Consider the following 106618-nt stretch of genomic DNA (forward strand, 5'->3'; position numbering starts at 1 on the left):
CCGGGAAAACCACACCGACCGCTCACGACCCGACGCAGCCACACCCGGACGCGACAACCCCAAACACGTCAACTCCGACAACGCACTCATCACGCAGCCTCCTGGGTTCCCGGCGCACCAGCGCCAAACGTGGAACGCGGGTCACGCAGCCGCCCAAACGGTCCTGACCGCGTGACCCGCCGACAAGAAACCCCCACACCGACCTCCGCGATCAACCGGTCGATCTCCTCGCGCTCCGCACGCACCGCGTCCTCATGCCGATCCTCAGCGAGCGCAGAGTCCATAGAGGCCGCCAGAAACTCGACACGCTCCCGCCGCCGGGACTTCGACACATCACCCGCAGCCGCCCAGAACGCGCGCACATCACGAGGCGACATCACGCAACCTCGCCATCCACCGACGCGGACCCAACCGCGCCACAGGAACTGACGAACGCATTCGCCGCGTCACCAGGCACCCGCAACGCGCCCTTCCCCGCCCCGAGCTTCAGCGCCTGCAGCCGACCCGACTCAATCGCCCGGTAGATCGTCGCAACAGAGACATCCAACGCCTCCGCGATCGCCCCCACCCGATACATCCGACCACTCTCAAACATCCGTGCTCCTGCTTCCTTGAGATCTGTGCGTCAACTGCGACATCAGAAACGTAAACCAAGTCAGTTAGGTCTGTCAACAAACTTGACAAAGTATGTGTGCTGGCACGCCTGACAGACCTGTATGTACCCTTGATGACATGGGAAAACTCAACCCGAACAGCTCTGAGCCGCCCTACCTGCAAGTGGCGGACGATGTGATCCGGTCGATTCGTGCGGGCGAGTACAAGCCTGGTGGCCAGCTCCCGTCGTATAGCCAGCTCGCCAAGAACTACGGCGTTGCCGTAGGGACCGTGCGCAGTGCACTGGACCTACTGCGAGAACGCTCTGTGATCGTGACGCGGCAAGGAACCGGGACCTCTGTTCATCCGGGTCTCGACCCGGCATCTCTTCCGCGGTCTGTCGGCCGTTCCGGTCAGACTGGCGAGATGACCGAAGTTCTGCGGTTGCTGAATGAGATCCGTGACCGACTAGGGGTCCTTGAGGAACGTTTTCCGCCGCGTACCTAGTTGACTTCCCTGGGAGCTGGTGATGGTCACCGACCCCGTTCGTCCGGATCGCTTGTTGTTCTGCCATGTCTCAAGAATCGACCCGTTTGACCAGGAAAAACAGTGATGAGAACGGTGCGACACCGGTGACACGGTGATATCCGTGCGTCACCGGTTCATCACGTCGCATCGCCACCCCAAAGCTGCCACACTGGATGCTGGGGGTCCGTAGACCACGGAGGGAACGCCGATGAGCAGTGAGCTACCAGCCTGGGCGCGTCGTATCCGCTCGATGCGAGAGGCGCGTGGATGGTCGCAGGTTGAGGCTGCTAGCCATATGCGCTCACATACTGATAAGGAATTGCCGGCAGGCGATAATCTCACCCGTCGCTGGAAAGACTGGGAGCTAGGAAAGAGTGCACCGAGCAAGTTCTATGCCCCCATTCTTGCGGCGACCCTAGGAACGGTCACAACTGCACTGTTTCCGCCGGAGAAGCGCCACAGTGAACTCGATGTGCTCGGATCGACGGGAATGGAAACGCTGGAGATTGTGAGCCGACTACAAGCGTCTGACGTCAATGATGCGACGCTTGATGCTGTTCGAATCACGGTCGAGAAGCTGTGCTCCGAATATGCGAGGCAGCGACCGGATGAACTAATTTCAGAAGGTCGGCAATGGCTACGGCGTCTCGTCGAGATGCAAGAACAGCGACTTTCGTTTCGGCAGCGGCGGGATACGCTCGAGCTTGCCGGCTGGCTGGCCCTTCTTGTTGGCTGCCTTGAGTATGACCTCGGTCGGCGTGATGCTGCAGAAGCGACTCGGCGGTCCGCACTTAGCCTGGGCAATGAAGTCGGCAGTGGGGGGATCATGGGATGGGCGCATGAAATGCGCGCATGGTTCTCGCTGACTTCGGGCGATTATCGCGGCGTCCTGTCGGCAGCGCAGGCCGGACAGGACGTTTCTGGAAACCACAGCGTGTCCGTTCAGCTCATCGCCCAGGAAGCAAAAGCACTGTCTCGTATGGGTAAGACCGATGAGATGAACCGAGCCCTGGAGCGCGGGCGCATGCGGCTCGAATCGATGCCATATCCAGAAAACGTCGAGAACCATTTTGTCGTCGACCCATCCAAGTTCGACTTTTACGCCATGGATTGTCACCGGTATATCGGTGACAATCGCATCGCGCGCGAGCTCTCAGAAGAAGTAATCCGGGCGAGCAAGAGCTTCGATGACCGGGAGCGGTGGCCGATGCGGATTGCAGAAGCCCAGGTCACGCTGGGCGTAGTGGCCGCGCGCGAAGGTGACCTGGATGAGGCCGTTGCGCAAGGGCGGCGGGCGATCGGAGCTTCCCGGCAGTCACGTCCATCGCTGGCCTTCGTTGCCCAGGATCTAGCTACAGTCCTGCACGAGCGCTACGACGGCGAGCCGGAGGCGGAAGCTTATCTCGAAGAGCTTCAGGCGCTCCGTCGTCCCGCATAAGCGAGAGGGTCACAGAAAGGCGCTGAGTTGGCCTCTGCGGCGCTGGCGGCGTCGCGTTGGGGTTTCTCGGCGACTGTCAAGCTAGCCTGGGAAAGGCACGCGCGAAGCCGCGTATGGGCCAGTCTGCGGCTCACCTGTCGCGTTGCAGTTCTCGTTGCAGTTCGTATACGTCCGTGGTCCCTCAGATCTTGCTGATCTTGCACTTTTGGCTACGCGGGAGCGGTCCGTACGCCGCTGGACGGCCGTTCGAGGAGCTGAAAAGCGGAAGGTCGACGGTTCGAACCCGTCCCTGGCCACTTCTACACAAGTCTTCTCGCTGCGAGTACGGCTTCGCCTGCTGACTTTCTCGCGTGGCATCAATTCCTGTCCGATTGTCACGGACGCCGGTTATTCACTCACCCTGCGCCGTCGAATCATGCGGGCTAGGCTGCTGTTGTTGGCCGGCCGCGGCGACGTGCCTGCGGAAAGTTCGCTTCGAAGGGCTGAGTGTTGTGACTGGTGCGCCCCAAGTCGCGGCACGACGTCCAGCCGCAGCCACATTGTCGCGGTGTCTGCACGCTCTCATCGCGGCGGTCATCGTGGTGGCACTCGTCATCCAGCTCGCGCTGGTCTTCATGGGCGGCGGCGGGGCCGGCGCGCCGCTTACCGACGGTTCGACCAGCGTCGCGGTCCGGCTCTGGCGAATGTTCAGCTTCTTCACCATCCAGAGCAACCTGCTCGTGCTGGCCACCGCCGTGATCTTGATGTGGCGTCCGGCCCACGACGGTCGTTTCTGGCGGGTCCTGCGCCTCGATGCCATGCTCGGCATCCTGATCACGGGACTGGTCTTCGCGATCGTGCTGGCTCCGCAGATCCACCTCACCGGATGGGATCTGGTCGCCAGTACCGGGTTCCACTACATCGTGCCCTGGGGCGCCCTTGCCGCCTGGCTGTTCTTCGGCCCGCGACCCCGGATCAGCTGGGGAACCGTGGCCGCCGCTTTCCTCTGGCCGGTTCTCTGGCTGAGCTACATCTTCATCCAGGGCGTCTTCACTCGCTGGTATCCCTACCCCTTCCTGGACGTCACCACGATCGGCTTCGGCACGGCGCTGCGCAACGTCACTCTGGTACTCATCCTCGCCGCCGCGCTCGCCGGGATCCTCAAGTTCCTCGACTATCGGCTTCCCGCGCTACCGCGTGCCGCGAACGTCAATCGCGCAGGGCGTCACTGATCTCCCGCGCGGTATCCCGCACCAGCTCTCCCCAGTGCGGGATCTGCGCCTCCTCGAACCGGAACTTCGGCACGCTGATGGCTATCGCCGCCACCGGCCGGCCGAACAGGCCCGCCACCGCCGCTCCGATGGCACAGACATCGGGTCTGTTCTCCGCGACGTTGACGGCATAACCGCGCTTTCGATTCTCGGTTACCTCCCGCATGAGCGCTTCCGGATCGTCGAGCGTCTGGTTGGTGAGTTTCTTGAGGGGGCGAGCCAGTATGGAGCGCACCTCGTCATCGGACAACATGGCCAGCCATGCCTTCCCGCTCGAGGTTGCGTGCAACGGTGCGCTCGAGCCGATCGGGTTGTAGGTTCGCACCGCTTGGGGCGAGTCCACGCGCTCGATCAGCACCACCTGCGAGCCGTTGTCACCGATGACGAAATGAATCGTTTCGCGCGTCTGCTCGCCCAGCCGCTGCAAGAACGGCAGTGCCACATCCCGCAGCCGGCGGGAAGACTCGTTGTGCCGCACAATCGTGAACAGGCGCGGTCCTAGCCGCCAGCGGGTGATCGGGTCCTCCGAGACTTCGGTCCAGCCCTCTTGTTCGAGGGTGCGGAGGAGCCGTTGCATCGTCGATTTTGGCAGTTCCAGCTGCTTGGACAACTCGCCAACGCCTACCGGGCGTTCCTGCTCGGCAAGCTTCTGCAGAATCCGTAAGCCGCGGATCAGGGTCTGCGTGCCGGGCTGCGCGACCTCCTGTTTGGCGCCGCGTTCCGAGTCGGCGATCTTTTCGTTGCCACGTCCGCTCGCTTGCTCGATGTTCTCGGCCACTCATCCCTCCGAGGATTCACTACCTGACGACGATCCGAGATTCCTGATCAGTGGTCGGATAATTACATATCGGAACATCAAACCACTCAACGGAACGGCTCTACTGCGCCCAGAGTAGTGGAACCTGCGCATTACAGGCCCTTAACCGTTCCGGTCTTGACATAGATCCAACGATCCAACATATTAATGATGTGCCGCTGAACAAAACAGCGTCTCATTGTACGGCACAGCATTAAGTGGTCTCGCCGTGCAGTCGCCCTACCGCAGTCAACCGGTCCAAACAGGACACCGCAGCCTTCCATTCAACCGTCGCAGTGTCCACATCGGAACTCAGGCAAGCGGCATGACATGTCGAACCGCCCAGGAATGGGCTGACATACACGGAACGCGTGCACTACGCCTGCTCATGACCTGCCCTCGGCCCGTAGCTCAAGGCGCGGGCGCACGAGGACATCCGCGAGGCGTTGCCACCGGTATTTCGGCACTCCGCAAAGACGCGGAAGGAAAGGAATACACATGAAATCGTATCGGCGTGCTCGACTGCTGCCGGCAGCTATGCTCGCGGTACTGGCACTTGCCCTAGCCGCATGCGGAAGCGCGGGCTCGAGTGGGTCACCGGAAAACGCGATCGACGGCCTTGGGCGGTCGGTAGAACTGGCCGAGAACTTCAACTCGGACGCACATTTCACCTATGTGGGCTCGTACCCTCCTTCGAGTTTTGACCCGAACACGAGTGCATCCGGACTGGACCAGACCTACCTTGCGCCGATCTACGACCGTCTGCTCTACAACTCTCCCAAGGGAGAGCTCGAGCCGATGCTCGCCGAGAGGTTCGAAGTGGAGGGCAGCACCATTGTGCTCACACTGCGTCCGGATCTGACGTTCACCGACGGCGCGCCCTTTGACTCCCATGCGGTAAAGACCAATCTCGACCGCTACATGGCAGATGGCAGCACGCTTCGTCCGGAAGTCGCCCACATCACGGCGGTCTCGGCGCGAGAGCCACTCGTCGTGGAGATCCAGACTGATGGCTCCGTTGGGGCCACGCTCGCGACGCTCTCGGCGCGAGCGGGAATGATGGTCTCTCCCAAGGCGATCGAAGCCGGTGACGTGGAGACGAATCCCGCGGGAATCGGCCCGTATACCGCAACCAGAGTTACGCCAGGCCAGGGAGTTCAGCTGACCAAGACCGATAACTACTGGGAGCCCTCCGTGCAGCGGGTGGCCACTATGGAACTCAAGGGGGTAGGAGAGAACCAGACTCGGCAGAACGCGCTGGCCTCCGGCGAAACCCTTGCCGCTGAGGTCGAAGTTCCCACCATTGACGCACTCGGCGACGCCGCGGAGTTCGTGGTTGGGCCGACGCCACTCGTATACTTCTTTGCGGTCAACACCGCCGAACCGGCCTTCAAGGATCCACGTGTTCTTGAAGCCATCAACCTCGCCATAGATCGATCACGGATCGCGCAGGGCCTGTTCGAAGGAGCATGCGAACCTCAGGTTCAGCTCTGGCCCTCGAACAGCTTCGCCTACAACAAGGACATCGGTGCCGGGCTCGACCGCCTGCCCTACGATCCGGACCGCGCGCGTGATCTGCTCGAGGAGGCTGGCTTCGCCGACGCGCCCAGCGGGTTTGACACGGTGCACACGAACAACACCACGTCGACACAACTCGGTGAGGTGCTGCAAAGTCAGCTGGCTGAGGTTGGTGTGTCGGTGAACCCAGCACCGGTCCCCTCGGGGGGCATCGTGGAGAACTTTGGCATCAGCAAGTCGATGCCGGCTACGCTTTCCGGCTACACCGGAGCTCCGGACCCCGATGCTTTCATTCAGCGCAACCTCACCCTCGAATCGGTCTACAACCCCGGCGGCTGGGAGTCCGAGCAAGTTACGCGACTCTCGGTCGACGGAGCCAAAGCTACGGATCAGGACTCGCGCGCAGAGATCTATCACGAGCTTGCCGAAACTCTGCTCGACGAGCCCTCGCACGTCGTTCCGATCTGCGCGATGAAACGAGTGGTTGGCTTCGATCCTTCCGTGTCCAATCTGCACTCCGGCGGCGACTACCAGGACCTGCGCGGCGTCGCCGTCGCCGAGTAAGCCAGGACGGGAACAACCCGCACCTCGTGAACAGGAGGAGAGTTGAGCACGCAATTCAACGAGTTCCAGCTGTCGAGGAAAGGAAACGCGTTCGAGGACTTCACCGTAGGGCAGGTTTTTGACCACCACTGGGGAAGAACCATCACGGAAGCAGCCGCGGAGTTGTTCTCCGTCAACACATGCAACTGGATACCGCTCTACGTCAATCGCGAGTTCGCGGTGTCCGAAGGGCATCCTGACATCCCAGTGAACCCCGCGTTCCTGCTCTGCCTTTCGGTCGGCATGTCCGTTGAGGACCTCAGTGAGGCTGGCGGCCCCTTTCTGGGGGTGGAGGAGATCGTCTTCCATCACCCGGTCTATCCGGGGTGCACGGTTTACGCGCGCTCCACCGTGCTGGAGACACGCGCCTCCGAAAGTCGTCCCGACTACGGCATCGTGACCTGGCAGACCGCGCTCCGAAATGGGATCAGCGGAGCGACCGTGCTCACCTTCAGCCGCACGAACCTCGTGCGACGGCGGATGCCCGTCCACTCCTCCTGAAAGGTCGATGATGGCGCCTATCAATACGAGTTTCTCTCGCCTGCTGGGCACCCACGGGTGGTACGAGGACTTCGCCGTCGGGCAGAAAATCGAACATGCCCGTGCTTCCACAGTGGATGAACTTGAGGGTTCGTTCATCGCGAAGCAAGCGATGAACACGGCGCAGGGACACTGGAACGAGCACAGCCCGAACCCGCTGGTAAGTGGACGACTCGTTTTTGGCCTGGCCACGGCATCGCTGGTGCTCGGGTTGAGCGCACAGGACACCATGGAACATGCGGTGTCCGAACTCAGCTATGGCCGCTTCCGCTTCCTTGCCCCCGTGCAGCATATGGACACCGTGCGGGCCTACAGCGAGGTTCTGGACAAGAGGGCGCATCCGGAGCGGGCCGATGCCGGCGTGGTCGTCTTCAAACACTACGGCGTTCGGCAGGACGAGGTTGTCGTGTTCGAGGGTGAACGAACCGGCTTGATCAAGAAGCACGCGCATTGGAGCGAGTTCTGATGACCGATTCCGGTACAGTTGTCCAGCCCCGTAGTAGGTTGCGGCGAAGCGAGCTGTCCACTCCCGCTACGAGTATGCGAATGATCGCCAAGGCGGCGGGGAGCAATGCCGACTTGGTGTTCCTCGACCTGGAAGACTCCGTCGCACCCTCGGAGAAAGTCGCGGCGCGCTCCAATGTAGGCGCGGCGCTGAACGAGCTGGACTGGTCGGGCAAGACTCGTGCCTGCAGGGTGAATGGTGTGCAGACCCAGTGGTGTCATGGAGACATCATCGACGTGGTCACCACGGCTGGCGAGAACCTTGACGTGATCATCATCCCGAAGGTTCGGTATCCGCGGGATATCTGGTTCGCCGACGACCTCCTTACCCAGCTCGAAGCCAGCCTCGGCTTGGCGCCCGGGCGCATTGGGCTTGAGGTACTCATCGAAGAGACCGAGGCACTGTCCTGTGTAGAGCAGATCGCGGCCGCCAGTCCCCGGCTGGAGGCACTCATTCTGGGCGTCGGCGATCTTTCCGCCAGTCAGGGTATGCGGACATCGCACATCGGCGGTTCGGACAGCGGTGCCCACGCGTATCCCGGCGATCGCTGGCACTACGCCAGGAACCGGATGATCGTCGCCGCAAGGGCACACGGGATCGATGCGATCGATGGTCCGTTCGCGGGTATCGGCGACCCCGAAGGGTATCGCCGCGAAGCGTCCTGGGCGACAGGGTTGGGGGCAGTAGGGAAATGGTGCATCCATCCCAGCCAGATCGAGATCGCCAATCAGGTTTTCGCGCCTACCTCGGAGGAAATCGAAACGGCGGAAGGCGTGATCGCGGCGATGGCCGAGGCGGAGGCACAGGGACAAGGCGCCGCCAAGCACAACGGAATGATGGTCGACATCGCTTCAGTGCGGATCCACGAAGCGGTGCTTGATCGAGCAGACCTGTGCGGGTTGCGGAAATGTTGAGCAAGACGGGGCCGCTGAAAGGTGTGCGCGTCCTCGATCTCACCGCCATGCTGGCGGGTCCCTACACGACGATGCTGCTGGCTGATCTCGGGGCCGAGGTAGTGAAGGTCGAGCCGCCGGACGGTGATCTGACCCGGTATGCCGGGCCGTTTCGCGCGGACGATACCGAGGACGGCCTTGCCGGCTACTTCCAGTCGGTGAACCGAGGTAAACGGAGCCTGGTGCTGAACCTGCGCGAAGAGCGGTCGCGGCAGCAGCTACTGGATCTGGTTGGCCGTGCGGCGGTGCTCGTGGAGAACTTCTCCGCGGGCGTGATGGAGCGCCTCGGCCTTGGCTATGAAGAGCTGCGCGAGCACAATCCGGCTCTCGTTTACGCCGCGTTGCGCGGCTTCGGCGATCGGCGGTCCGGGGCCAGCCCCTATGCGGACTGGCCAGCGTTCGACGTCGTGGCGCAGGCGATGGGTGGTTATCTCAGCATTACCGGAACCGAGGACGGCACACCAGTGAAGTCGGGCCCGGGGGTGGGAGACATCTTCCCAGGGGCGCTGCTCGCGGTGGGCATCGTGTCCGCGCTGCGACATGCGGAGCGCACCGGTGAGGGGCAGTTTGTGGACGTCGCGATGTATGACGCGATGGTCTCGCTCTCGGAAAGAGCCGTCCATCAATACTCCTACACCGGGGTCAGCCCAGGAACCGTTGGCAATCAGCATCCCCTGCTCTATCCGTTCGGGATCTTCCGTACCGCCGATGGCTGGATAGCGCTGGCAGCCAACCGGGATCACCACTGGCAGCTCACCGCGGCGGCGATGGGCCGGCCGGAACTCGCGGATGATCCGCGCTTCAGCACCAACACGGCTCGTTCGGAGCATCGCGGCGAGCTCGCCCCGATCCTCTCTGGCTGGCTGCGCTCGCAAACCAACGCCGCCCTGGTGACGTTGCTTGGTGGACGCGTGCCGATCGGTCCGGTGCACAGCGCGGCGGACCTGTTCCGGGACCCGCATCTATCGAACCGCCAGATGCTCCTGGCCTTGGAACAGCCCGGTTCCGAGCAACCGGTGACCGTGGCAGGGCAACCGCTGAAGTTCTCCGGGACCCCATACGGCACACCGGAGAGGGCGCCACTGCTCGGCGAGGACTCCTTTCCGGCGGTGCTCGCCGCGTGGTCGGAGGGGAACAGCGAGGAGCAGACATGATCACGGACAACCGGACATCTCCGGTGGACGTCACCCAGCACTTGGCGGAACTCGTCATGACGACCTGGAACCGCCCTCGGACGGACGACGAAGCACTGATCGCGAAATGCGCGCTGCTTGACTGGACTGGTGTCACGGTAGCCGGATACGGCTCCGACATCGTCCGCTCGCTCGCCGCCGCCATCGGGGCACGGACGCCCAGCCGCTCGGAAGCGCCGCACACGATCGCGCGGTTACTGGCCACATCCGGCCATGTCCTGGACTACGACGATGTGCTCTCACCCATTGGCCATCCTGGCAACACGGTCTTTCCGGCAGCGCTCGCGGTGTCAGCTTCGGTAGGGGTGAGCGGTACCGCGCTGATCGACAGCATCGTCGCGGCGATCGAGGTCGAGGCGCGGATCGGCGATCTGCTTGGCGAGGAGCACTATGCACGGGGCTTTCATTCGACGGCGACCATCGGCATCTTCGGTGCGGCCGTTGTTGCCGCGCTCCTGTCTGGAGCGGACCGGGACGACGTGGTCGCATCGATCCGCCTCGCGGCACTCAGTGCCGCCGGCCTGAAGTCGGCATTCGGGTCCTGGGGCAAGAGCCTCCAGGTTGGTCATGCGGTCTCCGAGGGAGTACTGGCAGGCTCCCTTGTCCGGTCCGGAGCTGTCCTCGAACGCGATACCTTCGCTGGTCCCCAGGGATTCCTCGATACCCACCTCGGACAGGCGGACCTCGGCCGGCTGCGCAGTCCCTCCGAATCGGCGCTCGCAGAGCTGATCTTCAAGTACCACGCCTCGTGTTTTGGCACGCATTCGGCAATCGATGGGGCGCTTACGCTCGTCCCGCCCGGTGATCTGGAAAACCTGGTGGCCGTCGAATTGCATATCTCACCTAAGCACGTCGGAATGTGCGATCTGCCCCATGCGAGTACGGCGCTGGAAGCCAAGTTCAGCCTCGCCTATGCCGTCGCGATTGCCTTACGGTTCCGCGCCGTGGACCTGGAGACGCTTACTGACGCCACGGTCGGCGAGCCGGAAGTTCGGCGGCTCGCATCGAAGATCTCCCTGCACGTGGATCGAGGCGGGAGCTTTTCGAGAACCAGAGTCGTAGCCCGGTTCGCTGACGGCACGACGAAGGAAGCGAACGTCGACTCGTTTCAGGCCGCCCGAGGGCGGGATATTGCCGAAGTTCAGTGGCCCCGGCTGATCGACAAAGCGCGCTCTTTGCTGACGCCGTGGCTGCGTCCAGTGGATCAGGAGGCGCTACTCGCCGCCATCGGTGACCTCGAAGCTATGGAATCGATCGAACAGCTGGCGGACACCATGCTCGACCAGCTCGGCGATTCCTCGATAGGAGCGAAGGAAAGCCATGTTTGAGGAACTGACCGCGATTCCCTCGGCACTCACGGATGACCAGCAGGCGCTCCGGAACCTTGCCAGGGAGTTCACCGAGAAGGAAGTCCTCCCCGTTGCCAACGAGCTCGACCCGAGCGGTGGTCAGATCCCGCTCGAACTGCGGGAGAAGATGGCCGAGGTAGGGTTTTTCGGCTTACGGATCCCTGAGGAGTACGGCGGCCTCGGGTTGGGTGCGACCGAGTACTGCATCGTCGCTGAGGAGTTGGCCCGCGGCTGGATGAGCGTGGCAAGCATCCTGGCGCGTGGCAACGGGATGATGGGCAGCCTTTCCGACGAGCAGAAGGCTCGCTGGTACCCCAGGATGGTGCGCGGTGAGCTCCTTGGCGCAACGGCGATCTCGGAACCGGAAGCTGGATCGGATGTCGCGAACATCTCCTGTCGAGCCGTCCGTTCTGGTGACGACTGGGTTATCACCGGAACGAAGATGTGGTGCACCTTCGCCGATGGCGCCGACTACATCACCGTCTTTGCCCGCACCGCCGAGCCGTCCGATCCGGCCAAGCGTCACCAGGGTGTATCCGCCTTCCTGTTTGAGAAGGAACGAGGGTCCTTTCCGGACGGGGTCAGCGGGAACCGGGTGCGCAAGATCGGCTACCGGGGCTGGGACACCTGGGAGCTCTCCTTCGACAATGCCCGAGTGCCGGGCGATGCGCTCATCGGGGCGGAGGGAGTGGCCTTCAAGTACGCCATGCAGGGTCTCGACCTGGCCAGGGCGCATACGGCAGCCCGGTCGATCGGACTGGCACGCGCGGCACTGGAGGATTCGAAGAAGTACATGGGAGAACGTCAGGTATTCGGGGAACCACTGAACAGTTTCCAGTACCTCAGGTTCAAGCTCGCGGAGATGGCGACCGAGATCGAAGCGGCCCGGCAGCTGATGTACTCCGTCTGCCGTCAGATCGACGCGGGGCAGCGGGCGAGCCTTGGAGCTTCGATGGTCAAGCTCTTCGCTTCCGAGATGGCGGAACGGGCGACCAGCTACGGCCTCCAGATCCACGGCGGCGCGGGATACACGACGGATTTCGCGCTCGAACGCCACTGGCGCGACGCACGCCTGACCAAGATTTTCGAAGGCACCAGTGAGATCCAGATGCGCATCATCTCGGATCAGATCCTCGGACGGTGATCCTCCGGATTACCCGTACAGCACCTGGGGAATGCCCAACGGCGAGCACCCACGCGCTGTCACTGAACGAGCTGAGGTCGCATGCTTAGATACACGATCGACAAACTCCTTACCGCTTTCCCACTTCTGGTTCTCGTCGCGCTGGGGACGTTTGGTCTGGTGTTCCTCATGCCGGGGGACGCGGCCGTCACGATCGCGGGCGAGGGCGCGAGCGCAGCGCAGATTCAGACCGTTCGCCAGGACCTCGGCCTCGATCAACCGGTGCTGGTTCAGTTCTGGGATTGGTTCCAAGGTGTGCTCGTCGGCGATTTCGGCACCTCGTACAGCTACAACGCGTCAGTGTCCTATTTGATCACACAGCGGATCGAAGTTACGGTCTCGCTGGTCGTGGTTGGTCTACTCTTCGCTTCGGTGGCTGGCACCGTGATCGGCTTGTTCGCCGGCCTCAACCCTGGTGGACCGTTCGACCGAGTCACCACCCTGCTGGTCACCCTCGGCCTTGCCGCACCCACCTACTGGATCGCGATCGTCTTCATCATCGTGTTCTCGCTACAGCTCGGGTGGTTTGATGCCACGGGGTATGTATCCATCACGGAAAGTCCCGGTGGCTGGCTGCATTCGATACTTCTGCCCGCGGCGGCGGTGTCGGTGACCTCCATCGCGGACGTCTCCCGGCAGGTACGCGCCACCGCCTCCGGCGTGAAGGATCTGGACTTCGTGCGCACCGGGCGCGCGCTGGGCATCCCGCGCAGCGGCATCCTCGTGCGCCATATTGGCAGGAACAGCGGCGTTGCGACGATCACGATCATCGGCCTGCAGGTCGAGCGCCTGATCGGCGCCGCGGTGGTGATCGAGATGCTCTTCGCCATGCCGGGTTTCGGCACGTTACTGGTGAACGCGGTGCTCAATCAGGACCTGCCCGTCATCCAGATCTCTGTGCTGCTCATCGCCTCGGTGGTGATCCTCACCAACCTCGCGGTGGATATCTCCTATGGGCTGATCAATCCCAAGATCCGAACGGGTTAGGGGCGAAGGATGACTCGACGAAGAGGTAGCGCTACATCTGGTGCGACCGCTGGGCTTTTCCGGAGGACGCTGCGGAGGTTCGTTCGCCAGCGGCTTGCGATGGTCGCGCTCGGCCTTCTCGCCCTGCTGCTACTGGTCGCGCTCGTCGCTGACTGGATCATGCCGCACGACCCGAACGCGCAGGACCTTCTCGGCCAGAATGCTCCGCCTAGCGCCACGCACCCGTTGGGTACCGACGACCTCGGGCGGGACATCCTGAGCAGGCTGATCGATGGCACTGGAGTCACCCTGCTCGCGCCGTTCATCGCGGTAGGTGTGGGTGTCCTCATCGGGCTGCCCGTCGGTATGCTCGCCGGATACTTTCGCGGGATCTTCGACTGGCTCTCGACCAGGGTGGCTGACGCGCTGTTCGCGGTGCCAGGAATCCTGCTGGCGATGGCGATCGTGGCGATCAGAGGGCCATCGACCGTCAACGTGATGATTGGGGTCGGCGTCCTCTTCGCGCCACGGGTGTTCCGTGTTATCCGAGCCGAGGTGCTCGCTATTCGTCAAGCGACATTCGTCGACGCGGCACGAACTATCGGCGCCTCGCCCATGCGAATACTTCGGAACAACATCTTACCGAACACGGCAGGGACGCTGATCGTCCAATGCACTGTCCTGTTAGGAATGGGTGTGCTGATCGAGGCGGCGCTCTCGTTCTTCGGCATCGGAGTCCAGCCACCACAAGCGAGCTGGGGTGTTGTGCTCCGTCGCAGTTTTGACTCGCTTACCGAGGCCCCGATGCAATCGATCTATCCAGGGATCGCGATCACGCTGCTGGTCCTGGCCTTCATGTATGTAGGCGACGGCATCCGCGAGTCCATCGGGAAAGAACACCGAGAAGCCGGGTGGTGAGCATGATAACTCGCGCAGGCGGTAACCACGAGAATGGCTACGCGTTGCGGATCGACGACCTCAGCGTCTCAGCGGCCACCGCCGGCGGCGTGGTCGACGTGGTAAGCGGTGTCTCGTTCGATCTCCGCCCGTGCGAGATCACCGCCCTGGCCGGCGAATCCGGCTCGGGAAAGACAGTCACGGCACTTGCTGTGTTGCGCCTACACGATGTGCGGACGCTGCGGATCCGCACGGGACGGATACTCGTCGACGGAGCGGATATGGCGAGTGCCGGCCCGGATGTCCTTCGAAGGATCCGTGGCGAGAAGGTTTCCATGGTGTTCCAGGAACCGATGAACAGCATCGATCCGATGTACACGGTGGGTAGCGCCATCGTCGAGGTGATTCGGGCGCACCAGCGCGTCACCCGCCGCGCTGCGTTGCGGCAGGCCGGCGAGCTGCTCGAGCATGTCGGCGTTCCGGATCCGCGCAACCGGCTCGGAGCCTACCCCTTCGAGCTCAGCGGTGGTCTGCTGCAACGCGTGATGATCGCGATGGCCATTGCCAACCAACCCAGTGTGCTGATCGCCGACGAGCCCACTACGGCGCTTGACGTCACGGTGCAGCAGCAGATCATGCAACTGCTGCGCCGCCTCGCGGATGAAGGGATGAGCATCCTGCTGGTAACCCACGATCTCGCCGTGGTTTCGGAGTACGCGGACACGATCAACGTGATGTATGCGGGGCAGATCGTCGAATCAGGCCCTGTCCGAGAAGTACTGAGCGAACCGGAGCATCCGTATACGGCTGGCCTTGTCGGCGCTGTCCCCGATGTGGCGAACCGGCGCCTCGAGCTCAGCACGATTCCCGGCCGCGTCCCGCCACCGGACGAGTTTCCCGCTGGCTGCCGGTTCGCGCCGCGGTGCTCCTTCGCCGAGGCCGAGTGCGACGCACCCGTCGCACAGCTGTTCCCGCGCGAGGAGCGCCGAGTCCGTTGCGTCCGTCATGCACAGTTGAGTCTTGAAGGTGTTGAGCCGTATGCCTGAATCGGATATCTCCGGCGTGCAGGACGTGACCAGCCCTCGGGTTGTCGCTGAGAACCTGACCAAGGTGTTCGTAACCAAACGAAACGCGTTCGGACTGCCAGCGCGCAGACTCACCGCGGTACGTGGAGTATCTTTCGAACTGCGGCAAGGTGAGATCTATGCGCTGGTCGGTGGGTCTGGATCAGGCAAGTCGACGGTGGCGCGCCTGCTTACCCGACTGGAAAAGTCCGATACGGGACGGGTCCTCGTCAACGGAACCGATTGGACTCTGCTGCGTCGCTCCGCCCTCCAGAAGCAGCGCAGAGCTATGCAGATGGTTTTCCAGAACCCCTATGCCTCCCTCGATCCCACCAGTATGGTCGTCCATCTCGTTGGCGAACCCATGATCATCCACGAGAAGCTTGCAAGGCGTGACCTGGATGCGCGGGTACGTGCCCTGCTCGACGATGTCGGCCTGCCAAGCGACTCGCTTCACAAGTATCCGCACGAGTTCTCTGGCGGGCAGCGACAGCGGCTGGCCATCGCCCGTGCACTCGCGGCCGACCCGGACGTCATCATTGCCGACGAGGCGGTGTCCGCATTGGACGTGTCCAGCCAGGCGAAGGTGTTGAACCTGCTGCTACGACTGCGCCGCGAACGGTCCTTGACCATCCTGTTCATCACCCACGACCTCGGTGTGGTCAGGCAGGTCGCGGACCGGATCGGGGTGTTGAGCGAGGGCGAACTCGTTGAGGAGGCGCAGGCGGATGCGCTCTTCGACGAGCCCACTCACGAGTACACCAGAACCCTGCTGCGGTCGGTCCCCATCATGGGACGATGGCGATGAGAAGGCGGCTAGCTTAGCCGTCCTTTCGGGCGGTAGGTCCGGCCGAAGCTTCGCGGACTGTCCTGGTAGATCTCGACCAGTTCCCAATCGAACCGCCTTCCGCCGGAGACGTCGAAGATCCGAACACCATCGCCGAGAAACACCGGGGCGACGAAGATCTGTAGCTCGTCGATCAGGTCATGTTCCAGCGCTTGCCGGGCGATGTCCGCGCTGATGATCTGTACATCGCGCTCGCCGGCGATCTGTTGAGCGCGTTCGATCGCCTCGGTGATGTGACAGTTCAACGCGGTCACGTTCGGATCGTCTGCCAGTTCCGCCGGACGGTGCGTCAGCACGAACTCGGTTCCCGACCATGCCCCGCCGTACGGCTCGGCGGTCAGCTCGCTGCGTTCGTCCCGCTGAGCCTTCGCCGCGTCGTAACCGGCCCGGCCGGAAATGATCACGGCCACGTCGCCAGCCATCTGTTCGACGGTGCCATCGGCAAGCGGTTCGGCCGCGGACATCCAATCCATGTCATGTCCTGGTCCGGCGATGAAGCCATCGAGCGAGCTGGTGAATCCCCACGCGACTTTGCCCATTTCTGCTCCTTGTCCAGCGCACGGTGTTAGTACTGAGCAGATTAGTCGGGTTGTTGCTCGCGGGTGTTCGCGTAGAGCCCCAGGTAGCGTTCGTGCGCCGCGGTGACCGCGGCCAGATCGCCGGTGGCGAGCAGGTCAAGCAGCAAGCCGCGAACCACGGCCACGCCGAGCCGCGCGTCAGTGTGCGCCGGGTCCGATTGGCCGGTCAACTCGGTGAAAGCCGCGGTGAGCGGCGGGAGCCAGTCGGTGACGGCGCCCCGCAAGAGTGGCTGTGCGAAGGACTTGCCTTGCAGCGCGGCGGCATAGAGCTCGAAGTACAATCGTTCCCCTGCTGCCCGTTCCGGATCGGCAAGTTGCCGCCACCAGGCCCGCGCCGCGGTCAGCTGGTCGCCGTGTTCGGCTGCGACGGCCGCGAACCGGTCCCGCGCGTCGTCATCGATCAGCCGGACTACCGCGAGTAGTACCCCGTCCAGTGAGGCGAAGTGATAGATCAGCATCCGATGACTGGTCCCCGTCGCTTCGGCGAGCGAACGCAGACTCCATCCCGTCGAGCCGTTTTCCGTCATCACCCGCACGACCTCGGCCAGCAGGCGCTGTCGTGGCGCTGATTCGTCCGAGCTCATCCGTCGGCTTCGGCGAGTTGGGCAAACGTCGCGGCCTCCTGGCTGACCATGTGCCGTGCCTTGCGGCCGAGCGCAAGGCGGATCAGGGGCGCCAGCGGTCCCTGCCAGGAGAGCTCAAGGACCAGTCTGGTGCCGGTGCCGTCCTCGTGCACGTCGTGCCTGGCCGTCGTGCGCACCCCGGGCATGCTCGCTTGCCAGGTGAAGGACTGGCCGGGACACCAGGCGGTTACCAGGTAGATCGCCTTCGCCAGACCGGGTTGGGTGACGCGAACCGTGAGCCGGCGCCAGTAGGGCGCTCATCCAACGGCTCGACCTCCGCGAAGGTCGGGAGTAACCGACCCCAGGCTCGCAGGTCGCCGAGGTAGCGCCAGACGGCATCCCGCGAAGCGTCGATTCGGCGCTCAACTCTGATCATGTACCAAATGGTACACGCGAAACCGGGTGCCGGTACGCGCGTTCTTTAGGGATCTTGCGGTTACAAGGTGTAGCTACGGGTGCTAGGCCGATGATTCTTGCCGCGGCACGCCGTCGTTCTGGATGGCACCCTTTCCGCGCCCGCGGGAAGGCCGAGCGAAGAGGAGTGTGCACCCCGTGACCGAGGAGAAGGTGAGCGTTACCCGGACTATCGCCGCGTCCGTGACGCGAGTGTTCGCAGTGTTGGCGGACCCGACGACGCACGCCAGGATCGATGGAACCGGCTGGGTCCAGGAAGCCGTCGACCAGGCACCGCTGACCGAGGTAGGGCAGATCTTCCGGATGGACATGTATCACGCAAACCACCCGAACGGTGACTATCAGGTGGTGAACAAGGTCCACGTGTTCGACGAGCCGCATGCGATCGCCTGGTTGACGGGGGAGGACAAGGGCGGCGGCCGGCTGGAGTTCGGCGGCTGGATCTGGCGTTACGACCTGGCGCCCAACGGTCCACTTGAGACCAACGTCACGCTCAGCTACGAATGGACAGCGGTGCCCCAACACATCCGGGATTACCTCGAGTTCCCGGTATTCGGCCCGGACCATCTCGGCAATTCCCTCGACCACCTGGCCCCGCTCGCCGAATCGACTCCTGCGGCAGGGACCGTTAGCCGCGCCAGTTCGCCGCCTCGCGCTTGACCGCCTCGGGGTCGAAGTCGTTGTAGCGCTCGGCGAGACCGTAATCGACCAGTCCGCTGTTTCGCAGCTCGATCGACTCGTCGACCATGCCATAGCGGGCGAGCTCGTCAACGGTGTGCTGCATCGCGTCATCGTCCTGGACGCCGTACTCGCCGTCCGCGCCCGGGCCGCCGGTGACATCCAGCCGGCGGGTGAGGATCTCCACCGCCTGTTTGCGGGCCGCATCCTCATCCGCCGCGGCCGGTTTGGACTGCGGGAACTCGGCCCAGTGCATCTGGATCGCGGTCTCCGGGTTCTCCTTGGCGAACACCATCGACTTGAAGAAGGCGCGCGCCATTCCGACAACGCGGTCGGGTTCGTTCTCGATGCTCTCCTTGCGTACCACGAGTGCCGAGGTTCCGGTGAGCTCGTTGAGTGGGGTTTCCAGCTCGCGCAGTTCGGAACCGAGCAGATCGCCGATCACCACGTTCGGTCCGTCGTAGCCAGCGTAGGCGTCAATCTCCTTGCCGCGCATCGCTTCGGCGGCCTGTGCGCCGTATCCGACGGGTAGGTACTCGACGTCGCTTTCCGGATCGAGGCCAGCCTCGGTCAGCACGCCCTTGGCGTAGAGGTTGCTGATGGAAGCGAGTGTGCTCGAGCCGACCGTCCTGCCGCGTAGATCCTCGACCGTCTTAATAGGACTGCCTTCGGGTACGACGATGCGGAAGATGTTGCCGTTGGTGAAACCGACAACCGCAAGGCCATCGTCCTGTCCAGCGGCCGAAACCACTGCGTTCACCGATGCGTAGGTCATAAAGGACTGTCCGGTCGCCACTGACTGTACCGCGGACAGCGCCGTATCGACGGGCTGAATGGTGACGTCCAGTTCCTCGTCGTCGAAGTATCCCGCCCGTAGCGGTACCGAGGTGTAGGAAGCGGTGGTCGCGGTGAGCGATTTGTCCGGGACGGCGAAGATCTGCCCACCGGCCGCCGAGTCGCCGCCCGTTCCGCAGGCAGCCACCGTAAACATGGTCAGCGCGGCCGTTCCGATACCAACTAACCGCCTACGTGCAGTGGAGATGGTCATGGTAACTCCTCGAATGCCTACCGCCGTGAGTCAGCGGTTGCGGCGTACCAGCCGCTCGGTCAAGGTCAACAGGCCGTAGAAGGTGAGTCCGACGATGGACAACACGATGAGTGCCGCATACGTCGCCGCCACCTCTCCGGTCGTGGTGAATTGCTGGATGGCATAACCGATCCCGGTGCGCGAAGCGACGAACTCGCCGACGATGGCGCCGATCAACGCGAGTACCGCGGCGCTGTTGAGCGCGGGAAAGATGAAGGCAAGGGCGTTCGGGATCCGCAGGTGCCGCAGTTCCTGCCATTTGCTCGCGCGTAGCGACCGGAACAGGTTCACCTCGTCGTCACTGACCTCGGTCAGTCCGGCCATGGTGTTGGTGAGAACCGGGAAGAAGGCCAGCAGCGCGGCGAGAACTACCTTCGGCGCCAGGTCGTAGCCGAAGATCGCGACGATCAGCGGGGCGATCGCCACCTTGGGAAACGTCTGGGAGACAAGGATGTACGGGTAGACCGCGTTGCGCACGATCGGGGAGTAGGCGAACGCGGAGCCAATCACCAGTGCGGCCGCAACGGCGAGAAGGAATCCGAATACGGTCTCCTGGACGGTCGCGGACAGATGCGGCCACAGCGTGCCATCGGAGACCATCTGACCAAGCGCGGCGAGTACATCAACCGGCGGCGCCAGCAACAGCGGTGATACCGCGCCGGAGGTGGCAAGCACCTGCCAGCCGGTCACGATCACGATGAAGATCAGCACCGCGAGCACCGCGGACTTGGTGCCGGCGCTGCTCCGCGAGCGCGACGGCCGGGCCGTTTCACCCGTGTCCGGGGCGACTACCGGGGTGGCCATCAGTGCTCACCTCCGGCTTCGCCAAGGCGTGCTTCGTCGAGTACGGCACGGATATGTCGAATGGTGTCGTAGAACTCGGGGGCATTGCGCAGGCTTCGCTCGCGTGGGCGGGGCAGGATCACCGGAACGGTGGCATGGATTCGACCGGGGCGCGCGCTCATCACCACGACGTGATCGGAAAGGAAGACCGCCTCGGAGATGCTGTGCGTGACGAACACGACCGTCTTCGGCTCGTGCTGCCAGACTCGTAGCAGCTCGTCGTTCAGGTCTTCGCGGGTGAACTCGTCAAGCGCGCCAAAGGGTTCATCCATGAGCAGTAACGAAGGCTGGGTGATGAGCGAGCGGGCGATGGCTACCCGCTGTTCCATGCCACCGGAAAGTTCCTTCGGGTAGTGCTTCTCGAATCCGGCCAAGCCCATCATGGCAAGCAGTTCACGAGCTCGCGTTTCGCCATCGGCTGGCCGGCCGCCGTCGAGATCGAGTGGCAGGCAGATGTTGTCCAGCACGTTGCGCCAGCGCAGCAGGGTCGGTTTCTGGAAGGCCACGCCGATCTGGGGCAGTGGCTCGACGACCGTGTCCCCGTCGATGGCGATGGTCCCGCTGGACGGCGTGAGTAGGCCGGCGATCATCTTGAGTAGCGTCGACTTACCGCAACCGCTAGGGCCGATCAGCGAGACGAACTGCCCAGCCTCGATGTCTATGTCTACTTCGGATAACGCGGATACGCGCTGGCGTTTCCCTTCGAAAACCTTGGACACCGTGCGCGCGGTGATCGCGGACGGCTCGGTGGTATCTCGCCGCGAACCGTTCGCGAGTGTGCGGGTCGCCATCCGGTCACTCCTCTTCGAGTTGTTGATTGCCGGGTTTCGGCAGCACCTCGGTGTAGAACCGCATCCAGTTGCCGCCCATCACCGCGGACACCGACTGGTCGTCGAAGCCGTACCTGCGGAGCGCTTCCGCCTTGGCAGGAAACGCCGTGGTGTCAGGGAACCACGGCAGCGGTGGCTGCTTGCCCGGATTCGTCGCGGACCCTGCGCCGTACTGCGGTCGCATGCTCCATCGGCCTTGGCGCATCCACTGCAGATGTTCGAAGGTCACCTTCCGGCCAAGGTCCGTGCCGATCCCGACATGGTCAAGACCGATCAGCTCGACGGTCTTCGCGACCATCTCCGCCCATGCGTCAATGCTCTCGGCGTACGGGCCGGAAATATTGCGATACCCGGACACGCCAAGCATCCCGCCGCGCGCGGCCAGCTCGGTCAACACGTCATCGGGCTTGTTACGCGCATGCGGCACCAGTGAAGCGGCATTCGCATGGGTGATCGCGACCGGTACCGCGGAGTGCTCGATGGCTTCGAGACTGGTTCGATTGCCGACATGCGACAGATCGATCGCCATGCCGACCCGGTTCATCTCGGCAACTACCTCGCGCCCGAACCGGGTGAGGCCACTGTCCGGATCGTCGTAGCAGCTGGCGCCAATATCGTTCTGGATATTGTAGGTCAACTGTCCAACGCGGACTCCGAGGTCGGCGAACAACTCGACGAACCGGATACGGCCGGCGAGAAACGCGCTGTTCTGGAAGCCGAGCAGGATCGCGGTCCTGCCTTCGGCCGCGATTCGCCCGATATCCGCGGCGGTCCGCGCGATACCGATGAGATCGGCGTTCTCCCTTTCGAGTTCACGCCAGGCGGCGAGCGAATCCATTGATTCCAGCGCATCGCCCCAGTAACCGCAGGTCACCGTGACGCAGCTGAGGCCACCATCCCTCAGCTCGGTGAACACCTCGCGGTCAAATTCACTGCATTCGAGTCCGTCGACGTAGTGCACCAGGTTCTCCTTAGCTCAGTGTGCGGCTTCGGCCACGTAGTCGGGATCGGTCTCGGTAAGCCCGGCGCCATCGGTGAGCAGCGCGGCTCCCGCGTGATTGCGGGAGAGCGGGGTGTCGGCGGTCAGTGCCTCATTGGACCGGTGATAGAGCCGCCACCAGAGCTCGGCCGGCACGGTGAGTCCGTGTATGGCGGGCTTGCGCAGATGCTGGCCGCCGGCCATCGCGGCCAGTGAATCCGGGTGCACGGTGTTCGTTGCTTGACTAGCGTGCACCCGCTGCCCTTCCGGCGTCGCGCGTACCTGGATATTCGCGCCGAGCCGCCCGCCGAGTGGTTCCATCACCGGCAGTAGTTCGGCGTCGCGCAGTCCGTGCACGGTCAGCTCGGCCCGACCGTACTCACCGGAGGTCGCCAGCGCCAGGTCGACGAGTGCGGGTGCCGCGAACGGGGCGGGAATACCGTTGGCAGTGACGGTGAGCGCCGCACCGTCCTCCTTGGTGAGCGCAGGCGTGCCCCAGCAGCCTGGTTCGCAACGATCCAGGAACCGCAGGCCGCCGAGTCCGATGGCTTCGGCCGCGACGACGGCCTCGCGTACGGCGGCCCAACTTCCCTTGGCGACACCGAGCAGCATCACGATGCGTTCAGTGACCAGTCGGGTTTCCCGCAGGCTCACCTGTAGCGTGGGAATCGGGCTCACCGCGCGCCATCCTTTCCAACACTTGTTCCTCGTCCAGAAAGGACCTCGTTGATCTCGTCGGCCGCACGCAGCAGCTCGGTTGTCGCGGTCTGGACATCCAGCCTGCTAGCTGGTCCCGCCAGGCTGAGCGCGCCGACGCAACCGCCATGCACGTCGAATACCGGCGCGGCGATCCCGGTGACTCCGTCCAGCCACCGTCCACTCGAGATCGCATGGCCGGCATCTCGCAGTGCGGCCCGGTCATCGTCGTCCGGAACCTCGACACCACGCTCGCGCAGATCGGCCAGCTGCCGCTGGTCAGCCCAGGCCATCAGTACCTGCCCGGAAGCGCTGCGGTTGAGCGGCATCTGTGCTTCGGCGCGCAGATCGACCTGGAGGGTGCGGCCCGGCTCAAGCCGTTGCACGATCGTCGCGGTGTCCCGCTCCAGGACGGCGAGTGAGACGGCTTCCCGCACTTCGCCGAGTAGCCGCTCCATCGCGGGTAGCACTCGATCACCCAAGCCAGCCTGGCGCAGGGCGGATTGGCCGACCCATGCGGCGCGCAGCGTGAGCCGGTACGCGCCTTCGTCCGTCTGCTCCATCCAGCCGGCCGCCGTCAGTGTGACCAGTTGCTGGTGGATGGCCGCCCGCGACCAGCCAAGCTCGCGAGCCAGCTCGGACACCCGTACCGACCGTTGTGCCTGCGCGACGGTCTCGAGCACGCCAAGGCTCTTCAGCGTCGTCGAAAGCGGTTGGGTGCGCCGCCCGCCCTGTTCCGTCACGATTGTGTTCCTTCCGCTTGGCCGGGTTCGGCTGGCCACCACCAAGTGCTCTGGTCGCCTGCCGCGATGTCGGACCGGGTCGGTGCGCCCTGGAAGATCAAGCCTCGAAGTGTCCGGTTGAGGTAGTCCTTGGTTCTGTCCAATCCATACAGTGCGCCGTTCATCAGCCGGATCAGCCTTGCCGGCACGAAGTCCACATCGAGCGCGTCCATATGTGGCTGCGCGTACGGGTTGTCGCGTAAGGCCTGAAACCGCTCGACCGCGGCAAGTTGTTCGGGATTGTCGAAGAGAAACCTGCCGACCCGCATGCCTGGCGCGTAATCGCTGAGTTGCGCACGCAAGGTCCTGGCGAACCCTGGAACGTCCACGGAAAGATCGAAGCCGCCAGGTACCTCCTCCCGGGGACCCGACCTCGGCTCTTCCGACGCGCGAGACTTGTACCAGATCCGTCGCCGATCCTGCTTTGCCGCGATCGGTAGGTCCAGCGCCCAGCGGTACTGCTCGTCGAGCACGGTACGCAGTTCGCCGATGGTCATCCCCGGCTCGCGCTCGAGCTGCTCGTTCACCAGCAGCTCGCCGGTGAGGCGTGCGCATTCTTCCGGGACGAACTCGATCAGTAGCGCGTCCAGTGTTTCCTCGGCTTCCGCGCTGACCGTGCCGGATATCGCGGTGCGCAGTCGTTCGAAGGCTGGTATGTCAGGTTCGCCGGGCGCGGTTGGCCATTGGTCGCACCGCAGTTGTCGCACCAGGCCGCGAACCTGCTCCAGCTCGGCCGCGACTTGGTCGCTCGCCGGAAAGACGTTGTAGCTCATCGGGTCCTGCTTGCGGTAGGTGATCGCACGGTCGAGCAGGTCAAGCAACCTGCCGAAGCGCTCGTCGCCAGGCGCGGGGTCAAGCCGCCGAGCGGCAAGCAAAGCGCGCTCGCGCAGGGTCAGCCAACGGTCAACAAGGCGCGGATGGTTCGCCACGAAAAGTACGAGCCCCAGAGCCGATCCGTTTCCCAGGCCAAGGTAGCGCCGGTACTCGTGGTCAAGTGGAACGGCGTGCGGCGAGTTTGTCCTGGCGAGCCGTTCACACAGGTCCACACTGAACTCGCGCATGAGATAGGCCGCGAGCATCTGCGCGTGGTAGGGAACCCGCAGTGGGTGGTCATCGCCGTAGGCGATGAACGTTCGGGTGCCGAACGTACCGTTGGCATCGAGCCCGGTGTTGCGCATGAGGTAGCCGATCTCGCGCAGTACGGCGAAATCCGGCTGGCGGCCGGCGGCGAGGGCCTGCACGGTGTGTTCGAAAGCGCGTAGGCTGCGGTTCGAGCGGCACCAGACGAGTGTGTTGGGAGCCGCTCGACCGGCGTACAGCTTCGGCAGTTCGCGGCGGGTTTGCTCGATCCGGTCAGGGTCAGCTTCGCCTTCCCAGAGCGCACCGACCATGTCCCAGCTTTGACCGATGATGCGCGGAGTCCGATCGACCATCCGTGGTTCGGAACTGAACGCGACGAAGGACAGTACTCCGCGGCCAGTGTCTACTCGGTACACGGCGGTTCCGTTGCCGGTGTCGTCTATGTCCATAGCGGACAACTCGATGCGCCAGCGTTCTCGCGTCATCAGGTCGATCAACGACCGGCTCGCGCTGAGTCGCGTCGGCTGCATGGCCGCCAAGCGCCGGGGTTCCATGAGCTTTGCGGGATCGCGCGGTACGAGGAAGTCAGTCGCAGCCGGTCCGCCAGCGGTATGCATCCACCCAAACCTTATGTGTCATAAATATCTTGACGTCATCTGCTTTTGCATGACACTATGCGAGTGATGCACTGCCTCACAAGGGGTGGCGGGCAGATTTATGCCGCTCGCCTGAGCGAGTGCACGTTGTTCGCCTTCGCGAATACCAGACGGCCGCATGCCCCTGACCGCAATCTTTGGGGATCTTGCGGCTGGGGCGGCGCGTTAGCTACGGCGCGCCAGCAGATAGCCGTGCCGGAATCGTTCGCCTTCGTGTGGTTCCCGCTGTATTCGTGCGATCTCGGTGAACCCGTTCTGCCGCAACAGCTCCGCGATACCGTCCGGAGGCCATTGATAGGCGATCGCTACTTTGTGGTCGGTTGCCTCCGGCTGTGGCGCGTCGCCAGCGAGGAAGCCGAACAGCAGGTGTCCGCCGGGTGCGAGCACTCGCTGGAATTCGCCGATCACGGCTGACAGTTGCCGAGGTGGCGTGTGGATGGTGGAGAAGAATGCGAGAATGCCGCCAAGGGATCCGTCTGCTAAGTCCAAATTGGTCATTGAACCCTCGTCGAACGGCAGATGCGGATTGGCCCGCCGAGCCAGGCTGACCATCTCGGGGGACAGGTCGATGCCGAATGTGGTCAGCCCGAGCGCGTGCAGGTGTGCGGTCACCTGGCCGGGGCCGCAGCCGATATCGGCGACCGCACCCGAACTGTTGTCCCGCACGAGTTCGGCGAACGCGGCCAGCAATGCGCGTTCCATCGGCAAGGAGTCGAGCATATCGCGGAACAGCTCGGCGTAGCGGTCAGCAACGGCGTCGTAGGCGATCCTGGTCTGCGCGACGGTGGGCTCGGTCATGGCGAGACACTAGCCGATGGCCCGCGCCCCCCCGAACCGCGATCTTGCGGTTAGTTGCTCGGCAGCGTGGCGCGTGCCTGCGCTACACAATCGGCCCAGGCGGTGTCCGCCAGCGGGGTTACGCCCGAGTCGCCCTGGAAGGCGCTCGAGATGATTACGTCCGGCTCGAGGGTGGCCAGCAGGTCAAGGGTGGCGGCTAGTGCGGTGGCGTCGCTGACGCCGGGAATGTAGCCCGCGCTCCAGGTGCCGTCCGTGGTGCGGAAGATGGTGTCCCCGGTGAGCAGGTAGCGACGCCCGTCGGCGCTGGTGAACAGGAAGCAGGTGCTGCCGGGGGAGTGCCCCGGCGTGGGGATGACCTCCACGCCGTTGTCGTCGACATGGCGTTCCGCGAGCTGCACCTGAACCTCGGTGAAGCGGCCGATCGCGTCCAGCTCGGCGGCAGGGGCGTGCAGCGTGGCGCCAAAGCGTTCGGCGATCTCCTTGAGGACATCGCCAGCCTCGTCCTGATGGCTGAGGTACTGGTGGGCGATACCACCGCGTTCGGCCACCGCGTCTAGCGAATCGCTACCGCCCGGGGAGTAGAACAGAAGGTTGTTGCCTGGACGCGAAGTCCACAGGTAGGCATGGGTAGTCAGGCCAGGAAATGGCGAGAAGGTCGGTGTTTCCCACAGGTCGGTACTAACTTGGGTGAGCATCGCTGACTCCCGGTTCATGACTGGCGGTTCGTGGCTGGTTCCAACGCTAAAACCTCAACTAAACTGGAAGTCAACATTCGGAGTGACTAGATGCGCCGCGCGGTGGCCAACCGCGTGAGATAGCGCTGAGGAATACCTCACCGCCGCTGAGCTCGCTAACCTTGAAGAACGCGAATACGGGACGTCACCGAATCCACCGTGCCCAGTGATCGCAAGATCCCTAAAGAACGCGATCGTGCAGCGGCTCGGCTGGCAGGTCCTGCGAATCCCCGCATGGCGCGCGTATCTGCAGGCAGAGCAAGTCGTGGCCGAGCTCAGACGGCTTGGCTAGCCACGGTCGTCAGGTGCCAGGGAAGCTGACTCGATTGAGGTCAAGCACGCGGATTGCTCGTCCTGTTGAGTCGAGCTGGCGCCACATCTGCTTCATCGTGTGCAGGCACACTGACCGGTCGACGATCGAGAGTTCCGGGTGTAGCTCGCCGACCACGCGCTCGAACTCGGCAAGACCTTCCAGGGTGCGCAGCCAGACCATCAGCAGCAGGTTGGCCGGACCGGACAGGGCGCAGCTCAGCCGGACCTCGGCTCGATTACCGAGCGAACGCGCTACCTGGTCCAACGAGCCAGGCGGTACCCGGGCCCACAGCACGCCGGTAATCGGCCAGCCGGAAACCGACTGCGCCATATCGCAGCGCAACCGCAGATGACGGGTATCCAGCAGCCTGTTCACCCTGCGGCGCGCGGTCGCCTCACTGATCCCGACCCGCCCAGCGAGCTCGGTGAACGACATACGCCCATCAATATGCAGCAACCGGTACAGCGCCCGGTCGGTCTCGTCCACGGTGGTCCCTCGGGATTCGCCAGCCGTGGGCGGCAATCGCCCGCGCCGCACCGGATCGAGACTGTCCAGTCGCCACCGACTGGGTTCGGTGTAGCCAACGGTGCGAATCTCCGCGTGATAGGACGTTACGCCGGGCAGCTGGCCGAGTACATCGCGGAGAAAATCCGATACCGCCGCGGGGTTGCGCAGCGCGATGACCAGAAGTAACGGGCTTGGCCCCGTTATGTGATGCAGGTAAGGCGCCGATGGCTCCTCAATCAGAGCCGCGGCGACCGAATCGAACCAGCCAGGCGCGACGGAAACCTTGATATAGGCCATGCAGAACTCGTGGTGCCGCGCCGGGCCGATGATGCAGGTCACCCAGGCGAGACCGGTCTCGGTCAACCGCTGCCACCTGCGGGCGGCGGTAGCCGGATCCAGATCGAGTGCACGTCCGAGCACGGCCCAGGAGCCGCGTGGCGTGACCTGTAGTGCGTTGATGAGCTCCAGATCCACTTCGTCAATGACGGAATCTGGCGATTCGGCGGCCACCATGTCGACATTATGCGCACATAAGCCGCCATACTGCGGAACTCGTGACGGATTCCTGCGATTTAACGTCGAGACCATCCGAGCGGTTGACCCTTGCTCAGATCGACAGGAGGGGTGTTATGAAGTCGGATACGCACATGCGTGCAGACCGGGTGGCGCAGGCCGTTCGGGCCGCGGTCGAGGCTGACCTGGTCGGTCCCGAGGCCCCGGTGGCGGGATTCATCGACGTGGACGGAGTGCGGTCCACGGTGCGCGATCTGCGTACCGCATTCGAGGCAAGCCCGGTGCTACATGCCTTCGCGGCGAAAGCATGCCCGCTGGTTCCGGTACTTCGCCTGCTCGCCGACGAAGGCCTGGGCTGCGAGGTGGCAAGCGCAGGCGAACTCGCCCAAGCCGTAGCGGCGGGTTTTCCCGCCGAGCGGATCGTGCTCGACGCTCCAGCGAAAACCCAGGCGGAACTCTGGGAAGCGCTCGAACGCGGTGTTGCCGTCAACGCGGACAACCTCGACGAACTCAAGCGGCTCGACGCGCTGGTTACCCCGGACACCGTTTCCGTTCTCGGTGTGCGGGTGAATCCGCAGGTCGGCGCCGGGACGATCGACGCGATGAGCACCGCGTCGCCGAGTTCGAAGTTCGGCATCCCGCTCAACGACCCCGGCTGCCGCGACGAGCTGCTCGCGGCATATGCCGCGCGTCCCTGGCTGACCCGGCTGCACGTCCACGTCGGCTCGCAGGGCTGCCCGCTCGAGCTGATCGCCGATGGCATCCACGCGGTGTACCAGCTTGCCGAAGAGATCAACGCGAACGCCGGCCGGCAACAGGTGACCAGCATCGATATCGGTGGTGGCTTGCCGGTCAACTTCGCCGATGACACGGTACGACCAACCTTCGCGGACTACGTAGCGGTACTGCGGGACCTGGTGCCGGGCCTCTTCGACGGCCGGTACACGTTGCTGACCGAGTTCGGCAGATCGCTACTGGCCAAGAACGGCTTCATAATCGCCCGCGTCGAGTACGTCAAAGACGTTGGCGGGCGGCGGATCGCGGTCACCCACGCGGGCGCGCAGACCGCGACCCGAACGGTGTTCATGCCACAGGCATGGCCGCTGCGCGTAGAGGCCTTCGATGCCGAGGGGCGGCGCAAGTTCGACCGCCCGCTGAGCCAGGATGTGGCCGGCCCCTGTTGCTTCGCGGGCGATATGGTGGCATCCGGGCGGGAGCTACCGGAACTGGCCGAGGGGGACCTGGTCGTACTGCGGGACACCGGTGCTTACTATTTCTCAACTCCCTTTTCCTACAACAGCCTGCCTCGCCTTGCCGTGCACGGTTTCCGTGCCGCAGCAGCGGAAACTGTGTTCGCGCCGATCCGCAGCAGCCAGACGGTCGCCGAGATCGTGGCGGAATCCGGAGCCGAACACCGGGACGCGCTGCGTGCCGGGTAACGCACCACAAAGGACACAAGTATGAGCAATCCAAACACCACGCCAGCTGACGACGGCACCGAAACGCCGGCAGCAGCCGAGCAGGGTGGGCAATCACCGCTTAAGCGCAGGCTGATCTCCGGTGCCGGCCTGGCCGGCATCCTGGTCTCGCTGGTGGCGGGAATCCTCACCCAGCCGCCCACCCTGTGGGGCCTGCTGCCCATCGCGCTTTTCGCCCTGCTCGCGCTGATCGGCATGGACATCCTCATCGCAACCGCGGTGGCTGTGCTAAGTGGACTGTTGCTGCTGCTGCCGAGCCCGGCGGCGGTCGGCGATCTGTTCGGCGCCTCGCTGAGCGAGACGATCACGATGATCGGTCTGATCATCATGCTTGGCGCCGGCGTTGGCGAACTGCTCAGGGTCACCGGCGCGGCGGATGCGATCGTGCGAGCAGTACTCCGGGTAGTCGGGCACACCAGCCCCACCCGAGCAATTCTCGGTGTGATGCTGGCCTGCCTCATCCTGGTCGCCGCGCTCGGCACGCTGGCTGGCGCGCTGGCCATTGCCGCCCCGCTGCTGCTGCCGGTGGTCGCCCGACTCGGGTTCACCCGGTCCGCCTCGGCGGCGATGATGTTCATCGGCGGTTCTGCTGGGCTGGCGCTGGCGCCGTTCGCCGGTTCGAACGTGGCGATCATGACTGCCGCGGACGTCGGCTATCTGCAGTACTTGCTTTACGGCGCGGGTCCGCTGGCCATTCTGTCCATTGTCGTCGGCATGTTCATCGTGCCCTGGGTGCAGCGGCGGACCGTGCACACCGGTGATGAGTACGACGCTCTCGAGGTGGCGGAGCCGCCAGCGGTGACGGCGGGGATCCGTCGTGGACCGGCGACCGTGGCCTTCACGGTCTCGCTGCTGGCCTGTGTTGGCTATGCGATCGTGACCGGCGCGGGAACCACCTTCCCGCTGGTGGCGCTGCCGGTGATCGCCATCGTCACCGGGCTCGCCGGTGGGCTGTCCGCCACCAAGGTCGCCGAGCACCTGATCCGGGGCGCGGCCACTCAGGTCAGGATGTTCGTACTGTTCTGGTTGCTCGCGGTGTTCTTCCTCGCGGTCGATGAGCTCAAACCGTTCGATGTGGTGCTGGATATGTTCTCCGCCGAGCTGGGCGCGCTACCGCCGCTGGTGTTCGTGGCGGTGATCGCGATGCTCGGCTGGGTCGGCGTGCCGGGCGCGACCGCGGCACAGGTCGTGTTGCTGGACAACGTCTTTGGCAGCCTCGCGGCCAGTATCGGGGTAGGCGCGAACGCCTGGGTGATCGTGCTGCTGTTCGCCTCGAAGATCGACACTTACGGGCCGTTCCCCAACGCGAACATGGTCGGCGCGATGGGACTCGCCCGCTCCGCGAACCTGCGAAACCTGCTCGTTGTTGGTTGGCTGGTGATCATCCCGGCCACCCTGATGTATGCCGCCATTCTCTTCGTCGAGCTGTGAGGAACTGATCGTGACCGAACACGAGATCGTCATTCGTGGTGGCGAGATCATTGATGGCAGCGGCGCTCCGCGCAGTCGCGCGGATATTGGGATCACCGGGGACCGCATCTCCGGGATCGGACCGGACCTTGCCGGTGCCGAGACGGTAGACGCGGGCGGGCTTGTGGTCACGCCTGGATTCATCGATCTGCACTCGCATGCGGACTTCACCTTGGAGACCGCGCCGCATGCTACGACCCAGCTTTATCAGGGCGTCACCACCTTGCTGACTGGTAACTGTGGATTCTCGCCGTTTCCCGTCGTCGATGGTCTGCCGCCACGGCTGCCGCTTGCTGGTCACGAGCTGAGCTGGGACTGGGCCGATGCGGCCGGCTTCGGCAGGGCAGTGGCCCGCGCGCGCCCCGCGGTCAACGTCGGGCTGCAGGTCGGGCACGGCGCGGTGCGGCATGCGGTGCTTGGCGGCGAAGACCGGCCGCCAACCGAAGCTGAACTTGTCCGGATGGGACAGTTGGTCGCCGACGCCGCGCGCGGTGGGGCGCTGGGGTTTTCCTCCGGGTTGATCTACGCGCCGGGACTTTTCGGTGACATAGCGGAGATCGCCGAGCTGGCCAGGGTGGCTGCCGAGCACGGGATGCTCTACTCGACACATATGCGCAACGAGACCGACCGGCTCGTCGAAGCGGTAACCGAGGCCATCCAGACCGCGGAACGCTCCGGGGTGCGGCTGGAGATCTCCCACCTCAAGTGCATGGGCCGGCCGAACCACGGCGCGGTATCCGAGGCGCTTCGACTGATCGAAGCCGCCCGTGAACGTGGTGTGGACGTCGGTGCCGATGTCTACCCGTACACCGCATCGAGCACCGGACTGATGTCCCGGCTCGCGTCCTGGGCCGTGGACGGCGGCGCGGCCGCGCTGCTCGACCGGCTTGCCGAACCGGAAACCCGCGCGCGGATCGCGGCCGACCTGCGTGCCAGGTTCGCGTCCGAGATCGACCCAGCCGGGATCGTGCTCGCCGAACTGCGGCCCGGCCCTTACGCGGCATCCGTTGGTCAGTCGCTACAGGACCTTGCGGCCGGTTCAGCTGCGGACGCGGCCGATATCGCGCTCGATGTGCTCGCCGCGCATCAGGCACAGGTAGGCATCGTCAACCACGCGATGGCCGAGCAGGACGTGGAAACCGTGCTCCGGCATCCAGCCGTCGCGGTGGCCAGCGATGGCTGGACGATGGACGCGCGGGGCGACGGCATGCCGCATCCACGTAGCTTCGGCACCTTCAGCCGAGTGCTCGGCCGATACGTGCGGGAGCGTGGCGTGCTTACCCTCGAGGACGCGATCCGCAAGATGACCTCGTTGCCGGCGGAACGGCTCCGGCTCACCGATCGGGGCCTGCTCCGGCAGGGGGCGGCCGCCGACCTTGTGGTGTTCGATCCGGAAACGGTGTTGGACCGGTCGACCTACCTTGATCCGTGGCAACTTTCCGAGGGTATGCAAGCCGTGTTGCTCAACGGCGTGCCCGTGCTGCGGGACGGCACCCCGACCGGCGCGCGGAGCGGAAAGGTACTCGGACCAGCCACTCGCTAACCTTAAAGAACGCGGTCACCTGGCGCCTTCCTGGGGCTCGTCGGGGTGTAGTGCATCGAGAATCCGAGTGAGCGACCGACCGTGGACCGTCGTCCGGGGCAGCAGTCTGGCTCGACGGGGTGGACCTCGCGCTGTTCATGGTTGCCGCGCTGACCGACGATTCACTGGTCCACGAGGCGCCGGCGATCGTTGGGCGGCTCGCGCCGAGTGCCCTTGCGCACGCCGAGGATATTCCGGGAACGCCCGAACAGCGTGCCTAGCTGGAAACTCGTTAACTCCTGCCGATCGGAGATTCCGCGATCCAGATGTATGCTCGGTTCGGGGAGCTGTGTTCAGTCAATTCCCAGGACCGAGGCAGGTGCACGTCAATCGATGTGTCCACTTCGGTGTGGTAGAGCGAGACGGTCGGAGCTGGCTCGCGGACGCGCAGGTCCACTCCGCCGTCAAAATGCGCGTAGCGCAGATCGAGTTGTCCGTGCAGCACGGCCAGTCGAAACGTCGCATGGTCAGCGAATCGCGCCGAGCGGAGATCGACCTCCCCGCGAAACGTAGTCCCGGCGAAGCTTGCCGGCGCCATTCCCCACAGTCCACATAGGCGAGTTGTCCCCTGGAACACCGCGCCGTCCGCATTGATCGAGTGAAGAAAGGTGACCTCCCTGAGGTCCACTTTGCTCAGAAATACCGTTCCGGCGAAACTGGTCGTATGTCGAAACCGGCAGCCGGACGCGTTCAGCGATCCGACGACCCGATCGGACAGGTCGAACCGGTCGAGGTTCGCGCCCGCGACATCCAGGCTGTACCACTCCGGCTGTTCCGCATCGGTGCTGGGCAGCAGCGAAGCGATGAGTTTGGCCGCGGTCTGCCGTACCGTCCGCTCGCGCCGCGAGTGTTCCGGCACGGTTTGAGCGTCGTCCCGGTTCCGCAGGTCCCAGTAGGGGTGGTCGAAAGGGCGGCGCAGGTAGGAACACAGCACGTCCAACACGGTCTGCGTGTACTCACGATGACTGCGAGCCAGGCCGGCGAGGGCATGCATCGCGCCAACCCGGACCTGGTCCGCTTCGTTGCCGAGTATTTCCACCGAGCGGGCGAACCGCTCATCCGCGGCGCGGCTGTGTTCCTGGTCGGTTTTGCGGTCTTCCAGTTGCTGGCGTTCACGTTCCAACTGGTAGCGCTGGGTCTCGAGGTCGTTTCGCTGGTTGTCCAGCTGCTGGCGTTGCTCATCCACCCGCCGCCGTCGGTCATTGAGCCACAGTGCGTACAGCGCCACCACCGAACCGGCCGCCAGCCCACCGGTGCGCAGGGCATCCGCCCCGGTCGCCGATGGGTCGAAGACCAGCAACCCGACGCTCACGCAGATCAACGCCGCCACCGCCGTGCTGATCGTGGCGAGCAGTCCGATTCTGCCCTGCGGGTTGGACATCGAGACGACCTCCATGCGGTGCGGTGACGGACCGGTGCCACCGTAGCGCTCGCCGCAGCCGGCAGGTGGCCTGTCATGCTGAGCGGATGGACGAGCAGGAGCGGCCGTTGGCTGGGAATCTCCGCAGGCAGCGGCAGCGGGCGGGGCTGTCGGTGGTCGAGCTGGCGCGGCGCGCGGGCCTCGGCAGGGCAACGCTGACCCAGTTGGAAGCCGGCACGGGGAACCCGACCCTGGAAACGCTGTATGCGCTGGCCAGTGAGCTGGGTGTGACGCTTGCCGACCTGATCGCGGAGCCGGCGCACACCGCGGGCCCTCGGGTGATCCGCGCAGGTGCGGGCGAAGCGACGCGTGGGGCGGTAGTCGAGGCGCGACTGCTGCATCGCGCGGGGCACAGTACCGGCACGGTTGAGCTCTACGCGGTGACGCTGTGGCCCGAGGAATGCCAGTTGTCGCGGCCGCATGCGCCGGGTACCCGGGAGCATCTGCATGTGCACTCCGGGCGCGCCGTCGTCGGCCCCGCCGATGCGCCCATCGAGCTCGGCGCCGACGACTACGTGGACTTCCCGGCCGATGTCCCGCACAGCTACCGCGCGATACCCGGTGAGCAGCCGGTCCGCGCCACGCTGACGATCCATACGCCAACCAGCTAGCGCGGCCGAATTCAGTGGACCCGGCGCGGTAACCCCGAAAGAATCGCACGTGTGGCCCAACCTCAGCTGAGTTCCGCGCGCATAACGCTCCTGCCGTTGTCCGATGAGCACCTGCCGTGGGAGACCGAACTGGACTCCGACCCCGAGGTGATGCGCTATATCGGGCAAGGGCGTGCCCGCTCGGCCGAGGAAGTGGCCGAGTATCACCGTAAGCGGCTCGCGGTCGCGGACCGCGTGCCCGGCCTTGGCTTCTGGGTTGGGCTGGTGGACGGGCAGTTCGTCGGCTGGTGGATCCTGGAACCGCCGGAGCGCCCTGATCAGGGCCCGGTGCACGGCCAGGCTGAGCTCGGCTACCGGTTGCTACGGCGATACTGGCGGCAGGGCCTGGCAAGCGAAGGCGGGCGCGCCCTGCTCGGTTACGGGTTCGACCACTGTGGTCTGGACCGGATCTTCGCCGAGACGATGGCGGTGAACACCGGCTCCCGTGCGGTGATGGAGTCCATCGGCATGCGGTATGTCCGCGGCTTTCAGCTGGCCGAGTTCGAGTACAGCACGATGCACGGCGCGGAACACGGTGAAGTGGAGTACGCGATCACCCGCGAGGAATGGCGGAGCAGCTAGCCACGTCAGCCGAGACCGCAGAGCGATCGATTGAATCCCGGCTTCGTGCAAGAATGGTATCCCAAATCTGGTGAGGTCGGTTGGAGGATGGGGCCATGGCGCGGCCAGGGGATTTCGAATCCGAATCGGAGCGAGTGACCGGCCGGCTGCGGGACAGCATCATCGACGGCATCCGCCAGCCGGGCAGCCGGCTGGTCGAACGCGAGCTGGCCGCGGAACTGGGTGTCAGCAGGCTGCCCGTCCGGCAGGCGCTGCGCCAGCTGGTCGCCGAAGGGCTGGTCACGCCTCGACCGCGAACCTGGGCGATCGTGCGCGAATTCGGTCCTGCCGACATCGCGGATCTCATCGAGGTGCGCACCGCGTTTGAGGCGCTGGCCTTCCGGCTGGCCGCGCAGCGGCGCACGCGGGAGGGACTGGACCGGCTACAGGCCGATCTCGCCGCCGAGCTTGCCGCGGCCAGGGCAGGGGACGCACTGGCCGCGCGGCGGGCGGCAGCGGACTTTCACGAGACCGTGACGGCCATGGCCGGCAACGAACTGCTTGTCGAGGTCGAGCGGACCTGGCGGAGTCGCATGCGGTGGCTGCTCGGCAGGCATGACGATTTGCTGGCGATGGCAGCCGAGCACGAGGCGCTGTATGCGGCAATCGCCGACCGTGCGGTGGATCGGGTCGCAACGCTGGTCAGCGAGCATATTCAGCGCAGCAAGGAGGCGGCGCTGGCCCACCTGCGCGGCAGCGAAGCCCGCTCAGTCCGCGGTATCGCTGATTCCCAGCGTACGGGCGTGCAGTGCGCGGATCTCGCCGCAGAGTGAGGGTTCCGGGCCGGCTACCGGGATACCGGGAGCCACCGCGCTGATCCCCAGCGGGGCGAGTGGTCCGGGGTCCCTGAACCCCCATTCGCGCCGCCAGCCGCGTAGCTGCTCGCTGCTCGACGCGAAGACGATGCTGCCGAGGCCAGCCATCGCGTGCGCGGCGCTGCACATCGGGCAATGCTCGCCTGAGGTGTAGACCACGCAGCTCGCTCGCTCGTCCGCGGGCAGGCTGGCTGCCGCGAAGCGGGCGATCTCGAACTCGGGGTGTCGGGTGGCGTCGCCGGTGTTCACCCGGTTGCGCTCGCGGTAGCGGATGGCGCCGGTGGCGTCGACAAGGAGCGAGCCGAATGGCTGGTCACCGTTTTCCACCGCCTCGCGGGCGAGGTCGACACACAGGTGTAGGAAGTCGCGGTCTTGGTCGTCGACCACGGCTGGATCGTGGGTAGTGGTCATTGCTTCAGCCTAGCCGATATTTGGGATACCATTTTCGGGTGACTTCTACGGTACTCGGCAACGTGCGGCCATGGGGTGGCGAAGCCGTCGATATCTGGCTGTCCGGCGGCCAGATCAGCGCGATTACCCCGGCCAGTACGGCCTCAGCTGGCGGCGCGCGGATCGAAGGGAAGGGGCTGCTCGCGCTGCCCGGGCTGATCAACGCCCATGCGCATGTCGACAAGAGCTGGTGGGGACTGCCATGGGTGTCGTATGGCGGCGAGCGCACCACGCAGGGCCGGATCGCGCACGAACGCGCCGAGCGAGCCGGTCTCGGGATTCCGAGCGTCGCGACCACGACCGCGGTACTGCGCGAGTTCCTCCGGCACGGCACGACGGCGGTACGCAGTCACGTCGATGTGGATCTCGGCGTCGGACTGCAAGGCATCGAATACGTGCGCGAGGCGACCGCGGCGTTCGACGGCGCCATCGATGTGGAGATCGTCGCGTTCCCGCAGGACGGGGTGATGCGCCGCCCCGGCGTGCTCGAGCTGCTTGACGCCGCCGCCGCGGCAGGGGCGAACACGATCGGCGGGATTGACCCTGCCTCGATCGACAGGGATCCCGTCGCGCAGCTGGACGGGCTGTTCGAGATCGCCGAGCGGCGTGCTGTCGGGCTCGACATCCACCTGCATGACCACGATCAACTCGGTGCCTTTCAGTACGAGCTGATCATTGAGCGCACCAAACGTGCCGGTCTCGCTGGCAGGGTCACCATTTCGCATGGATTCGCGCTCGGCGAGCTGCCGGCCGCGCAGCGCGACGATCTGCTGGACGCCCTGCGGGACGCAGGGATTGGCTGGGCAACGGTCGCACCGATCGGCTCGGCTCCGCTGCCCTGGTCGGCGATGCGGGATCGCGGTATTCCCATCGGGCTGGGCACCGACGGCATCCGCGATCTGTGGTCTCCGTTCGGAGACGGAGACATGCTGCGTATCGCGCTGAACTTTGCCCGGCTGCATGGGCTGCGTTCCGATACCGAGCTCGGCTACGCTGTCGAGCTCGCGAGTAGTCGCGCGGCCGGGTATGTGCATCGTGCGGTGCACGACCTAGCGCCGGGCGCACCGGCGGACATTGTGTTGGTGGACGCCGAGAATGTGCCGGACGCGCTGGTCCGGGTGCCGCGCAGGGAGCTGGTGATCGGCGGTGGCCAGGTGGTTGTCCGAGAGGGCGAACTCGTGGTCTGACCCGAGGAGGTCGCGAGTATGCGCGTAATCGGTGCCCGTCGCTGGGTTGTGGCGGGTCTTGCTGCCTGCTTGCTACCGACACCCGGGCTGTTCGGGGCGACAGCCGTGGCAGCCGAGCCGGATATCGTTGACCAGCTCGATTCGGTCGACGGGCTGACCGTGGTTGCCGAGCAGGAGTCAGCAGAGCCCAACCACCGGGCGTTCGTCCTGGAGTTCCAGCAACCTGTTGATCACCGAGATCCCGCTGGGCCGGCTTTCCAGCAGCGCTTCCAGTTGCTGCATCGGGATACCGCCCGACCGATGGTGCTGCATACCACCGGGTACAACATGCCGGCCGAAGTGACCCGTAGCGAACCGACCGAGCTGCTTGGCGGGAACCAGATTTCCGTGGAACAGCGGTTCTTCGAGCCTTCCCGGCCCGACCCAGCTGATTGGTCCACATTAGATATCTGGCAGGCGGCGACCGATCATCACGCCATCGTCACCGCGCTCAGAGAGGTCTACGCGGCGAACTGGATCTCCACCGGAGCAAGTAAGGGCGGGATGGCTTCGGTCTACCACCGACGGTTCTATCCGGACGATGTCGACGGAACCGTCGCCTACGTAACCCCGAACATCGCGAACAACCGGGACAATTCGGCCTACGACGATTTCTTCGACTCGGTTGGCACGCCGGAGTGCCGGGAGTCCCTTGCCGGGCTGCAACGGGAGGCGCTTACCCGGCGTACGACGCTGGTTGAGCGATATGAACGGTTCGCGGAGAACAACCAGCTTTCTTTTGACGAGGTGTTCGGCTCCGCGGACCGGGCCTTCGAAATGGCCGTGCTGGACACCGTTTGGGGATTCTGGCAGCACCGCGGCGTCGCTGACTGTGCCGCGATCCCGCCGCGTACCGCATCCGACGCGGAGATCTTCGGGTACCTGGACGAGGTAACCGGATTCGCGAGTGGACTGTCCTACTACACGGACGAGATGCTGCTGTGGTTGACGCCGTACTACTACCAATCCGCGACGCAGCTGGGCTGGCCAGCACCCGACTTCCCGTGGCTGGCCGATCTGCGGCGCTACCCTGGGCTGTATCAGGCGAACTCGAACCTGCCGGCCGAACTGCGCGCACCGCATGACCCGGTCCCGATGCGCGATATTGATCACTGGGTGCGGCAGCGATCCAGCGAGATGCTGTTCGTCAACGGCGCAAACGACCCGTGGAACGCGAAGCCGTATCAACCCAGCCGGCACGACTCGTATCGGTTCACCGCGCCGGGCGGTAACCACGACACCAGCATCGCTACGCTGGATCGACCGGATGCGCGGGCCGCGGCCAGCGCGATCCAGCGGTGGGCCGAGGTCGAGCCACCACTTCGCGTCGTGGCGGAGCTCACCCGCGGCCGCTGAACGGTAGTTTGGGCCGCCAGGGGCCGACATGGGAAGATAGTGTCGGCTAGCAGTACGTGCGTCCTGTTTTGGGCGGCGTCCAGGTGATGCGAAGGAGGCGACGCACCCGTGACGGACGAGGCGGCGAACGGGAACGGTCTGCGGATGACGGCACGGTTGTTTGCCGGCATCTCCCAGCGGGACTCCCACGAGCAGGAGTTCCAGCAGGCCGTGCACGAGGTGCTCGAATCGCTCGAACCGGCGCTCAAGCGGCATCCGGAGTACTACGAAACACGCGTGCTCGAGCGGTTGTGCGAGCCCGAGCGCCAGATCGTCTTCCGCGTGCCGTGGACCGACGACTCCGGGCGGGTGCAGGTAAACCGCGGGTTCCGGATCGAGTTCAACTCGGCGCTCGGTCCCTACAAGGGTGGTTTGCGGTTTCACCCCTCGGTGAACCTCGGTGTGGTGAAGTTCCTCGGGTTCGAGCAGATCTTCAAGAACGCGCTCACCGGGCTACCGATCGGTGGGGGCAAGGGCGGTTCGGACTTCGACCCGAAAGGGCGCTCCGATGCGGAGATCATGCGGTTCTGCCAGTCGTTCATGACCGAGCTCTACCGGCACCTTGGCGAGTACACCGACGTACCGGCCGGTGACATCGGGGTTGGCCGGCGCGAGATCGGGTACCTCTTCGGCCAGTACAAGCGCATCACAAACCGGTACGAATCAGGTGTGCTCACCGGGAAGGGACTGAACTGGGGCGGCTCCCAGGTTCGTACCGAGGCGACCGGCTACGGCACCGTGTACTTCGTCAACGAGATGCTTCGGGTCAGGAACGAAGGATTCGACGGGCGCAGGGTGGTGATTTCCGGCTCGGGCAACGTGGCGATCTACGCCGCGCAGAAGGCGGCGGAACTCGGCGGCATCGTGGTCGCGATGTCCGATTCGGCTGGCTACATTGTCGACGAGTCCGGTATCGACATCGAGGCCGTCAAGGACATCAAGGAAGTGCGGTCCGGGCGGATCAAGGACTACACCGAGAAGCGCGGGGACGCCAAGTACGTGGAGGGCGGTTCGATCTGGGACGTACCGTGCCAGATCGCGCTGCCCTGTGCCACGCAGAACGAGCTGGGGGCTGACGCGGCTCGCCAGCTCGTCCGTAATGGACTCAGCGCCGTCGGTGAAGGCGCGAACATGCCGACCACGCCGGATGCGCTCAAGGTGCTTTCCGCCGCCGATGTCGCGTTTGCCCCAGGTAAGGCGGCCAACGCGGGTGGCGTTGCCACCTCGGGGCTGGAGATGCAGCAGAACGCGTCTCGCGATTCTTGGCACTTCGAGTACACCGATGCGCGCCTTGCCGAGATCATGGCCGATATCCACACGCTGTGCCGGGAGACCGCCGAGGCTTACGGCTCTCCCGGCAACTACGTGCTCGGTGCCAACATCGCAGGCTTCGTGAAGGTCGCCGACACCATGCTGGACCTGGGCGTCATCTAGCCTGCGACCTCGATAACCTTAAAGAACGCGGTTACGGAGCGTCGTGCTACTGGTTGGCGGCGAGTTGGTCCCGAATATCGCCTTTCAGTACCTTGCCTACTTTGGACCGAGGTAGGTCTGCCCATACGATCAGTTCCTTTGGCGCCTTGACGCTGCCGAGTCGTTCCTTCGCGAAGGACAGCAGTTCCGGCACTGGCAGCTGCTGGCCTTCGTGGAACTGCACGACCGCGGTAACCTGCTCGCCCCATTTCTCGTGCGGCAGACCGATAACCGCGCAGTCGCGCACCGCGGGGTGGGCCATCAGCGCCTGCTCCACCTCGGCGGAGTAGACGTTGAAGCCACCACTGATGATCATGTCCTTCGCTCTGTCCACTATGTACAGATAGTTGTCCGCGTCGAGGTAGCCGATATCGCCGGTATGGTGCCAGCCGTCCTTGCTTACCTCCGCCGTGGCTTCGGGGTTCTTGTAGTAACCAGCCATCACCAGTGATCCGCGGACCACGATCTCGCCACGTTCACCTGTGGGAAGCGTTTTCCCGTCGGAATCCACGATCGCGAGTTGAATCAGTGGGGTAGGGCGACCCGCGGAGGCGAAGCGTTCCAGTGCGAGTGAGCCGTCCTCGTGCAGATGCTCGGCCGGCGACATGGTGGAGATCATCATCGGTGCTTCGCTCTGCCCGAACAGTTGACCGAGCACCGGACCGATTCGTTCGATCGCTTCGCGTAGCCGCGCGGTCGACATTGGTGCCGCTCCGTACCAGAGGCACTGCAGCGAAGTCAGGTCCGCGGTGTCCAGTGCATCGTTGTCCAGCAGCAGGTAGATCAGGGTTGGTGGCAGGAACGCGTGCGTGATGCGGTGTCGGGTCACCAGGCGTAGGAACTCGGTGAGGTCCGGCGCCGGCATCACCACGATCTCCCCGCCGAGAGCAAGCACCGGGAAACACAGCACGCCGGCCGCATGGGTGAGCGGCGCCAGCCCGAGGTAGCGTGGCCGGCCGCGGAATGGATAGCTCATCAGCGTGAGCGCGGTCATCGTTTCGATATTGCGACCGGTGATCATCACGCCCTTGGGGCGTCCGGTCGTCCCGCCGGTGCCGGCGATGATCGCGATATCGTCGACTCGCTCAGCTGGTGAATGAGAGGCCGGGGCCCCTGCCAACCATTCGCGGAACGGTGTCGCATCCGCGGATGTCTCATCGAGACAGACCACAGTGGTCAGTTTCGGTAGCCGCGCCCGAAGCTCCGCGACGAGCGGCGCGAACTGACCCTGGAAGATCAGCCCGGCGCAGTCGAAAAGATCCAGCAGTTCACCGTTTTCCGCCACCGTATTGCGGGGGTTGATCGGGCACCAGACGGCGCCCGCGCGCGCGATCCCGAACACGCACGCGAACGCCGTCGAGTCATTACCTGACAGGATCGCGACCTTGTCGCCAGCCTGGATACCCGAATTCGCCAATGCCGCGGCCACCTGCCAGGACAGCTCCTGCACGTCGGCGTAGCTCAGCGACGAGTCGCCCATCGTCAGGCAGGGTGCCGACGGGTCGAGCGATGCGCCCTTGTCGAGGTAATAGGTCAGCTCCACGATTGCGACCCTCAGGTGTTGACGGTGAGGATCGGCGAGGTCACCAGGCCAAAGGCACGCAGCACGCCAAGGAGCTCGCGATGGCCGAATGCCTGGCAGGCGGAGGCGAACCCGGCCCGCCGTGGTGCCTGCTGGAGCAGCGAGTACGCGGCGTAAGCGTTCAGCACGGCGGTCTGCTTGTAGTTGCAGGTGCCGTGGATGACGCAGTGCGCACGCCCCGCGGGTCCGGAAGCGTGCACCGAGTCGAGCGAGGTGTTGATCCGCTGGTTTTCTCTCGGCGGCATCTCATCACGCACCGCAGCCGCCTGTTCGTGCAGGACCTTGAGTTTTTCCTCTTCCGGCAGGTCGGCGACCTGCTCGAGCGCTGCCTTGACGATCATCGGGACGCCCTGCATGAGCTGTCGATCGAATACCCCGCCAAGGGCTTTGACGTTGGCTACCCGTGGATCGCGGCGGAACCACACCGGATGCGAGGTACCGCCCCATGGCAGGGCAAGCGCGGTTTCGTGCTGGCCGGGTACCACCACGTCGTAAACCCCGGCATCGGCCGGCCATTCCACGTACTGGTCCTGCACGAGATGGTAGGCCTTGGACATCGCGGCGTTCACCAGAATCGTCTGGGTGGATGCGACGGTCGGGTACCCCTTCCAGAACACCAGGATGTCCAATGTGTCTAGTCCGGGTGTTTCAAGGCAGATGTTCGCGGCGATCTCGCCGATGGTGTACATCTGTGCGATACCAGGCGAAAGTAGCAGTCCTTGCTCGGCCATCCGAGCGCCATACTTCTCTTCGCTGTCGATCAACCAATCCTGCTCGCCCGTACTGTCCATATAGTGCGTGCCGGTCCGGACACAGGCCTCAACGACTTCGTGGCCGTACTCGGCGAACGGGCCAACGGTATTGCAGACAACCGAAGCGTCCTTGAACAACTCGCTCAGCGATTCGACCTCATGGCTGACCTCGAGGACGTCGTGCTCGACGGTTTCCAGGCCAGGAATCTGATCAAGTGCCGCTTGGATTCGGGCTTTGTTCCGGCCTGCTGCGGTGAACGGGATGTTGTACTCGCGAAGGTATTCGCAGATCAGGCGTCCGGTGTAGCCGGATGCGCCGTAGACGACGACGGGCTTGGCCATCAAGAGGCTCCTTTCCGAGTGGGATCGGGTCACATACCCATGCCGCCGTCGACCGGAAGGCCGGCGCCGGTGATGAAGCGGGCCGCATCAGATGCCAGGAACACCACGGCATCGGCCATATCGGACACTTCGCCGAGGCGACCGGACGGCGTCTGGCCGACCACCGCGCCGATGGCTTCCTCGATGCTCGGGAAGAGCCCGAGCTGTACGACATCGGCGGCGAGCTGATTGCCCATGTCGGTCGGCACCAGGCCGGGATAGACGCAGTTGACCCGGACGCCGTAGCCGAGCTTGCCGGACTCCATCGCCGCGACGCGGGTCAGCCGGTCCACGGCCGATTTGGTCGCCGAGTAACCAGCGATACCCGGGAAGGCGATCGTGGCAGCGACTGAGGCGATGTTGACCACGGCGCCACCGTTGCCCGCGGCGCCGCCGGGACGCATCGCGCGGAACGCGTGCTTGACGCCGAGAGAGGTGCCGAGCACGTTCACCTCGAGCATGCGGGACACATCTTGCGGGTCTAGATCGGCGACCAGACCGGAGATCTCGATGCCGGCGTTGTTCACCAGGATGTCCAGCCCGCCGACCTCGGCGATACTGGCACTGATTGCTTGCTGCCAGCTGGCGTCGTCGGTGACGTCCAGGTGGACGAAGGCGGCATTGGCGCCGGATTGCTTGATCGAGTCGGCTGTGGCGCGGCCGAGATCCTCCTGGATATCGCCGATCACGACATTGGCTCCAGCGCTGGCCAAGGCTTCAGCCATACCGGCGCCGAGACCGCGCGCACCCCCCGTGACCAGCGCGGATCGGCCGGTCAAATCGTAAGCACCCATATCGTTCTCCTCCTTGAGACGGGCGCGGAATCGCTGTGACGTGGGTCCCAGCATTGAGGATGACTGGACACACGTCAAGAATTTTCTAGACAGTTGTCAAGAAAATACTGGTCAACTGGCAGATACACTGGTTCGACTCGCAAGGTGTGGGTGAGGTTGTCGATGGACGGTGCCAGTGACCGAAGCTAAGCAACGGACGCGGGAACGGATTTCGCGCCGACAGGTGGACAAGTTTGCGGAACGACGTGCCCAGCTGGCTGACTCGGCGTTGCGAACGCTGGCCGAGCTCGGCTACGCGCGCACGAGTTTGCGGGAGATCGCGCAGAACTCGGAGTTCTCGCACGGCGTGCTGCACTACTACTTCGCGGACAAGGTCGATTTGCTTACGCACTGCGTGCGGCAGTTCGAGGAAGCCTGTGTGACCAGGTACGACGAGATCGTGGCACGCGCGAACGATGCCGATGAGCTGGCAAGGGAGTTCGCCGGCGCGATGGCCGGGACCCTCGATGCGGATGCCCAGATGCACCGGCTCTGGTATGACCTGCGCAATCAGAGCCTGTTCGAGGAGTCGTTCCGGGCCGATGTGCTCGAGATAGACCGCAGGCGCGAAGAGATGATCACGCACGTCGTCGTGCGGTACGCGGAACTTCTCGATCGGCCGGTTGGACTGTCCACTTCGGTCGCGTACGCGATGTTCGACGGGCTGTTTCAACAGATGTTGCTGTGGCACCTGGCTGGTGACGAGCGCGCGACGGCAACCTTGACCGCCGAGGTGCCCGCTCTACTTCGCCGGGTCGTCGTGCAACCACAGCCGGCCGATTATTGACAAACGTTTTCATTAGAGTACTGTCGCGACAGCGGGTGGCGACAGGCTCGGCGCTGCCCGGCCGGATGCGCGGAGGGCGGCGATCGTGATGACCGGAGAAACCCCCGATGTTGGGGTGCTGTTCGACGACGGCAGCGAGCACTTCGCGCATTGGACGCCGTTACTCTGGGCGCCGATCGGGCGGAAGCTGGCCGCCATGGCCGACCCGGGGGTGGGGGAGCGTGTGCTGGATGCCTGTTGTGGCACCGGAGCGTCGGCACTTCCCGCGGCGAACGCGGTAGGGCCAAGTGGGTGGGTCGACGCGGTGGACCTGTCCGAGCAGCTGATCGCCGAGGGACGTGTGCGCGCGGCGGAAGCGCGGCTGCGCAATCTACGATTCGTCCGCGCCGATATCACCGAATGGTTACCGGTGGCGAACCCCTACGACGTAGTGCAATGTGGATTCGGCGTGTTTTTCCTGCCAGAGATGGATACTGACTGTCAGCGGTTGGTTCGGCTGTTGCGCCCAGGTGGCAGGTTCGCGCTGACCAGCTGGGCGTCCGGCAGTCTGGAGTCAGTTTTCCAGCCGTTCTTCGCCGCCGCGGTGGAGCAGCGACCGGAGCTGGCCAACGCGCCCAAACCGCCGCAAACCACGAACAGCGAACGGTTGCTTACCGAGGAAGCAGTGGGTCGATGGCTCGCCGATCGTGGGCTGGTTGACGTTCGGACCAGCCGGGTTGAGCACGAGGTACCGGTGGACGCCACACTTGCTTGGCGTTTCCTGCAAAGCGGTCCCGCGAAGGCGGTGCTGGCAGGCTTGACCGGGGACGCGGTCGCGCGAGTGCGCGAAGGGTTCCGCGAGCGGCTGGAGTCGGCCAAGGTGCGAACGCTCAGCGCCCCGTTCATCGTCGCCCGCGGCACCGTCCCCGCGTCCACAGAACCGCAAGATCCCTAAAGATTGCGATCTCGTGGCCGCGGCAAACTAGTACAGCTCCGGCCGGCGGTCCGCAAGCACATCGTTGTGGTCCGAAATGGACTTGTTGCGTGCCCGGCCCGGTTCGAGGTCGGCGACTGCGGCCGGCCCGCTCCCGACAATCCAGCCGGATTCGTCGATGATCGTGGTTCCTGCCGTCCAGCGCTGTCCACGTTCGGTCCCATCGCGGTCACAGACCGCAAGGAGTACCCGGTTCGTTCGTGCCGCGGCCATGGCCATGATCACCTCGGGCGGGCGCTCGCCGTCCGGTCGCGGCAGGAGCGGCCAGTTCACCGGTACCGCGATGAGTTCGGCACCGCGCAGCGCCAATGAGCGCGGCATCTCCGGGAATTCGAGGTCGTAGCAGACCAGCACGCCAACCGGGCCGACCCTGGTGCGCACCACCGGAGGCGGCGTATCGCCCGGCGTGAACACCAGCCGCTCCCGGTCCCACAGGTGCGTTTTGCGGTAGATCGCGTGCACCCCTTCGCCGTCCAACACAGCCGCACTGTTGTAGAGCGCGCCGTCGCCGCCGAGCTCGCAGAACCCGGCGACGACGGTGAGTTTGCCCGCTGCCCGCACCCAATCAGCGAGCAGCGGGCCATCAGTGGGTGTGGCGAGTGCGCGTGCCTCGGCCTCGTCGGCGAACATGTAGCCCGACGAGGCCAGTTCCGGCAGCACGAGAAGGTCAACCTCGTCCGCGCGGGCCGTACCGATCGCGTCCAGCGTGCGTGCGCGGTTGCCAACCGGATCCCCAACCCGAGGAGCCAACTGGGCACACGCGACTCTGGTCACGGCGTCGTCGGCTCGTCCCGGAGCAGCTGCGCGAGTATGTCGAACTCGTTGAACAGCGACCATTCCTCCACGATCCGGCCGTGCGCGAAGTACAACTGGGACATACCCCAGATATGCACCCGCCTGCCGGTCGGCTCGCCGTAGAGGCCGTAGCCACGATGGGTGCCGGCGCCGGTCCATCGCACCGAGACGCTGAACCCGTCAGCTTCATTGCCCATCCAGTACACCTCGTCCACCCGGACCCCGAGATCAGGGAAGGTGGCGAGCAGATTCCGGGCCATGCCACGCACATCCGAACGGCCATAGCCGCGCCGGTTGGTGGTGCCATGCCAATGCACCGTTGGCGCGTAGCTCCGGTCGATCGCACTGAGATCGCGCCGGTTGTAGACATCGTGGAAAAGCCGGCGTACCTCGTACTCGACGTCGAAACCCTGCGTGGTCTGTGCGGGGTAGGGCAGTGGTTTGCGGCCACCCTCGATCCGCTCGACCTCCGAGAACGGCCGTTCGGAAAGGGTGGGAAAGCCGATCGCGTTACCGGCCGCGCGGGCCGCCGTGGCCACGTCGATGCCGAGCTGCTGGAGTTTGGCAGCGGTGTTGTAGAGCACCCACTCCTCGTAGATCTCGTTGTCCCGAACCACACAATTTGCCATAACCCAGGTTTCCAGCTTGCGACCGGTCGGCCCGCCCCAGCGCCACGGACCGGTGTGGTGCCCGATGTTGATCGCCCGATGCGAGGTGACGAAACCTTCCTCGTCGGTGCCAGCCCAGATCACGTCGTCGGCGTAGTGCCGGCAGTCGGGGAACGCGTTGATGCTCTGCATGGTGCCGTGCACCAGCTGCTCTACTCCGAAGTGGACACCGCTGTCGTCGTAGAGCCGGCAGCCGGGGCTGTAGGTGTCGTAGATGTAGCCGACATCCTGGTCTTCCCAGATCCGGTGGGTGATCCGGACGATGTAGTCGACGATATCGGTGTAGGTGTCCTCGAATCCGCGCAGCGACTGCCGGCGCTCGCCAGGCGTGATGTTCGGCGCGTCCACGCCATAGCCGGGACGCAACGAGATGCGGTAGTCGCGCGGCATGGTCCGCCTGCCCGGCGCCATCGTGCCCGGCGGTGTGGACGGCCGGGTATCAGCCGTGTTCTTCGCCGGTGCTGCCGTGTTGGCCTCGCTGGTTGACTCTGTCTTGTCCGCCTTGGTCATTGATTCCCCTCCTGGGTAGCACCGTAACTCGCCAGCCGCAGGGTCGCGGTCGCGCGGTGTGCCGCCATACCTTCATATTCCGAGATCGCGTCTACCGCCTCGGCCAGCAGCGGAGTGGCCGCTTGGGTCACCCGCTGGTAGGTGAGCGGTTTGAGGAACCGGGAGACCGAAAGGCCGGCGCTGTGCTTTGCGCCGCCCGCGGTGGGCAACACGTGGTTGGTGCCGGCCATCCCCTTGTCCGAATAGGCCACCGTGCTCCACGTGCCGAGGAAGATCGAACCGTAGTTGCGCAGTGCCTCGTGGTAGTAGCCGTCATCGGCGGTGTGAATTTCCAGGTGTTCGGGCGCCAGTTCATCCATCAGCTCGACGGCGGTCGCGGCATCCTTGGCCCAGGTCACCGAACCGTAGTCGCGCCAGGCGGGTCCGGCGATCTCCTTCGTGGCGAGTGTGGCCAGCTGCCGGTCGATCTCGGCGATGACCTCCTCACCGAGCCGTTGCGAGGTGGTCACCAGCGCGGCAGGTGAGTCGGTGCCATGCTCGGCCTGGCCGAGCAGATCAGCGGCGACCAGTACCGGATCGGCCGTCTCGTCCGCGAGTACCGCGACCTCCGAGGGACCGGCGAGCAGATCTATAGCCACCCGGCCGAACAGCTGCCGCTTGGCCTCGGCGACATAGGCGTTGCCCGCGCCGACAAGCATATCCACCGGACGCTCGTCGAGTAAGCCGAAAGCCATCGCGGCCAGCGCCTGTACCCCGCCGAGCGCGTAGGCGCGGTCGGCACCGGAAAGATAAGCCGAATACAGCACGGCGGGATGCGCGCGCCCGTCCTTGCCAGGTGGGGTACAGGCGAGTACCGAAGGTACGCCAGCGGCCTTGGCCACCCCGACCGTCATGAATGCGCTTGCCAGCAACGGAAAGCGGCCCGCGGGAAGGTAAGCGCCGACCCGGCCGACCGGTACGTAGCGGTGTCCGGTGATCAAGCCGTCGGCCAGTTCCGTTTCGAAGTCGACGAGGTGCGAGCGTTGCGCGAGCGCGAATGCCTTGGTCCGTTCCGCGCCCAACTCCAGGCCGACGCGAACATCCTTGGGTAGCTCATCGCCGGAGCGGGACAGCTCGGCGGCGCTGATCTCCACCGTGTCGCCCCGCCAGCCGTCGAGTTCGTGGGCGTAGCGGAGCACCGCGTCCATACCGCCGCGTTCGATCTCACTGAGCATTTCGGACACACGGTCGGCGACGGCGGGATCGCGCTGGGCTGGAGGCCGGTCGGCGGCGGCCTTGAGCAGGCGGTATGAGCCGTCCAAGGCCGCGAGTACGGAAGGGCTGAATCTCATGAACCCGACGCTATGTCCGATCCTGACACAGGACAAGGCCAGCAAATCTTGCATATTAGATAGGGTTTCCCTATGACTCTGAAGCAGCTGCGCGCCTTCTTGGAGGCAGTGCGCACTGGATCGTTTACCGCCGCGGCGACCAGGATGGGCATCACACAGGCATCCGTATCGGAGCTGATTCGCAAACTGGAGGACGAGCACGGCACCCCGGTGTTCTCCCGAGGCAGTCGCCGACTGGTACTGACGGCCGCCGGTTCGGCGCTGCTGCCGTTCGCCGAACGCGCGGTTGCCGCCGCCGACGGTGCCCACCAGGCGCTGCGCTCGGTCCGGTCGCTGCGCGGCGGGGTAGCCACCTTTGGGCTACTCCGCAACGCGGCGTACTACCTGCTTTCGGATCTGGCTGAGCATTTTCACGACAGCTATCCCGAAGTGCGGATCCGGTTGATCGGACTCAACTCGGTCGAGGTCGCCGCCGAGGTTGCTGCCGGCACGGTGGAAGCGGGACTGGTGGTGTTGCCGATCGACGACGCGGGGCTGCGGGTAACGCCATTACTTCGGGATGAGGTCTGCTACGCAAGCACGGTGCCAGAGCGGGTCGCTGAACCGGTGACGATCGCTGGCCTGGCCAACTCGCGGTTGATCCTCTACGACGCGCATTACGGCTGGACCGATCCGACCCGTCGCCAGCTCGCCGAACGGGCCCAGCTCGCCGGGGTCAAGCTGGAACCGTGGATCGAGGTGGAGCATGTCGAGTCGGCGTTGAGCCTGGTTGACCGGGGTATCGGTGACACCATCGTCTCGCACGCCGTGGCGCAGAGCGGTTCCTGCCCGCCTTCAGTGCGTACGGTTCCCTTCGCCGAACCGCTCTACGACACGATCGCGTTGGTACAGCGCGAATCCGAGGTGTTATCCCCGGCGAGCCGGGAACTGTCCAGGTTGGCCCAGCGCATGCTACTCGCTAGGAGCAGTACCTAACGGTTCGTCTCCGCGCTGTTTACTGACCTGCGCCAAAATGGACAGTTCGTCGTAGACCCGCCACTCGCGCACGATCCGGCCGTCGCGGAAAAGGAACTGCGAGGAGCCCAGTATCCGTACCGGAGAACCGGTACTCGGGCCGTACGTCGGCGCCCCGCTGTAGGTACCGGTGAGCCACCAGACAACACCGACCCGCACGCCGCCATGCGCGGGTGAGTCATGCGCGACGATATCCCGCACCTCGAACTGGGCGTCCGGCATCGGGGAGAGCAGGTCGAGTAGCCCAAGCTGGTAGCCATCCGGACGGGTAACCGTTCGTTCCCGCGAGATATGGCAGGTGACGTCCCTTGCGACGAACTCGGTTACCTGATGCAGCAGCCGCTGATTCCACACGGTGTCCACCAGGCCAAGCACCTGCTCGCATTCGGCCCGGTGCAGATCGGGCCGTGCACCGGAATCACCTGAGGAAAGCACGTCCGACACCGGCGGATGCGGCGCATCCCAGTCGGAGAACGCCAGCTCCCTGGCAACGGCGAACGGATCAAGCCCGAGCTGTTCCACTATCGCATACTCGTCGCGCACCACCCATTCTTCCACCATCACGCCCCGCCGGTAGAGGCAGTTCGCGATAGCACGCGAGGTGAAAGAGCGATGGGTCGGCGGTCCGTAACCCGACATCCCGGTATGCGTCCCGGTGCTGTATATCCGATGGGAGCTGAGGAAAGCATCCGTACCCCGCGCTTCCCACACCACATCCTCGGCCTGGCCGATCCTGCCGGGGTAGGCGGCGATCTTCATCAGCGTCCCGCGGATCACCGGTTCGACGCCGTGGCTCGTGCCGTAGGCACCATGCACGATCGCGTCCGGCGCGTAGTTCTCCCGGATCAGACCGATGCCCCTGCTGACCCAGATCCGGTCGGTCCATTCGACGATGAACTCCTCCGGATCGCGGTACGGCGCGTAGGCTATCTCGTCCACTGTGACTTCACCCTTTCCCTTCTCTTGCCCAGCGCCTGACTAGCGCTGGGTCAAGGTACGGATCTGCGCGGCGGCCTCGTGCAACTTCGGCCGGATGTCCGCGCCGTGCGCCATCTGGTTGATCGCGACCTCGAGTACGTCCTGGATCTGCGGCCAGTCGATCGTCATGGGTACCGTTCGGCCGTTGCGCAGTGCCGACTCCTGTAGCTTTGGCAGGTCGTGGTTGGCCGCGTTCACTTCGGGATCGAGCATGTTCTTCCGGTGCACCACCACGCTCGTCGCGGTGTCCCCTTCGGACTTGTCCAGCGCCACGTCCCGTTCGGTGTCCGGATGGGTGAGCCACTTCAGGTACTCCCACGCCGCACCCTGGTTGTCCGAAGTGTTCAGGATGCCCATCAGCCAGGTATAGCCGTAGGTCACCGTGGGTTTGCCTGGCCAACCGGGCAACGAGGCGACGCCGATGTCCTCGGCCACTTTGGGCTGCACCTTGGCCGGGTCGGAGAAATCGTCCATCTGCCAAGCCCAGGTGAGTACCGAGTTGGTATGGCCCTGTTCGAAGGATTGCGTCGAATCGGTTTCCGTCCAGTTCGTCGAGGCCGCCGGGCTGTGCCCATCGCGAAGCAGCGCCAGGTACTGCTCGGTTGCCGCGATGCCTTCGGGCGAGGTGAAGGCGGGCTGACCATCGTCGTCGAGCACGTCCGCACCGTTGCTCCACAGCATGGACATCCAGGTGTAAAGGTTCTGCCCACCGTTTCGGCCGTACTGTCCGGCGAAAGCGTCCCTACCGCCAGCGCCGTCCAGTTTGTCCAGTTGTGCGGAGAACTCGTCCCAGGTCTTCGCCGGCTCGATGCCAAGCCGTTCGTACTCGCTCTCCCGGTAGAAGAGGTTGTACGAGAATCCCCGGAACGGGATGCCGTACACGGTTTCGGGGTCGCCCGCGCGGGCAGCCTGCTGGAACGGCGGCGAGAACTCCTCGAGTGACCGATCGGCTCGCCGCATCACCTCGTTCAGCGGTTGCAGGCCGATCTTGGCTGATGCCCCGTAGGCGTCCGGCCACACCACGAGGTCGTAGGTGCCACCGCCGATGGCCGTTTCCGCGACGATCTTCTGTAGATACGACTCGTAAGGGATATTGGCCCATTCCACGGTGATCCCGGTCTTCGCGGTGAACTCCCGATCGGTCTTGCGCTGTAACGCGGCGAACTGGGCGGTGGTTCTACAGCAGCTGAGCAGCCGGATATGGGTACCGTCGTACGGCTTCTCGGTTAGCAGACCGAGCTCATCGGTGGGGCCGGTGGCTACCTCTTCGAGCAGGTCCTGTTCACTTGGCGCGGAAGCACAGCCGCCGATCAGTAGCGCGAGCACGGCGCTCAACGCGGCCGCGAGCTTTCCGATGGTTCCCGAGGTTCGCCTCATTTCACCGCTCCCATCGTCATTCCCTCCGCGAAGTGCTTGCGTACCAGCAGGGCGAGGATCAACATCGGCGCCATGACAAGCAGGCCCGCGGCTGCCATCTGTCCCCATGCGACACCCTCCGGCATGACCAGGGTCATCAGCGCGACCGGCAGCGTTTCCGCCTCGGTACGGGCGAGGAAGGTGGGGAACAGGAACTCGTTCCAGGACAGCAGGAACGAGAAGACGGCGGCCACAAAGATTCCCGGCGCGGCAAGTGGCGTGATCACCCGCCAGAGCAGGTTCACCTGGGTGCAGCCGTCCAACCGCGCCGCTTCCTCGATCTCCAACGGCAGTCCGTCCACGAAGCCCTTGAGTAGCCAGGTGATGTACGGGACGACGAGCGAGAGGTTGACCACGACCAGCGCGAGATGTGTATCGATCAGCCCGAGACTGCGGAACAGGGTCAGGAACGGTAGCGCGATGGCGACACCGGGGATGAACTGGGTGGCCACGATGGCGAGCAACATGCCACGGTGTCCAGGGAAGCGGTACCGGGAGAAGGCATATGCCGCGAGCAGCGCGAGCGGGATCGACACGATGGTCGTGGCGACCGCGATCAGCACGCTGTTCACCAGCGCGCCCGTGAGGTCGCTGGCTCCGCCGAAGATCGCCAGGAAGTTGTCCAAAGTGGGCGTGAACAGGACAGCGGTACTGAACGCATCGCGTGCCGGTTTGAACGCGGTGAGTGCCATCCAGAAGATCGGGAACAGCACGAAGAAGAGAATCGCGAGCGTGGCCAGCACGCGCAGGAACGCGCGGCCGATCGCCCAGCCGCCACGCCGACGCCGTTGGCGTCGAACCGGTGCCGCGATCGCCGCTGGGTGTTTCGCGAGTTTCGTAGCCGTGTCGGTCATTTCGCCTCCTGCCTGGCCATCGCGATCAGATAAAGGGCGGCGAGTACGCCAAGGACGAGCACGATCACCCAGGACACCGCGGACGCGTAGCCGATATCCAGGAAAGTGAAGCCCTGCGAGTAGGCGAAGAAGTTCAGGCTCTCGGTTGCCCTGCCGGGCCCGCCCCCGGTAGTGGTGACGACCTGGTCGAAGATCTTGACCGAGAACACCGCCTTGAGGAAAACCACGATCAGCAACAGCGGGCGCAGTAACGGGAAAGTGACGCGCCAGAACTGCTGCCACGCATTCGCTCCGTCGATTCGTGCCGCCTCCCGAACTTCCGGTGAGATCGAGTTCAGCCCACCGAGCAGCATCAGCGCGATCAACGGAGCCCAGCCCCACACCTCGGTCAGCGCGAGCACCATCAACGCCCAGAACGGGTCACCGAGCCAGTTGATGTTGTCGGCGAACGGGAGCACGGAGTCCAGCATCTTGTCGTAGACACCGGTGTCCGGATTGAGCATGAATCGCCAGGAGAAGCCCTTGAGCGCCGGAGCTACCGCGAACGGCAGGATCAGTAGTGCCTTGGTCAGTGCGCTGAGCCGCGTGCGGTTGTTCAGGATCAGCGCGATGCACAGGCCGAGCCCGACGGAAAGCACGACGGAGATAACCGTGAAGTTCAGTGTTACCAGCGCGCTGTTGAAGAAGGTGTCATCCGTGAACACCCGCTGGTACTGGGCGAGGCCGACGAACTCGCCGGCCTCGCGAGTTTCGTTCAGCCGCCAGTGCCGGAAACTCGTGATGAGCGCGGAAACGAGCGGATAGACGGTAGTCAGCACGACCGCGAGGAGCGCGGGGGCCAGGTGCAGGTACGGGACGGAGTGCTTGCGCAGCGGGGAACGTGAGCGTGGCCGCTGGACGGTGGTTGCCGCCATCGGGGGGTCGACCTCCTCTGCCGGATGAACGGCGGAGCACGGGAATTCCGGGCAGTGTATGCGTATTCACAACTTTGAAGCAATGGTGGATTCGGCTGGTTGTGATAGTTGTGTTCCGCCCGGAAAAGGAGTTGTCCACCTGCGGTTATGCTGCGAAAGCAGCCCGTGACGGTCGCTGGGAAGCGGGCGACGGGATGATGTATTGCGTATGTATCAGCTTGGTTGCATTAGCCGTCGAGCGGTGTCGCGTGGGTCTGCCGCTCGATGAATCGGGGCGAGAGCACGATGCGTCGCGGCTCGCCGGTGTACGTCCCGGAGACCCGTTCCACCACCAGCCTGGCCGCGGTACGCGCCATTTCGTGCAGATCATGGCGGACGGTGCTCAGCTCGAAGCTCGTCCACGCGGCCATCGGGATATCGTCGAAGCCGATGACCGTGAGCTCGGCTGGTACCTGGACGCCAAGTCGTCGCGCGGCGTCCAGTACGCCAATGGCGACCACGTCATTGCCGCAGAACAGTGCGGTTGGCGCGGGGTCGGCGGCAAGTAGCTCGGGTAGTGCGGTCCTACCGGTCTCGAACTCGAACGGGCCGTGCTTGGTGTGCGCCGGCCGCAGCGCGATACCCGCGTCCGCGAGCGCCTGGCGGAACCCGAGTTCGCGATCCCTGCCGGTGCTGGTGTTGTCCGGGCCGAAGATTCCGCCGATATGCCGGTGTCCGCTGGCCACGAGCTGGTTGGCCACCTGCTCGCCGCCGAGCCGGTTGTCCACCACGACGGCATCGGCCGGTGTGGTGCCCTCCCGGTTCAGGTAGACGAACGGCAGCTCGCGGCGCTGCAGCTCGGCGGGCAGCGCCGAATCGAGGGTGGAGGTGGCCAGCACCAGGCCGTCGATGGAGTGATCGGTCAGTCGTTCGGCGGCACCCATGGCCTCGGAGCGCTCGGTGAACAGCATCATCCGGTAGCCGTGTGCTTCGAGTTCGTCGTGCAACGGGCCGACCAGATGCGGGTAGAACGGGTTCGTCAGATCGCTGACCAGTACGCCGATTCGATGGCTGCTGCGCGTGGACAGGCTGCGACCGGCCTCGCTCGGTACGTAGTTGAGCGCCTCGGCCGCCTGTCGAACCCTGCGCACGGTCTCGTCGGATACCCGGGGGTCGCCACGGAGCGCACGGGAAACCGTCGGCTGTGAAACGCCGGCGAGCCGTGCCACGTCGCGGCTGGTTATCCCCACGGTTCCTCCCAGTAGTTGCGCCGGATGAAGCATACGTCCTCGTACCGAAGTTGGATTCAGATGCCCAGGCAGGGGTTGACAAGCCTCGGTGCCACGGCGATAACGTGCATACGTATGAACAAGGAGGGATCCAGCTAATGAGTGATCGCGTGACGGTGACCGAGGCCGAGGCGGCCAGGCGCACCATCCGCCGCACCGACTTCGTCTCCTGCAACCAGGCGTTCATCGACTGCCGTACGCCAGGGTCGGATCGCAAGGAGAACTACGCGATGGTCGGCCCCGGTGTCACCCAGAGCGCCGATCAGGTGGTGAACCTGCGCGAACCGCATGGCTACAACATCGGCGCCGCCGCGATGCCGAACGGGATCACCAACAACCTGCACCTGCATTACACCGCGGAGGTGTTCTACTGCTTCCGAGGCGAGTTCCTGCTGCGTTGGGGCGCGGACGGCAAGGAAGGCGAACTCGTGCTACGCGAGGGCGATATCGCCTCGATGCCGACCTGGATCTTCCGTGGGTTCACCAATATCGGCCCTGACGACGGTTGGTTGTTCACCACGCTGGGGCACGACGACACCGGTGGCATCATCTGGGGCCCGTCTGTGCTGCGCGAGGCGGAGGGACATGGCCTGTTCCTCACCGCCGAAGGGCAGCTCATCGACACGGTAGCCGGTGACGAGCCGCCGGCCGACGTCGAACTGGTCCGGCCGATCAGTGATGCGCAGATCGCCGGACTGCGCTCGTACAGTGTGGCGCAGATGCGTCGGCGAATCGCCGCCACCAGCGATCTCGAATACTCGGCGACCCCGTTTCTGGACAGCACTCTCCCCGGCGGCGGTGCACAGCTGGCGCTGGTGATCGGGTACGGCATGACCGAGGACATGCATCAGGAACCGAGGGTGTTCAACCCGCACGGGCATAACGTCGCGTGGCTGCGTGCCGAACCGGAGCAAGGCATGTTGCCGCACCGGCACGCCGAGACCCAGGTGTTACTCGTGAAGGACGGAACCTGGGAGGTCACGCTCAACCTGCATGACGAGGTGACAGTCCAACTTGGACCGTGGGACATGCTCTCGGTGCCGCGCGGAGCCTGGCGCTCGCTGCGAAACGTTGGTCCGGAAACGGCGACGATGCTGGTGATCAACGGTGGTGATGGCCGGGTGCGACTGGAATGGGATGACGAGGTCGTGAAGGCTGCCGCGGACGCGGGCGTCGCGACCGACCACAACGGCTATATCGCGCCGTACGCGCTTGTCCCGCGAACGCTCGATCGATGACCGCGCCCGCGCTCGTACTGGCGCCAGGAATGCTCTGCGACGCCAACCTATGGGACGATCTGCGCGGCTCGCTCGACTCGCGCATGGTGGACGTTGAGCTGACCGCCTCGAGTATCGGCGGGATGGCGCGACAGATACTTGCGGCCACCACGGAACCTTTCGTGCTCGCCGGCTTGAGTCTCGGCGCGATCGTCGGTTTCGAGGTGCTGCGGTTGGCGCCGGAGCGCGTTCTCGGCTTCTGCGCGATGTCCACCAACGCGGGTGCTCCGCGAGCGCAGCAGCTCGACCAGTGGACGGCGCTCGATCGACAGGTGGCGGAGGGCGGTTTCGCCGATGCGATCGAATCCATCCTGCCGACCATGTACGCCGTACCCGAACCCTCGGCGGGACACGCGGACCGGTTTCGTGCCATGGCACGGCGAGTCGGTCCGGACGTGTTCCGTGCTCAGTTAGCCGCGCAGGCTACCAGGGACGACGCGTTGCCGAGCCTGCGTTCGGTCCGGGCACCGACGCTGGTGCTCAGCGGCGGCGCCGATGTGTTGTGTCCGAAGGATTTCCATACCGCGATCGCCTCCGCGATCCCCGGCGCGGAGTTGCGCACCCTGCCGGGCGCTGGCCACCTGCTGCCCATCGAGCGACCGGCAGAGGTGGCCGCGCTACTTGGTGACTGGCTACACCGACACGTGAGGAGTCTTTGATGCCGGAGTACTTGAAGCGACCCAGCTCCATCCAGCAGGGACAGGTCGACCACGCCGAGGTGCGCGAACGGGTAACCGAGATCATTGCCGAGGTACGCGAGCGAGGCGATGCGGCGGTACGGGAATACTCGACGAAGTTCGACTCGTGGTCGCCCGATTCGTTCCGGCTTTCGGCCGAGGAGGTGCGCCGGATCGTCGCCGACGTGCCGGAGCAAGTGCTTACGGATATTCGCTTCGTGCAGGACCAGGTGCGCGGATTCGCCGAACACCAGCGCGCTTCGATGCGCGATATCGAGGTGGAAACCCTTCCCGGTGTGCGGCTGGGGCAACGGCATATTCCGGTTTCGGCGGTGGGCGCCTATGTGCCAGGTGGTAGATACCCGCTTACCGCGTCCGCGCATATGACGATCGTGACGGCGAAAGTCGCTGGAGTGTCCAGGGTTGTCGCGTGTACCCCGCCGATCCGTGGCGAGGTGCCTTCGGCGACCATCGCCGCGATGCACCTGGCTGGCGCCGACGAGATCTACCTGCTTGGCGGTGTACAGGCGATGGCCGCGCTGGCTGTTGGTACCGAGACGATGTCCAGTGTGGATATGATCGCCGGCCCGGGGAACGCCTATGTGGCGGAGGCCAAGCGTCAACTCTTCGGTGAGGTGGGGATCGACCTGTTCGCCGGTCCTACCGAGATCCTGATCGTCGCTGACCATACGGCGGATCCGTTCGTAGTGGCGGTGGACCTGCTTTCGCAGGCCGAACACGGGCCCGACTCGCCGGCCGTGCTTGTCGCCACTTCGGCCGAGCTTGGTCGTGCGGTGCACGAGCATGTGGAGCGGTTGCTTCCCGGTATGCCGACCAATGATTTCGCCGGCCCGGCATGGCGCGACTACGGCGAGATCGTCGTGGTGGACTCGCTTGCCGAGGCGTTCACCGTGGCCGACGATTATGCCAGCGAGCACGTGCAGATCCTCACCGAGAATCCCCGGCAGGCGCTGGACAAGATGACCCAATACGGCGCGCTGTTCCTCGGCGAGGGGACCTGCGTGTCCTATGGCGACAAGGTAATCGGCACCAATCACGTGTTGCCGACAAAGGGTGCTGCCAGGTATACGGGCGGGCTCTGGGTTGGCAAGTACCTGAAGACGGTGACCTATCAGGAAGTGACCGATCAGGAGGCGAGCGCGCGACTCGGCGAGATCTGCGGGCGCGCGTCCAGGGTCGAGCTGTTCGAGGGGCACGCTCGCTCGGGGGACGTGCGGGCGGCCAAGTACGGTGCCGCCGAACTGGACTGGGCGCCAGAAACGGGCGCGCGCGGATGAGCGCGGTACTCGCCGGCCGTACGGCATTGGTCACCGGTGGCGGAAACGGTTTGGGCCGGGCCATGTGTGCCGCACTTGCCGAGGCGGGGGTACGGGTTCTCGCCGCAGGGCGCACCCAGTCCACGGTGGACGAAACCGTGCGCGGTCTCGCCAAGCCTGGTCGCGCGGTCGTGGTGGATGTGGCCGATCCGGGATCGGTGACCGCGATGGCCGAGCAGCTGGCCGACGAAGAAGTGTCCATCGTCGTCAACAACGCTGGTGTTCCTGGCCCGGTCAAGGAACTCACCGAGATCGAACCCGCGGAGTGGGACGAGGTCTTCGCGGTGAATGTACGTGGTGCTTATCTGGTGTGCCGGGCGATGTTGCCCGGCATGCTCGAGCGGGGCACCGGCGACATCGTCAATCTGGCCTCGGTGAGCGGGAAACGCCCATTGGCGCGGCGCACACCGTACTGCGCGGCGAAGATGGCCGTACTCGGACTGACCACGACGCTCGCCGCCGAGGTGGGACCACGTGGCGTGAACGTCAATTCGCTTTCGCCTGGCCCCGTTGCCGGGCCGCGGATGGAGCGCAATTTTCGGTTGGAAGCCGAGCGTACCGGCACCAGTTATGCCGAGGCGGAGGCAGCGTTCGTATCCAGGGCCGCGCTTGGCCGGATGGTCACCGAGCACGAGGTGGCCAGCGCCTTACTCGGCATGCTGTCGATGCCTGGGCTGTGCGCGGCGGATATCGATCTGTCCGCGGGGATGGTCGCCAGATGAGTATCAAGCAGCGGCTGCGGGCAGGGGAGCGGTTGCGCGGTGGGCTGCTGCGTATCCCCGCGGATTTCCTGGTCGAGCTGGCCGGCGTGGCCGGGTTGGATTTCGTACTCATCGATTGCGAGCACGGCCCGGCCGACCTGATCACCGTGCAGCAGCACATCGTGGCGGCCCAGGCGCATGGCCTTGGCGTGCTGGTGCGGGTAGGCAGGGCTGAACCGGACTTCGTGTTGCGGGTGCTGGATATCGGCGCCGAAGGCATCGTTGTGCCGCATGTCGATACACCAGAGGACGCGCGGCGTGCGGTGCGCGCGGCGCATTATCCACCGCGCGGGGACCGAGGGTTTGCCACCTACTCCCGTGCGGGTTCGTTCGGTGCGGTCAGTATCGCGGCGCACCTGGCTAACGCGGCCGACACCACGCTGGTGGTTCCGATGCTGGAGACCGCGGGGGCCTGCGCGGCCGCGGCCGATATTGCTGCGGTGGACGGGGTGGACGCGCTGCTCGTCGGGCCGGCCGATCTGTCGGTATCGATGGGTTACTCGGAGGGACCAGCGGAACCGGCGGTCCAAGCGATGCTGGACAAGGTGGTGGCAGCCGCGGAAGTGGCTGGCCGGCCGATGTTTCACATCGTAGGTACGGCCGAGCAAGCGCGCAGCCTCCCGGCAGGTGCGGTGGTCTTCAACCTTGCGCACGTGTTGCTCGGGACTTTCCGGAGCCTTGCCGATTCCTGAGTCAACAGGGCCTATGCCCGGGCATTGCTGAATCTATCGCCGCAAGGAATACCGCAGCGGATAAATGTGTATTATCACTAAAAGATACGAGGTGAATCAACCTACTACTTTAATTCTAGCAGAAGGGGTCCGAATTTGTCAAACAACAAATTCGATATCGAGTTGGCTGCCGAACAAACACATCTCGATTCCCTCTATGCGCGACTTGACGAGGAGTGCCAAGCCGCGCGAGCCAGGCTCGACGTGGCGTTGCGGGACAGTTCCGCGAGCAGCCCGCAGGAACGGTGGCAGCGCCAGGTTTCCGTCGACCAGCAGACGGATCGAGTGCGCGCCCTGCGCGCCGCGGAAAACGGGCTCTGCTTCGGGCGACTCGACGACATCAGCGCAAACACCAGCTACATCGGCCGAATTGGCCTGTTCGACGAAACGGCCGGCTTCGCTCCACTGCTGGTGGACTGGCGAGCACCGGCAGCCCGGCCATTTTACTGCTCGACGGTAGCCAACCCGGATGGCATCCGGCGGCGCCGCCATTTCCGCAGTAATGGCCGAACGATCACGAATATTTACGATGACGTACTCAGCGCGGACGATTCGGCTGAGCAGGATGGCGACAGCGCGTTGCTCGCCGTGCTGAACGCCCCTCGGGTCGGCAAGATGCGGGATATCGTCGCGACGATCCAGGCTGAGCAGGATGAGATTATCCGGCTGGCGCGTGGTGGAGCGGTGGTTATCGAAGGTGGCCCCGGCACCGGCAAAACCGCGGTGGCCTTGCACCGCGTCGCGTATCTCCTCTATACCCATCGCGATCAGCTGGCCAGGCGAGGTGTGCTGCTGGTTGGCCCGAATCCGGATTTTCTCAACTATATCGGCGATGTACTCCCTTCCCTTGGCGAGACCAGTGCCGTGTTCGCGACTCCTGGCGACCTGCATCCTGGCCTGCACGCGGTCGACGAGGATGATTCCGTTACCAGCAGCCTCAAGGGCGGGCTTGGCATGCTCGACGTGCTCGCCGCGGCCGTCGCCGACCGGCAGGAGCTACCAGATGGCCGGTGGCCGATCGAGTTGGACGATGTGGTGGTGACGGTGGATGCCAAGGTTGCCCGCGCGGCCAGGCAGCGCGCCCGAGACACTGGCCTGCTACACAATCATGCCCGCGCGGTCTTCTGGGAATGGCTGATCGAGGAGCTGGTCGGGCGCGCGGTGCGCCAGATCGGCAAAGGCTGGCTCACCGGCAGGGATACCGCGCTTGCCGCCGAGTTGGCCGCCGATGTGCGACGCGAACTCAGTCACCATCCCGAAGTGCGCAGGGTGGTCGATCGGCTGTGGCCGCAGCTGACCCCGGAACGGCTGCTCGCCGAGTTGTTCACCTCACCGGCCAGGATCGCGGCTGCCACTCCTGGAATGTCCGATGCGGACAGGGCGGCGCTGTACCGCGCGGACGGTTATGCGTGGACCGTGGCCGACGCGGCGTTGCTCGACGAGGCCGTCGAGCTGCTCGGTGTCGATGACCGCGCCGAGCGATCGCGGGCCGAGCGGGAACGTCAGGAACACATTGAATACACCGAGGGTGTGTTGCAGGTTCTGGAGACCGATGACGAACTCGACGGGGAACAGCTACGCGCGACCGACCTGATCGATGCCGAGGCGCTGGCCGAACGGCATCAGCAGCGGGACCACCGGGACATCGCGCAGCGTGCGGTGGAGAATCGAGAATGGACCTACGGGCATATCGTGGTCGATGAGGCCCAGGAGCTGTCCGAGATGGCCTGGCGAGTCCTGATGCGACGCTGCCCGAGCAAGTCGATGACCATCGTGGGTGATCTGGCGCAGCGAGCCTCCGCTGCTGGCGCGCGCACCTGGTCGGCGATGCTGGATACCTATCTTGCCGATCGCTGGGAGTACCGACAGCTCACCGTCAACTATCGAACCCCAGCAGAGATCATGGAAGTCGCGGCGCCGTTGCTCGCGGAGATCGCGCCGGGACTCGTGGCGCCGGAATCCGCGCGGTCAACTGGAAACCGGCCCCGCAGCCGGCTGGTGTCGGCGGATGAGCTCGACGCCATCGCGGCTGAGGAGATCGCGGCGGCCTCGGCGGACGGAACGTCCGTGGTGATCGCGGCGGATGGGGTGTCGCTCGATATCGCGGCCAGGGTGCTCAGTCCGCGCGCCACCAAAGGACTCGAGTTCGACGAAGTCGTACTGGTCGAACCGCAGCGCATCCTCAGTCAGTCGACCGACGGCGCGGCCGACCTCTACGTCGCACTGACCAGGGCGACCCAACGCCTCACCGTGCTGCACACCGAACCGCTTCCACCGGTGCTCGGTTCCTTGGCCGCCGAGTCGGAGGTTATCGACACGCGGTCGGGCAAGGTCGGCGTATCGTCGTAGCGAAGGCGAGGAGGGGCCATGCGCAAGCTCGTAGTCACCGAGAACTGCACCGTGGATGGGGTTATCGAGATGACCGGCGGGTGGTTTGATCCGCTGAGCACGAAGGTCGACCAGTCGGACATCGTCGCGGCAACGGCCGAACATCGAGCGGCTGCCGACGCGTTGCTGGTTGGCCGGCAGACCTTCGAGGACTTCCGGGGGTTCTGGCCACAGCAGACCGACGACCCGACCGGCGTTTCCACGTATCTGAACTCGGTGCGGAAATACGTTGTGTCCAGCACGCTTGCCGAACCTGACTGGCAGAACTCGACCGTGCTCAGCGGTCCACTCGTCGACGAGGTGCGGTCCCTCAAGGCTGAGCAGGGTAAGGACATCGTGGCCACCGGCAGCATCCGGCTGGTGCGTGCGCTGATCGCCGCCGATCTGGTGGACGAGTACCGCCTTTTCGTCTACCCGGTCGTCGTTGGCGGCGGCACACGGCTGTTCGGGTCGGCCGGGATCGGGCTGACCCTGCTCGAGGCACGGCCCTTCGTGTCCGGGGCCGTGCTGCTCCGCTACGCGCCGGAGCACCGCTAGCTGGTGTCCGCTTTGTCGCTGCGGTATCTGACCAGTCGCGATATCGTTTTACTGTAGCTGGAGCGGGAACTCGGCAGCCGTAGTCCGCGACGTGGTTGGGAGCCGGGCACATGACAGTACGCGGCGATGTTGTGGTGGTAAGCACCCTTGCCGGTGAACTACTTGCCGAAGCACGAGAGAATCCAGCCGGACGGGCGGCTAGGACGGTGGTCTCCGGTACCTCGCAGCGGGCGACGGTGATCGCCCTCATCGCCGGTGCCGAACTGAGTGAGCATCAGGCCCCGGCCGCGGCCACTATCCAGGTCATCGCGGGTCAGGTCTGGCTGTACACGGCTGCCAGGGAGTGGCGGCTCACCGAAGGTGATCTTGTGGCGGTGCCTCCGGAGCGACACGGAGTGCGTGCCGAGGACGACGCCGCGGTGCTACTCACCGTTGCCCTCCGCTGACTGTTCAGGCACGGAGGGTGGCGCCACCGTCCACGTACAGCGCCTGCATGGTGATATGCCGAGCCTGCGCAGAGGCCAGGAAGACCACCGCGTCGGCGATATCCGCCGGCTCGGCGATCCGGCCAAGTGGAATACCCACCCGGAACTGTTCAAGTGAGCCGGCGATGACCTTCTCGCCATCGTTCTCGTCTGTCCATAGTTGACGTTGCATCGGGGTATTGGTCGATCCGGGGGATACCACGTTGCACCGAATGCCGTACTCGGCGACCTCGAGGCCAAGGCAGCGCGTCAGCATCGTCGCGGCAGCCTTCGAGGCGGCATACGCGCCCATCCCTGCCCTCGGTACGCCGGCCGCGTTCGAGCTCACCGTAACCAGCGATCCCCTGCGGCGCGGGGTCATCCGGCGCGCCAGCTCGCGTAATACCGTGAATGTCCCGGTCGCGTTCACCGCGAAGGTCTGCGCCCAATCCTCGTCAGTGGTCGAACAGACGCTCCCGGCATGCAGTACGCCGGCCACCGAAACGCCAATGTCAATCGGCCCAAGGGAATCCTCCACTTCGGCGATGAGGCGGGCGACTGCGGCCGGCTCGCGCACATCGGTGACGAACGGGGTAACCTGCTCACCCTCGTCTGCGGCGATCCGGGTCACACCAGTGGAATCGATATCCACCGCGGCCACGATTGCGCCCTCATCGGCAAGTCGCTTGACGACGGCCGCGCCGATACCGCTCGCCGCTCCGGTTACCAGCGCAAGCTTGCCAGCGATACCAGTGCCGCCAGGCGATGTTGTGCTCACTCGACCGAACCTTTCCCGTACTCGGAACCGTTGTGACTCGGCTCGCAAAGCGAATATTGGGGACTTTTACCACCACTTGCCATTAGGTTAGTCTAACCATGGTTAGGTAAGGCTAAGTTAGTACTAACCTTGGTCGAGTGGGAGATCTGGGGTTGTTCGATGTGGTCCGCGGCAGGGGGTGTGGGCCACATCGAACCCGGTAGCGGAAAGGATTCTCGAATTGACCTCACCTGCGCTGGTCCGACCGCGGCCCGTGCATCATCCGGCCGATCTGTTGGCCGCCTATCTGCCCGGCTCGTTCTACTACTCCTCGCCCCGCGGGTCGTTACTCGCCGACGGGATACTCACAACCGTGCAGGCAGCGCACGGGCACCGTGCGGCTGCGGTTGCGGAAACCCTTGATTCCGTTGCCACGGCGGGTATCGAGCGGCCGCTCGTAGTTGGCGCCATCGGTTTCCGGCCGGACGCGCAAACCAGCCTGGTTGTGCCGGCGGTGGTCCGGCGCGCGGGAAAACCCGACGCCGCGGCGGATGCCACCAGATCGGTGTTCGGTCTTGCCCGCTGGTCGGTTACCCCGCGGCCCGAGCCGGCCGCCTACGCCGCGCAGGTGCGCAAGGCACTCGCCCGGATCGATGCGGGTGGGCTGGACAAGGTCGTTCTCGCGCGCTGCCTTGAACTCAGCGCCGATGACAAGATCGCCGTACCGGACCTGCTTGCTCGCCTTGTCCGCGCAGATCCGGCAGCGCATGCCTTCGCCGTCGATGTGACCGCACCCGGCGATCCGGCGATCCGCACCCTGCTCGGCGCCAGCCCGGAACTGCTCGTGTCCCGGCGCGGTAGGCAGGTCGTGGCGAACCCGCTCGCTGGTTCCTTACCAAGGGCGGCCGATGACGCGGAAAACCAGCGAAGGATCGCGGCGCTGCTTGGTTCGGACAAGGATCGACGGGAACACGCCCATGTTGTGCACCAGGTCGCCGAGGTGCTTGGCCAGTTCTGCGCGGATGTTCAGGTTCCTGCGGAACCGGCGGTAGTTGGCACACCAACGATGTGGCATCTGTCCAGCCGAGTCGTCGGCGAGATCGCCGATCCGCACGATCCCGGATCCTCCGCGTTGGCAATGGCCGAAGCGCTACATCCCACTCCGGCGGTGTGCGGGGTGCCCACGGTAACGGCAAGGGACGCGATCGCGGAACTGGAGCCGGAAGACCGAGGCTACTACTCGGGGCTGGTCGGTTGGACCAATGTGGATGGTGATGGCGAATGGGTGGTGACGATCCGCAGCGCGGAGGTATGCGAGCGAGAGGTACGCATGTTCGCCGGCGCAGGGATCGTCGCTGGCTCTGACCCGGAGGCCGAACTGGCCGAGACGAGCGCGAAGTTCCGCACCTTGCTGCGGGCGCTGGGACTCGAGGAGCTGACGTGACCGCCGCCGCACAACCGGACGTGGACCACGTCCCGTGGCCGCCGGAGCTGGCCGCGCATTACCGGGCCGCGGGCTACTGGCGTGGCCAGACCTTTGGCGCGTTGCTCACTTCGGTTGCCGACGCGTATGCGGGTCGTACCGCGGTGGTCGGCGAATGGGAAGGCGAGACGCACCGCTGGAGCTACGCTGAGCTCGACGAGCGAGCACACCGGATCGCGGCCGGGCTGCGCGCGCTCGGTATCGGCAAGGGCGACCGGATCGTGCTGCAACTTCCGAATATTCCCGAGTTCATGTCGATCGTGTTCGGTATCTGGCGCGCTGGCGGATGGCCGGTCTTCGCATTGCCCGCCCACCGCGCGGCCGAGTTGCGTCACTTCGCTACGCAGAGCGAAGCCGTAGCCATCCTGACCGTGCAGCGACATGGCGGCCACGACTATGCAGGGACAGCACGGGAAGTGGCGGCCGAGGTTCCATCGTTGCGCCACGTGCTCGCCGTCGGCACCGCGGAGTTCGCCGAGCTCGCCGCGACGCAACCGGTCGAGTTGCCCGATCCCGATCCGTCCGAAGTGGCGTTCCTGCAGCTTTCCGGCGGCACCACCGGGTTGCCCAAACTGATCCCGCGAACCCATGACGACTACCTGTACAGCGTTCGGGAAAGCGCCCGGATCTGTGCGCTCCGCCCGGAAAGCGTGTACCTCGCCGCGTTGCCGGTCGCGCACAACTATCCGCTCAGCTCGCCTGGTGTGCTCGGCGCGTTGCATGCCGGTGCGACGAACGTGCTCTGCCCGCGGCCAGACGCGGACACCGCATTCCGGTTGATCGAGTCCGAGCGGGTGACGATCACCGGCGTGGTACCGCCGCTCGCGGCTGCCTGGGTGCAGGCGGCTGGCCGGACCGAACGGGATCTGTCCAGTCTGGCAGTGATGCTGGTGGGCGGCGCGAAGTGTGGCCGCGAACTGGCCGCACGCATTGGTCCCGCGCTTGGCTGTCAGCTACAGCAGGTGTTCGGGATGGCCGAGGGGCTGGTCTGCTACACCCGGCTGGATGATCCCGAGGACACGGTCCTTGGTACGCAAGGGCGGCCAATCTCGCGTGACGACGAGATCCGGATCGTGAACCCGGACAACCCCGCGGCCGATTCCACGGACCTAGTGGCCCCTGGTGAGGTTGGCGCGCTACTGACTCGCGGCCCTTACACCATTCGTGGCTATTACCACGCGGGCGAGCACAACGCGACCGCGTTCACATCGGACGGTTTCTATCGAAGCGGTGACCTGGTCCGCCGGCACCCATCGGGCCACCTGGAAGTTGTTGGCAGGGCTAAAGAGCAGATCAACCGGGGCGGGGAGAAAGTCGCGGCCGAGGAGATCGAGAACCATCTGATCGCGCACCCCGGCGTGCTGGATGCCGCCGTCGTCGCGGTTGCCGACGAGTACCTGGGCGAGCGCACTTGTGCCTATGTGGTGCCGAACGCCGGAAAGCAGCCGACCGACGTCGAGCTGCGCCGGTTCGTCCGGGAACGCGGTGTCGCTTCATACAAGGTGCCCGACCTGGTGCAGGTCGTCTCGGAGTTCCCGGTGACCGGAGTCGGCAAAACCAGTAAGCGCGAACTGCGAGCGGCGCTGACCGCGCTCGCGAAGGACAGGTGATCGCCGTGGCACTACCAAAGATCGACCCGTACCAGCTGCCGACCGTGGCGGAACTCCCGTCGGGCAGGGTGGACTGGCGGCCGGAACCGGCACGGGCTGCCCTGCTCGTCCACGATATGCAGCGGTACTTCCTGAAGCCGTTCGCCGGTTCGCCAATGCACGAGCTGACCGCCAACATCGCCAGGTTGCTAGCCATCGCAAGGGCGCAGCGGATTCCGATCTTCTACACCGCGCAGCCCAGCCGTCCGGAACCAGCCGATCGCGGGCTGCAAAGCGAGTTCTGGGGCGATGGGATCGGTGGTGTGATCGATACCGAACCGAAGGCGGCTGATGTGCTCGAGGTGCTTGCGCCCGAACCAGGTGACGAGGTTCTGGTGAAATGGCGCTACAGCGCGTTTTCCCGTAGCCCGCTCGCCGAGCAGCTTGCCGCGCGCGGCAGGGACCAGTTACTGATCAGTGGGGTTTACGCGCATATCGGCTGCCAGGCAACCGCCGTCGACGCGTTCATGCGGGATGTTCGCCCGTTCCTGGTTGCCGATGCGGTGGGCGATTTCTCCAGACAGCGACACGATCAGGCATGCGAGTACGTGGCGCAGCGCTGCGGCGCGGTGATCAATACCGATGCCGCGGTGACCGCGCTGGCCGAGACCGTCCCGATTGGAGGAAACTGATGAGTGCCATATCCGAGCTGACCGCCGAACGGGTGCGGGCAGATGTCGCCGAGCTGCTTGGTTGCTCGCCGGAAGAAGTCGAGCCGGACGAGAACCTGTTTGATCGAGGGCTGGATTCCGTCCGGATGATGACGCTGGTGGAACGCTGGCGCTCAGCCGGGGCGTCCCAGCTCGAGTTCCCCGATCTGGCCGAGCAGCCCGAGCTGCGGCACTGGACGAGCATTCTGGAGCGCAAGTGAGTCGCATCGAGAACCGGGGCCGGCACCTGGAACAGATCGCCGAAGTTCGGCAAGGGTCCACCTCGGCCAAGGTCGGCTACCCCATCCGGATCAGGGAAGTCGAGGTGTTGCGCAGCTATCCGCTCGGTGCCGGGTTGATCAGGGTAATCCTCGGCGGACCGGGAACCGACGGCTTCGAGGCACATTCGCCCGACGAACACGTCAAGCTAATCTTTCCGGAACCGGACGGCGAGCTTCGGCTGCCGGAACCCAACGGGCTGATGCTCAGCTGGCCCCGGCCATCGCCGACGACGCGGGAATACACCGTGCGCGGTTACGACCCGGTGACCGGTGAGCTTGCCATCGATATCGCGCTGCACGGCACTGGGCTCGGGGCGAACTGGGCCCGAACCGTGGAACCCGGTGCGACGGTGCATGTCGCAGGGCCACCCGGTGGACTGATCGTGCCGCACAACTACGATCGCTACCTGCTCGCCGGTGACCTGACCGCGCTGCCCGCGATCGACCGCTGGCTGGAGGAACTGCCGCGTACCGCGGCTGGCTGGGCGTTTATCGAGGTCGCCGATGCCAGTGAGGAGATCGAGCTTTCCGCGCCGGAAGACATGGCAGTGCATTGGCTACACCGTGGCGCGAGTCCGCCTGGAACAGGGGACATGCTGGAGCGCGCGGTGCGTACGGTGTCCATTCCGGATGGTGAGCGGTGCTTCGTATGGCTCGCTGGTGAAGCAGGTCAACTCAAACCGCTCCGCCGCTGGGTTCGGGACGAGCTGAAGCTGGCCAAAACGGACTACGACATTACCGGCTACTGGAAACGCGGGGTCGCCGACTACGACGACGACCACGAGCACTGACCTCGCACCGGACGGGACGGTCCGGATTCCATCGACACAAGCAAAAGGATCACGATGTTCACAAGACGTTCAGCACGTTTCGGCGGTGCGCTGTTACTCGCGATCGCCGTGGCCGCGACGGGCTGTGGCACGAGCGAAAGCCAGGACACGGAGGGCGAGACGCGGGTTTTCGCCGCGGACAACGGCGAGATCACCATCCCCGCTGACCCACAGCGCGTGGTCGCGACCGGGTACGCGGTGCCCGCGCTGATCGAGGCGGACGCTCCGCTGGTAGGTATCTCCACCTGGAAGCGCGGCCTGCCGATGATGACCAAACAGGACAGGGCCCGCTATGACGAGTTGGAGAAGGTAGCCGGTGAGCAGGCGACCGAGACCAACTACGAAGCGATCGCGGGTGCCGACCCGGATCTGATCGTGATCGGCGTGCCCCAGCCGGTACTTGGCGATATCGATGTCGAACGCTTGGAGTCGATTGCCCCGGTGGTTGCCATCGGCCCGACCGTGCCGTCGGCATGGCGGGAGAACACCAAGAAGCAGGCCGATGCGGCCGGCGCGCTGGCGAAGTTTGACGAAACCAAGTCCGAGTACGAGGGCAAGGCTGAAGAGCTGGCCGGCAAGTATGAGGATGTGCTGCCCGACCTGAAGCTGGCCCACGTCGGTAGTTACGGCGAAGTGGACAGTGGCAACTTCCAGCGTGAGTTCAACGATTCCTGGGGTACGAACGTCGCCAACGATATCGGGGCAAACTACTACGGGGAGGTCAAGGAGAAGGGCGGCGGCTCGCAGGATGTCAGCGAGTACCCCTCGATCGAGGAACTGCCAAGCGCTTTCGCCGAAGCTGACGCGATCACCTACTCGGTAGAAGCGGATGGCACGCCGCCGCCCGCGGTGCAGTACGTGCTCGATTCGGAGCTATGGAAGGACCTGCCCGCGGTCAAGGCCGATAAGGCCTTCCCGATCCCGCTTACCGAGGCAGCCACCTACCGGCAGGCCATGCAGGCTCTGGACGCCCTCGACGAGTCACTCGCGCCGCTGTTGGAGAAGTGATTTCGACCGAAACCCGACCGGCACCGACGAGCACCGCCCGCTGGCACGTCGCGGTGCTCGTCGGTGGCTTCGCGCTGCTTGCCGCGGTCGCGGTGGTCAGCATCGGGATCGGAGCGCAGGCGGTGCCCCCGATGGATGTGCTGCGCGCGCTGGTAGCACCGGATGGCAGCGCGAACCAGCTCATCGTGCTCGAGGTACGAGCACCGCGCGCCTTGCTCGCGATCGGCGTTGGCGCCGCGCTCGGCGTGGCCGGAGTGCTGATCCAGACGTTGTCCCGCAATGCCCTTGCCGAGCCGGGCATCCTCGGGGTGAGTACCGGGGCCGGCTTCGCGATGACCATCGGCGCGGCGCTCGGGGGGGTCGCCTCGCCAGCCGCTGAACTGCTGGTCGCCACGCTCGGTGCGGCCGGAGCCACGCTACTGGTGTACGCGGTTGGCCGGACCGCCCCACTGCGGTTGGTGCTTACCGGGGTTGCGTTGAGCGCGGTGCTTTCCGGTATCTCGCTTGGTCTACGGCTGATGTCTCCGGACGTCTTCGACAAGTACCGCTTCTGGTCGGTCGGCTCGCTCGCCGGCAGGGAGCAGGCGCCTCTGCTGGTGCCGATGCTCGCGATTGGACTCGCGTTGGTCGGCGCGCTGCTGCTGAGCCGTTCACTGAACGCGGCCGCGCTCGGTGAGGCGGTGGCTCGCACGCTCGGTGCGAATATCGCCAGGGTCCGCCTTGCCACACTCGTGCTGATCACCGTGCTCGCTGGTGCCGCGACCGCGGTGGCCGGCCCGATCCTGTTCGTCGGGCTGATCGTGCCGCATGTGGCGCGGCGCCTGGCGCGTGGTTCGGTGCCGTGGCTCACCGGTTACGCGCTGGTACTCGGTCCGCTGCTGATGCTGCTCGCGGATATCGGTTCCCGAGTGCTGCTGCCAACCGGCGAAGTACCGGTGGCCATCGTCACCGGATTTCTCGGTGGCCCGATGCTGATCTGGGCGGTCCGCAAGTACGGGGCGGGTTCGCTATGAGCGCGCTGGTGCTGCGAGCCGGTCGGCGATCGTTCCGGGTGGAACGCAGGACGCTGTGGCTTTCGGCGATACTGCTCGGAACCATCCTCGCGCTTGGCTTTGTCGGGTTGTGTTACGGCGGCGCGACCTGGGCGAGTCCCGGCGAGGTGCTGGCGGCACTGACCGGTGCGGCGGATTCCGTGGTGATCGTCGAGTGGCGACTGCCACGAGTGGTGGCGGCGATGGTGTTCGGCTGCGCGCTCGGCGCGGCCGGCGCGATTTTCCAGACGCTGACCCGTAATCCGCTCGGCAGCCCGGACGTGATCGGTCTGGACGCCGGGGCCTATACGGGTGCCCTGTTCGCGTTCACCGTGCTGGCCGGTACGTCCGGGCAGCTCGCGGTGAGCTCGGTGCTCGGCGGACTTCTCGTCGCCGCGCTGATCTACCTGCTTTCGCTGTCCAACGGCCTTTCCGGGCTACGCCTCGTGGTGATCGGTATCGCGGTAAACGCGATGTTGCAGGCACTGAACTCGTGGATCGTGTTGCGCGCCGACCTCGAGGTCGCGATGGCGGCAGGCGCGTGGAACGCGGGCTCGTTGAACGGGGTGGACTGGGCTGACCTCGTACTACCGCTGCCGATTCTGGCTGGCTTGCTCGCCACGTTGCTGGTGTGGTTCCGGCCGATCCAGCAGTCCACACTCGGCGATGCGGTCGCGGCGACCACCGGTGTCGGTCTTGACCGGCTTCGGTTGATGATGGTGCTGATCGGGGTTGGTTGCACGGCCACGGTGACCGCGGTGGCCGGGCCCATCGCGTTCATCGCACTGGCCGCACCGCAGATCGGCCGCCGGCTGGCCCGCACCCCTGGGGTGGCGCTGCTGCCAGCCGCGCTGACCGGCGCGGTACTGCTGCTCACCGCGGATCTGCTCGCGCAGATGCTGCTTTCGCCCGAATCCCTGCCGGTTGGTGTGGTCACCACGGCCATCGGTGGGTGCTACCTGATCTGGCTGCTCACCCAGGAAGTGAGGCGACGATGACCACACGCCTGCGCGCACGGGAACTCACCCTGAGCTACGGGGAACGGGTGGTTTCCACCAAGCTGAGCCTGGACGTGCCGGACGGCGCGTTCACCGCCATCGTGGGCCCGAACGCCTGCGGGAAGTCGACGCTGTTGCGCGCGTTCGTCCGGCTGCTGCGCCCCGCGGCCGGCACGGTGTCCCTGGACGACCAGCAGATCGCCGCGTACGGGTCGAAGGCACTGGCCCGGTCAGTCGGCTTCCTGCCACAGGATCCACTCGCCCCTGATGACATCAAGGTTCGCCAACTCGTTGCCAGGGGACGGTTTCCGCACCAGTCCTTGCTTTCCATGTGGTCACAGGAAGACGAGGAGGCGGTCACCGAGGCAATGGAGACCGCCGGTGTCAGCGAGCTGGCCGACCGGCCGGTGCAGGAGCTCTCCGGTGGCCAGCGGCAGCGCGCCTGGGTGGCGATGGTGCTCGCGCAACGCACGCCCTACCTGTTGCTGGACGAGCCGACGTCGTTTTTGGACATAACGCACCAGTACCGGCTGTTGACGTTGCTCGCCAGGCTGCGGGACGAGGGGCGCACGGTCGTGGCGGTGCTGCACGATATCAACCAGGCTTGCCGGTTCGCCGACCATCTGGTTGCGATGAAGGAAGGCCGGATCATCGCAGAGGGTGCGGCGGCCGACATTGTGGACGCGGCGCTGCTGAAGGAGGTCTTCGACCTGCCCTGCGTCGTCGTGCCGGATCCGGTTACCGAAACCCCGATGGTCGTACCAACCCACTTCGATGATCCGTAGGAGTACGCGTTGAGTACCGCGCACGTCGAATCGCGCCATTCCACGCATTCCACCGAAACGCTGCTGGCGCTGACCAGCGCTCAGCTTGGCATCTGGAATGCCCAGCGACTCGAACCGGATTCGCGGTTCTATCTGGTCGGGGATGTAGTGGAGATCTCCGGAACCGAGCCGGTCCAGCTCGACCAGCTTGCCGCGGCCATCCGGAATACCATCGCCGAAGCGGAAAGCCTGCGACTGCGGGTTTTCGATACGCCGGAAGGGCCGCGCCAGCGGATCAGCACCGAGCCGATACCGGTCCCGGAAGTCGTGGACCTGCGGGCGGAGCCGGATCCGGCGGCCGCTGCCGAGCGGATCGTCACCGCCGAGCGGCTGCGCGCCGCCGATGCGTGCCGGGAGATGGTGGATCGCCAGCTGTACTCCTGCACGATCATCCGGCTGAGCGACAGTGTGGTCTGGTACACCCAGCTCGGTCATCATCTGGTGTTCGACGGCTACACCGCCGCGATGCTGGCCCGCCGCGCCGCGGCGCACTACACCGCGGCCGTCACCGGTACGCAACCACCGGCCTGCCCGTTCGGCCGCTTCACTGACCTGGTCGAGGCAGATCAGCAGTACTTGGCCAGTGAACAGTTCACCAAGGACCGGGCGTACTGGCTGGATCGGCTCAGTCCGCTGCCCGAACTCGGCGGGCCCACCGAAACCACGACGGGCGCGCCGGAGGCGACGCATACCGCGCGGGCGACGATCGGTGCCGCGGAGCTCGCTCAGCTGCGCCAGGTCGCCGAGGACGCGGGAACCACCTGGGGTGAGGCGTTGATCGCCTGCTACGCGGCCTTTCTGCACCGGTTGCAGGGACAGACCGATATCGTTTTCGCGCTGCCGCTGATGTGCCGTACCGGCGTTGCGCTCCGGACCCCCGCGATGGCGGTCAACGTATTGCCCCTGCGGTTGACCGTGCGCGGCGCCGACCGGCTACCCGAACTGAGTCAGCAGGTTGCCACGGCGTTACGGGAAATGCGTGCGCACCAACGCTATCGCGGGGAGAACCTGCCGCAGGATCTCGCTACCCCGGGTGCGGGCGCACTGCTGCACGGTCGGGGCGTCAACCTGAAGGCCTTCGACCTCACCATCGATTTCGCCGGCGCCACCGGGATACTGCGCAATGTCGCGGGTGGACCTCCAGAAGATCTCGGGCTGAGCGTACTGCCCACCACCGACGGTGGTCTGCTGCTCGGCTTCGAAGTGGACGCGCGCACGCACAGCCGGTCCGATGTGGACCGGCTGTTGACCGCGATGCGTGGCATGCTGGCCGAACTGAGCAGCCAGCGAACCCCACCGGTGGGTGCGGTCGAGCTGATCGAACCCGCGCAGCGGGACCGGCTGCTTGCCGAATGGACGGTACCCGCGCCGGCCGGAACTCCGGTGGACTGGCCGGTAGCACTGGACGAGCTAGCCGCGGCCACACCAGCGCGGACCGCGCTGGTGCACGGCACGGATCGGCTGAGCACTGGTGAACTTGCCGCACGCGTACACCGGTTGGCCCGGGCGCTGCGGGCCCGATCGATCGGGCCCGACGATGTCGTCGCGCTCGCGTTGCCCCGGTCCACGGACCTGGTCGTCGCGCTGCTCGCGGTGCTGGACGCGGGCGCCGCGTTCCTACCGCTTGACCTGGCGTATCCCGAGGACCGGTTGCGCGGGCTGCTGGTTGATGCGCAACCCGCACTGGTGTTGGACACCACCGCGTCGGCAGCGCCGAGCGAAGGCTATGCGCGGCTTACGCTGGATACCGAGCAAACGCACGCGGAGCTGGCCCAGCTGGCCGACACCCCACTGAGCCAGGCAGAACTGGCCGCGCCCCGGAATCCCGCGCAACTCGCGTACCTGATCTACACCTCGGGTTCGACAGGTCGGCCCAAGGGCGTACTCGGCACCACCGGCGGACTCGCGCGACTGTTGCACCATCATCGCGGGACGCTCGTCGCCGAGGCACGGCAGGCGGCCGGGCGCAGGCTGCGTATCGCGCACACCTATTCGTTCGCCTTCGACTCCGCCTTTGACCAGCTGCAATGGCTGCTCTGCGGGCACGAACTGCACCTCTACGACACCGATCTTGCCCGGGATGCGGACGCACTGCTCGCCGCCTACACGGACGATCGCATCGACGTGGTGGACACTACGCCCTCCATGGCCGCGCCCCTGATCGAGGCGGGGCTGCTCACCGGGGAACACCGGCCGGCGCTGTTGATCCTTGGTGGCGAAGCCACCCCACCCGCGCTCTGGCGGACAGTGGTGGAATCCGGTGTAGCAGCGCGGAACATGTACGGCCCTACCGAAGCCACAGTGGACAGCGCAGCCGCCAGGATCGCTGGCGATCACCCAACGATCGGCCAGCCACTGGCTGGCACCAGGGCCTACGTGCTGGACAACGCGTTGCGGCCGGTAGCACCTGGCGCGGTTGGCGAGCTGTATCTCGCGGGGCCGCAGCTGACCCGTGGTTACCTGCGCCGCAGGGCGAGCACCGCGGAGCGCTTCGTCGCCGATCCGTTCGCCGGTGCGGGCGAACGGATGTACCGGACTGGCGATCTGGCGCGCTGGATACCCGATCGTGGGCTGGATTATCTCGGTCGCGCCGATGATCAGGTGAAGATTCGGGGCCACCGGGTGGAACTCGGCGAGGTGGAAGCCGCCCTCGGCACACTGCCTGGTGTGCGCGCGGCCGCCGCGGTGATCCGTACCGAGGCTGGCCCGGCCAGGTTGGTCGGCTACGTGGTTGCGAGTGACGACACCCTGACGCCCGAATCGGTACGCGGCGCGCTCGCCGAACGGCTGCCGGAACAGCTGGTGCCCTCCGTGGTGGTGCTGCTCGGCGAGTTACCACGAACCAGCAACGGGAAACTGGACCGCGCCGCGTTACCTGCCCCACAAGCAAGAACAGCGGGCAGGACGGCCAGCACCGAGCGGGAACGGCTGCTGTGCGCTGCCGTTGCCGAAGTGTTCGAGGTCGACGAGGTCAGCGTGGATGCGGACTTCTTCGGCCTTGGCGGGGACAGCATCAGCGCGATCGGGGTGAGCAGCCGGCTACGCGCCCACGGTTTGGAGCTGCGTCCACGGGAACTGCTCGCTGGCCGAACCTTCGCGGCGCTTGCGGAAACCCTGACCGAGACGGCCGGCACGGTAGCCAAGGACGAACCGGTTGGCATGGTGCCCGCGCCGCCCATCGTGCGCGGCTTGCTGGATCCGCATCCGGAGCTGGCGCGGATCGCCGGTTATGCACAATGGACCGCGCTCAGCGTGACGGAGCCGCTTTCCCTGCCTGCCTTGCTCGCGGGCGTGCGTGCCGTACTCGAACGGCATGCCGCGCTGCGGCTCCGGTTGACCCCGGAGCGGCAACTCGTGATTGATCCGCGGGCCACGCCGGACCGGATGGTCAGCGAGCACCAACTGCCGGATGCCGGCGCGCCCGAGCCTGCTCAGCTCGCCGTGGACCTTGCGGCCGAGCTTGATCCGGTTTCCGGGGATATGCTGCGGATCGCGTTGATCCGAACCGGACAGTCCGAGCCGGACCGGCTGCTGGTTCTCGCGCATCACCTGGTGATCGACGGGGTATCCTGGCGGGTGCTGCTGCCGGAGCTGCATGCCGCGTGCTCCGGAACGCTGGCCGAGCAGATGCCGGCAAGCACCTCCTGGCGCCGACATGCGCGGCTGCTCGCTGAACAGGGCGCTACCGGTGCGCGGCACGCCGAGCGTGCCTTCTGGGCACGGGCACTCGAACCGGCTTGCCGGCCACTTGGCTGCGCCGAGCTGGACCCGAAGTTGGATACCGGCGGTACCGCGCACAAGTCCGGGACTACGGCCTCTGCCGAGGAGACGGCCGCGCTGTTGCAGACGCTGCCCGGCGCTTACCGGGCCGGCGTGGATGAGGTGCTGCTGACCGGGTTGTTGCTCGCACTGCGGTACTGGCAACGGCACGCCAACCGCCCGGCGAACCCAGCCATGGCGGTCACCGTCGAAGGGCACGGGCGCGAACAGCTTGCCGAAGATGTGGACCTTTCCGGCACTGTTGGCTGGTTCACCAGTGAATACCCGGTGCGGCTACCGGCCGAGCAAGTACTCGCCGGTGAGGATCTGCTCGACGCGCTTGCCGGGGGAGCTGCGGTCGGCCGGTTACTGCGAGCCGTCAAGGAGGCGAAGCGGGCGGTGCCGGACGGCGGGATCGGCTACGGCGTACTGCGTTACCTGGACGCCGAGGCGCCGTTCGCGGCCACGCCGGCACCCGAGGTACTGCTGAACTATCTGGGCCGATTCACCGCATTACCTGGCACCGGCTGGCAGCTGTCCGAACGCGACGCGTTCGCCGTGCTCGAACCCGAGGACAAGGCGCTGGAACAGGTGCTCGCGCTGAACTGTTTCGTGCACGAGGAAGTAGCCGGTGCGCGGCTTGCCGTGGAGTGGACCGCGGCGGGCCGGCTGCTTGCCGGCGAGACCGTGACCGCCCTGCAACGGGGTTGGGCGGCCGCACTTGCCGCGCTGACCGCGCATGCGGCGCGCATTGGACCGGATGGCAGTGGCGCCGAATGGGCTGGGCTGAGCCCGGCTGATCTGACCATGTCCGGCATCGACCAGTCGAGTCTCGACGCTCTGCAGCGCGACCGGCGGATCGCCGATGTGCTACCAGCGACGGCGTTGCAGGCCGGGTTGACGTTTCACAGTTTGGTTCGCGGCGAGCAGGACGCCGATGTCTATGTCGTACAGGCGATGACCACGCTGACCGGCGCGCTGGACGCGGACCGGATGGCCGCGGCGGCCACCGAACTGCTACGCCGGCATCCTGCCTTGCGCATCCATCTGGCGAGCACGTTGGACGATACGGCTGTGCAGGTTGTCCCTGCCGATGTGTGCTTGGACTGGCGACAGGTTGACCTTTCCGCTGAACCATCCGAGGAGCGCGCCGCGCGGTGTGCCAACCACGCCCGCGCGGAGCTGACTCGACCGTTCGATCCGAACAAGCCACCGCTGATCCGGTTCCTGCTGTGCACCATCACCCCTACCGAGCACCGGCTCGCCATCACCAATCACCACGCGCTGCTTGACGGCTGGTCGATGCCGCTGGTCGGCCGAACCCTGCTGGCCATCTACGCGGAACTCGGCGGCGGGCCGGCGGCGCCGACCGGGGCTCCACTAACCGGGTACTATCACTGGTTGGCCAAGCAGGACAGGGAAACCTCGCTCGCCGCCTGGCGGCAAGCACTGGCTGGCGTGGATGATGGCACCCGGCTGGCACCCGCGAGTACCGATCGTGCCGTCGAACAGCCGGGCCGGATCACTCTCGATCTTGGCCGCGAGTTCAGTGCCCAATTGGGCGACTTCGCGCGATCGCGGGGCTGCACGCTCACCTCGGTGTTGCAGACGGCCTGGGGCCTGCTACTCGGTCGACTCACCGGGCGGCGCGACGTACTGTTCGGCTGCCCCGTTTCCGGTCGGCCAGCCGAAGTCGCCGGTGTCGAGTCGATGATCGGTCAGCTGGGGAACACCATTGTGGTTCGGGTGCGCTATGCGCAAGGGGATCCGGTGGACAGCGTGCTTGGCGCGGTGCACGCGCAGAGCGTCGAGCTGGCCGAACACCACTACGTCGGGCTGCCGGATATCCAGCGGTCGGCAGGGGTTGGCGACCTGTTCGACACGATGCTGGTGATGGAGAACTTCCCGCTGTCCAATCGAAATCAGGTCAATGTCGAGTCCGGATTGAATCTGTCCGGAGTGGACATAACGGATGCCACGCACTACTCGCTTACGCTGGTAGTCATTCCGGGGGAGGAGATAACTCTCGGGTTCGGTTACCAGCCACAGGTGTTCACCGCGGACACCGTGCGCGACTACGCGCGCTGGCTGCGGAACCTACTCGCCGAGATGATCGCCGACCCCAGCCTGCCAGTCGCTCGACTGCGAACCTTGGACGACACCGAGCGGGCCGGACTGCTGCGCGCGGGAACGGGGAGCGCGCCGGCCCGGCCACGAGCCGATCTGCTCACCGAGATCGGCAACTGGGTGCGGGACCGGCCAGACGCGGAAGCGGTGGTCTGTCGCGAGCGCAGCCTGAGCTACGCCGAACTGGATCGCCTGGCCAATCTTCTTGCCCAGGCGCTACTCGCCAGTGGCGTGCGACCACAACAGCAGGTCGCGGTCCTCCTCGAGCGCGATATCGAGATGGTGATCGCACTGCTCGGTGTGCTCAAGGCCGGCGCGGTCTACCTGCCCATGGATCTGAGCTATCCGGTCGATCGGCTGGCGTACATGTTCACCGATGCCGCGCCAGCTGCCGCGGTAACCAGCGCGGCAGCGCTCGCCGCGCATGGCGATGCGCTTCCGGCCGCGATCCCGGTGCTGCGGCTGGATGATCCGGTGACCCTGCGAGAGCCGGCCGAGCGGTGCTACGCCGATCCGGACTGGGCGCGTGCTGAGCTCACCGAGGACGCGCTTGCCTACGTCATCTACACCTCGGGAACCACCGGGCGACCGAAGGGCGTCGCGGTGCCGCATCGCGGTTTCCCCGATCTTGCCGCGTTGCTCGACGAGGGTTTCGGTCTCGCCGAGCAGGAACGGTTGTTGCACTTCGCCTCGCCGGGTTTCGACGTTTCGATCGCGCAGATCCTGCTGCCCCTGCTTGCCGGCGGGACCTGCGTAATCGCGCCGGATGAGGTGCGGGTGCCCGGCAACGAGCTGCTGGACTACATTGCCGAACATCGGGTGACTTCCGTGAACCTGCTGCCGTCCTTTTTGGCCGCGATGCCCGATGATCGTCCACTTGATCCTGAGGTCCTGCTGCTGGTCGGCGCGGAACGACTGGATCCCGCGCTGGCCAGCCGATGGGGTGACCGGCGCGGCCTGGTCAACTGTTACGGGCCCACCGAAGCCATGATCAACGCGGTTACCTGGCGGTATGCGCCAGACGATCCGGGGCCGTTGCCGATCGGTCGGCCCGACCCGAATATCCGTGCCTATGTACTGGATGCTGGGCTACAGCCGGTCGGCGTCGGTATTACCGGCGAGTTGTACCTGAGTGGTTCGAAGCTCGCGCGCGGGTACCTCCGGCAGCCAGGGCTGACCGCGCGGTCCTTCCTCGCGGATCCGTTCGGGCCGGCAGGCACCCGGATGTATCGCACCGGTGATCTGGTGAGCTGGCGTCCCGACGGCCAACTTGCCTTCCTTGGCCGCGCGGACGATCAGGTCAAGCTGCGTGGCTTCCGCATCGAGCTGACCGAGATCGAAACCGTCCTCGGTAGACACCAGGATGTGCGTGGCTGCGCGGTAATCGTCCGCGAGGACCGGCCAGGCGAGCGGCGGCTGGTCGGCTATCTTGTCCCCGCTGCCGGTGCGCGCCTCGCGCTCGACGAGGTCCGCGAGTATCTTGCGCGCGAGCTGCCAGCCCATATGCTGCCCGCCGCACTGGTCGAGTTGCCCGCGTTGCCGCTCGGTCCGAGCGGCAAACTGGACCGCGCCGCGCTGCCCGTGCCGGACGCGGGTGCCGCGACGCAGGCGCGGGAGCCGGCTACTCCCGCCGAGGCGGTGCTGCTCGCCGTGGTTCGCGCGGTCATGGGCGATGAGCGGATCAACCTCGATGACACGTTCCTGGACGCTGGTGGCGACAGCATCATGTCGCTGCAGATCGTTTCGCGTGCGCGGCGTGAGGGGCTACAGCTGTCACCCCGTGATGTTTTCGACGGCGGCACGATAGCCGGGATGGCGGCGCGCGCACAGGAGCGAGCCGGAGGCGAGCAGCAGGTACCGGCCACAGGGGATGCCCCGCTGACACCGATCATGCGTAACCTGCTGGCTGCTGACTCGATCGACGGGTTCTGCCAGTGGGTGGAGATCTGCGTACCGGCTGGTGGCTCGGTGGCCATCTGGCAGGCGGTGCTCGACGCGATCCTCGCGAGACACGACGTCCTGCGGGCGCGGCTAGCCGAACCGGACGCGCCGGTGCTGCGCATTCCCGAGCCTGGTGAGCTGACCGGCGCGCAGGTACTCACCAGGATTGAACTGTCCGAACTCGACAATCCGCGCGCGGTGCTGGACGGCCAGCTGGCCGCCGCGCGCCAGCGGATGGACGGCTGGACCGGTCCACTGGTGCACGCCATCTGGGCCGATGCGGGCGAACACCGGCCGGGCCGACTCGCGCTGCTCGCTCATCACCTCGTAGTGGACGGCGTTTCCTGGCGGATCCTGCTGGATGATGTGGCGCGCGCCTATGCCAGCGCGACCGTAACCGGATCCGGTCGGGTGGAGGTGCCGGAGCTGCCCAGGTACGGGCAGTCCTTCCTTGGCTGGGCGCGGTCGCTGCGCGCGGCCGAGCCGGCGCGCCGGAACGAACTGGCGCACTGGCGACAGGTACTTTCCGGCCAGGGTGCGCACGGTCACGTGGAGCTTGATCCGGTCAGGGACACCGCTGCTACCGCACTGCACCAGGAGCTCTGGCTGGACGCGGCGAACACGCATACGCTGCTCACCACGCTGCCATCGGCCTATCACGCCACGCCGGACGCGATCGCGCTCACGGCGCTGACCATGGCGGTACGGGATTGGCTGGACGACGAGCCGGAACTGTTGGTAGCACTGGAAAGCCATGGACGCCCGCCGCATACCCCGGACCTTGCCGAACCGGTCGATCTGGCGCAGACCGTCGGCTGGTTCACCGCGATGTACCCCGCCAGGCTGGTACTGCCGGCCGGGGCACTGTCGGCCGCGCTGAAAGCGGTGAAGGAGCAGTTGCACGCGCACGGCGACGGGCTGGGTTACGGAATACTCGCCGGTGCGGCGGACCGGCCGCTCGATGGCCTCGCGCAACCGTGGCTGAGCTGGAACTACCTCGGCCGGTTCGCTGGCGCTCCGGAGAAGACAACGCCTTGGCAGCCGGCGCCGGACGCAGATCCACTCGGGTCCGGATCCGATGAACTGCCGCTACCGCATCCGTTGATGATCAACGCCTTGGTACGCGACAACGGTGCCGGCGACGCACTCGGCATCCGGCTCACCTGGCCGGCCGCGCTGTTCAGCGCGGAACGGATCACTGAACTCGCCGAACTGCTGCGCATCGCACTGACTCGACTGGCAACCGAGCCCGAGGTGCTTGCCGGAGCAGGGCACAGTCCAGCAGACTTCCCACTCGTCGAGCTGACACAGTCTGCTGTGGACACGTTGGAACAGCGCTACGGAGCTGTTGATGTGCTGCCACTGACCCCACTGCAATCGGTGATGCTGCGGGAATCACGGGCACGGACTGGGGATCGCCCCGATCCCTACACCGTGCAATCCACCTTCACGATCGCCGGCAAGCTGGATGTGCCGGCCTTGCACGCGGCAGGTGCGGATCTGGTCGCACGGCACCCCAACCTCGGTGCGGTCTTTCCGGACGAACCGGGATTGACCGCGCTGCAGGTGATCCCGGCCAATATCGCGCCGGAATGCCGGCTCGTGGAGCTGTCCGAGTCCGCCGAGCAGCCGGACATCGATCGAGCACTTGCCGAAGATCTCGCGGAACCGCTGGAGCTGACCACCGGACCGCCGATGCGGCTGACCGTGCTCCGGTGCGGCGCCGATCGGGCAGAGGTGGTGCTCACCAGCCACCACGTCCTTTCGGACGGCTGGTCGGCGCCGCGTATCCTCGGCGAGTTGTTCCGGCATTACGCGGCACGCGCCTCGGGTGACCCGGCAGGGACTGTGTTGCCGGCGCCCGTCCCGCTCACCGCGTTCCTGCGGTGGTTCACCGCCCGCGACCGCGCCGCCGAGCTGCGCGCTTGGACGTCCGAACTGGACGGATTGGGCGAGGGGAACTATCTGATCGGCGAGCGCTCGGTCGGGGCCGCGGTGCCAGACCGGCCGGAGCCGGTGCTGGTGGAGTTCGCCAGCGAGCTGGTCGACGAGCTGACCCGGCTGGCCGCTGCGCGTGGCTGGACCGTGAACACCTTGTTGCAGGGCGCATGGTCGAGCGTGCTCGCGGCGCATTCCGGTCGTCGTGACGTGTGCTTTGGTGCCATGGTGTCCGGCCGTTCCGCCGCCGTCGATGGGGTGGAGGAGATCATTGGTCTGCTCGCCAATACGGTGCCGGTGCGGGCGCGGCTGTGCGGCACCATGGCTGAGGCATTGACCGAGCTACAGGAGCGCCAGCAGGCCATTGTGGAGCATCAGCAGGTGGACGTTGCCGAGCTGGCCAGGGCTGCCGGTCGGGACCGGCTTTTCGACAGCATGCTGGTGTTCGAGAACTACCCCGTCGATCCGGATGCGATGCGCGAACCAGCGCCAGGGCTGACCGTGCTTGGCACCCGGTTCCGGGAGATGACACACCATCCGGTGACCGTGACGGTCATGCCGGTGGAGTCGGGTTGGCGTGCGGTGTTCGGCTATCGCTCGGATGTCTGTGGTCGGGACGAAGCGCGTGGACTTGCCGAGGATCTGCGGGCGGCGCTCGAGGCGATCGGCAGGGATGACGCGCTGGATCAGGCTGCCGGTGAGTTCCTGGCGCAGGTGTTCGGCGATCGGCCGAATGGAAAGCCAGGGCCGCGATGAACCGCGCAGCATCCGCTACGTCGAACGTGCCGCTGCTGCGGGTCGCACTGATCCTGGTGCTCGGTACCTTTATGGCCACATTGGACGCGACGATCGTCAGCGTTGGTATCGATACGCTTGCCGGTGATTTCGACGCCACGGTCACCGAGATCCAGTGGGTCAGTACGGCGTATCTGCTCGCGATCGTCGCCGTCGTACCGGCCTCCGGCTGGTTGGCCGACCGGTTTGGTGGACGTCGCGTGTGGCTGCTCGCGATTGCGTTGTTCCTGCTGGGTTCCCTGCTGTGCGCGCTTGCCTGGTCACTGCCCAGCTTGGTGGTGTTCCGGGTAGTGCAGGGGCTGGGCGGTGGGCTGCTGCCGCCTACCGGGCAGGCGTTGCTCGCGCGGATCGCGGGGCCTGATCGGACCGGCCGGCTACTCAGTATCGTCGCGGTGGTCCCACTGCTTTCGCCGGTGCTCGGTCCGCTGCTTGGCGGCTCGATCCTGAGTATCGCGGACTGGCCCTGGTTGTTCTATGTGAACCTACCGATTGGCTTGCTCACGATCGTGCTTGCCCGCCGGTATGTACCGGTAGTGCCGGCAGCAGGGCAGCGAGCGCGCTTCGATCTACGTGGTGCCATGTTGCTCACGCCTGGTCTTGCGGTGCTGGTGTTCGGGCTGACCGAGATCTCGCATGGCAGGGCGGGGATTCCCGTGTTACTGGTGGGATTGGCCATGCTGGTGGCGTTCGTGGTGCATGGCGTGCGGACCAAGCACAGCCCGCTGATCGATCCCCGGTTGTTCGTCCGCCAGCCGTTCGGTTCGGTCGCGATCGCACTGTTCCTGCTCGGTGCGTCGGTGTTCGGCGCGATGTTCCTGCTACCACTGTACTTCCAGACCGGTCCTGGGCTTTCCGCGTTGCAGGCTGGCATGTTGCTCGCACCGCAGGGCGTCGGCGCGGCGCTTGGCTCGGTGCTGGTGCATCGCGCGATCGATCGCGTGGCCGCGCGAACCTTGGTGTGTACCGGGATTATCCTTGTTGTTGTCGGGACCGTGGTGTTCACGCAACTGGTGCACGATCCACCGGTCGCGCTCGTGGCGCTTTCGCTGCTGGTTCGCGGGGTGGGTGCGGCGATGATCAGCGCTCCGGTAATGAACGTTGTCTACAGTAGAATCGATCCTGAGTTGTTGCCGCGCGCGGCTGGCGCGTTGAACCTGCTGAATACCGTGGGTGGTTCGGTCGGTACGGCCGCGCTCGCGGCACTGTTGCAGGCGCGGTTGGCCGCGCGGGATTCGGCGGTCGCCGCGGCCTTCGCGGACACGTTCTGGTGGGTTGTCGGGTTCGGACTGCTCGCGGTGCTCGCCGGCCTGCGGCTGCCCGCCCGTGCGCGCACCTCCACCGCGAACTAGTGGCGCATGGCGTACTTCGCGGTGTAACTGGCCGCCGCGCACTCCGGGCACAGCGGTGGGCGCACTTCCCATAGCTCGTCGGGAAGCTGAATATCGTCGACGGTGACGCGGAAGGCTAAGCCGCACAGCGTTTCCGCGACCTCGCCGACGGCCACCATGCTCGCCCAGAACATATGCCGGTGCCCCGCCCGACAGGCCCACAGGATCATTGCCGGCCGACTCGCTGGTACATCCGGGTGAGGCACTCCGGGCAGATGGTTTCGTAGGCAGTGGGTGCCTCCAGCCAGACGAAGTCTGGTCGGAATTCCACTTCACACAATGAGCGCGCCCGTTCCCAGCCCGTGCACGGGTACGCCCAGTGCGTGCGGCCGCGTGCCCCGACCTTCTCCGAGCACCAGCGAGACCGAACGCTACGCTTCTTCGAACAAACTGTACTTATCATAGTGATACGCTAAAACGTATCACTACATTTTACCGGGGACCATTCAGGTGACTCTGGTAGCGGTAGGATCGCTCGGTGTCGCAATCTCCTGGTCCCACGGTCCGCAAGAAGCAGCTAGGACAAGAGCTACGCAGGCTTCGCCGGGAAGCAGATATCTCGGTTGAGCAGGTGGCCGAGGTGTTGGATTGCGCGCCCTCGCGAGTTCGGCATATCGAGTCTGGCCGGAACTCACCGCGCAAGCCGGATCTCACCGTGCTCATGGACCTGTACCGGGCACCGGCCGAGGTGCGCGAAGTCCTCGAGGAAACCAGGAAAGCCGGCGCGCAGCGGGGCTGGTGGGCGACCTATCGACTGCCGAGCTGGCTAGCGTCTTACGTCGGCATGGAAACCGATGCCCGCGAGGTTCGCACGGTTGAACTGGAACTTATTCCAGCATTGCTGCAGACCCGGGCTTACGTTCGGCGGACGCACGAAGTTGCTACGCATATGGCGAGTCCAGAGGACGTCGACCGCTTGGTGGACGCCCGGTTACGTCGCCAGCAGCGGCTCAGCGCGCCGAATCCGCTGACGTTCTCGGCGATTATCTCCGAATCGGCCTTGGCGCGTACGCTCGGCGAGCCCGATATCGCCGCCGAACAGATCCGGCATCTCTTGACGTCCGCCGAATCCCCCAATGTGGCGGTGCGGGTGCTGCCACACAGTGCGGGGTTGCACACCAGCATGTCCGGATCGTTCACCGTGCTGTCATTTGACGAAGGCATTTCGGTGCCGGTCGCGTATCAGGAGTACGCGGTGGGCGGGCACCTCGTTGACGATGCCGATGCCGTCTCCCGATTGAGTGATGTCTGGACGCTACTGTGGGAGCGGGCGCACGCCGAGGACGAAACGCGGCGCCTACTGCACCGAGTACTTGATCAAGCGGAAGGCAGGTAAGTTGTGGAGGTCCGCAACTCCCTCCGGTGGCGTAAGAGTAGCTACAGCGGTGGCGGCAACAACTGCGTAGAGGTGGCCAGTTATCCCGCCTCCGTGGCTATCCGGGACACCAAGAACCGCACTGCTGGTCGGCTCACCGTGAGTTTGTCCGCGTGGTCCGCGTTCGTGGCTGGTCTCTAGCGCACCTGTACATTCACGAACGGCCCCGGTGTGGTTACAGGCATGCGCGCCGGGGCCGTCCCATGTTCGAGGTGCCCAGCTAGCAACGTTTAGCGGGCTAAACGTTGCTCGGGTGCCGGCGATCCGGGTCACTGGAGCAGGGCAGGTCGGCTGGTGTGCGCGGGTAGATGTAGAGCGCGGCTCGTTTATGCGGTAGCTCCACCTCGCCGAGTTCCGCGCCGCCGACCTTGCGGGCCACGGCCGCGTCCAGGCGTCGGGCGACCTGATGGTCGGCGGCTGGATCGGTGATCATCCGGCGACAGTGCGGGTCGGCGGCGAATACCGCTTCGATCATATGCAGCCAGATCCGGTAGGCGAGGCCACGGCCGATCAGGTCCGGCTCGCCAATGGCGCCGTGCAGGCCAGTATCGTGCGGCAGGGCCGGATAGTGGTGTGCGACCACGTCCCTTGCCGCCCGGTACAGCTCGATGTAGCCGATCGGGCGCTCATTCAGTAGCAGTAGGAACGGCCGGCAGTAGTTGCCGGCGAGCTGGGTGCGCAACTCCGCCGCCCACCGCTCGCGCGGCCATGCCTGTTGCCAGAAAGGCGCTACCTGCGGGGAGTTCATCCAGCCGTGCACAAGGTCGAGATCCGTGCCGTCCGCACGGGCGGGTACCAGTCGCCATGGCTCGGGTAGTACCGGAATCGGCGGTGCACCAACGGCCCGAACTTCGGGTGACAGGTTCTCGAATAACTCCCGCGCGCAGCGATCCTGCGCCTGGTGATCACTGTTAGTCATAAACTCTCCCCAGTTATTAAGTTAGGCTAAGCTAAGCACTTCTTTTGGGCGAAGTCCACCGTTTGACCGGATCACTCACTGTGATTGCCGCGACGGTCGCACGGATGTGCGGACACTGGCGAATCCCGTACGGCGTCCAGGGCAGTGTGGACAGATGGGCAGTACGGGTTCTCCGCTGCCTTGGAGATGCCGGAGATTGTCCGGGGTGACGGGAGTGCCTACGCGAGTGCCTGTTCCGGAGCTCTCATCGATCCACAGTGGATCATCTTGGCCGGGCATTGCGTACATGATGGTGACCGCAACCGGATCAGTGGCGAGCCGCATTACCCGATCACCGCGACTGTCGGGCAGGCGACGCGATCCGGTTCGGCCGGCGCCACGGTTGACGTGGTGCACGTGGCGCAGCACGACGCCGTGGACGTGGCGATCGGGGAGCTCGCCGCGCCGGTCGCCGATGTCGCACCGATCCCGATCGCCAGCGCGGCGCCGGAACCCGGCGAAGCCGTTCGCCTGGTCGGTTGGGGTGCCTCGGACGCGGGGCAGACCGTGCTGGACAGGCCGGACCGGATGCAAACCGGCGAGATGATCGTCAGTCGAGTGGACACCGAGCTGACCTTCATTCGGGCTTCTGAACCTGAAGCCAAGACCAGCGCTTGCCCGTGGGATTCGGGTGCGCCGTACTTCACGGAAGGCGCCGACGGCACGGTCGAGCTCGTAGCGACCGTGGTCGATGGACCGGCTTGCCCGCACGGGGAGGAAGAGAGTGCCGCGCGCGCCGATGTGCTCGGCCCGTGGATAGCCGAGCACACCAGCACCGTCAGCTAGCCGGCACGCGCTCAGTCGTGTTGGTGGGTAACGCTGCTGGGCTCCTCGCGTGGGCGCCCACCGTCCTGACCGGAGACGATCACCCAGACCAGGATCGGCAGGAGCAACGCCGTGGCTATCCGGCCGGCGATCCGCGTCGCTCGGGAAATGCGTGGTTGGCGCCCCTTCGTCGGCGCGTCCTTGGCTGGCAACCGTTCGCCGCGCCGTGCCGGTCGAAACAGCCGGATGAGTAGCAGCACCACGATCGGGATCTGGATGGCCCACAACACCGTGCGCGGCCAGCCCGAGTACCACACATTGGTGCCATAAAGCAGCGTGTGCCAGATGCTCAGCGCGTAGCTGATGATCACGGTTCGGTGCAGGATGCGCCAGGTACGCGGCCCGATCCGGTTGCGCAGATAGAACGTCAGGCCGAGGAGCATCGCCAGATACAGGCCCGCCTGCCCGATCGGGATGGCAAGCGCGCCCGTACCGCTGGTGTATCCACCGGGCACGAACGTCTCGACCAGTGCGCCGAAAATCCGGGCCGGCCACGCTTTGTCGGCCGCATCGCGCACCAGTTCGGCGAGGAAGAGCACGGCATGCGCGAGCATCAGCACGATGGCGCACAGGCTGCTGGTCCGGTGTAGTCGCTCCAACCGCGCGGAACCCCACGGTAGGCGCGGCCCAGGCCCTGACGTCAGCAGACCGAGCACCACGGTCAGATAAGCCCAGAGTAGGCCTGTCCAGCCGAAAGCCTGGCTGAGCAGGTACATCCAGAACTCGGCCGGATCGGCAAGGAACGGCATCACGGCGGTCGTATCCGCCCGGCCGGCGCGCATCCGGAAGTAAAGGAAGACGAACACGCCCGCGGTAAGCAGCGCGGCGACCAGGAACTCCGGCACCGTCGCGCGCAGGTCCGCGCGCAGTCCACGGGTTTGCCTGGCCGAACCCGCCGCGCCAGTAGCCGGAGCACTCGTCGATTCGTCGCTCACGAGAAGAAAGTCGGCTGGACGGCAGGAAAAGTTCCCGTGGGTGCCTTGCCCTTTCTCCAGGGCAAGGTAAAGATGCCAGTCATGCCAGGTGAATCCGACGAGTACTACGCCCTGCGGACGTTTCGCAAGGACGGGTCGGCGGTGTGCACACCGATCTGGTTGGCCCCTGCCGGCGGGCAGCTGTATGCCTACACGCCCGCTCGCTCCTGGAAGGTCCGGCGGATCCGGCGCGATCCACGGGTCGAGTTCGCGCCCTCGGACTTCCATGGCGTGCCGCATGCGGCATGGCGATCCGGTCAGGCCCGGGTGCTGCCGGCCGCCGAACTACGCACGGCCAAACGCGCGATGACGGCGAAGTACGGCAACAAGTTCCGCTGGTTCACCATCATCACGCTGCTTGGCAGGGCACGAAAGCGCGGCGGGCGCGCGGTAGGCATCGAGATCACCACGTCCACTAGCGAGCACGCCACGTAACCGCGTTCTTTCAGGTTAGCGAGGCTAGCCGCGGTCGGCGCGTACGCCGATCTCGGAGTGGGTTCCGCCCGCTTCGGCCAGGTTGACCTGGGTCGTCACGGTGGTGGTTACCGTGTACTCGCCCTCCTCCAGGTTCTCGAAGGCGTACTCGCCGCCGTGCGTGGGTTGCGCGCTGGCGATACGGGTCCCCGCCGCGTCGTACAGCGCGACCTCTACCTCGGCCGCGCGAGTCGCCCTGGGCACGTGCACGGTGCCGGTGAGCCGCAACGCGCGCGGCATATAGACGTCGTGCACCTCGCGCGGCGAACCGCCGACGACCGTCTGGTCCGCGATCGGCCGATGCCCCTCCGCGCTGACCACCAGCGTGTAGGGCCCGGACGCGAGCCCGGCGAACTCGTACTCGCCGGCCGAATTCGCGATCGTCGATCCGATGACCTCGCCGCGCTCGTCAACCAGCGAGATCGTCGCATGCGGCACATTCCCACCGCCCACGCTGTACACGGTCCCGGTGAGAGTGCCCGCGCCGCCCAGCCGAACCTCCACCACCGAAGGGCCATCTCCGATGGACACCGACAGCGCCTGCGGTAGATAGTTGCCGGCCGCGGCGAGCAGCGTGTAACCGCCGGGCTCGGTGGCCGGCAGGCGGAAGCCGCCGTACTGGTCACTCACCGTCCGGCCGATCTGGTTGCCTGCCGGGTCGATCAACGTGATCGCGGTTCCGGGCACCGCCTCACCACCGGAGCGCAGCACGCTGCCAAGCACCCCGCGCGTACCCGAAATGCCGGGCAACGCGGGCTCGGTCGGCTGCTCGACCGCCGGCTCGGCGAACGCGTGCACCGGATCGTCAATTGGCCCATCATCCGATTCGGCCGCCTCGCCAGTCGTGGTAGCAAGCGGCCGTTCCTTGATGAACAGGCACAGGACGAACGAGACAAGGAAAAGCGGTGCCAGGTACAGGAACGACGGCGTCAACGAGTCCGCATAGGCGTGCACGAAGAAGTCCCGCACCCCCTCCGGTAACGCATGGACCAACTGCGGCGTAATGGATTCGGCGTTCAGCCCACCCGCGCCGCTGGCCTGCTCGGGTAGATCAGCCGGCATATCCTGCAACTGGTTGGTCAGCCGCGCCACGAAGATCGAGCCGAACACCGCGGTGCCGATCGATGCGCCGATCTCCCGGAAGAAGTTGTTGCTCGAGGTTGCGGTGCCCACATCCTTGGCCGGCACCGCGTTCTGCACGATCAGTACGAGCACCTGCATCATCAGACCGATACCGGCGCCGAGTACGAACATATAGCTGCCCGACTGCCACAGCGAGGTATCCGCGCCCATCGTGGCCAGTAGCAGCATGCCGACGAAGGCGATCAGGCTGCCCGCGATGGGATAGATCTTGTACTTGCCCGTTTTACTGATCAGCTGGCCGGACACGATCGAGGTGACCAGCAGCCCGCCCATCATCGGCAGCATCAGCAACCCGGAGTTGGTCGCGTTCGCCCCGCTGACCATCTGCAGGAAGGTCGGCAGGAACGCGGCCGCGCCGAGCAACGCGAAGCCAACCACCACACTGACCACAGTGGATAGCGTGAACACCGAGTCCTTGAACAGCTTCAGCGGCACGATGGGCTCGGTGACCTTGGTTTCCACCAGGATGAACAGCCCGGTGGCGACCACGAATCCAGCGGAGAGCCAGAGGATGACCGGCGAGGACCACTCGTAATCCTTGCCGCCCCAACTGGTGACCAGAATCAAGCAGGTGACCGCCGTGGCCATCAGCACCGTGCCGAGGTAGTCGATCCGCGGCCGGACATTGTTGCGGGGCAACTTCAGCGTGGTGATCGCGACGACCAGCGCGATCGCCCCGAGCGGCAGGTTGATCCAGAAACACCAGCGCCAGTCCACGTGGTCGGTGAAGAAACCACCGAGGAGCGGACCACCGATCGAGGCGAGCCCGAACACCGCGCCGAAAACACCCATGTAACGGCCGCGATCACGGGCCGGCACCACGTCGGCGATGATCGCCTGCGCCAGGATCATCAGCCCGCCACCGCCGAGTCCCTGCACGCCGCGGGCGAAGATCAGTGCGGTCATGCTGTTCGCGATCGCGCAGAGCAGCGAACCGACAAGGAAGATCGCGATCGCCGCGACGAACAGGTTCTTCCGGCCAATCAGGTCGCCGAGCTTGCCGTAGATCGGCATACCGATGGTCACCGCGAGCAGATAGGCGGTGATCATCCACGCTTGGTGTTCGATACCTTGCAGTTCGCCGACGATCGTCGGCATCGCGGTGGCCACAATGGTCTGGTCCAGCGCGGCCATGAACATCGCGAGCATCAGCGATACGAAGATCGCCGCGATCTGCTTACCGGAATAGCGCGCTGGCGCCGTGGTTTCCGGGGTGATGCTGGTCAACTGGGGCTCCCAGGGTTCTCGCGCGGAACCGCGATGATCAGCTCGCGCGCGGTCTCGAAGGTTGTCTGGATGTACTCGTGGATCGGCCGAGTACCGTTGCCGCGGAGCCATTGACTGAATGCGGTGCGCATCAGCATGGTGACCATCGAGGCGGTCACCTCGGCCTGCGGCCAGTCGGTGTCCAGTTCGGTGCGTTCGCGCAACACCGCGACCAAACCCCGCTGGGCCGCGTCGAACGCGCGAAGCTGTAGTGAGAGCACTTCCGGATACCGGTCGAGCACTTCGTGGTGCGCCTCGACATTCGCGACGGTCGGCTCGTGCTCGCGGACATAGCGCAGCAGTGCCGCGTACACCTCGGCGATCAGCTCACCGGGCCCGATCCTGGCCGGTAGCTCCGCGGCCAGCGCCGCATGACCGTCGTCCACCTCGACGATCAGTGCGGCTTCCTTGCTCGCGAAGTAGTTGAAGAACGTGCGGGGCGCGTAGCCGGCCTCCGCGCAGATCTCCTCGACGGTGACCTGTGCCAAACCGTCCCGAAGTACCAGGTGCAACGCGGCTTCGTGCAGCTCCTGGCGAGTGATCCGCTTCTTTCGTTCCCTGAGGCCCTCGTTCGGGTCGGGCGCGGCAGAAGAGGACGCAAAGGGCATAGGCCAAAGATTGCAGAATGTGTAAAGATGCGCAAACTGCAAGATCACTCGAAGGTGCGAAGTCTGGTGTGACCTGCTTCATCCTCGCAGGAGGCGGTCTGCTTAGACGGGCGGAGCGAGTCCGTTCTGGTAGCCGCGCCCCTCGCACCATTTGCACGGCCGGCCATTGTCGATGGTTCGTGCCTGCCCGGCGATAATCGCGCACTTCGGATCGGGCGTCATACCGGCTCCGCCGCACACGTGGCACACGGTGTGCAGGCCGATTGGCTCACCCAGCTCCTCGGGCTGCTCGTCCTCGTCCACGGGTCCAGGCTACCCAGCGCTAGCAGTCCGGCTTGTGCCCGGCTGCTAGCGCGGCGGCGGTTTGGCCGGCAGAGTGACGGGGACGGGACTGGGAGCGGGCCGGAAGGCTGGATCGGATGACGGCGTCGATGGCGAAGGTGCTGCTGGTCGGCACACTGGACACGAAACGAGACGAGTACCTGTGGCTGCGTGCGCGGCTACGGGAGCTCGGCTGCGCGGTCACCGTGTTGGACGTGGGTAGCTATTCGGACGGCGCCGGCATCGCCGACTATCCACCGGTCGAGGTTGCCCGCGCGGCCGGCGCGGACCTCGATGCGCTGCGTTCGGCGAACGATCGCGGTGCCGCGCTGGTGGCCATGGCCGAGGGCGCGGCCAAGCTGGCGCGCCAGCGCTACGACGCGGCCGAGGTGGACGCGGTACTCGCGGTTGGCGGTTCCGGTGGCTCCTCGATCGCCGGCAGGGTGTTCCAGGCGCTGCCCATCGGCCTACCCAAACTGCTTGTGTCCACTATGGCTTCCGGTGACGTGCGGCCCTATGTCGGCTCGGTGGACGTCACGCTGATGTATTCGGTCGTGGACATTTCCGGCATCAATTCGATTTCCGAGCAGATACTCGGCAATGCCGTCGCCGCCACCGCCGGGATGGCCAAGCGCTTCGCGAGCGCCCGTGGCGACACGAGCACTGACCGACCGGTGATCGCGGCTTCGATGTTCGGCCTGACGACTCCGGCGGTGGACGAGGCGCGGAGCTATCTGACCGAACTCGGTTACGAGGTGCTGGTTTTTCACGCCACCGGAACCGGCGGTCGGGCACTGGAAGCGCTTGCCGCTTCCGGCCTGCTCGCTGGCGTGCTGGATCTGACCACCACCGAACTGGCTGATGAGCTCGTTGGTGGGGTGCTCAGCGCGGGGCCCACCCGGCTGGAAGCCGCTGGCGCGCGGGGCATTCCGCAGGTGGTCAGCCTCGGCGCGCTGGACATGGTGAACTTCGGCCCGCGCGAATCCGTACCGGAGGTGTTCGCCGGGCGGCAGTTCCTCGTGCACAACCCGACGGTGACGCTGATGCGCAGTACGGCCGAGGAACTGGCGGAACTGGGGCGGATCATCGCCGGCAAGCTCGTGGCGGCACGCGGGCCGGTCGAGGTGTTCCTCCCATTGCGTGGCTTGTCCGGAATCGACTGTGCGGGCGGCCCGTTCGCCGACCCGGCCGCGGACCAGGCGTGCTTCGAGGCGCTGCGCGCTGGGCTGGCCGGCAGTGCGGTTACCGTGCACGCGCGGGAGAGCGCGATCAACGACCCGGGTTTCGGCCGCGCGGCGGCACAGGCACTGCACGCGCAGATCACCCGCGCGAGCAGTGTGGACTGAACGGAGGACATGGATGGATCGGGAAACCGCGCTTGGCCGGTTGCGGGCAGCGGCGGCAGCTGGTCAGCCGATTATCGGAGCGGGCGCGGGTACCGGGTTGTCCGCGAAAGCCGCCGAAGCGGGCGGAGTTGACCTGCTGATCATCTACAACTCCGGGCGTTACCGGATGGCCGGGCGCGGCTCGCTCGCCGGCTTGCTGCCGTACGGCGACGCGAACGCGATCGTCTGCGAGATGGGTAACGAGGTGCTGCCGGTGGTACGCGACACGCCAGTGCTCGCCGGCGTCTGCGGCACCGATCCGTTCCGGCTGATGGGCCCGTTCCTCACCCAACTGCGTGCGGCCGGGTTCGCCGGCGTGCAGAACTTTCCGACCGTGGGGCTCTACGACGGGCTGTTCCGGCAGAACCTGGAAGAAACCGGGATGGGGTTCGCGCTCGAGGTGGACATGATCCGGCTCGCGCATGAGCAGGGCCTGCTGACCGCGCCATACGTGTTCGACGCCGAACAGGCGGTGGCGATGACCGAGGCCGGTGCGGATGTGCTGGTGCCGCATATGGGACTGACCACGAGCGGGACGATCGGCGCGCGCACCGCGATGACGCTGGACGAGGCGGCTGGCGCGGTCCAGCGGATGCGGGATGCCGCGGTGGCTGTCCGGTCAGATGTGCTGGTGCTCTGTCACGGTGGCCCGATCGCCGAACCGGCGGACGCACAGTACATATTGGACAACACGACGGGCGTAGCCGGTTTCTTTGGCGCGTCCTCAATGGAGCGATTGCCCACGGAGAAGGCCATCTCCGCGCAGACCGAACGGTTCAAGGCCCTGCGTGCCTAACCAGCTTGCTGCCCGTCCACGTAGAGCTGGACGCGTTCCTGCGGGATCGCGATCAGGCCGGCGATTTTCGCGCTCTCCGGAACCGGCGTCGGATACGACCACGCCAGGTCAGGGTAGAGCTGGTCGCCGATCCGGAGCGACCAGTAGCGTGCCGAGCCCTTGTACGGGCAGTGCGTGACGGTGTCGCTCGGTTCGAGTAGCTCCATTCGCACGTCGAGCTTCGGCAGGTAATAGCGGACCGGCAGGTTGGTCTCGAACAACAGTCGTGGCGCGCTGGAGTCCGCCACCACCACGCCGTCCGCCTCGATCCGCACGCGGCGCGAGCTGGCGAGCACGTCGATCCGTACTCCCGGGTCGCGCGGGTGCACGAAGACCTCCTCGTCTTCCTCGAACCAGGCATCCATTGCCGCCCAGTCCAGCCGGACGTGCTCGCGCAAGCGGTCATCGCCGCCCGGATACGTCACCGCGTCCGGGTTGATCAGCTCGGTCCGCAGGTCCGCGGCCGGCAGATAGTAGACCGGGTAATACGGCGTTTCCCACACCAGCAACGCGCGGTGGGTATCCACGACCGTCTGCCCGCCGGACTGCGCCCGGATCCGTTTGGCCGTGGGTTCCACCCGAACCCTGCCGCCTTCGGCACCCATAGTGGCCCCAACACGGCGTTCGGCCGGGATATTTCGCTTGAAAGTCAGGAATCAGGACACCCCGAGCATGCTCGCGACGGCGGCCCGCGCATGCCGGGCCGGGGCGGGCTCGCCACTGATACCGGCCGTCACGATGGCTCCTTCGGCGAGCAGGAAAACCGGTTCGGCTACCGGTAGCTGGGTGGCGTGCACCCATTGCGCTACCTGGTCGTGGAAAGCCCGCTTATGCGATCGGACTTCGGCCAGTACCGCCGCCGATGACGCGCCGAGCTCGCCATGCGCGTTGATCCAGGCACAGCCGCGGAATCCGGGCTCGGCGAACCAGTCGGCGAGCCAATCGAAGATCGCGAGTACCCGTTCGCGGGGATCGGTGACCGGCTCCACGTACGCGGTCAGGCTCGCTCGCCATCGCTGATCGCGGCGGTTGAGCACGGCAAGTACCAGGTCCTCTTTCGTCGCGAAGAACCGGTAGATCCGCTTCAGCGGCAGACCGGATGCCGCCCGCACGGCGTCCATGCCGATCGCCTGGATGCCCCGCGCATAGAACAGTCGCTCCGCGGCGTCGAGCAACGCGTCCCGGTCCATACGGTGCTGTTCCTCGGGGATCGGGGCTGGCATCTGGACTCCCTGGCGTTGAGAACGGTCGTTCCCTATTGTAGGTTCCAGCCGTAGAGAACGGTCGTTCTCGATATGAGGAGGTTCCACGAATGTCCGAAGATCGCCCGCCGTACCCACCATTCACGCAGGAGACGGCCCTACAGAAGGTTCAGGCCGCCGAAGATGCGTGGAACACCCGCGACCCGCAGCGGGTAGCGCTGGCCTACACGCCGGACTCGACCTGGCGGAACCGGGACACCTTCGTCACCGGCCGCGCGGAGATCGTCGCTTTCCTGACCCGGAAATGGGAGCGCGAACTGGACTACGCGTTGCGCAAGAGCCTTTGGGGCTTCCGGGAGAACCGGATCGCCGTTCGCTTCCAGTACGAGTGCCGGGACGGCAATGGCCAGTGCTGGCGCAGCTACGGCAACGAGCTCTGGGAGTTCGACGAGCGCGGCCTGATGCGCCGCCGCGAAGCGAGCATCAACGACGTCACGATTTCCGAGGCCGATCGGCGCATTCATGGTCCGCGGCCCAAGGAGGAGTACGGTCTCGACATCCCACTGCAGTAAGCGCTGGCCCTCAGCCTGGCAACGGGAACCCGCCGACCGCGGCCTCGTAGCCGGCCGCGACCGCGAGGCAGCTGGCGTCGTCGAAGCGCGGACCGATGATCATCATCCCGGTCGGCAGGCCGGCAACCTGTCCGGCTGGCACGGAGATGGCCGGATGTCCGGTCACATCGGTCGGCGAGGTGTTGGCGATCATGCCGAGTCCGGCGGTGACGTACTCCGCCTTGCTGGCGTCCGCGCCGGGAAACTCGCGGGCCACATACGGCACGGTCGGCAGCACCAGCACATCGACCTCGGCGAGCGCCGCGTCGTAGGCCGAGGTGAGGCGCCAGGCGAGTTCCCTAGCCATCGCATAGTGCCGCCCGCCGTGCTTCTCCTTGGTGTACTTGCCGGTGAGCATGGTCAGCTTGACGGTCTCGGAAAGCTGCTCGGCATGCGCGATGCGGCCCTGCGCGTAATGCGCGATCATCTCGGGGTCGTACCGGCCGGCCCAGTTCATCCCGTACCCGTTGCCGTCCACCATCTGGGTCGTCGCGCCCTCGGTGGCAAGCACACTCCACACCGCGAGCCCGTCCCGGTGCCACGGCACGGTTATCTCCCGCACGTCGGCACCGGCATCGGCGAGCACCCGGGTGGCCGCGAGTACCGCGGCATCCACCTCGGGCTCGGAGAGACCGGGAATGCCGAAGCCTTCCTGAAGTATGCCGACGCGGACACCGCGTAGCCCGGCGTTCAGGCCCGCGCGGTAATCCTGGACGTCGGGTAGCCGGGCCTGTCGTGGGTCGTACCCGTCATCGCCAGCGATCACCTGCAGTGTTTCGGCTGCTGCCGCGACGGTCCTGGTCATCGGCCCGAGGTGATCGATCGTGCTCTCGATCGGGAAGGCTCCGGTGTAGGGCACCAGACCATGGGTTGGTTTATGTCCGACGATGCCGCAGAACGCCGCCGGCATGCGGATGGACCCGCCCTGGTCACCGCCGATCGCGAAGTCAACCTCGCCGGCCGCCACCAGTGCGGCGGACCCCGATGAGGAACCACCGGTCATCCGCGTGCTGTCCCAGGGGTTGCGTACCGGGCCGAGCGCGCTGGTATGGCTACCACCGGAGAAGCACAGGTCTTCGCAGGTCGCCTTGCCGGCGATGGTCGCGCCGGCGTCCAACAACCGGCGCACCACCGTCGCGTCGGTGCTCGGGGTGTAACCCTCGACGGCGCGGGACCCGTTCATCATTGGCACGCCAGCGACCGCGATGTTGTCCTTGATCGCGACCTGCTTGCCGGCAAGTGGGCCGTCCGCGCGCTCGGTGATATCGGTGCGTACATACCAGGCGCCGTAACGGTTTTCCGATTCGGCCGGCCAGTGATGCGGGCGTTCCGGGGCGCGTTCGCGGTGCTGCTCGTAGAGCCGCGCCACTTCGTCGAAGGCGGTCAGGGAACCGGTGATCAGCTCGCGGAAGGACGTCAGATCCGCCTCGGAAAGGGCCAGGCCGTAGCTGGCGGCGAGTTGCGCGATATCGGCGTTGGACGGCGGTTCTACGGTCATGCGGTCCTCCACGACGTTGGGCAGGAGCCTGATCAACCGGTAATCGTTGCGCATTTCTGGCGTTGAGAAAAGTGCGCTAGCTGCTGGTGACGTCGCGTGTTCGCGTTCTTTAAGGTTAGCGAGGTTGCGTTCACCAGTTGGTGAGCAGCGCGAGCGCCTGGTCGTCGTGCAGCTTCGGACGCGGCCAGCGAGCACCGGTGTGGTCGGCTCGTTCGGCGGCGCGGATCGCGTCGAGTACCGACTGGGGGCCTTCGGCGCGAGCGAGCTCGAGGAGTTGCGGCCAGGTGTACAAGCCGTAGTCGTCCACCGCGCAGGACACCCCGTCGGTCGCGAGTAGTACGGCGTCGATCGTGGCACGCGGCCAACTTGCGCGCCTTGCCTGATGGGCCGCAGCCGGATCTGCCTCGGCAACCCAGAAACCGCCCTCGACGTTGCGCCAGCTGCCAGTACGCCGGCTGCCTTCGGTAACCGCGGCAAGATGTTCCTCGCCGAAGCCGGCACCGGTGCGCAACCGGGAGCGGTAGCCGCCAGGTCCACGGGGCAGATTGCCGAGCCGGTCATCGGTCAGCGCGGCCCAGCTGGCATCGCGATGGAAGGCGATGATCGGCGAATCCGCCAGCACCAAGGCATCCAGCTGCTGCTCCTGCCACCGCAGCATGGCGACGGTGCTACTGGGTGCGGCACCGGGGCGGAGCCCATGGGTGTCGCGCAGGTCGGCGATGGACTTGGCAAGTGTCTCGGCGAGATCCGCGTGCGGTTCGGCGGTGAGCATCGCGCCGAGGCGGGCGCTGAGCTCCTCGGCGTACCAGCCACCGGATGGCAAGCCCGCGCGCAGCGTGGTGGCGCCGTCCAGCACCAGCACGGCGTTGTCCAGTACGACGACGCGGTCCTCGGTAGGGCGGCTGGCGCCCCGCACGTCCACTCCGGCCTGCTCGGCGAGCTCGATTCGCGGCACGTTCGCACGGTATCGCTCGTCAACTATGGTTGACACCGCACGATTGTCAACGTAAGTTGACGGCATGAATGAAGCTACCGACCTGGCGGCCAGGGCTGGCGACGCGGATCCGCGTATCGGGTTGCGCGCGGTTGCCGCGTTGCGCCGGCTGCTCGAACAGCTGGAAGCGGTACAGGTGCGCAGTGCTCGGGTGCATGGCTGGGCATGGCAGGAGATCGCGGCCGAACTCGGGGTGAGCAGGCAGGCCGTGCACAAGAAGTATGGGAGGCGTTAGATGTTCGAGAGGTTCAGTCCCACGGCGCGGGCCGCGGTGATCGGCGCGCAGGAGATCGCGATCGAACGCGATGCCGAGACGATCGAGGTCGAACACCTGCTGTTCGCGATGCTGGACGGAGCGGACGAGCCACTGCGTGGCTTCCTTGCCGAGCATCGGATTGACCGCGCGCTGATTGAAGCGGATCTTCGCGAACTGCGCCGCAGGGGTGGGGTCAGTGATGCCGATGCCGCAGCGCTCGGCGAACTGGGCATCAACGTCGAGCAGATCGTGTCCAGTGTGGAGCGTGCGCACGGCGAGTACGTGCTCGCCGGGGCCAGGGGATTCAAGCGCGGGCGGTTCCGGGGCACCCGCGCGCACCGGCCGTTTACCCAGGGGGCGAAGCGGGTACTCGAGGGCGCGCTACGCGAGGTCAAGGAGCTCGGCGCCGGCCAGATCGGAGCCGAACACTTGATGCTTGCGCTGCTGAACGGCGAAGGCTCGCTGGTGGACGTGCTCGGTTCCCGTGGCCTGCGCTACATCGACCTGCGCCGTGACCTCGCGAAGCTCCACTGACCCGCTAACCCTAACGAGTGCGGTTACGCAGGATCACGTCGGTGCCAGTAGGTGTAGCGCAGGAAGAACTGCGTGGCGGGGCCGATGCCCAGCGCGTACAGCACCGTGCCGGCCCCCACGGTGCCGCCGAGTAGCCAGCCGCAGCCGAGGACGACGATCTCGATCCCGGTGCGCACTACCCGCACCGAGCGCCCGGTGCGGGCGGCGAGGCCGGTCATCAGTCCGTCCCGGGGTCCGGGGCCGAGCCGCACGCCGACGTAGGTCGCCGTGGCCAGACCGTTCAGTGCCACGCCGCCGACAAGCAGGGCGATCCGTGCGATCAGTGAGTCCGGCGTCTGCAGCAGGGCGAGGGTCAGGTCCACGGTCACCGCGATGAACACGACATTGGCCAACGTGCCAATTCCGGGCCGCTGGCGCAGTGGGATCCACAGCAGCAGTACGATCCCCGCGGTGAGCGCGGTGGTCAGCCCAAAGCTGATGTCGAGTCGCTTGGTAAGCCCTTCGTGCAGTACATCCCACGGGCTGAGGCCGAGCACGGCGCGGATTTGCATCGCCATGCTGACGCCATAGAGCACCAGGCCGACGGCCAGCTGGGGCAACCGGCGGGCAGGCGCTATGGAGACCGGTGCGGGGCGGAGGTCCAACTGAGCCATAAGACCATTCTTGAGCCAAATGCCGAGCCATTCCATGGCCAATTTTGGCCAATTGGCTAGCTTCTGGTGTGGTGCTGGCCACGAGCTGCCCAGGCGAACGGCCATGGCTGGTTCTGGACAGTGGATGGCCCCGACGTCGCGGGGGCAACGCGACGCCGGGGCCAGAATCCCGGTCCCGCCGGGCGCGGTCGGCAAGACCGGGGGCTTGAAACGGAACGCGTACCGGTCGACTCGGTGAGCGAGCTGGTTGCTTGGCCGCTGCCAGTGCTGCTTTTCGGTGTCGGCGCCCGGTTACCCGTCCAGCGCCGGGCTAATCGGGCGAGACGACAGGAAGGCCGGCGTTGTCCGATCTGGTGGGCGCTTCGCTATGCCGTATCACGCTGCCGGTCGGCAGGAGCTGAAGGTCGCCCGTAGTGGAGAGGATCGCTTGCGGTGTACGGGATCCGCCAAGATTGTCTGATGTGGACTTAGCGGTGCCGCTCGGGGGCGCGGCTGGCTGTGGCGCCAGCTCGGTGGTTGGCGAGGGGTGCTCGACATGCCCGTTCGGATGCTGGGCCGGGCGATCCGTGGTGGGCATGACCGTGGTCTGTGTTTGATCCGTCGTCGCGCGTGCCTTGTTCGGCTGCGCCGGTAGTCGAGCGTTATCCGTCGCCGGAGAGCGCAAACCGGCCGGCGCCGCATCGGCTGCCACGCCGTTACTCGGCTCGGCTGGCTGTTCGACCGGTCCAGCCGGCTGACCGGTGCCAGTTGTTGAATCTGAGCCAGTTGTTGGTTCTGGGCCAGGTGTCGGATCCGGGCTCGCCGGCTGGTCTGGTCGGCTCGGCTGGGGCTGCCCGGATTCCCCAGGCGGCTCTATCGGCAGGCTGACCGGCGGCAGGTCTGGCGTGCTCACTGGTGGGGCGGCGCCGCGCACATTGTCCGTGACGGTCCGCACCGCATCGGTCAGCCCGCCTACCGCATCACCGACGAGCTCCGCATCAACCGCCGGCTCAACGATCCTGAGGTCCGGGATCGGTTCACGGTCCGTGTCTGTCGCTATGCTCGACGTGATCGTGTCGGTGGTGGACGGTGCATCTTCGGCGGTCTGCCCGTGTTCGCTTGCACTGGCTGCGGAACTGAGTAGTGCCAGCAACAGCCAGCCGGCCATCAGGGAGCCGGCGATCGTCAAGGTGCGCACGGCAACCCGCCAGATCGCGGTCTGAGACGCGCAGGCCATGCCGACGGGCGAGTGACCCGTGGTCTGCGACCGTGCGGCTGGCCTCATTCTGAACGCGTGCCTTCGTATCGACGATTTACCGTGTCCAAGGAGTAGGCCCGAAGTTTTTCACCAATTTCGCCTCGCGGCTAGCCCGTTCCGGATGGTTATACCCCAGCAGGCGCATGTCGGGGCGCACGGTCGCAGAACTGATCACGTTCCGTTGTTCGGTGATCTCGTCGGATGCGGCTATTCGCGCGAGTTTTCTGGTGTCGCGCATGTGGACAGTAAAGGCGAAACCGGCTCACTTTCCGTTCGTACCGCCGAGTTGATGCAATCGCTCGATAGCTTGGTCGAGCACTTCGTCCCGTTTGCAGAATGCAAATCGCACAATGTGTTGCCAGTCCGTGGGATTGTCGGTGAACACCTGCACGGGTACGGCGGCTACGCCGACGCGTTCCGGCAGTTCCCAGCACAGCTGTGCGCCGTCGGTATAGCCGAGTGGTCGCACGTCGGCGCAGATGAAATAGGTCCCGGCGCTGGGATGGACCCGGAAGCCGGCCGCGCGTAGCCCATCAGCCAACCGGTCTCGCTTGTCCTGTAACGATGCGCGCAACCGCGCTACCCAGTCCATTTCGTTGCCCAACGCATAGGCAACCGCGGGTTGAAACGGTCCACCGCCAACGAAAGTGAGGAACTGCTTAGCCGTTTTCGCGTCGGCGACCAGCTGCGCGGGGCCACAGATCCAGCCGATCTTCCAGCCGGTGCAGTTGAACGACTTGCCAGCGCTGGAAATGGTCAGCGTACGTTCGGCCATCCCGGGCAACGTGGCCAGCGGAATGTGCTCCGCTCGATCGAAGACCAGGTGCTCGTACACCTCATCGGTGATCGCGATCAGGTCGTGCTGGACGCAGACCTCGGCTATCCCGGCGAGTTCGGCGCGGCTGAATACCGTGCCGGTCGGGTTGTGCGGCGAGTTGACCAGTATCGCGCGGGTCCTCGGGCCGATGGCCGCCCGCAGGCCGGCCATGTCCAGTGCGAACCGGCCGTCTGGTTCCGCCCGCAGCGCGACGACCTTGCGATTGGCGCCGGCAAGCGCGATCGCGGCCGCGTAGGAGTCGTAGTACGGCTCGATCACGATGACCTCATCGCCGGACTCGACCAGGCCGAGCAGGCAGGAGGCGATTGCTTCGGTAGCACCCACCGTGACAAGAACTTCACGGTCCGGATCGAAGTCCATGTCGAACCGGCGCCGGTGTTCGGCAATCGCCTTGCGCAGTGCGGGCAGTCCAGGGCCGGGAGGGTACTGGTTGAACCCGTCGGCGATCGCTTGTTGCGCGGTGCTGAGCATGCCCGAAGGGCCATCGGTGTCCGGAAAGCCCTGGCCAAGGTTGACCGCGCCGGTGCGAGTGGCCAGTGCGGTCATCTCCGCGAAGATGGTCGAGGTGTAGGGCCGCAGCCGCGGCACAAGGGTAGGTTCACGCACGATTGTCGATCCTCACGGACAATGACCGTGTGGAGCAACCAAGCATCGCGGCGCAGCGCCCGCAGCCAGCCGATTCGCCGGCAAAGCCGCCCGGCGCTGGGGTGAACGATGAGGCCAAACGGGCTGGTCTGCGGCGGATGAAGCTGGTCGCGCTCGGGTTCCTGCTCGGCGCGACGGTGATTTTTCTGTTGAGCAGCTGGTGGCTGTCGGAGGGTGCACCCGGCTGGGTTGGCTACGTCCAGTCCGGCGCGGAGGCGGGCATGATCGGCGCGATCGCGGACTGGTTCGCGGTCACCGCGCTGTTCCGGTACCCGCTCGGCATCAAGATCCCGCATACCGCGATCATCCCGACCCGCAAGGACGCGCTCGGCTCCAGCCTCGGCGAGTTCGTTGGGACGAACTTCCTGGCCGAATCGGTGGTTCGGGACAAACTGGCCAGGGCGGACCTGGCGAATCGGGTTGGTGGCTGGATCGCCGAGCCGGCGAATGCGGAGCGGGCAACCGCGGAGCTGGCCACCGTGCTGCGCGGTGCGGTGACGGTGTTGCGTGACGAGGACGTGCAGGCGGTAATCGAGCAATCCCTGGTGCGCCGGCTGGTCGACCAGCCGTGGGGGCCACCGCTAGGCAAACTGTTGACCGGTGTGTTCACCGACGGTTCGCACCACCGGCTGGTTGATCTGCTCTCCGATCGCGCCTACGAATGGGTGCGGGACAACTACACGACGGTGCTGCGGGTCGTGTCCAACCGGGCGCCAAACTGGTCGCCGAAGTTCGTGGACGAGATGGTCGCGGATCGGGTGTACGGCGAGGTGCTGAACTTTGCCTGGGCGGTGAAGACCGATGTGAACCATCCGATGCGGTTGGCGATCGACAAGTTCCTGCTGAAGTTCGCAAGCGATCTGCAGGATGATCCAGAGACCATGCGGCGGGCGGATCAGGTCAAGTACCAGGTGCTGGAACACCCCGAGGTGCAGCGGATCATCGGTACGGCGTGGTCCACGGCGAAGGGCATGTTGCTCAGCGCGGCCGAGGACCCATCCAGTGAACTGCGCGTCAGGGTCCGGAATGGACTGTCCGCGATCGGCACCCGGTTGCAGCGTGATGCCGAGTTCCGAGCCAAGGTCGATGGCTGGCTGGAGAGTGCCGCGACCTATGTGGTGAACAACTATCGCGGCGAGATCACCACACTGATCACCGACACGGTGGAGCGTTGGGACGCCGAGGAGACCTCGCGCAAGATCGAGCTCCAGGTTGGCAAGGATCTTCAGTTCATCCGGATCAACGGCACGGTGGTCGGCGCGCTGGTCGGTCTGGCGATTCACGGTATCTCCCAGCTGCTCTTCTAGCCGGCACGTTCCGTCGAGGCTCGTACGCGGATCTGCGTAGTGCCAATCCGATCGTGCGTGGACGACCGCGTATGCCTGCCGCGCGCAGGATGCGGATATGACGGAACTCCTGGTCGAGACGACCGACCTGACGAAGTACTACGGCAGTCGCGCCGCGGTGGACCATATTGGACTACAGGTGCGGCGTGGTGAGGTGTACGGCTTTCTCGGGCCGAACGGTGCGGGCAAGACAACCGCGCTGCGCATGCTGCTCGGCCTGGTGCAGCCGAGCGAGGGCACCGCTCGGGTGCTCGGCAGGCGCCCTGGCGATCCGGTGGCACTCGCCAGCATCGGCATGCTGGTCGAGGCACCCGCGGTCTATCCGTACCTGTCCGGTAGGGACAACCTGCGGGTGCTCGCCCGCTACGCGGGGGCGCCGGACTCCGCGGTAGCGAAGGCGCTGGACGCGGTTGAGCTGACCGACCGCGCGGATGATCGCACGGCGAGTTACTCACTGGGGATGCGCCAGCGGCTCGGCGTGGCCGCGGCACTGCTCACCGAACCGGAACTGCTGATCCTTGACGAGCCAACCAACGGGCTCGATCCGGCTGGGATGGCCGATATGCGGGAGCTGATCTGGCGACTCGGTGCGCAGGGACGTACCGTCCTGCTTTCCAGTCATCTGCTCGGCGAGGTACAGCAGATCTGTGACCGGGTCGGCGTGCTCGCCGAAGGACGGCTGCTGCGCCAGGCAAGCGTCCGCGAGCTACGCGGGCAGGGCGCTCTGCGCATCGTGGCCGATCCGATCGACCAGGCGCGGGCGCTGCTTGACCAGCGATTCGACGCGCGGCGGGTACGGCCGGACGGTGAATCACTTTACCTGGACATCGCGCCGGAACTGGCCGCCGAGGTGAACAGGGAACTGGTGCGGGCCGGTATCGCGGTGCACACCTTGGCATGGCGTGAGCCATCGCTTGAAGAGATCTTCTTCGAACTGACCGGGGGATCTCAATGATCGTGTCAAGCGTTGATGGCTGCGGGTGTGCTGGTTTGCCAGGGACGGTTGTCGCGCAGCAGTGCCCAGAGGACGTCGACCAG

The 106618-nt window shown here is 65.6% G+C and carries 102 protein-coding genes; 58 read left to right on the forward strand and 44 right to left on the reverse strand.

Going from position 1 to position 106618, the window contains the following annotated elements:
• Positions 1-89: 89 nt before the first annotated feature.
• Both EV191_RS25595 and EV191_RS25600 read right to left on the reverse strand, forming a co-directional pair.
• A complete protein-coding gene (locus EV191_RS25595) occupies positions 90-377 on the reverse strand; it encodes a hypothetical protein (RefSeq protein ID WP_132880147.1) in 288 nt (95 codons plus the stop codon).
• The gene (locus tag EV191_RS25600; protein WP_243659232.1) at positions 377-595 is read right to left on the reverse strand and encodes a helix-turn-helix domain-containing protein; all 219 of its coding nucleotides are present in this window, start codon (positions 593-595) and stop codon (positions 377-379) included. Before EV191_RS25600 ends, EV191_RS25595 begins: the two co-directional genes overlap by 1 nt.
• A 137-nt stretch (positions 596-732) precedes the next feature.
• Here EV191_RS25600 and EV191_RS25605 point away from each other — a divergent pair, with 137 nt between their 5' ends.
• From EV191_RS25605 to EV191_RS25615, 3 genes are all read left to right on the forward strand, one after another.
• Positions 733-1101: a GntR family transcriptional regulator gene (locus tag EV191_RS25605; RefSeq protein WP_132880149.1), complete on the forward strand. Its 369-nt coding sequence runs from the start codon at positions 733-735 to the stop codon at positions 1099-1101.
• Between the two features lie 229 nt (positions 1102-1330).
• Positions 1331-2560: an NsdA family TPR-like regulatory protein gene (locus EV191_RS25610; protein WP_132880150.1), complete on the forward strand. Its 1230-nt coding sequence runs from the start codon at positions 1331-1333 to the stop codon at positions 2558-2560.
• Between the two features lie 491 nt (positions 2561-3051).
• Complete coding sequence (locus EV191_RS25615; RefSeq protein WP_132880152.1) at positions 3052-3771, forward strand: Pr6Pr family membrane protein; 720 nt, start codon at positions 3052-3054, stop codon at positions 3769-3771.
• Here the strand turns inward: EV191_RS25615 and EV191_RS25620 are convergent.
• Positions 3749-4588: an IclR family transcriptional regulator gene (locus tag EV191_RS25620; protein ID WP_132880153.1), complete on the reverse strand. Its 840-nt coding sequence runs from the start codon at positions 4586-4588 to the stop codon at positions 3749-3751. The two genes, EV191_RS25615 and EV191_RS25620, sit on opposite strands and share 23 nt — an antisense overlap.
• A 516-nt stretch (positions 4589-5104) precedes the next feature.
• Between EV191_RS25620 and EV191_RS25625 the strand changes: the two genes are divergently transcribed.
• The 11 genes from EV191_RS25625 to EV191_RS25675 all read left to right on the forward strand — a co-directional run bounded on the left by EV191_RS25625 (position 5105) and on the right by EV191_RS25675 (position 16185).
• Positions 5105-6688 (forward strand): ABC transporter substrate-binding protein, encoded by a 1584-nt coding sequence (locus tag EV191_RS25625; protein ID WP_132880155.1) that lies wholly within the window; start codon positions 5105-5107, stop codon positions 6686-6688.
• A gap of 42 nt (positions 6689-6730) precedes the next feature.
• Positions 6731-7228, forward strand: a complete 498-nt coding sequence (locus EV191_RS25630) for a MaoC family dehydratase (protein ID WP_132880157.1) — start codon at positions 6731-6733, stop codon at positions 7226-7228.
• 10 nt (positions 7229-7238) lie between these two features.
• Entirely contained in the window at positions 7239-7733 is a 495-nt protein-coding gene (locus EV191_RS25635; RefSeq protein WP_341539640.1) for a MaoC family dehydratase, read from the forward strand.
• Complete coding sequence (locus tag EV191_RS25640) at positions 7733-8686, forward strand: HpcH/HpaI aldolase/citrate lyase family protein (protein WP_132880160.1); 954 nt, start codon at positions 7733-7735, stop codon at positions 8684-8686. The genes EV191_RS25635 and EV191_RS25640 overlap by 1 nt, the downstream gene beginning before the upstream one ends.
• Entirely contained in the window at positions 8680-9879 is a 1200-nt protein-coding gene (locus EV191_RS25645; protein ID WP_132880161.1) for a CaiB/BaiF CoA transferase family protein, read from the forward strand. Before EV191_RS25640 ends, EV191_RS25645 begins: the two co-directional genes overlap by 7 nt.
• Positions 9876-11246, forward strand: a complete 1371-nt coding sequence (locus EV191_RS25650) for an MmgE/PrpD family protein (RefSeq protein ID WP_132880163.1) — start codon at positions 9876-9878, stop codon at positions 11244-11246. The genes EV191_RS25645 and EV191_RS25650 overlap by 4 nt, the downstream gene beginning before the upstream one ends.
• Positions 11239-12411, forward strand: coding sequence for an acyl-CoA dehydrogenase family protein (locus EV191_RS25655; RefSeq protein ID WP_132880165.1), 1173 nt, complete (start codon positions 11239-11241; stop codon positions 12409-12411). The genes EV191_RS25650 and EV191_RS25655 overlap by 8 nt, the downstream gene beginning before the upstream one ends.
• Before the next feature lie 81 nt (positions 12412-12492).
• The gene (locus EV191_RS25660) at positions 12493-13437 is read left to right on the forward strand and encodes an ABC transporter permease (protein ID WP_132880167.1); all 945 of its coding nucleotides are present in this window, start codon (positions 12493-12495) and stop codon (positions 13435-13437) included.
• A gap of 9 nt (positions 13438-13446) precedes the next feature.
• Positions 13447-14334, forward strand: a complete 888-nt coding sequence (locus tag EV191_RS25665) for an ABC transporter permease (RefSeq protein WP_132880168.1) — start codon at positions 13447-13449, stop codon at positions 14332-14334.
• A gap of 2 nt (positions 14335-14336) precedes the next feature.
• Entirely contained in the window at positions 14337-15359 is a 1023-nt protein-coding gene (locus tag EV191_RS25670) for an ABC transporter ATP-binding protein (protein WP_132880170.1), read from the forward strand.
• Positions 15352-16185, forward strand: a complete 834-nt coding sequence (locus tag EV191_RS25675; protein WP_132880171.1) for an ATP-binding cassette domain-containing protein — start codon at positions 15352-15354, stop codon at positions 16183-16185. The genes EV191_RS25670 and EV191_RS25675 overlap by 8 nt, the downstream gene beginning before the upstream one ends.
• 8 nt (positions 16186-16193) lie before the next feature.
• On the opposite strand, the gene EV191_RS25680 is transcribed toward EV191_RS25675, so the two are convergent.
• From EV191_RS25680 to EV191_RS25695, 4 genes are read right to left on the reverse strand one after another with little or no spacing between them, the layout of a single operon-like run.
• The gene (locus tag EV191_RS25680; protein WP_132880173.1) at positions 16194-16763 is read right to left on the reverse strand and encodes a dihydrofolate reductase family protein; all 570 of its coding nucleotides are present in this window, start codon (positions 16761-16763) and stop codon (positions 16194-16196) included.
• A gap of 41 nt (positions 16764-16804) precedes the next feature.
• Positions 16805-17386 carry a TetR/AcrR family transcriptional regulator gene (locus tag EV191_RS25685; protein ID WP_207894709.1) on the reverse strand — a complete coding sequence of 194 codons (582 nt, stop codon included), beginning with the start codon at positions 17384-17386 and terminating at the stop codon, positions 16805-16807.
• Positions 17383-17562: an SRPBCC family protein gene (locus EV191_RS25690; protein ID WP_132880175.1), complete on the reverse strand. Its 180-nt coding sequence runs from the start codon at positions 17560-17562 to the stop codon at positions 17383-17385. The genes EV191_RS25685 and EV191_RS25690 overlap by 4 nt, the downstream gene beginning before the upstream one ends.
• A 50-nt stretch (positions 17563-17612) precedes the next feature.
• Positions 17613-17801, reverse strand: coding sequence for an SRPBCC family protein (locus EV191_RS25695; protein WP_132880176.1), 189 nt, complete (start codon positions 17799-17801; stop codon positions 17613-17615).
• A 176-nt stretch (positions 17802-17977) separates the two neighbouring features.
• Between EV191_RS25695 and EV191_RS25700 the strand changes: the two genes are divergently transcribed.
• On the forward strand, positions 17978-18499 hold the full coding sequence (locus EV191_RS25700) for an SRPBCC family protein (protein WP_243659234.1): 522 nt from the start codon (positions 17978-17980) through the stop codon (positions 18497-18499).
• On the opposite strand, the gene EV191_RS25705 is transcribed toward EV191_RS25700, so the two are convergent.
• The 10 genes from EV191_RS25705 to EV191_RS25745 all read right to left on the reverse strand — a co-directional run bounded on the left by EV191_RS25705 (position 18468) and on the right by EV191_RS25745 (position 28335).
• Positions 18468-19565: an ABC transporter substrate-binding protein gene (locus EV191_RS25705; protein WP_132880179.1), complete on the reverse strand. Its 1098-nt coding sequence runs from the start codon at positions 19563-19565 to the stop codon at positions 18468-18470. The genes EV191_RS25700 and EV191_RS25705 overlap by 32 nt on opposite strands.
• Positions 19566-19595: 30 nt before the next feature.
• Positions 19596-20408, reverse strand: a complete 813-nt coding sequence (locus tag EV191_RS25710; protein ID WP_132880181.1) for an ABC transporter permease — start codon at positions 20406-20408, stop codon at positions 19596-19598.
• Positions 20408-21238, reverse strand: a complete 831-nt coding sequence (locus EV191_RS25715) for an ABC transporter ATP-binding protein (RefSeq protein WP_132880183.1) — start codon at positions 21236-21238, stop codon at positions 20408-20410. The genes EV191_RS25710 and EV191_RS25715 overlap by 1 nt, the downstream gene beginning before the upstream one ends.
• A gap of 4 nt (positions 21239-21242) precedes the next feature.
• Positions 21243-22238, reverse strand: a complete 996-nt coding sequence (locus tag EV191_RS25720) for a dipeptidase (protein WP_132880184.1) — start codon at positions 22236-22238, stop codon at positions 21243-21245.
• 15 nt (positions 22239-22253) lie between these two features.
• Entirely contained in the window at positions 22254-22934 is a 681-nt protein-coding gene (locus EV191_RS25725) for a hypothetical protein (RefSeq protein ID WP_132880186.1), read from the reverse strand.
• The gene (locus EV191_RS30230) at positions 22931-23695 is read right to left on the reverse strand and encodes an IclR family transcriptional regulator (RefSeq protein ID WP_165913100.1); all 765 of its coding nucleotides are present in this window, start codon (positions 23693-23695) and stop codon (positions 22931-22933) included. The genes EV191_RS25725 and EV191_RS30230 overlap by 4 nt, the downstream gene beginning before the upstream one ends.
• Positions 23692-25431 (reverse strand): hypothetical protein, encoded by a 1740-nt coding sequence (locus tag EV191_RS30235; protein WP_165913101.1) that lies wholly within the window; start codon positions 25429-25431, stop codon positions 23692-23694. The genes EV191_RS30230 and EV191_RS30235 overlap by 4 nt, the downstream gene beginning before the upstream one ends.
• Before the next feature lie 204 nt (positions 25432-25635).
• Positions 25636-26268 (reverse strand): class I SAM-dependent DNA methyltransferase, encoded by a 633-nt coding sequence (locus EV191_RS25735; RefSeq protein WP_132880189.1) that lies wholly within the window; start codon positions 26266-26268, stop codon positions 25636-25638.
• A 50-nt stretch (positions 26269-26318) separates the two neighbouring features.
• Entirely contained in the window at positions 26319-26963 is a 645-nt protein-coding gene (locus EV191_RS25740; protein ID WP_132880190.1) for an MBL fold metallo-hydrolase, read from the reverse strand.
• A gap of 340 nt (positions 26964-27303) precedes the next feature.
• On the reverse strand, positions 27304-28335 hold the full coding sequence (locus tag EV191_RS25745; protein ID WP_132880192.1) for an Lrp/AsnC family transcriptional regulator: 1032 nt from the start codon (positions 28333-28335) through the stop codon (positions 27304-27306).
• Between the two features lie 116 nt (positions 28336-28451).
• Here EV191_RS25745 and EV191_RS25750 point away from each other — a divergent pair, with 116 nt between their 5' ends.
• The 4 genes from EV191_RS25750 (at position 28452) to EV191_RS25765 (ending at position 33086) form a co-directional block, all read left to right on the forward strand.
• Positions 28452-29774: a type III PLP-dependent enzyme domain-containing protein gene (locus tag EV191_RS25750; RefSeq protein ID WP_132880194.1), complete on the forward strand. Its 1323-nt coding sequence runs from the start codon at positions 28452-28454 to the stop codon at positions 29772-29774.
• A 21-nt stretch (positions 29775-29795) separates the two neighbouring features.
• On the forward strand, positions 29796-31244 hold the full coding sequence (locus tag EV191_RS25755; protein ID WP_132880195.1) for a Na+/H+ antiporter NhaC family protein: 1449 nt from the start codon (positions 29796-29798) through the stop codon (positions 31242-31244).
• A gap of 10 nt (positions 31245-31254) precedes the next feature.
• Positions 31255-32826 carry an N-acyl-D-amino-acid deacylase family protein gene (locus EV191_RS25760; RefSeq protein ID WP_207894711.1) on the forward strand — a complete coding sequence of 524 codons (1572 nt, stop codon included), beginning with the start codon at positions 31255-31257 and terminating at the stop codon, positions 32824-32826.
• Between the two features lie 119 nt (positions 32827-32945).
• On the forward strand, positions 32946-33086 hold the full coding sequence (locus EV191_RS25765) for a hypothetical protein (protein WP_207894713.1): 141 nt from the start codon (positions 32946-32948) through the stop codon (positions 33084-33086).
• Positions 33087-33097: 11 nt separating this feature from the next.
• On the opposite strand, the gene EV191_RS25770 is transcribed toward EV191_RS25765, so the two are convergent.
• Positions 33098-34246 (reverse strand): pentapeptide repeat-containing protein, encoded by a 1149-nt coding sequence (locus EV191_RS25770; protein WP_132880198.1) that lies wholly within the window; start codon positions 34244-34246, stop codon positions 33098-33100.
• A gap of 86 nt (positions 34247-34332) precedes the next feature.
• On the opposite strand from EV191_RS25770, the gene EV191_RS25775 reads away from it, so the two are divergent.
• The 3 genes from EV191_RS25775 (at position 34333) to EV191_RS25785 (ending at position 36329) form a co-directional block, all read left to right on the forward strand.
• On the forward strand, positions 34333-34896 hold the full coding sequence (locus tag EV191_RS25775; RefSeq protein ID WP_132880200.1) for a helix-turn-helix domain-containing protein: 564 nt from the start codon (positions 34333-34335) through the stop codon (positions 34894-34896).
• Positions 34897-34947: 51 nt separating this feature from the next.
• Entirely contained in the window at positions 34948-35517 is a 570-nt protein-coding gene (locus tag EV191_RS25780; RefSeq protein ID WP_132880202.1) for a GNAT family N-acetyltransferase, read from the forward strand.
• A gap of 95 nt (positions 35518-35612) precedes the next feature.
• Positions 35613-36329 (forward strand): GntR family transcriptional regulator, encoded by a 717-nt coding sequence (locus EV191_RS25785; RefSeq protein ID WP_132880203.1) that lies wholly within the window; start codon positions 35613-35615, stop codon positions 36327-36329.
• Here EV191_RS25785 and EV191_RS25790 read toward each other — a convergent pair.
• Positions 36264-36782, reverse strand: coding sequence for a nucleoside deaminase (locus tag EV191_RS25790; protein WP_132880205.1), 519 nt, complete (start codon positions 36780-36782; stop codon positions 36264-36266). The genes EV191_RS25785 and EV191_RS25790 overlap by 66 nt on opposite strands.
• Before the next feature lie 38 nt (positions 36783-36820).
• Here EV191_RS25790 and EV191_RS25795 point away from each other — a divergent pair, with 38 nt between their 5' ends.
• The 3 genes from EV191_RS25795 (at position 36821) to gdhA (ending at position 40876) form a co-directional block, all read left to right on the forward strand.
• On the forward strand, positions 36821-38008 hold the full coding sequence (locus EV191_RS25795) for an amidohydrolase (protein ID WP_132880206.1): 1188 nt from the start codon (positions 36821-36823) through the stop codon (positions 38006-38008).
• Positions 38009-38026: 18 nt separating this feature from the next.
• Positions 38027-39403, forward strand: a complete 1377-nt coding sequence (locus tag EV191_RS25800) for a S28 family serine protease (protein WP_132880207.1) — start codon at positions 38027-38029, stop codon at positions 39401-39403.
• Positions 39404-39547: 144 nt separating this feature from the next.
• The gene (gdhA, locus tag EV191_RS25805) at positions 39548-40876 is read left to right on the forward strand and encodes an NADP-specific glutamate dehydrogenase (RefSeq protein WP_132880293.1); all 1329 of its coding nucleotides are present in this window, start codon (positions 39548-39550) and stop codon (positions 40874-40876) included.
• Between the two features lie 46 nt (positions 40877-40922).
• On the opposite strand, the gene EV191_RS25810 is transcribed toward gdhA, so the two are convergent.
• The 3 genes from EV191_RS25810 to EV191_RS25820 are packed head-to-tail and all read right to left on the reverse strand — an operon-like array spanning position 40923 to position 44424.
• On the reverse strand, positions 40923-42458 hold the full coding sequence (locus EV191_RS25810; protein WP_132880208.1) for an acyl-CoA synthetase: 1536 nt from the start codon (positions 42456-42458) through the stop codon (positions 40923-40925).
• Between the two features lie 11 nt (positions 42459-42469).
• Complete coding sequence (locus EV191_RS25815) at positions 42470-43591, reverse strand: DUF5938 domain-containing protein (RefSeq protein WP_132880210.1); 1122 nt, start codon at positions 43589-43591, stop codon at positions 42470-42472.
• Between the two features lie 29 nt (positions 43592-43620).
• Entirely contained in the window at positions 43621-44424 is an 804-nt protein-coding gene (locus tag EV191_RS25820) for an SDR family NAD(P)-dependent oxidoreductase (protein WP_132880212.1), read from the reverse strand.
• A gap of 223 nt (positions 44425-44647) precedes the next feature.
• Here EV191_RS25820 and EV191_RS25825 point away from each other — a divergent pair, with 223 nt between their 5' ends.
• On the forward strand, positions 44648-45250 hold the full coding sequence (locus tag EV191_RS25825; RefSeq protein ID WP_243659236.1) for a TetR/AcrR family transcriptional regulator: 603 nt from the start codon (positions 44648-44650) through the stop codon (positions 45248-45250).
• Between the two features lie 88 nt (positions 45251-45338).
• Positions 45339-46184, forward strand: a complete 846-nt coding sequence (locus EV191_RS25830) for a class I SAM-dependent methyltransferase (protein WP_132880215.1) — start codon at positions 45339-45341, stop codon at positions 46182-46184.
• Positions 46185-46211: 27 nt separating this feature from the next.
• On the opposite strand, the gene EV191_RS25835 is transcribed toward EV191_RS25830, so the two are convergent.
• Genes EV191_RS25835 through hisD (EV191_RS25845) form a run of 3 tightly spaced genes read right to left on the reverse strand, consistent with a single transcriptional unit; the run spans position 46212 to position 49527 of the window.
• Positions 46212-46997 carry a nitrilase-related carbon-nitrogen hydrolase gene (locus EV191_RS25835; RefSeq protein ID WP_207894715.1) on the reverse strand — a complete coding sequence of 262 codons (786 nt, stop codon included), beginning with the start codon at positions 46995-46997 and terminating at the stop codon, positions 46212-46214.
• Positions 46994-48196, reverse strand: coding sequence for an ester cyclase (locus EV191_RS25840; protein ID WP_132880218.1), 1203 nt, complete (start codon positions 48194-48196; stop codon positions 46994-46996). Before EV191_RS25840 ends, EV191_RS25835 begins: the two co-directional genes overlap by 4 nt.
• Complete coding sequence (hisD, locus tag EV191_RS25845; RefSeq protein WP_132880219.1) at positions 48193-49527, reverse strand: histidinol dehydrogenase; 1335 nt, start codon at positions 49525-49527, stop codon at positions 48193-48195. Before hisD (EV191_RS25845) ends, EV191_RS25840 begins: the two co-directional genes overlap by 4 nt.
• Positions 49528-49599: 72 nt before the next feature.
• Here hisD (EV191_RS25845) and EV191_RS25850 point away from each other — a divergent pair, with 72 nt between their 5' ends.
• On the forward strand, positions 49600-50502 hold the full coding sequence (locus EV191_RS25850) for a LysR family transcriptional regulator (RefSeq protein ID WP_132880221.1): 903 nt from the start codon (positions 49600-49602) through the stop codon (positions 50500-50502).
• Here EV191_RS25850 and EV191_RS25855 read toward each other — a convergent pair.
• The 5 genes from EV191_RS25855 to EV191_RS25875 all read right to left on the reverse strand — a co-directional run bounded on the left by EV191_RS25855 (position 50479) and on the right by EV191_RS25875 (position 55932).
• Positions 50479-51480 (reverse strand): ester cyclase, encoded by a 1002-nt coding sequence (locus EV191_RS25855; protein ID WP_132880222.1) that lies wholly within the window; start codon positions 51478-51480, stop codon positions 50479-50481. The two genes, EV191_RS25850 and EV191_RS25855, sit on opposite strands and share 24 nt — an antisense overlap.
• Positions 51481-51519: 39 nt before the next feature.
• Positions 51520-52896 (reverse strand): ABC transporter substrate-binding protein, encoded by a 1377-nt coding sequence (locus tag EV191_RS25860; protein WP_165913102.1) that lies wholly within the window; start codon positions 52894-52896, stop codon positions 51520-51522.
• Entirely contained in the window at positions 52893-53789 is an 897-nt protein-coding gene (locus EV191_RS25865) for a carbohydrate ABC transporter permease (RefSeq protein WP_132880226.1), read from the reverse strand. Before EV191_RS25865 ends, EV191_RS25860 begins: the two co-directional genes overlap by 4 nt.
• A complete protein-coding gene (locus tag EV191_RS25870; RefSeq protein ID WP_132880227.1) occupies positions 53786-54703 on the reverse strand; it encodes a carbohydrate ABC transporter permease in 918 nt (305 codons plus the stop codon). Before EV191_RS25870 ends, EV191_RS25865 begins: the two co-directional genes overlap by 4 nt.
• Positions 54704-54930: 227 nt before the next feature.
• Positions 54931-55932 (reverse strand): LacI family DNA-binding transcriptional regulator, encoded by a 1002-nt coding sequence (locus tag EV191_RS25875; RefSeq protein ID WP_132880229.1) that lies wholly within the window; start codon positions 55930-55932, stop codon positions 54931-54933.
• A 137-nt stretch (positions 55933-56069) separates the two neighbouring features.
• Here EV191_RS25875 and EV191_RS25880 point away from each other — a divergent pair, with 137 nt between their 5' ends.
• The 8 genes from EV191_RS25880 to EV191_RS25915 all read left to right on the forward strand — a co-directional run bounded on the left by EV191_RS25880 (position 56070) and on the right by EV191_RS25915 (position 64125).
• Entirely contained in the window at positions 56070-57209 is a 1140-nt protein-coding gene (locus tag EV191_RS25880; protein WP_132880231.1) for a cupin domain-containing protein, read from the forward strand.
• Positions 57206-57907 carry an alpha/beta fold hydrolase gene (locus tag EV191_RS25885; RefSeq protein ID WP_132880232.1) on the forward strand — a complete coding sequence of 234 codons (702 nt, stop codon included), beginning with the start codon at positions 57206-57208 and terminating at the stop codon, positions 57905-57907. Before EV191_RS25880 ends, EV191_RS25885 begins: the two co-directional genes overlap by 4 nt.
• Positions 57907-59223, forward strand: coding sequence for a histidinol dehydrogenase (gene hisD, locus EV191_RS25890; RefSeq protein ID WP_132880234.1), 1317 nt, complete (start codon positions 57907-57909; stop codon positions 59221-59223). The genes EV191_RS25885 and hisD (EV191_RS25890) overlap by 1 nt, the downstream gene beginning before the upstream one ends.
• On the forward strand, positions 59220-59984 hold the full coding sequence (locus EV191_RS25895) for an SDR family NAD(P)-dependent oxidoreductase (protein ID WP_132880235.1): 765 nt from the start codon (positions 59220-59222) through the stop codon (positions 59982-59984). Before hisD (EV191_RS25890) ends, EV191_RS25895 begins: the two co-directional genes overlap by 4 nt.
• A complete protein-coding gene (locus EV191_RS25900; protein ID WP_132880237.1) occupies positions 59981-60715 on the forward strand; it encodes an HpcH/HpaI aldolase family protein in 735 nt (244 codons plus the stop codon). The genes EV191_RS25895 and EV191_RS25900 overlap by 4 nt, the downstream gene beginning before the upstream one ends.
• Before the next feature lie 135 nt (positions 60716-60850).
• Positions 60851-63103 (forward strand): helicase domain-containing protein, encoded by a 2253-nt coding sequence (locus tag EV191_RS25905; protein ID WP_243659237.1) that lies wholly within the window; start codon positions 60851-60853, stop codon positions 63101-63103.
• Between the two features lie 18 nt (positions 63104-63121).
• Positions 63122-63679 (forward strand): dihydrofolate reductase family protein, encoded by a 558-nt coding sequence (locus tag EV191_RS25910; RefSeq protein WP_132880239.1) that lies wholly within the window; start codon positions 63122-63124, stop codon positions 63677-63679.
• Between the two features lie 110 nt (positions 63680-63789).
• Positions 63790-64125 carry a cupin domain-containing protein gene (locus EV191_RS25915; protein ID WP_132880240.1) on the forward strand — a complete coding sequence of 112 codons (336 nt, stop codon included), beginning with the start codon at positions 63790-63792 and terminating at the stop codon, positions 64123-64125.
• A gap of 4 nt (positions 64126-64129) precedes the next feature.
• Here the strand turns inward: EV191_RS25915 and EV191_RS25920 are convergent, their stop codons facing one another.
• The gene (locus EV191_RS25920; RefSeq protein WP_132880242.1) at positions 64130-64921 is read right to left on the reverse strand and encodes a 2,3-dihydro-2,3-dihydroxybenzoate dehydrogenase; all 792 of its coding nucleotides are present in this window, start codon (positions 64919-64921) and stop codon (positions 64130-64132) included.
• A 220-nt stretch (positions 64922-65141) separates the two neighbouring features.
• On the opposite strand from EV191_RS25920, the gene EV191_RS25925 reads away from it, so the two are divergent.
• The 11 genes from EV191_RS25925 to EV191_RS25975 are packed head-to-tail and all read left to right on the forward strand — an operon-like array spanning position 65142 to position 85563.
• A complete protein-coding gene (locus EV191_RS25925; protein WP_132880243.1) occupies positions 65142-66344 on the forward strand; it encodes an isochorismate synthase in 1203 nt (400 codons plus the stop codon).
• Positions 66341-67993: a (2,3-dihydroxybenzoyl)adenylate synthase gene (locus EV191_RS25930; protein ID WP_132880245.1), complete on the forward strand. Its 1653-nt coding sequence runs from the start codon at positions 66341-66343 to the stop codon at positions 67991-67993. The genes EV191_RS25925 and EV191_RS25930 overlap by 4 nt, the downstream gene beginning before the upstream one ends.
• Positions 67993-68664, forward strand: a complete 672-nt coding sequence (locus EV191_RS25935) for an isochorismatase family protein (protein WP_132880296.1) — start codon at positions 67993-67995, stop codon at positions 68662-68664. Before EV191_RS25930 ends, EV191_RS25935 begins: the two co-directional genes overlap by 1 nt.
• A complete protein-coding gene (locus EV191_RS25940; protein ID WP_132880247.1) occupies positions 68664-68903 on the forward strand; it encodes a phosphopantetheine-binding protein in 240 nt (79 codons plus the stop codon). Before EV191_RS25935 ends, EV191_RS25940 begins: the two co-directional genes overlap by 1 nt.
• Entirely contained in the window at positions 68900-69754 is an 855-nt protein-coding gene (locus EV191_RS25945) for a siderophore-interacting protein (protein WP_132880248.1), read from the forward strand. Before EV191_RS25940 ends, EV191_RS25945 begins: the two co-directional genes overlap by 4 nt.
• Before the next feature lie 54 nt (positions 69755-69808).
• Positions 69809-70801 (forward strand): ABC transporter substrate-binding protein, encoded by a 993-nt coding sequence (locus EV191_RS25950; RefSeq protein ID WP_132880250.1) that lies wholly within the window; start codon positions 69809-69811, stop codon positions 70799-70801.
• The gene (locus EV191_RS25955; protein WP_132880251.1) at positions 70798-71814 is read left to right on the forward strand and encodes a FecCD family ABC transporter permease; all 1017 of its coding nucleotides are present in this window, start codon (positions 70798-70800) and stop codon (positions 71812-71814) included. The genes EV191_RS25950 and EV191_RS25955 overlap by 4 nt, the downstream gene beginning before the upstream one ends.
• Positions 71811-72830, forward strand: coding sequence for a FecCD family ABC transporter permease (locus EV191_RS25960; protein WP_132880253.1), 1020 nt, complete (start codon positions 71811-71813; stop codon positions 72828-72830). The genes EV191_RS25955 and EV191_RS25960 overlap by 4 nt, the downstream gene beginning before the upstream one ends.
• On the forward strand, positions 72827-73615 hold the full coding sequence (locus tag EV191_RS25965; RefSeq protein ID WP_132880254.1) for an ABC transporter ATP-binding protein: 789 nt from the start codon (positions 72827-72829) through the stop codon (positions 73613-73615). Before EV191_RS25960 ends, EV191_RS25965 begins: the two co-directional genes overlap by 4 nt.
• A gap of 9 nt (positions 73616-73624) precedes the next feature.
• Positions 73625-84175: a non-ribosomal peptide synthetase gene (locus EV191_RS25970; RefSeq protein WP_243659238.1), complete on the forward strand. Its 10551-nt coding sequence runs from the start codon at positions 73625-73627 to the stop codon at positions 84173-84175.
• Complete coding sequence (locus EV191_RS25975) at positions 84172-85563, forward strand: DHA2 family efflux MFS transporter permease subunit (protein ID WP_132880256.1); 1392 nt, start codon at positions 84172-84174, stop codon at positions 85561-85563. Before EV191_RS25970 ends, EV191_RS25975 begins: the two co-directional genes overlap by 4 nt.
• On the opposite strand, the gene EV191_RS25980 is transcribed toward EV191_RS25975, so the two are convergent.
• Positions 85560-85772: a hypothetical protein gene (locus EV191_RS25980; protein ID WP_132880258.1), complete on the reverse strand. Its 213-nt coding sequence runs from the start codon at positions 85770-85772 to the stop codon at positions 85560-85562. The two genes, EV191_RS25975 and EV191_RS25980, sit on opposite strands and share 4 nt — an antisense overlap.
• Before the next feature lie 308 nt (positions 85773-86080).
• Between EV191_RS25980 and EV191_RS25985 the strand changes: the two genes are divergently transcribed.
• The gene (locus EV191_RS25985) at positions 86081-86938 is read left to right on the forward strand and encodes a helix-turn-helix domain-containing protein (protein WP_132880260.1); all 858 of its coding nucleotides are present in this window, start codon (positions 86081-86083) and stop codon (positions 86936-86938) included.
• Between the two features lie 3 nt (positions 86939-86941).
• Positions 86942-87118: a DUF397 domain-containing protein gene (locus EV191_RS25990; protein ID WP_132880261.1), complete on the forward strand. Its 177-nt coding sequence runs from the start codon at positions 86942-86944 to the stop codon at positions 87116-87118.
• Positions 87119-87215: 97 nt separating this feature from the next.
• On the opposite strand, the gene EV191_RS25995 is transcribed toward EV191_RS25990, so the two are convergent.
• Positions 87216-87896: a GNAT family N-acetyltransferase gene (locus EV191_RS25995; RefSeq protein ID WP_132880263.1), complete on the reverse strand. Its 681-nt coding sequence runs from the start codon at positions 87894-87896 to the stop codon at positions 87216-87218.
• 186 nt (positions 87897-88082) lie between these two features.
• Between EV191_RS25995 and EV191_RS26000 the strand changes: the two genes are divergently transcribed.
• The gene (locus tag EV191_RS26000; protein WP_165913103.1) at positions 88083-88721 is read left to right on the forward strand and encodes a trypsin-like serine protease; all 639 of its coding nucleotides are present in this window, start codon (positions 88083-88085) and stop codon (positions 88719-88721) included.
• Positions 88722-88732: 11 nt separating this feature from the next.
• On the opposite strand, the gene EV191_RS26005 is transcribed toward EV191_RS26000, so the two are convergent.
• Positions 88733-89695, reverse strand: coding sequence for a ferric reductase-like transmembrane domain-containing protein (locus EV191_RS26005; RefSeq protein ID WP_165913104.1), 963 nt, complete (start codon positions 89693-89695; stop codon positions 88733-88735).
• Between the two features lie 81 nt (positions 89696-89776).
• On the opposite strand from EV191_RS26005, the gene EV191_RS26010 reads away from it, so the two are divergent.
• Entirely contained in the window at positions 89777-90169 is a 393-nt protein-coding gene (locus tag EV191_RS26010) for a PPOX class F420-dependent oxidoreductase (protein WP_165913105.1), read from the forward strand.
• Positions 90170-90193: 24 nt separating this feature from the next.
• Here the strand turns inward: EV191_RS26010 and EV191_RS26015 are convergent, their stop codons facing one another.
• The 3 genes from EV191_RS26015 to EV191_RS26025 all read right to left on the reverse strand — a co-directional run bounded on the left by EV191_RS26015 (position 90194) and on the right by EV191_RS26025 (position 93528).
• A complete protein-coding gene (locus EV191_RS26015) occupies positions 90194-92578 on the reverse strand; it encodes an MFS transporter (protein ID WP_165913106.1) in 2385 nt (794 codons plus the stop codon).
• Positions 92575-93225, reverse strand: coding sequence for a TetR/AcrR family transcriptional regulator (locus EV191_RS26020; RefSeq protein ID WP_132880269.1), 651 nt, complete (start codon positions 93223-93225; stop codon positions 92575-92577). The genes EV191_RS26015 and EV191_RS26020 overlap by 4 nt, the downstream gene beginning before the upstream one ends.
• Before the next feature lie 102 nt (positions 93226-93327).
• A complete protein-coding gene (locus EV191_RS26025; RefSeq protein ID WP_132880271.1) occupies positions 93328-93528 on the reverse strand; it encodes a hypothetical protein in 201 nt (66 codons plus the stop codon).
• Positions 93529-93644: 116 nt separating this feature from the next.
• On the opposite strand from EV191_RS26025, the gene EV191_RS26030 reads away from it, so the two are divergent.
• Both EV191_RS26030 and EV191_RS26035 read left to right on the forward strand, forming a co-directional pair.
• On the forward strand, positions 93645-94892 hold the full coding sequence (locus tag EV191_RS26030) for a Tm-1-like ATP-binding domain-containing protein (RefSeq protein ID WP_207894717.1): 1248 nt from the start codon (positions 93645-93647) through the stop codon (positions 94890-94892).
• Between the two features lie 13 nt (positions 94893-94905).
• Complete coding sequence (locus EV191_RS26035) at positions 94906-95727, forward strand: phosphoenolpyruvate hydrolase family protein (RefSeq protein WP_132880272.1); 822 nt, start codon at positions 94906-94908, stop codon at positions 95725-95727.
• Here the strand turns inward: EV191_RS26035 and EV191_RS26040 are convergent.
• Together EV191_RS26040 and EV191_RS26045 are read right to left on the reverse strand one after the other, a co-directional pair.
• The gene (locus EV191_RS26040) at positions 95724-96371 is read right to left on the reverse strand and encodes a DUF427 domain-containing protein (RefSeq protein WP_132880274.1); all 648 of its coding nucleotides are present in this window, start codon (positions 96369-96371) and stop codon (positions 95724-95726) included. The genes EV191_RS26035 and EV191_RS26040 overlap by 4 nt on opposite strands.
• 51 nt (positions 96372-96422) lie before the next feature.
• Entirely contained in the window at positions 96423-96989 is a 567-nt protein-coding gene (locus EV191_RS26045; protein WP_132880275.1) for a TetR/AcrR family transcriptional regulator, read from the reverse strand.
• An 89-nt stretch (positions 96990-97078) separates the two neighbouring features.
• Between EV191_RS26045 and EV191_RS26050 the strand changes: the two genes are divergently transcribed.
• On the forward strand, positions 97079-97540 hold the full coding sequence (locus tag EV191_RS26050) for a nuclear transport factor 2 family protein (RefSeq protein ID WP_132880276.1): 462 nt from the start codon (positions 97079-97081) through the stop codon (positions 97538-97540).
• Positions 97541-97550: 10 nt separating this feature from the next.
• Here EV191_RS26050 and EV191_RS26055 read toward each other — a convergent pair whose 3' ends face one another.
• Both EV191_RS26055 and EV191_RS26060 read right to left on the reverse strand, forming a co-directional pair.
• On the reverse strand, positions 97551-99077 hold the full coding sequence (locus EV191_RS26055; RefSeq protein WP_132880278.1) for an amidase: 1527 nt from the start codon (positions 99075-99077) through the stop codon (positions 97551-97553).
• Positions 99078-99207: 130 nt separating this feature from the next.
• Positions 99208-100032 (reverse strand): protein phosphatase 2C domain-containing protein, encoded by an 825-nt coding sequence (locus tag EV191_RS26060; RefSeq protein WP_132880279.1) that lies wholly within the window; start codon positions 100030-100032, stop codon positions 99208-99210.
• A 64-nt stretch (positions 100033-100096) separates the two neighbouring features.
• Between EV191_RS26060 and EV191_RS26065 the strand changes: the two genes are divergently transcribed.
• Together EV191_RS26065 and EV191_RS26070 are read left to right on the forward strand one after the other, a co-directional pair.
• The gene (locus EV191_RS26065; protein WP_132880281.1) at positions 100097-100306 is read left to right on the forward strand and encodes a helix-turn-helix domain-containing protein; all 210 of its coding nucleotides are present in this window, start codon (positions 100097-100099) and stop codon (positions 100304-100306) included.
• Complete coding sequence (locus EV191_RS26070) at positions 100307-100861, forward strand: Clp protease N-terminal domain-containing protein (protein ID WP_132880282.1); 555 nt, start codon at positions 100307-100309, stop codon at positions 100859-100861. It begins immediately after the preceding gene.
• Between the two features lie 23 nt (positions 100862-100884).
• Here the strand turns inward: EV191_RS26070 and yczE are convergent, their stop codons facing one another.
• The 3 genes from yczE to EV191_RS26085 form a co-directional block, all read right to left on the reverse strand.
• Positions 100885-101514 (reverse strand): membrane protein YczE, encoded by a 630-nt coding sequence (gene yczE / locus EV191_RS26075; protein WP_132880284.1) that lies wholly within the window; start codon positions 101512-101514, stop codon positions 100885-100887.
• A 310-nt stretch (positions 101515-101824) separates the two neighbouring features.
• Entirely contained in the window at positions 101825-102730 is a 906-nt protein-coding gene (locus EV191_RS26080; RefSeq protein WP_132880285.1) for a hypothetical protein, read from the reverse strand.
• Between the two features lie 283 nt (positions 102731-103013).
• On the reverse strand, positions 103014-104195 hold the full coding sequence (locus EV191_RS26085) for a pyridoxal phosphate-dependent aminotransferase (protein ID WP_132880287.1): 1182 nt from the start codon (positions 104193-104195) through the stop codon (positions 103014-103016).
• Positions 104196-104239: 44 nt separating this feature from the next.
• On the opposite strand from EV191_RS26085, the gene EV191_RS26090 reads away from it, so the two are divergent.
• Both EV191_RS26090 and EV191_RS26095 read left to right on the forward strand, forming a co-directional pair.
• Positions 104240-105541, forward strand: a complete 1302-nt coding sequence (locus tag EV191_RS26090; RefSeq protein ID WP_424565505.1) for a DUF445 domain-containing protein — start codon at positions 104240-104242, stop codon at positions 105539-105541.
• A 97-nt stretch (positions 105542-105638) separates the two neighbouring features.
• Positions 105639-106535, forward strand: a complete 897-nt coding sequence (locus EV191_RS26095) for an ATP-binding cassette domain-containing protein (RefSeq protein WP_132880288.1) — start codon at positions 105639-105641, stop codon at positions 106533-106535.
• Positions 106536-106618: the final 83 nt, after the last annotated feature.

The sequence above is a fragment of the Tamaricihabitans halophyticus genome (genome assembly GCF_004340875.1).
GTDB classification, from domain to species: domain Bacteria; phylum Actinomycetota; class Actinomycetes; order Mycobacteriales; family Pseudonocardiaceae; genus Tamaricihabitans; species Tamaricihabitans halophyticus.

What these genes read in the sequence shown, in the direction of transcription:
- EV191_RS25910 (WP_132880239.1), top strand. Translation starts at nt 63,122, where the DNA reads ATGCGCAAGCTCGTAGTCACCGAGAACTGCACCGTGGATGGGGTTATC.
- EV191_RS25670 (WP_132880170.1), top strand. Translation starts at nt 14,337, where the DNA reads ATGATAACTCGCGCAGGCGGTAACCACGAGAATGGCTACGCGTTGCGG.
- EV191_RS25815 (WP_132880210.1), bottom strand. Translation starts at nt 43,591, where the DNA reads ATGGCCAAGCCCGTCGTCGTCTACGGCGCATCCGGCTACACCGGACGC.
- EV191_RS25605 (WP_132880149.1), top strand. Translation starts at nt 733, where the DNA reads ATGGGAAAACTCAACCCGAACAGCTCTGAGCCGCCCTACCTGCAAGTG.
- EV191_RS25660 (WP_132880167.1), top strand. Translation starts at nt 12,493, where the DNA reads ATGCTTAGATACACGATCGACAAACTCCTTACCGCTTTCCCACTTCTG.
- EV191_RS25655 (WP_132880165.1), top strand. Translation starts at nt 11,239, where the DNA reads ATGTTTGAGGAACTGACCGCGATTCCCTCGGCACTCACGGATGACCAG.
- EV191_RS26035 (WP_132880272.1), top strand. Translation starts at nt 94,906, where the DNA reads ATGGATCGGGAAACCGCGCTTGGCCGGTTGCGGGCAGCGGCGGCAGCT.
- hisD (WP_132880234.1), top strand. Translation starts at nt 57,907, where the DNA reads ATGCCGGAGTACTTGAAGCGACCCAGCTCCATCCAGCAGGGACAGGTC.
- EV191_RS25895 (WP_132880235.1), top strand. Translation starts at nt 59,220, where the DNA reads ATGAGCGCGGTACTCGCCGGCCGTACGGCATTGGTCACCGGTGGCGGA.
- EV191_RS25800 (WP_132880207.1), top strand. Translation starts at nt 38,027, where the DNA reads ATGCGCGTAATCGGTGCCCGTCGCTGGGTTGTGGCGGGTCTTGCTGCC.
- EV191_RS26095 (WP_132880288.1), top strand. Translation starts at nt 105,639, where the DNA reads ATGACGGAACTCCTGGTCGAGACGACCGACCTGACGAAGTACTACGGC.
- EV191_RS26055 (WP_132880278.1), bottom strand. Translation starts at nt 99,077, where the DNA reads ATGACCGTAGAACCGCCGTCCAACGCCGATATCGCGCAACTCGCCGCC.
- EV191_RS25710 (WP_132880181.1), bottom strand. Translation starts at nt 20,408, where the DNA reads ATGGCCACCCCGGTAGTCGCCCCGGACACGGGTGAAACGGCCCGGCCG.
- EV191_RS25645 (WP_132880161.1), top strand. Translation starts at nt 8,680, where the DNA reads ATGTTGAGCAAGACGGGGCCGCTGAAAGGTGTGCGCGTCCTCGATCTC.
- EV191_RS26020 (WP_132880269.1), bottom strand. Translation starts at nt 93,225, where the DNA reads ATGCCCTTTGCGTCCTCTTCTGCCGCGCCCGACCCGAACGAGGGCCTC.
- EV191_RS25705 (WP_132880179.1), bottom strand. Translation starts at nt 19,565, where the DNA reads ATGACCATCTCCACTGCACGTAGGCGGTTAGTTGGTATCGGAACGGCC.
- EV191_RS25885 (WP_132880232.1), top strand. Translation starts at nt 57,206, where the DNA reads ATGACCGCGCCCGCGCTCGTACTGGCGCCAGGAATGCTCTGCGACGCC.
- EV191_RS26040 (WP_132880274.1), bottom strand. Translation starts at nt 96,371, where the DNA reads ATGGGTGCCGAAGGCGGCAGGGTTCGGGTGGAACCCACGGCCAAACGG.
- EV191_RS25625 (WP_132880155.1), top strand. Translation starts at nt 5,105, where the DNA reads ATGAAATCGTATCGGCGTGCTCGACTGCTGCCGGCAGCTATGCTCGCG.
- EV191_RS25880 (WP_132880231.1), top strand. Translation starts at nt 56,070, where the DNA reads ATGAGTGATCGCGTGACGGTGACCGAGGCCGAGGCGGCCAGGCGCACC.
- EV191_RS25770 (WP_132880198.1), bottom strand. Translation starts at nt 34,246, where the DNA reads ATGTCCAACCCGCAGGGCAGAATCGGACTGCTCGCCACGATCAGCACG.
- EV191_RS25635 (WP_341539640.1), top strand. Translation starts at nt 7,239, where the DNA reads ATGGCGCCTATCAATACGAGTTTCTCTCGCCTGCTGGGCACCCACGGG.
- hisD (WP_132880219.1), bottom strand. Translation starts at nt 49,527, where the DNA reads ATGAGATTCAGCCCTTCCGTACTCGCGGCCTTGGACGGCTCATACCGC.
- EV191_RS25820 (WP_132880212.1), bottom strand. Translation starts at nt 44,424, where the DNA reads ATGGGTGCTTACGATTTGACCGGCCGATCCGCGCTGGTCACGGGGGGT.
- EV191_RS25790 (WP_132880205.1), bottom strand. Translation starts at nt 36,782, where the DNA reads ATGACCACTACCCACGATCCAGCCGTGGTCGACGACCAAGACCGCGAC.
- EV191_RS25870 (WP_132880227.1), bottom strand. Translation starts at nt 54,703, where the DNA reads ATGGCGGCAACCACCGTCCAGCGGCCACGCTCACGTTCCCCGCTGCGC.
- EV191_RS25675 (WP_132880171.1), top strand. Translation starts at nt 15,352, where the DNA reads ATGCCTGAATCGGATATCTCCGGCGTGCAGGACGTGACCAGCCCTCGG.
- EV191_RS25940 (WP_132880247.1), top strand. Translation starts at nt 68,664, where the DNA reads ATGAGTGCCATATCCGAGCTGACCGCCGAACGGGTGCGGGCAGATGTC.
- EV191_RS25745 (WP_132880192.1), bottom strand. Translation starts at nt 28,335, where the DNA reads ATGGTGGCCGCCGAATCGCCAGATTCCGTCATTGACGAAGTGGATCTG.
- EV191_RS25830 (WP_132880215.1), top strand. Translation starts at nt 45,339, where the DNA reads ATGACCGGAGAAACCCCCGATGTTGGGGTGCTGTTCGACGACGGCAGC.
- EV191_RS25860 (WP_165913102.1), bottom strand. Translation starts at nt 52,896, where the DNA reads ATGAGGCGAACCTCGGGAACCATCGGAAAGCTCGCGGCCGCGTTGAGC.
- EV191_RS25915 (WP_132880240.1), top strand. Translation starts at nt 63,790, where the DNA reads ATGACAGTACGCGGCGATGTTGTGGTGGTAAGCACCCTTGCCGGTGAA.
- EV191_RS25735 (WP_132880189.1), bottom strand. Translation starts at nt 26,268, where the DNA reads ATGACCGAGCCCACCGTCGCGCAGACCAGGATCGCCTACGACGCCGTT.
- EV191_RS25650 (WP_132880163.1), top strand. Translation starts at nt 9,876, where the DNA reads ATGATCACGGACAACCGGACATCTCCGGTGGACGTCACCCAGCACTTG.
- EV191_RS25965 (WP_132880254.1), top strand. Translation starts at nt 72,827, where the DNA reads ATGACCACACGCCTGCGCGCACGGGAACTCACCCTGAGCTACGGGGAA.
- EV191_RS25715 (WP_132880183.1), bottom strand. Translation starts at nt 21,238, where the DNA reads ATGGCGACCCGCACACTCGCGAACGGTTCGCGGCGAGATACCACCGAG.
- EV191_RS25980 (WP_132880258.1), bottom strand. Translation starts at nt 85,772, where the DNA reads ATGATCCTGTGGGCCTGTCGGGCGGGGCACCGGCATATGTTCTGGGCG.
- EV191_RS25695 (WP_132880176.1), bottom strand. Translation starts at nt 17,801, where the DNA reads ATGATCAGAGTTGAGCGCCGAATCGACGCTTCGCGGGATGCCGTCTGG.
- EV191_RS26065 (WP_132880281.1), top strand. Translation starts at nt 100,097, where the DNA reads ATGAATGAAGCTACCGACCTGGCGGCCAGGGCTGGCGACGCGGATCCG.
- EV191_RS26010 (WP_165913105.1), top strand. Translation starts at nt 89,777, where the DNA reads ATGCCAGGTGAATCCGACGAGTACTACGCCCTGCGGACGTTTCGCAAG.
- EV191_RS25740 (WP_132880190.1), bottom strand. Translation starts at nt 26,963, where the DNA reads ATGCTCACCCAAGTTAGTACCGACCTGTGGGAAACACCGACCTTCTCG.
- EV191_RS26050 (WP_132880276.1), top strand. Translation starts at nt 97,079, where the DNA reads ATGTCCGAAGATCGCCCGCCGTACCCACCATTCACGCAGGAGACGGCC.
- EV191_RS25960 (WP_132880253.1), top strand. Translation starts at nt 71,811, where the DNA reads ATGAGCGCGCTGGTGCTGCGAGCCGGTCGGCGATCGTTCCGGGTGGAA.
- EV191_RS25975 (WP_132880256.1), top strand. Translation starts at nt 84,172, where the DNA reads ATGAACCGCGCAGCATCCGCTACGTCGAACGTGCCGCTGCTGCGGGTC.
- yczE (WP_132880284.1), bottom strand. Translation starts at nt 101,514, where the DNA reads ATGGCTCAGTTGGACCTCCGCCCCGCACCGGTCTCCATAGCGCCTGCC.
- EV191_RS26070 (WP_132880282.1), top strand. Translation starts at nt 100,307, where the DNA reads ATGTTCGAGAGGTTCAGTCCCACGGCGCGGGCCGCGGTGATCGGCGCG.
- EV191_RS25680 (WP_132880173.1), bottom strand. Translation starts at nt 16,763, where the DNA reads ATGGGCAAAGTCGCGTGGGGATTCACCAGCTCGCTCGATGGCTTCATC.
- EV191_RS25600 (WP_243659232.1), bottom strand. Translation starts at nt 595, where the DNA reads ATGTTTGAGAGTGGTCGGATGTATCGGGTGGGGGCGATCGCGGAGGCG.
- gdhA (WP_132880293.1), top strand. Translation starts at nt 39,548, where the DNA reads ATGACGGCACGGTTGTTTGCCGGCATCTCCCAGCGGGACTCCCACGAG.
- EV191_RS25785 (WP_132880203.1), top strand. Translation starts at nt 35,613, where the DNA reads ATGGCGCGGCCAGGGGATTTCGAATCCGAATCGGAGCGAGTGACCGGC.
- EV191_RS26030 (WP_207894717.1), top strand. Translation starts at nt 93,645, where the DNA reads ATGACGGCGTCGATGGCGAAGGTGCTGCTGGTCGGCACACTGGACACG.
- EV191_RS25840 (WP_132880218.1), bottom strand. Translation starts at nt 48,196, where the DNA reads ATGACCAAGGCGGACAAGACAGAGTCAACCAGCGAGGCCAACACGGCA.
- EV191_RS25755 (WP_132880195.1), top strand. Translation starts at nt 29,796, where the DNA reads ATGAGCAATCCAAACACCACGCCAGCTGACGACGGCACCGAAACGCCG.
- EV191_RS25640 (WP_132880160.1), top strand. Translation starts at nt 7,733, where the DNA reads ATGACCGATTCCGGTACAGTTGTCCAGCCCCGTAGTAGGTTGCGGCGA.
- EV191_RS25665 (WP_132880168.1), top strand. Translation starts at nt 13,447, where the DNA reads ATGACTCGACGAAGAGGTAGCGCTACATCTGGTGCGACCGCTGGGCTT.
- EV191_RS25685 (WP_207894709.1), bottom strand. Translation starts at nt 17,386, where the DNA reads ATGAGCTCGGACGAATCAGCGCCACGACAGCGCCTGCTGGCCGAGGTC.
- EV191_RS25850 (WP_132880221.1), top strand. Translation starts at nt 49,600, where the DNA reads ATGACTCTGAAGCAGCTGCGCGCCTTCTTGGAGGCAGTGCGCACTGGA.
- EV191_RS25610 (WP_132880150.1), top strand. Translation starts at nt 1,331, where the DNA reads ATGAGCAGTGAGCTACCAGCCTGGGCGCGTCGTATCCGCTCGATGCGA.
- EV191_RS25775 (WP_132880200.1), top strand. Translation starts at nt 34,333, where the DNA reads ATGGACGAGCAGGAGCGGCCGTTGGCTGGGAATCTCCGCAGGCAGCGG.
- EV191_RS25595 (WP_132880147.1), bottom strand. Translation starts at nt 377, where the DNA reads ATGTCGCCTCGTGATGTGCGCGCGTTCTGGGCGGCTGCGGGTGATGTG.
- EV191_RS26080 (WP_132880285.1), bottom strand. Translation starts at nt 102,730, where the DNA reads ATGGCCTGCGCGTCTCAGACCGCGATCTGGCGGGTTGCCGTGCGCACC.
- EV191_RS25950 (WP_132880250.1), top strand. Translation starts at nt 69,809, where the DNA reads ATGTTCACAAGACGTTCAGCACGTTTCGGCGGTGCGCTGTTACTCGCG.
- EV191_RS26000 (WP_165913103.1), top strand. Translation starts at nt 88,083, where the DNA reads ATGCCGGAGATTGTCCGGGGTGACGGGAGTGCCTACGCGAGTGCCTGT.
- EV191_RS25995 (WP_132880263.1), bottom strand. Translation starts at nt 87,896, where the DNA reads ATGACTAACAGTGATCACCAGGCGCAGGATCGCTGCGCGCGGGAGTTA.
- EV191_RS30235 (WP_165913101.1), bottom strand. Translation starts at nt 25,431, where the DNA reads ATGCATACCGCTGGCGGACCGGCTGCGACTGACTTCCTCGTACCGCGC.
- EV191_RS25750 (WP_132880194.1), top strand. Translation starts at nt 28,452, where the DNA reads ATGAAGTCGGATACGCACATGCGTGCAGACCGGGTGGCGCAGGCCGTT.
- EV191_RS25865 (WP_132880226.1), bottom strand. Translation starts at nt 53,789, where the DNA reads ATGACCGACACGGCTACGAAACTCGCGAAACACCCAGCGGCGATCGCG.
- EV191_RS25900 (WP_132880237.1), top strand. Translation starts at nt 59,981, where the DNA reads ATGAGTATCAAGCAGCGGCTGCGGGCAGGGGAGCGGTTGCGCGGTGGG.
- EV191_RS26045 (WP_132880275.1), bottom strand. Translation starts at nt 96,989, where the DNA reads ATGCCAGCCCCGATCCCCGAGGAACAGCACCGTATGGACCGGGACGCG.